The sequence below is a fragment of the Zoogloea sp. 1C4 genome, assembly GCF_009469605.1.
Classification (GTDB): Bacteria; Pseudomonadota; Gammaproteobacteria; order Burkholderiales; family Rhodocyclaceae; genus Zoogloea; species Zoogloea oryzae.
Genome location: NZ_SSXU01000018.1, coordinates 1 through 81,565, shown reverse-complemented (window position 1 = coordinate 81,565; position 81,565 = coordinate 1). Strand labels below are relative to the sequence as shown.

78 protein-coding genes and 1 CRISPR repeat array are annotated in these 81,565 nt (G+C 68.6%); of the genes, 37 read left to right on the top strand and 41 right to left on the bottom strand.

Features of this window, described 5'->3' with window-relative positions:
- Positions 1 to 573 (top strand): transposase (locus tag GH681_RS18045; protein ID WP_153162931.1); only part of this gene is annotated, 573 nt, incomplete at its 5' end.
- On the opposite strand, the gene GH681_RS18040 is transcribed toward GH681_RS18045, so the two are convergent.
- On the bottom strand, positions 544 to 942 hold the full coding sequence (locus tag GH681_RS18040) for an AsmA family protein (RefSeq protein ID WP_153162930.1): 399 nt from the start codon (positions 940 to 942) through the stop codon (positions 544 to 546). The genes GH681_RS18045 and GH681_RS18040 overlap by 30 nt on opposite strands.
- A gap of 322 nt (positions 943 to 1,264) precedes the next feature.
- On the opposite strand from GH681_RS18040, the gene GH681_RS18035 reads away from it, so the two are divergent.
- From GH681_RS18035 to GH681_RS18010, 6 genes are all read left to right on the top strand, one after another.
- The gene (locus GH681_RS18035) at positions 1,265 to 1,603 is read left to right on the top strand and encodes a BON domain-containing protein (protein ID WP_153162929.1); all 339 of its coding nucleotides are present in this window, start codon (positions 1,265 to 1,267) and stop codon (positions 1,601 to 1,603) included.
- A 74-nt stretch (positions 1,604 to 1,677) separates the two neighbouring features.
- Positions 1,678 to 2,007, top strand: a complete 330-nt coding sequence (locus GH681_RS18030; RefSeq protein WP_194271273.1) for a DUF883 family protein — start codon at positions 1,678 to 1,680, stop codon at positions 2,005 to 2,007.
- A gap of 80 nt (positions 2,008 to 2,087) precedes the next feature.
- The gene (locus GH681_RS18025; RefSeq protein ID WP_153162927.1) at positions 2,088 to 2,735 is read left to right on the top strand and encodes an OmpA family protein; all 648 of its coding nucleotides are present in this window, start codon (positions 2,088 to 2,090) and stop codon (positions 2,733 to 2,735) included.
- Between the two features lie 25 nt (positions 2,736 to 2,760).
- On the top strand, positions 2,761 to 3,009 hold the full coding sequence (locus GH681_RS18020) for a hypothetical protein (RefSeq protein ID WP_153162926.1): 249 nt from the start codon (positions 2,761 to 2,763) through the stop codon (positions 3,007 to 3,009).
- Between the two features lie 266 nt (positions 3,010 to 3,275).
- On the top strand, positions 3,276 to 3,689 hold the full coding sequence (locus tag GH681_RS18015) for a response regulator (protein WP_153162925.1): 414 nt from the start codon (positions 3,276 to 3,278) through the stop codon (positions 3,687 to 3,689).
- A 163-nt stretch (positions 3,690 to 3,852) separates the two neighbouring features.
- Entirely contained in the window at positions 3,853 to 4,395 is a 543-nt protein-coding gene (locus GH681_RS18010; protein ID WP_153162924.1) for a bacterioferritin, read from the top strand.
- Between the two features lie 23 nt (positions 4,396 to 4,418).
- Here the strand turns inward: GH681_RS18010 and GH681_RS18005 are convergent, their stop codons facing one another.
- On the bottom strand, positions 4,419 to 5,123 hold the full coding sequence (locus GH681_RS18005; protein ID WP_153162923.1) for a DUF1345 domain-containing protein: 705 nt from the start codon (positions 5,121 to 5,123) through the stop codon (positions 4,419 to 4,421).
- A gap of 315 nt (positions 5,124 to 5,438) precedes the next feature.
- Between GH681_RS18005 and GH681_RS18000 the strand changes: the two genes are divergently transcribed.
- The gene (locus GH681_RS18000; RefSeq protein ID WP_194271272.1) at positions 5,439 to 8,249 is read left to right on the top strand and encodes a tetratricopeptide repeat protein; all 2,811 of its coding nucleotides are present in this window, start codon (positions 5,439 to 5,441) and stop codon (positions 8,247 to 8,249) included.
- Between the two features lie 723 nt (positions 8,250 to 8,972).
- Here the strand turns inward: GH681_RS18000 and GH681_RS17995 are convergent.
- A complete protein-coding gene (locus GH681_RS17995; RefSeq protein ID WP_153162921.1) occupies positions 8,973 to 9,440 on the bottom strand; it encodes a hypothetical protein in 468 nt (155 codons plus the stop codon).
- 344 nt (positions 9,441 to 9,784) lie between these two features.
- Between GH681_RS17995 and GH681_RS17990 the strand changes: the two genes are divergently transcribed.
- From GH681_RS17990 to GH681_RS17980, 3 genes are all read left to right on the top strand, one after another.
- Positions 9,785 to 12,100, top strand: coding sequence for a penicillin-binding protein 1A (locus GH681_RS17990; RefSeq protein WP_153162920.1), 2,316 nt, complete (start codon positions 9,785 to 9,787; stop codon positions 12,098 to 12,100).
- A 74-nt stretch (positions 12,101 to 12,174) separates the two neighbouring features.
- Positions 12,175 to 12,840, top strand: a complete 666-nt coding sequence (locus tag GH681_RS17985; protein WP_153162919.1) for a TIGR02281 family clan AA aspartic protease — start codon at positions 12,175 to 12,177, stop codon at positions 12,838 to 12,840.
- A complete protein-coding gene (locus GH681_RS17980; RefSeq protein WP_153162918.1) occupies positions 12,837 to 13,703 on the top strand; it encodes a ketopantoate reductase family protein in 867 nt (288 codons plus the stop codon). The genes GH681_RS17985 and GH681_RS17980 overlap by 4 nt, the downstream gene beginning before the upstream one ends.
- Here GH681_RS17980 and GH681_RS17975 read toward each other — a convergent pair.
- The 11 genes from GH681_RS17975 to GH681_RS17930 form a co-directional block, all read right to left on the bottom strand.
- Positions 13,700 to 15,286 carry a response regulator gene (locus GH681_RS17975; RefSeq protein ID WP_228111969.1) on the bottom strand — a complete coding sequence of 529 codons (1,587 nt, stop codon included), beginning with the start codon at positions 15,284 to 15,286 and terminating at the stop codon, positions 13,700 to 13,702. The genes GH681_RS17980 and GH681_RS17975 overlap by 4 nt on opposite strands.
- Position 15,287: 1 nt before the next feature.
- Positions 15,288 to 15,698, bottom strand: a complete 411-nt coding sequence (locus tag GH681_RS23765) for a hypothetical protein (protein ID WP_228111967.1) — start codon at positions 15,696 to 15,698, stop codon at positions 15,288 to 15,290.
- A gap of 30 nt (positions 15,699 to 15,728) precedes the next feature.
- Positions 15,729 to 15,962: a hypothetical protein gene (locus GH681_RS17970; protein ID WP_153162916.1), complete on the bottom strand. Its 234-nt coding sequence runs from the start codon at positions 15,960 to 15,962 to the stop codon at positions 15,729 to 15,731.
- 9 nt (positions 15,963 to 15,971) lie between these two features.
- Positions 15,972 to 16,502: an ABC transporter substrate-binding protein gene (locus GH681_RS17965; RefSeq protein WP_194271271.1), complete on the bottom strand. Its 531-nt coding sequence runs from the start codon at positions 16,500 to 16,502 to the stop codon at positions 15,972 to 15,974.
- Positions 16,503 to 16,836: 334 nt separating this feature from the next.
- Positions 16,837 to 17,625 carry a hypothetical protein gene (locus tag GH681_RS17960; RefSeq protein ID WP_153162914.1) on the bottom strand — a complete coding sequence of 263 codons (789 nt, stop codon included), beginning with the start codon at positions 17,623 to 17,625 and terminating at the stop codon, positions 16,837 to 16,839.
- A gap of 47 nt (positions 17,626 to 17,672) precedes the next feature.
- A complete protein-coding gene (locus GH681_RS17955) occupies positions 17,673 to 18,389 on the bottom strand; it encodes a hypothetical protein (RefSeq protein ID WP_153162913.1) in 717 nt (238 codons plus the stop codon).
- 140 nt (positions 18,390 to 18,529) lie between these two features.
- The gene (locus tag GH681_RS17950) at positions 18,530 to 19,024 is read right to left on the bottom strand and encodes an AsnC family transcriptional regulator (RefSeq protein ID WP_153162912.1); all 495 of its coding nucleotides are present in this window, start codon (positions 19,022 to 19,024) and stop codon (positions 18,530 to 18,532) included.
- A complete protein-coding gene (locus tag GH681_RS17945; protein ID WP_153162911.1) occupies positions 19,021 to 19,497 on the bottom strand; it encodes an AsnC family transcriptional regulator in 477 nt (158 codons plus the stop codon). The genes GH681_RS17950 and GH681_RS17945 overlap by 4 nt, the downstream gene beginning before the upstream one ends.
- Positions 19,494 to 20,519: an Lrp/AsnC family transcriptional regulator gene (locus tag GH681_RS17940; RefSeq protein WP_194271270.1), complete on the bottom strand. Its 1,026-nt coding sequence runs from the start codon at positions 20,517 to 20,519 to the stop codon at positions 19,494 to 19,496. Before GH681_RS17940 ends, GH681_RS17945 begins: the two co-directional genes overlap by 4 nt.
- 1 nt (position 20,520) lies before the next feature.
- On the bottom strand, positions 20,521 to 21,705 hold the full coding sequence (locus GH681_RS17935) for a cytochrome D1 domain-containing protein (RefSeq protein ID WP_153162910.1): 1,185 nt from the start codon (positions 21,703 to 21,705) through the stop codon (positions 20,521 to 20,523).
- A 2-nt stretch (positions 21,706 to 21,707) separates the two neighbouring features.
- Entirely contained in the window at positions 21,708 to 22,058 is a 351-nt protein-coding gene (locus GH681_RS17930; RefSeq protein WP_153162909.1) for a cytochrome c, read from the bottom strand.
- 138 nt (positions 22,059 to 22,196) lie between these two features.
- On the opposite strand from GH681_RS17930, the gene GH681_RS17925 reads away from it, so the two are divergent.
- Complete coding sequence (locus GH681_RS17925; RefSeq protein WP_153162935.1) at positions 22,197 to 22,790, top strand: YigZ family protein; 594 nt, start codon at positions 22,197 to 22,199, stop codon at positions 22,788 to 22,790.
- A gap of 51 nt (positions 22,791 to 22,841) precedes the next feature.
- Here GH681_RS17925 and GH681_RS17920 read toward each other — a convergent pair whose 3' ends face one another.
- Both GH681_RS17920 and GH681_RS17915 read right to left on the bottom strand, forming a co-directional pair.
- Complete coding sequence (locus tag GH681_RS17920) at positions 22,842 to 23,156, bottom strand: c-type cytochrome (RefSeq protein ID WP_153162908.1); 315 nt, start codon at positions 23,154 to 23,156, stop codon at positions 22,842 to 22,844.
- Positions 23,157 to 23,220: 64 nt separating this feature from the next.
- The gene (locus tag GH681_RS17915; protein WP_153162907.1) at positions 23,221 to 24,942 is read right to left on the bottom strand and encodes a cytochrome D1 domain-containing protein; all 1,722 of its coding nucleotides are present in this window, start codon (positions 24,940 to 24,942) and stop codon (positions 23,221 to 23,223) included.
- A 275-nt stretch (positions 24,943 to 25,217) separates the two neighbouring features.
- Here GH681_RS17915 and cobA point away from each other — a divergent pair, with 275 nt between their 5' ends.
- Positions 25,218 to 25,985: a uroporphyrinogen-III C-methyltransferase gene (gene cobA, locus GH681_RS17910; RefSeq protein ID WP_228111968.1), complete on the top strand. Its 768-nt coding sequence runs from the start codon at positions 25,218 to 25,220 to the stop codon at positions 25,983 to 25,985.
- A 162-nt stretch (positions 25,986 to 26,147) separates the two neighbouring features.
- Here cobA and GH681_RS17905 read toward each other — a convergent pair whose 3' ends face one another.
- Positions 26,148 to 26,438: a putative quinol monooxygenase gene (locus tag GH681_RS17905; RefSeq protein ID WP_153162905.1), complete on the bottom strand. Its 291-nt coding sequence runs from the start codon at positions 26,436 to 26,438 to the stop codon at positions 26,148 to 26,150.
- Positions 26,439 to 26,563: 125 nt separating this feature from the next.
- On the opposite strand from GH681_RS17905, the gene GH681_RS17900 reads away from it, so the two are divergent.
- Complete coding sequence (locus GH681_RS17900) at positions 26,564 to 27,385, top strand: alpha/beta hydrolase (RefSeq protein WP_153162904.1); 822 nt, start codon at positions 26,564 to 26,566, stop codon at positions 27,383 to 27,385.
- On the opposite strand, the gene GH681_RS17895 is transcribed toward GH681_RS17900, so the two are convergent.
- The 7 genes from GH681_RS17895 to polA all read right to left on the bottom strand — a co-directional run bounded on the left by GH681_RS17895 (position 27,361) and on the right by polA (position 35,052).
- Positions 27,361 to 27,723, bottom strand: coding sequence for a cupin domain-containing protein (locus tag GH681_RS17895; RefSeq protein ID WP_153162903.1), 363 nt, complete (start codon positions 27,721 to 27,723; stop codon positions 27,361 to 27,363). The two genes, GH681_RS17900 and GH681_RS17895, sit on opposite strands and share 25 nt — an antisense overlap.
- A 278-nt stretch (positions 27,724 to 28,001) precedes the next feature.
- Positions 28,002 to 28,565 carry a hypothetical protein gene (locus tag GH681_RS17890; protein WP_153162902.1) on the bottom strand — a complete coding sequence of 188 codons (564 nt, stop codon included), beginning with the start codon at positions 28,563 to 28,565 and terminating at the stop codon, positions 28,002 to 28,004.
- 99 nt (positions 28,566 to 28,664) lie between these two features.
- Positions 28,665 to 29,699, bottom strand: a complete 1,035-nt coding sequence (murB, locus tag GH681_RS17885; protein WP_153162901.1) for a UDP-N-acetylmuramate dehydrogenase — start codon at positions 29,697 to 29,699, stop codon at positions 28,665 to 28,667.
- Positions 29,696 to 30,541 (bottom strand): NADPH-dependent 7-cyano-7-deazaguanine reductase QueF, encoded by an 846-nt coding sequence (gene queF, locus GH681_RS17880; protein WP_153162900.1) that lies wholly within the window; start codon positions 30,539 to 30,541, stop codon positions 29,696 to 29,698. Before queF ends, murB begins: the two co-directional genes overlap by 4 nt.
- Positions 30,542 to 30,549: 8 nt before the next feature.
- On the bottom strand, positions 30,550 to 31,743 hold the full coding sequence (locus tag GH681_RS17875) for a lytic murein transglycosylase (RefSeq protein ID WP_153162899.1): 1,194 nt from the start codon (positions 31,741 to 31,743) through the stop codon (positions 30,550 to 30,552).
- Entirely contained in the window at positions 31,743 to 32,255 is a 513-nt protein-coding gene (locus GH681_RS17870; protein ID WP_153162898.1) for a DUF2242 domain-containing protein, read from the bottom strand. The genes GH681_RS17875 and GH681_RS17870 overlap by 1 nt, the downstream gene beginning before the upstream one ends.
- A gap of 67 nt (positions 32,256 to 32,322) precedes the next feature.
- Positions 32,323 to 35,052 carry a DNA polymerase I gene (gene polA, locus GH681_RS17865; RefSeq protein WP_153162897.1) on the bottom strand — a complete coding sequence of 910 codons (2,730 nt, stop codon included), beginning with the start codon at positions 35,050 to 35,052 and terminating at the stop codon, positions 32,323 to 32,325.
- Between the two features lie 55 nt (positions 35,053 to 35,107).
- Between polA and GH681_RS17860 the strand changes: the two genes are divergently transcribed.
- Positions 35,108 to 35,833, top strand: a complete 726-nt coding sequence (locus GH681_RS17860) for a TIGR00730 family Rossman fold protein (protein WP_153162896.1) — start codon at positions 35,108 to 35,110, stop codon at positions 35,831 to 35,833.
- Between the two features lie 63 nt (positions 35,834 to 35,896).
- Positions 35,897 to 36,238 (top strand): DUF2782 domain-containing protein, encoded by a 342-nt coding sequence (locus GH681_RS17855; protein ID WP_153162895.1) that lies wholly within the window; start codon positions 35,897 to 35,899, stop codon positions 36,236 to 36,238.
- Between the two features lie 62 nt (positions 36,239 to 36,300).
- Here the strand turns inward: GH681_RS17855 and GH681_RS17850 are convergent, their stop codons facing one another.
- The 3 genes from GH681_RS17850 to sppA all read right to left on the bottom strand — a co-directional run bounded on the left by GH681_RS17850 (position 36,301) and on the right by sppA (position 41,038).
- A complete protein-coding gene (locus GH681_RS17850; protein ID WP_153162894.1) occupies positions 36,301 to 37,062 on the bottom strand; it encodes a tetratricopeptide repeat protein in 762 nt (253 codons plus the stop codon).
- Entirely contained in the window at positions 37,040 to 39,067 is a 2,028-nt protein-coding gene (locus GH681_RS17845; protein ID WP_153162893.1) for a bifunctional 2',3'-cyclic-nucleotide 2'-phosphodiesterase/3'-nucleotidase, read from the bottom strand. The genes GH681_RS17850 and GH681_RS17845 overlap by 23 nt, the downstream gene beginning before the upstream one ends.
- 135 nt (positions 39,068 to 39,202) lie before the next feature.
- Entirely contained in the window at positions 39,203 to 41,038 is a 1,836-nt protein-coding gene (gene sppA, locus GH681_RS17840) for a signal peptide peptidase SppA (RefSeq protein WP_153162892.1), read from the bottom strand.
- Positions 41,039 to 41,121: 83 nt separating this feature from the next.
- On the opposite strand from sppA, the gene GH681_RS17835 reads away from it, so the two are divergent.
- The 5 genes from GH681_RS17835 (at position 41,122) to GH681_RS17815 (ending at position 45,093) form a co-directional block, all read left to right on the top strand.
- Positions 41,122 to 41,535 (top strand): CoA-binding protein, encoded by a 414-nt coding sequence (locus GH681_RS17835; protein ID WP_153162891.1) that lies wholly within the window; start codon positions 41,122 to 41,124, stop codon positions 41,533 to 41,535.
- Positions 41,532 to 42,371: a diaminopimelate epimerase gene (dapF, locus tag GH681_RS17830; RefSeq protein ID WP_153162890.1), complete on the top strand. Its 840-nt coding sequence runs from the start codon at positions 41,532 to 41,534 to the stop codon at positions 42,369 to 42,371. Before GH681_RS17835 ends, dapF begins: the two co-directional genes overlap by 4 nt.
- Positions 42,372 to 42,396: 25 nt before the next feature.
- Positions 42,397 to 43,047, top strand: coding sequence for a DUF484 family protein (locus GH681_RS17825; protein WP_153162889.1), 651 nt, complete (start codon positions 42,397 to 42,399; stop codon positions 43,045 to 43,047).
- A 201-nt stretch (positions 43,048 to 43,248) separates the two neighbouring features.
- Positions 43,249 to 44,433 (top strand): class I SAM-dependent rRNA methyltransferase, encoded by a 1,185-nt coding sequence (locus GH681_RS17820; protein WP_153162888.1) that lies wholly within the window; start codon positions 43,249 to 43,251, stop codon positions 44,431 to 44,433.
- A gap of 222 nt (positions 44,434 to 44,655) precedes the next feature.
- Entirely contained in the window at positions 44,656 to 45,093 is a 438-nt protein-coding gene (locus tag GH681_RS17815) for a hypothetical protein (RefSeq protein ID WP_153162887.1), read from the top strand.
- A gap of 36 nt (positions 45,094 to 45,129) precedes the next feature.
- Here the strand turns inward: GH681_RS17815 and ruvB are convergent, their stop codons facing one another.
- Complete coding sequence (gene ruvB / locus GH681_RS17810) at positions 45,130 to 46,197, bottom strand: Holliday junction branch migration DNA helicase RuvB (RefSeq protein ID WP_153162886.1); 1,068 nt, start codon at positions 46,195 to 46,197, stop codon at positions 45,130 to 45,132.
- Positions 46,194 to 47,258: an AI-2E family transporter gene (locus GH681_RS17805; protein WP_153162885.1), complete on the bottom strand. Its 1,065-nt coding sequence runs from the start codon at positions 47,256 to 47,258 to the stop codon at positions 46,194 to 46,196. Before GH681_RS17805 ends, ruvB begins: the two co-directional genes overlap by 4 nt.
- A 212-nt stretch (positions 47,259 to 47,470) precedes the next feature.
- Here GH681_RS17805 and GH681_RS17800 point away from each other — a divergent pair, with 212 nt between their 5' ends.
- Together GH681_RS17800 and GH681_RS17795 are read left to right on the top strand one after the other, a co-directional pair.
- On the top strand, positions 47,471 to 48,250 hold the full coding sequence (locus GH681_RS17800) for a PD-(D/E)XK nuclease family protein (RefSeq protein WP_153162884.1): 780 nt from the start codon (positions 47,471 to 47,473) through the stop codon (positions 48,248 to 48,250).
- Complete coding sequence (locus GH681_RS17795; RefSeq protein ID WP_153162883.1) at positions 48,247 to 48,903, top strand: hypothetical protein; 657 nt, start codon at positions 48,247 to 48,249, stop codon at positions 48,901 to 48,903. The genes GH681_RS17800 and GH681_RS17795 overlap by 4 nt, the downstream gene beginning before the upstream one ends.
- A gap of 8 nt (positions 48,904 to 48,911) precedes the next feature.
- Here the strand turns inward: GH681_RS17795 and GH681_RS17790 are convergent, their stop codons facing one another.
- The 6 genes from GH681_RS17790 to GH681_RS17765 are packed head-to-tail and all read right to left on the bottom strand — an operon-like array spanning position 48,912 to position 52,585.
- Entirely contained in the window at positions 48,912 to 49,403 is a 492-nt protein-coding gene (locus tag GH681_RS17790; protein WP_228111966.1) for a DUF4442 domain-containing protein, read from the bottom strand.
- Complete coding sequence (gene ruvA / locus GH681_RS17785) at positions 49,400 to 49,987, bottom strand: Holliday junction branch migration protein RuvA (RefSeq protein WP_153162882.1); 588 nt, start codon at positions 49,985 to 49,987, stop codon at positions 49,400 to 49,402. The genes GH681_RS17790 and ruvA overlap by 4 nt, the downstream gene beginning before the upstream one ends.
- Before the next feature lie 12 nt (positions 49,988 to 49,999).
- A complete protein-coding gene (locus GH681_RS17780) occupies positions 50,000 to 50,611 on the bottom strand; it encodes a glutathione S-transferase family protein (protein ID WP_153162881.1) in 612 nt (203 codons plus the stop codon).
- Positions 50,608 to 50,946 carry a hypothetical protein gene (locus tag GH681_RS17775; RefSeq protein ID WP_153162880.1) on the bottom strand — a complete coding sequence of 113 codons (339 nt, stop codon included), beginning with the start codon at positions 50,944 to 50,946 and terminating at the stop codon, positions 50,608 to 50,610. Before GH681_RS17775 ends, GH681_RS17780 begins: the two co-directional genes overlap by 4 nt.
- Positions 50,943 to 51,620 (bottom strand): HAD family phosphatase, encoded by a 678-nt coding sequence (locus GH681_RS17770; RefSeq protein ID WP_153162879.1) that lies wholly within the window; start codon positions 51,618 to 51,620, stop codon positions 50,943 to 50,945. Before GH681_RS17770 ends, GH681_RS17775 begins: the two co-directional genes overlap by 4 nt.
- The gene (locus GH681_RS17765) at positions 51,617 to 52,585 is read right to left on the bottom strand and encodes a prenyltransferase (RefSeq protein WP_153162878.1); all 969 of its coding nucleotides are present in this window, start codon (positions 52,583 to 52,585) and stop codon (positions 51,617 to 51,619) included. Before GH681_RS17765 ends, GH681_RS17770 begins: the two co-directional genes overlap by 4 nt.
- A 138-nt stretch (positions 52,586 to 52,723) precedes the next feature.
- On the opposite strand from GH681_RS17765, the gene GH681_RS17760 reads away from it, so the two are divergent.
- The gene (locus GH681_RS17760; protein ID WP_153162877.1) at positions 52,724 to 55,144 is read left to right on the top strand and encodes a hypothetical protein; all 2,421 of its coding nucleotides are present in this window, start codon (positions 52,724 to 52,726) and stop codon (positions 55,142 to 55,144) included.
- 27 nt (positions 55,145 to 55,171) lie between these two features.
- On the top strand, positions 55,172 to 56,347 hold the full coding sequence (locus GH681_RS17755) for a right-handed parallel beta-helix repeat-containing protein (RefSeq protein ID WP_153162876.1): 1,176 nt from the start codon (positions 55,172 to 55,174) through the stop codon (positions 56,345 to 56,347).
- A gap of 6 nt (positions 56,348 to 56,353) precedes the next feature.
- Here the strand turns inward: GH681_RS17755 and GH681_RS17750 are convergent, their stop codons facing one another.
- A complete protein-coding gene (locus GH681_RS17750; protein ID WP_153162875.1) occupies positions 56,354 to 56,959 on the bottom strand; it encodes a TetR family transcriptional regulator in 606 nt (201 codons plus the stop codon).
- A 108-nt stretch (positions 56,960 to 57,067) separates the two neighbouring features.
- Between GH681_RS17750 and GH681_RS17745 the strand changes: the two genes are divergently transcribed.
- The 5 genes from GH681_RS17745 to GH681_RS17725 all read left to right on the top strand — a co-directional run bounded on the left by GH681_RS17745 (position 57,068) and on the right by GH681_RS17725 (position 64,529).
- Positions 57,068 to 58,282: an efflux RND transporter periplasmic adaptor subunit gene (locus GH681_RS17745; protein ID WP_228111965.1), complete on the top strand. Its 1,215-nt coding sequence runs from the start codon at positions 57,068 to 57,070 to the stop codon at positions 58,280 to 58,282.
- A gap of 13 nt (positions 58,283 to 58,295) precedes the next feature.
- Positions 58,296 to 61,415, top strand: a complete 3,120-nt coding sequence (locus GH681_RS17740) for an efflux RND transporter permease subunit (protein WP_153162874.1) — start codon at positions 58,296 to 58,298, stop codon at positions 61,413 to 61,415.
- Positions 61,415 to 62,821 (top strand): efflux transporter outer membrane subunit, encoded by a 1,407-nt coding sequence (locus GH681_RS17735; RefSeq protein WP_153162873.1) that lies wholly within the window; start codon positions 61,415 to 61,417, stop codon positions 62,819 to 62,821. Before GH681_RS17740 ends, GH681_RS17735 begins: the two co-directional genes overlap by 1 nt.
- Before the next feature lie 223 nt (positions 62,822 to 63,044).
- On the top strand, positions 63,045 to 63,524 hold the full coding sequence (locus GH681_RS17730) for a DUF4124 domain-containing protein (protein ID WP_153162872.1): 480 nt from the start codon (positions 63,045 to 63,047) through the stop codon (positions 63,522 to 63,524).
- 12 nt (positions 63,525 to 63,536) lie between these two features.
- The gene (locus tag GH681_RS17725) at positions 63,537 to 64,529 is read left to right on the top strand and encodes a PHB depolymerase family esterase (protein ID WP_153162871.1); all 993 of its coding nucleotides are present in this window, start codon (positions 63,537 to 63,539) and stop codon (positions 64,527 to 64,529) included.
- Positions 64,530 to 64,544: 15 nt separating this feature from the next.
- Here GH681_RS17725 and GH681_RS17720 read toward each other — a convergent pair whose 3' ends face one another.
- Positions 64,545 to 65,438, bottom strand: a complete 894-nt coding sequence (locus GH681_RS17720; RefSeq protein WP_153162870.1) for a LysR family transcriptional regulator — start codon at positions 65,436 to 65,438, stop codon at positions 64,545 to 64,547.
- A gap of 168 nt (positions 65,439 to 65,606) precedes the next feature.
- Here GH681_RS17720 and GH681_RS17715 point away from each other — a divergent pair, with 168 nt between their 5' ends.
- The 6 genes from GH681_RS17715 (at position 65,607) to GH681_RS17690 (ending at position 70,318) form a co-directional block, all read left to right on the top strand.
- Complete coding sequence (locus tag GH681_RS17715) at positions 65,607 to 67,007, top strand: MFS transporter (protein WP_228111964.1); 1,401 nt, start codon at positions 65,607 to 65,609, stop codon at positions 67,005 to 67,007.
- Between the two features lie 100 nt (positions 67,008 to 67,107).
- The gene (locus GH681_RS17710) at positions 67,108 to 67,374 is read left to right on the top strand and encodes a PepSY domain-containing protein (RefSeq protein WP_153162869.1); all 267 of its coding nucleotides are present in this window, start codon (positions 67,108 to 67,110) and stop codon (positions 67,372 to 67,374) included.
- 22 nt (positions 67,375 to 67,396) lie between these two features.
- The gene (locus GH681_RS17705) at positions 67,397 to 67,936 is read left to right on the top strand and encodes a cytochrome b/b6 domain-containing protein (RefSeq protein ID WP_153162868.1); all 540 of its coding nucleotides are present in this window, start codon (positions 67,397 to 67,399) and stop codon (positions 67,934 to 67,936) included.
- A gap of 41 nt (positions 67,937 to 67,977) precedes the next feature.
- Entirely contained in the window at positions 67,978 to 68,289 is a 312-nt protein-coding gene (locus tag GH681_RS17700) for a PepSY domain-containing protein (protein ID WP_153162867.1), read from the top strand.
- Positions 68,290 to 68,292: 3 nt separating this feature from the next.
- Entirely contained in the window at positions 68,293 to 68,958 is a 666-nt protein-coding gene (locus GH681_RS17695) for a response regulator transcription factor (protein WP_153162866.1), read from the top strand.
- A gap of 10 nt (positions 68,959 to 68,968) precedes the next feature.
- A complete protein-coding gene (locus tag GH681_RS17690; RefSeq protein WP_153162865.1) occupies positions 68,969 to 70,318 on the top strand; it encodes a sensor histidine kinase in 1,350 nt (449 codons plus the stop codon).
- A gap of 1 nt (position 70,319) precedes the next feature.
- Here GH681_RS17690 and GH681_RS17685 read toward each other — a convergent pair whose 3' ends face one another.
- The 4 genes from GH681_RS17685 to GH681_RS17670 all read right to left on the bottom strand — a co-directional run bounded on the left by GH681_RS17685 (position 70,320) and on the right by GH681_RS17670 (position 79,671).
- Entirely contained in the window at positions 70,320 to 71,267 is a 948-nt protein-coding gene (locus GH681_RS17685; RefSeq protein ID WP_153162864.1) for a transglutaminase family protein, read from the bottom strand.
- A gap of 10 nt (positions 71,268 to 71,277) precedes the next feature.
- Positions 71,278 to 73,806, bottom strand: a complete 2,529-nt coding sequence (locus GH681_RS17680; RefSeq protein WP_153162863.1) for a circularly permuted type 2 ATP-grasp protein — start codon at positions 73,804 to 73,806, stop codon at positions 71,278 to 71,280.
- A gap of 186 nt (positions 73,807 to 73,992) precedes the next feature.
- Complete coding sequence (locus GH681_RS17675) at positions 73,993 to 77,373, bottom strand: DUF2126 domain-containing protein (protein ID WP_153162862.1); 3,381 nt, start codon at positions 77,371 to 77,373, stop codon at positions 73,993 to 73,995.
- A 645-nt stretch (positions 77,374 to 78,018) separates the two neighbouring features.
- Complete coding sequence (locus GH681_RS17670) at positions 78,019 to 79,671, bottom strand: fatty acid--CoA ligase (RefSeq protein WP_153162861.1); 1,653 nt, start codon at positions 79,669 to 79,671, stop codon at positions 78,019 to 78,021.
- 168 nt (positions 79,672 to 79,839) lie between these two features.
- Between GH681_RS17670 and GH681_RS17665 the strand changes: the two genes are divergently transcribed.
- Complete coding sequence (locus tag GH681_RS17665; protein ID WP_153162860.1) at positions 79,840 to 80,217, top strand: hypothetical protein; 378 nt, start codon at positions 79,840 to 79,842, stop codon at positions 80,215 to 80,217.
- Between the two features lie 104 nt (positions 80,218 to 80,321).
- A CRISPR array of direct repeats spans positions 80,322 to 81,443; the repeat unit is 37 nt; unit sequence GTTTCAACCCACGTCCGTCATTGCTGACGGACGAAGC.
- Between the last annotated feature and the right edge of the window lie 122 nt (positions 81,444 to 81,565).

Sequence of the window (81,565 nt, the reverse complement as noted above, 5' to 3'; positions counted from 1 at the left end):
GTCGAGTGCATCGGCAAGGGCAAGGCGCGCCAGCCCTATGAATTCGGGGTCAAGGTGGGCATTGCCACCACCGAGAAAGGCAACCTGATCGTCGGCGCCCGGGCCTTTCCGGGCAATCCCTACGACGGTCACACCCTTGCCGAGCAGATCGAGCAGGCGACGATCCTGATGCAGGACGTCAAAGGCGCCCCGAAGCCCCACACCGCCATCGTTGATCTCGGCTATCGGGGTGTGGAAGTGCCCGGGGTCGAGATCATCCACCGGGGCCGAATCAAGAACCTGAGTGCCAAGGCGCGTCGTCTGCTTAAACGGCGTCAAGCAGTCGAACCCGTAATCGGACACCTGAAGGACGACTGCGGGCTACGGCGGAACTGGCTGAAAGGATCTGAAGGAGATGTGCTGCACCCGGTGCTCTGTGCCGCGGGCTACAACTTGCGCTGGCTACTGCGGGCGGTGGCTCGTTTGGGGCTGACGGCCCTTTTTGCGCTCGGCGTGCTGGTCGGGATGCTTGGGCGGGTGCTCAGTGACAACGCAGCCTGGCCGTCAGGCTGGCGGCTGCAAGCGGCGAATTGAATATTTCAGGGCCGACTCGATACCGTCCAGCACCCACTCGCCCCGCAGCAGGGCGCGCAGGTCGACGGAGAAACTCAGCCGCCCGACGGCGGCCAGATGGGGCGCCTTGCCCCCGGTGACATTCGCCACCGACAGCCCGTCGGCGCTGAAGCTCGGGTGCAGGCTCCACGGCCGGACCGACAGCGGCCCGGTGATCCGGAAGGTCCGCTCCAGGCGGTCGCTCGCGATGTGCTCGATCGGCCTGCGCAGCAGGTTCCAGTCGAACAGGGCGACGCCGAGCCCAATGACGGCGAGGGCCGCCGCGGCGGTGCGCAGGCGTCGTTGGCGGCGCGTGGAAGAGGAGGCAGATGGGGAGGCGGATGAGGGCATGGCGGTGGTACCAGACGTATACAGCTCACATCTTATGCACGTCCGTCCGGCGCCTGTGTCGGTGCCGGACGAGCCCGTTGTCGGAATCCTCCTTCAGTATGACACGGCACAACCCGCCATCCGGCGGGCCTGGCGCGGCTGACGTGCCGCGCCGCCCCCGCGCCCCTCCCACGCCGCCGACGGTCGATTCCTACATTGCATTCGGCGCTTGTCGGACATATCGGCTCCCGGCCCACGCATAAAGTGAAGCCATGGAAACGCGGACGTCAGCCTTCAAACGACAGACGAGTTTCCTCAAACCCCAGAACTTCAGGAGAACGCCATGAAACAGCCCGTTACCCGAATCCTCGTTGCCAGCCTGCTGGCCCTCGCCACTGCCTCCTCGGTGTATGCCGCCGACAAGATGCACGCCGAGAAGACCGACAAGTCTGCCGCCGCGCAGTACGTCGATGACGCCTCGATCACCGCGAACATCAAGGCCAAGCATGCCGAAGACAAGTCGGTCCGGGTGACGGCAATCGGCGTCGAAACCAAGAACGGTGTCGTCCAGCTCTCCGGCTTCACCCCGTCCAACACCGAGAAGGCGCGTGCCGAAGAGATCGCCAAGACGGTGCCCGGCGTGAAGTCGGTGAAGAACGACATCATCGTCCGCGCCAACTGATCGTGACCTGAGCCCGCCCGGCAATGTCGCCAGCGGCGGGCCTGCAGCCCCCACAACCCCGACAGGAGATTGTCATGAACACCATCGAATCCACCCCCGCCAGCACCTCCACCCCGGGCAGCCTGCGCCAGGTTGCGAGCGAACTTCAGGACAACGCGCGCGACGCGATCCCGGGTGTCCGCCGTCAGGTGGACGCTGCCGCCGACGCCACCCGCGATGCCGCCTCCAGCCTGATCGACAACCTGCGTTCGGCGGCCAAGGATGCGGCCGGCGTGCTCCGCCGCGACGCCCACCACTCGAAGGACGTGGCCGAGCGCTACATCGGCAGCAACCCGTGGCGCGCAGCCGCGATGATCGGCGCCGCCGGCCTGCTGCTCGGCGCCGTGCTCACCCGCCGCCGCTGAACCGGGTCGTGAATGACTCGCAGGCACCGGCCCCGGCAGCTGTCGGGCCGGTGCACCAAGACAACAACAGGAGCCCCGCGATGAAGCACCGAACCCTTCCCCTGGCGCTGGCCCTGGTCCTCGGACTTGGCGCCTGCACGACGATGACCGATACCCAGCGCAACGCCGGCCTGGGCGCCGTGGGTGGCGCAGTGGGCGGCGCCCTCATCGGCAAGGCCACCGGCAGTGACAAGGTGGGCCGCGATGCGGCCATCGGGGCAGGCCTGGGCGCCCTCGGCGGCTACGTATGGTCGCAACGCATGGAGGCCCAGCGCCAGGCCATGAGCCAGGCCACGGCCGGTACCGGCGTCGAGATCAGCCGCACCGCCGACGACCAGCTCAAGCTGGAGATTCCCAGTGACATCTCCTTCGACGTGGGCCGCAGCGACATCAAGCCCGACATGCGTCCGATCCTCGCCCGTTTTGCCCAGACCTTGAAGGACAACCCGGCGACCGCCATCCGCATCGTCGGCCACACCGACAGCACCGGTGGCGAGGCCGTGAATCGCCCCCTGTCGCTGGACCGCGCCATGAGCGCCCGGGATTTCCTCGTGGACCGTGGCGTTGCCGCGTCGCGCGTGGGCGTCACGGGGCGCGGCGAGCAGGAACCGATCGCCAGCAATGCCACCGAAGCCGGCCGGGCGAAGAATCGCCGGATCGAGATCTTCGTGGGCGAGCCGGGCAAGTAAGCCCGCGGACAGGAGGGATCGAACCATGCGTGGAGTCAGCCTTCATCCAGGGGAGCCCGCCTGGGCGCCGCCCGGACAATGGGACTGGACGGTTGCCCTGTCTTTCGTCGGCACCGTCCTCCTCAGCGTCGGCATGCTCTTCTCGAACGTGGTCTTCGGTCATTCCGGCGACCAGCGCTGCGCCGCCGAAACGGCGCGCCTGCACCGGATGATCGGTCCGGTGGCGTGGCATGTCGCCAGCCCCTGTCCAACCCCGCCCCGAGGCAGTCGTTGATCGACCCGGCAGGGGGCGACGTTTGCCCTCATCCGATCATCGACCAGCCCTCTCCCTGTGCGCCATTTCCCGGGCCGGCAGCTCCTTCGTGGGCTGCCTTTTTTTCTTGGCGCGTAAGACCTCACCTACGCCAACTTCGGCCATCCCCTGACGAATCAGAAAATCAGCATTCACTAAACTACAAATGAGGAAACAGGGCGCGGCGCATCCCCAGGCGGATGCGCAACGCGCCGCTTCAGACGGATAGAACTCAGGAAGACGCTGCCATGGATGCCCAAGCCCCCACACCCCTCCGGGTGGTCTTGATCGAAGATTCGGCCGTATTGCGTGACTTGCTCACAGCCATGCTCGGTGGGATCGAACATGTCGAAATCGTCGGCACGGCCGACAGTGAAGTCGATGGACTGCTCGTGCTCAAGCGCGAACGCCCCCACCTCGTCATCGTGGATCTCGAACTTCGCAACGGCACCGGCATGGGCCTGCTCGCCGCCCTGCACGCCACCCCCGAGCGCTTCGGCACCCCGCGTACGGTGGTGTTCTCGAACCACTCCCACGCCGTGGTCCAGGCCAAGTGCCGGATGCTCGGCGCTGCGGCCTTCTTCGACAAGTCCTTCCAGATGGACGAGCTGCTCAGCTTCATCGAGGGCGAGGCCGGCGCGCACGCCCTGGCCCTCGCCTGAACAGGCCCCCACCGCCACGCCGATAGGATTCGTCCGACATCGCGCTGCTGTCCTCTCCGACATCGAAGCACCTGCCGCCGGCCCATCATGGATGCATGACGGTGGTGGATGCCGCAAGGCCCCGCCGGACCGTCTCCGATCCCCAACCCATCAGGAGAAAGTCATGGCCAAGGAAACCCCGAGCGATTCCGCCTTCCTCACCGACGTGAAGACCCTGCGCGCCCGCGCCCGCAAGCAGATCGAAGACGGCGCCCTCACGCCCGACTACGAACTCGACCCGGACCAGGCCATCCACCTGCTCAACAACGCCCTCGCCACCGAGCTGGTGTGCGTGCTGCGCTACCGCCAGCACGCCATCGCCGCCACCGGCATCCACTCCGAGCCGATCGCCGCCGAGTTTCTGGTGCATTCCAACGAAGAGCTGGCCCACGCCGATCTGCTCGCCAAGCGCATCGTCCAGCTGGGCGGCACCCCGATGATGGACCCGGCCGGCCTCACCGAGCGCAGCCACGCCGAATACGTCGCCTGTGACGACCTCAAGCAGATGATCCGCGAGAACCTCGTCGCCGAACGCATCGCCATCGAAAGCTATCGCGAGCTGATCCGCTTCTTCGGCAACAAGGATTCCACCACCCGATCGATGCTCGAAGGCATCCTCGCCACCGAGGAAGAACACGCCGACGAGCTGGCCGACCTGCTCGAATGACCGCCGCCGCTGCCCGCCCGGCCCTACAGCAAGCCCGACGCGATGTTGATCGTCAGGGCCAGCAGCGTGGTGTTGAAGGCATACGCCAGGGTGCAGTGGAGCAGGCCCAGCCGGCGCATCTGGCGTGAGGTGAACGACACGTCGGCCGTCTGGGCCGACGTGCCGATCACCGCCGCGAAATACACGAAATCCCAGTAATCCGGCGCCTCCTCGCCGGGAAACTGCAGCCCGCCACTGCGATGCGCCGATTGATCCCGGTAGTAATCGTGGGCGTAATGCAGCGCAAACATCAGATGGATGAAGGCCCAGGCAGTTGCGATGGTGAGCGCCGACAGCGCCAGCCGGCCATTGCGCAGCGCCTCATCGGCGCCCTTCACATTACTCAGCTCCAGCACGATCGCCGCCAGGCAGGCCACCGTGGCCACGATCACCCCACCCAGCACCGCAAACTTCCCCTCATCCTCCTGGATCGCCCGGTGCCGCATGCTCGAATGGGTGGCCCGCGCCATCATCACCCCCGCCAGCACCAGATACAGCAGCGTGCCCACGTTCCACGCCAGCAGCAGGCGCGACGTCTCCCGCCCATCCAGCACATCCGGGCTGAAGAGATAGGTCAGCACCCCGCACAACACCGCCCCATAGAGCCGCGGCCGTGCCAGGAAAAGCCGTAAGAGCCGGTTGCGACGGTGCCGGGGCGGCGGTGGAGGCGGGGTGGTGGTGGGGTTCATCGGCCGATCATAGCGCCTTGGCGCCGCGCGGCAACCGCCTGGCCCTGCACCTCGGGACACCGGCCGTCGTGGGCGATGTCGCGGCAACCGGATGCCATTTCGGGTGGCGCCGTCGTGAGGCACAATTCCGGCATATCAATCAAGCATCCGCCGGCCATCCGGGCGAGCGGCATGCGCAGCCGGGAGCCCGTCATGGCACGCAAGAAGAGTTTCAGCCTCCCCTTCGTCCCCACTGCGGCGGAGATCTTCACCGACCGGGAGGCGCCGAGAAAGGTGCTGGGCGACTTCTTCGACGGGCTTCATGGCAGCCCGGTTGTGCCATCCAGGCCGGTCAAGGTGTTTTACGGCGTGGGCGGGGCCGGCAAGTCGGCGCTGCGCGCCAAGGCGGTGGACGAGTGCCGCGCCCGCATGTCCGATCAGGGGGGTTATCCCCTTGCTTTCGCCCACGTCGATCTGGACAGCGACCGCATCACCCCGGCCTACCCCATCTTCGACCTGTTCGCGGGCCGGCTGCGCGCTGCCCTCAAGGCCGCGGGCTGCCCGCTGCCGCTGTTCGACGTGTACTGCCTGGCCTGGCATGCCCGCGGTATGAGCAGTGGTACGTTCAGTGCCGAGCAGGTGCAGGATTTCCTCGGCACCCACCAAAAGGCGTCGGAAGTGGCCGGCTCGTGGTGGGCGCCGCTCACCGACTTCGCCACCTCCCTCAAGGGCGTTGACCTGGTGCTCAAGGCCGGCATCGCCTTTCGCACCGCATGGCACACGCGGCGCTATGCAGTGCATTTCCCCAACCTCGAACTCGCCGAACTCAGCGAAGCCGACTTCATGCAGTACGCCCACCACGTGCTCGCCCATGATCTGCTGGCGTTTCTCGATGCACAGCGCGAACGCAACGGCCATCCCAAGGCCTTGTGCATCACCATTGATGGTTTCGAGCGCATCCAGTCCCAGGTCTGCGCCCACGACGCCCAATGGGCGCTGCAGGAACTGTGCAGCCGAATCGCCACTGCCGATCCCCAGCCCCGCTGCGGCTTTGTGCTGTTCGGCCGCAACCGCCTGCAGTGGCGCGAACTCTACGACCGGCGCGAAGACCTGCCGGAAGACACCTGGGACGCCCTGCTGGAGCAGCATCTCGTCGGCGGCCTGGGCGAAACCGACGCCGAGTATTTTCTCGATCAGGCCGAAGCCTGGTACACCGCCCGCGCTGTCGACCCCCGCAGTGCCGAGATACTCGAAATCCTGTCCGAGAACCGCAAGGCCATCCTCGATGCCGCCGAAGACTTGGCCGACGATCAGCCCGCGCGCAGCTTTCACCCCTACACCCTTGATCTTGCGCTGCGTCAGATCGACAGCCATCGCGACGGCTTCAACGCCAGCACGCATTTGGGGCGCGGTCACAAGGAACTGCAAGCGCGCTTCCTGCGCTACATGGACGAGGGCCAGCGCAGCGCCATGCAGGCGCTGGCCCTTGCCCTTACCTTCGACCACGCCGTGTTCCGTCTGCTGATTAAAGAGGATCTGATCAAGGGCATCCCGGTCCAGGGTTTCCACAACCTGGTCGACCCTGCCAACAGCCACATCCTGCCCGCCGGCCCGCAGGTCTACCGCTTCCACAGCAAGATGCAGGAAGCTTTGCTTGCCCACCTCCACGACCAGCCCAGCGGCCCCAAGCAGGCGGCCGACGTCATCGCGAGCCTCGTTGCCCACTATTCCGCCCAACTGGCGGAAGCCGTCCGCCGCCACGATGTCGCTGCGATGCAGGCCGCCTACGTCCGCGCCGCCGACATCCTGCTCGCCCACGCCGACACGGGGCTGCTCGACGTGGCCGTGTTCGGCCCGGCCTTCGCGGCGCTGGACAAGGCGATTCCCTGGGGGCTGCTGGCACGCCCGCGCCTGGCCACGTGGACCCGCGCCGAGGGCGTCTTCCGCGCGCGGCTGTCGGCTGACGCTGAGAAGACCCTTGGTGCCCGCGGCGAGATCGCCTATTGGACCGGCGAGAGTGGCGATGCGCGCACGGCGCTGGCGCTGATCGAGGCACTGCTGCCTGACCAGCGGCGTGTGCTCGGCCCCGACCATCCGGACATCCTCAAGACGCGCGCCAACCTCGCCACCTGGACCGGCCAGGCCGGCGATGCGCATGCGGCGCTGGCGCTGTTCGAGGCGCTGCTGCTCGACCAGCAGCGTGTGCTCGGCCCCGACCATCCGGACACCCTCACGACGCGCAACAACATTGCCACCTGGATCGGCGAGTGTGGTGATGCAGGCAGGGCGCTGGCGCTGTTCGAGGCGCTGCTGCCCGACCAGCAGCGTGTGCTCGGCCCCGACCATCCGGAGACCCTCAGGACGCGCAACAACATCGCTTTCCTCATCGGAAAAACCGGCGATTTAGGTACGGCCTTATCCCTGTTCGAGAAGTTGCTGCCCGACCAGCAGCGGGTGCTTGGCCCCGACCATCCGGACACGCTCACGACGTGCAATAACATCGCCTCCTTCATCGGTTGGACCGGCGATGTGGGCACGGCCTTATCGCAGTTCGAGAACTTGCTGCGCGACCAGCAGCGGGTGCTTGGCCCTGACCATCCGGACACGCTCCGCACGCGCAACAACATCGCTGGCTGGACCGGCATGGGAGGCGACACTAGCACCGCGCTGACGCTCTTAGAGGCGTTGCTGCCCGACCTGCTACGGGTGCTTGGCCCTGACCATCCGCTTACGCTTGGGACGCGCCATAACATCGCCGGTTGGACGGGCATGGGAGGCGACGCTAGCACGGCGCTGACGCTCTTTGAGGCGTTGTTGCCCGACCTGCTGCGGGTGCTTGGCCCTGACCATCCACATACGCTCAATGCGCGCCATAACATCGCCTACTGGGCCGGAAAGTGTGGCGACGTGGCCAAAGTGCTAGCGCTCTCCGAGGCGCTGCTGCCCGACCAGCAGTGTGTGCTCGGCCCCAACCACCCGGACACCTGCGCGACCGCCGACCGGATCGCCGACCTCCAGCAACGCCTGCATCCCGACCCGCAAACCACCGACGACCCGCCCGGCCAGCCGCCTTCGCCCGCCCGCAACGCCCCCTGCCCCTGTGGTTCCGGCAAGCGCTTCAAGCATTGCCACGGGCAGCGTGGGTGAATGATCGGCGGGCTGGCGGTACCGTTTGCCCCGCCGTTCTGCTGTGGCCTGCCCGCGGGCTGTACTGCGGGGGCAGCTTTGGTGACCTGTCCGTGCGCTCCGTCTGTAGGTCGGACTTCAGTCCGACATCGGGGCTTGGGTGGGTGTTGGTGTCGGACTGAAGTCCGACCTACAGGGTGGGTGGTGGGGGAGAGTGAGGGGCGGGTGGAGGCGTTGCCCGCGTGCGATGCGCTTGATGTCTCGCGCCCGTCTCCAGGCCTCGGGCGCCTATCCTGGAGCCCCACGCGACTATCTCCGGGATACTCGCGACCCTCTCCCGGATAGGCGCGTCATGCCTGGAGTCCCTCGCTTGGGGCAAAAAGTCCCAGGTTTTGGGCTTCGGGATACAGGGGGTCTGTCGTCCGGATAGGCGACCTCGGTCTTTTTGTCTCTCGCGTGGGGCAAAAAGACCCAGCCCTGGGGCTTTTCGAGTGACGTGCCCTATCCGGGCGACACGAGGTCGGTGTCCCAAAGTCTCTCGCCTGGGGCTTTGGGAGTGAGGCATCCATTCCCGGAGTGCCAGGTTTGGGGCTTTGAGCGGGTCGGCCGGGGCTTGGGGAAGGTCGGGCCGGGCCAGGGGATGGGAGAGCCGGTCGTGGAGCAGGGCCGGTGAGATGTTGAGCGCCGGCCCTGGGGCGCCGCAGCCGCCCCGCCGGTTGGCGAGGCGCAGGCGCGGGGCGGCGATCAGGCCGCGGGTTTGCCTGGGTCGCGGGGCTTGCGGGAGAGGCGGCTCTGCATGGCTTCCTTGAGGGAATCGAGCGCGGTGCCTTTGCCGGCGATCTTGGCGAAGCGGTAGCCGTCGAGGGCGGCGCTCATGATGTCGCTGCCCAGGGCCAGCTCGGTGTCGTCGGCGCGGTCGGTGAGGGTGCGCAGGCGCTGCAGGCGGGGGCGCAGGGCGTCGAGGGCGGCCAGATCGAGGCGGTATTCTTCCAGCGAGAAATCGCCGGGCACCATGCCGGGGTTCTGGCGCAGCACCATCTCGGTCTGGCGGCAGAACACCTCGGATTTGTCGCCCATCTTGAGGGCCTGGTGGCGCTGCTCGGGGCTGAGCACGATGAGCCGGTCGAGCTTGGCTTCAAGCACCGCCAGGGCGCCGTCGATGGCGTCGAGCTCGGCCGGGCTGAATTCGATGGATACGAGGTTTTGATTCATCAGAGGGCTCCTGGGTGTGGATGAAAAACGCTGGCGATGACCACGGGTTTAGCGTTATGTCATTTGCGGGGGGGTGATGATATCCCAATTCAATGCCTTCTGGATGGCTTTGGGGGCGTGCCGTCAGCGCCGCTCCACAGCACATCCGGTGCGTCCTGGCGGCGGCATCAGGGTGGTTGGGGGGCGGGCCCGAAGCGCTGGCCGATCACGCCGTTGTGCCCTTCGGGGTGGCGCGGATTGCCGCGCCGTCTGGTGCTGGCAGGATTGCCGCAGGGCTGTGGGGGCAGAAGAGGGCGTGCGGATGTGTTAAAAACCCGCCTTCCCCCCGTCTAAGCCTTCGCCCGATGTCGCTCCCGCCCGCCTTGCTGCGCACCTTCGACCGCTTTCGCCCGCTGCTGGCCCGTCTGCGTCGGCCCACGGGGCGGGAGGTTCGCCGGGGGGCGCTGGGCGTGGTGCTGGCTTTCGTGGCCTATGTGCTGGTGCTGATCCCCTTCACGCCGGGGATCGGCGACATCCGCAAGGCCAAGGTGGAGCAGCCGGCGCGGGTGTTGTCGACGGATGGCAAGGAGCTGGCGGTGTTCAAGTGGGCCAACCGGGAGTGGGTGGGGCTGGCGGACATCTCGCCGCAGGTGACGGCCGCGCTGATCGCCACCGAGGACCACCGCTTTTTTGATCACCACGGCATCGACTTCTACCGCCTGGGCGGGGCGATGCTGCGCACCTTCTCGGGCGACAAGCAGGGCGGCTCGACGCTCACCCAGCAGCTCGCCCGCAACCTCTTCCCGGACGAAGTAGGCCGCGCCCGCTCCATCAACCGCAAGCTGAAGGAGGCGATCACCGCGCTGAAGATCGAGGCGGTGTATTCGAAGGACGAAATCCTCGAGACCTACCTCAACACCGTGCCCTTCCTCTACAACGCCTGGGGCATCGAGATGGCGGCGCGCACCTATTTCGACAAGCCGGCGCGCAGGCTCGACGTGCTGGAGGCCGCCACCCTGGTGGGCATGCTCAAGGGCAACAGCTACTACAACCCGGTGATCAACCCCGAGCGCGCGGTGGCCCGTCGCAACACCGTGCTGGCCCAGATGGTGAAGCGCGGCAAGCTGGATGAAGGCCGGCTGGACGCCCTGCAGAAGAAGCCCCTGCGCATCGACTTCGAGCGTCAGCTCGAAGCCCCCGGCCCGGCGCCCCACTTTGCCCAGCAGGTGCGCAAGTGGCTGATCGGCTGGGCCGACAGCAACGACTACAACATCTACGCCGACGGGCTGGTGGTGCGCACCACGATCGACGCGCGCCTGCAGGCCCAGGCCACCCAGGCGGTGATCCGCCGCGGCAATCAGCTGCAGGGCCTGGCCGATCAGGCCTGGGCCGGGCGCAAGGGCTGGGCCGGCAGCCCTGAGCTTGTCTCGGCCTTCATCCGCGAATCGAAGGAATTCCGCGCCGCCGTGGCCGCCGGCCAGACGCCGGAGGAGGCCGAGGCCCGCCTCGCCGCCGACAAGGCCTTCATCGACGCCCTGCGCCGCGACAAGACCCGCGTGCAGGTGGGCTTTGTGGCCATCGACCCGCGGGGCGGCCAGATCCGCGCCTGGGTGGGCAGCCGGGATTTCGTGCAGGACCCCTTCGATCACGTGCAGCAGGCCCGCCGCCAGCCCGGCTCCACCTTCAAGCCCTTCGTGTATGGCGCCGCCTTCGACAAGGGCCTGCGCCCGGACGACACGCTGATCGACCAGCCGGTGGACATCCCGCTCCCCAACGGCGAGCGCTGGCAGCCCACCGACGAGGCGCCCCCCAGCGGCAAACCGATGACGCTGCGCGACGGGCTGGTGTATTCCCGCAACCGCATCACCGCCCAGCTGGTGGAGCAGGTGGGGGCGGACCGGGTGGCGAAGCTCGCCAAGGCCATGGGCGTGCGCCAGAGCCCCCTGGAGGCGGTGCCGTCCCTGGCCCTGGGCACCAGCCCGGTGACGCTGCGCGAGATGGTTGCCGCCTACACCACCATCGCCAGCGGCGGCGAATACCGCGAGCCGATGTTCGTGGCCCGCATCGAGGACAAGGATGGCAAGGTGCTGGCCGAGTTCGCGCCGGCCGAGCCGGAGAAAGCCCTCGATCCCGCCGCGGCGTGGACGCTGCTGGATGTGATGCGCGGCGTGGTGGACCGGGGCACCGGCGTGGCGATCCGCAACCAGTTCGGGCTCTCCGCCGACCTCGCCGGCAAGACCGGCACCACCCAGGACAACACCGACGGCTGGTTCATCCTGATGCACCCGCAGCTGGTGGGCGGCGCGTGGGTGGGCTTCAACGACAACCGGATCACCCTGCGCAGCGACTACTGGGGCCAGGGCGCCAGGAGCGCGCTGCCGATCGTGGGCGACGCCTTCCACTTCGCCCTGCGCAACCGGCTGGTGGATGGCAAGGCGCGCTTCGTGTCGAAGGAGACGCCGGGCTTGTTCCGGCGCGGCTGGAACTGGGTGACCGGGCTGTTCGCCAGCGCCGAGCCAGAGGCGCCGCCCCCCGAACCCCGCCGCAGCCGCCGTGCAGCCCGGCCGGAAGCGCCGCCGGCTGAGCCCGAGGCACCGCCCGTGCCGGTGGCCCCGGCCCCCGACTGGACGCCGCCCACTCCGCCGCCGGACGAACCCGTTCCGCCGCGGCCGGCGGGCTGATTGCCCAACCCCGTTCCGCCGCGGCCGGCGGGCTGATTGCCCAACCCCGTTCCGACGAATCTTCGGAGACCCCCATGACCGACGATGACCGCGATGCCCAGGCGGCACGCTTCCGCCGCAGCAACGCCGAGAAGGACGCCCGCGTGGCAGCCGTACGGGCGCGCCTGAATACCGGCGAGGCGCCGCGCCAGCCTTCCGGCGGCGGCCCGTCCGGCTGGCTGGGCCCGGCGCTGTTCTGGACGGCGCTGCTGGCCCTCGCCGCCTTCGGCGCCAGCCTGTGGCTCGACCACCAGCGCGGCGACACGGGCGTGCGCGTGCTCCCCGGCGATCGCCTGGAGCTGCGCCGGGGCAGCGGCGGCGGCTACCGGGTGCCCGGCGAGGTGGCGTCGCGGCCGGTGAGCTTCATCGTCGATACGGGCGCCAGCCTCACCTCGATCCCCGCCCGGCTGGGGGCCGAGCTGGGCATCCGCGAATGTCCGGCGGTGGGTTTCGACACCAGCCGCGCCGACGAGCCCGGCTGCTGCCGCCGCGAGACCTTCCACACCGCCAGCGGCACCACCGAGGGCTGCGTGGCCCGGGTGCCGTCGATCCGCTTCGGCGGCTTCGAGGTGCGCAACGCCCAGGTGGCGGTGATGCCCGCGCTGGGCGACCACGCGCTCTTGGGGATGAACGTGCTGCGCCACTTCAGCCTGGTGCAGCAGGGCGGCACCCTCAGCATCAGCCCGGGGGCGGCGCGGTGACGGCCGGGCGCTATCCGCTGGCGATCGTCGGCGCCGGGGCGCTGGGGCTGCACTTTGCGGCCCGGCTGGCGAAGGTCGGCCGGGTGGCGGTGATCGCCCGCAGCGGCGAACGGGCGGCGGATCTGCGGAAAGGCGTGACGGTGGGCGGCGAGAGGTTCGTCCCCGAAGCCTTCGGCCCCGACGATGCGCCCGGCGCCGACTGGCTGATCGTGCTGGTGAAGACCGGCGACACCCGCGACGCGGCGCTCGCCGCCCGGGCGATGGCGCCCCGGGGCGTGGTGTCCCTGCAGAACGGGCTGGTGGACGAGGTGCTGCGCGAAGCCTGCGCCGGCGTGCTGGCGGGGCAGGGCATCACAACCGAAGGGGCGTTTCGGGATGGCAGCGCGGTGCAGCCTTCCGGCGCCGGCGACACCCTGCTGCCGCCGGGCTTCGAGCCGGTGGCCGAGCTGCTTGTCGCGGCCGGGCTGCGCGCCCGGGTCGAGCCCGACATCGCCGCCGCGCGCCTCGCCAAGCTGCTGGTCAACGTGGCGATCAACCCGCTGGCGGCGATCTTCCGGGTGCGCAACGGCGAGCTGCTGGCGCCGCCCCACCGGGCGCTGCTGGACGCGCTGGTGGCCGAGGCCTGGCCGGTGCTGAGGGCCGAAGGGCTGCTGCTCGACGAGGCCGCCGCCCGGGCGCGGGTCGAGGCCGTCGCCACCGCCACCGGCGCCAACCGGGCGAGCATGCTTCAGGACGTGCTGGCCGGCCGGAAGACCGAGATCGACGCGATCACCGGCGTGCTGCTGGCGCTGGCGGTGCGCCACGGCCTGCCGGCGCCCACCCATCAGGCGGTATTCACGCTGGTGAAGCGGCTGGAAGGCTAGCCTGGCGCCGGGCCGCTCCGGGACAGCCACTTGAGCAGGGTTTCGAAGAGGTGGTCGGGGTCGACGGGCTTGGCGATGAAGTCGTTCATTCCGGCCTCGAAGCAGCGGGCCTTGTCTTCGGCGAAGGCGTTGGCGGTCATGGCCACGATGGGCACCTGGGCGCCGCCGGGGAGTGCGCGGATCGCCCGGGTGGCGCCGGGGCCGTCCATCACCGGCATCTGCATGTCCATCAGGATCAGGTCGTAGGCGTTGCGGCGGGCCAGCTCGACGGCCTGCTGGCCGTCCTCGGCGATATCGACCTTGAGCTGCAGGTCTTCGAGCAGGCACAGGGTAACTTCCCGGTTCACCTCCTCGTCCTCGACGATGAGAATGCGCCGGCCCCGGTAGTCGCGGATCAGGGCTTCCTCGGCCGAGCAGTCGGCGGTCCGGTCGGGGGTGCTGGTGGCCGCGCTGCCCTTCTGCAGGCGGGCGGTGAACCAGAACCGGCTGCCCGATTCGGGGGCGCTGACCACGCCGGCGTCGCCACCCATCAGCTGGGCGAAGCGGCGGGTGATCGCCAGCCCCAGCCCGGTGCCGCCGTAGCGGCGGGTGGTGGAGTTGTCGGCCTGCTCGAAGTTGGAGAACAGGCGCTCGGCCACCTCCGGCGCGAGGCCGATGCCGGTGTCTTCCACCTCGAAGCGCATCAGCACGCTGTCGGGCGTGTCCTCCACCGGGAGGGCGCGCAGGGTGATGCTGCCGGCGTCGGTGAACTTGACCGCGTTGGTGGCGTAGTTGAGCAGCGCCTGCTGCAGGCGGATCGGGTCGCCCACCAGCGCGTCGGGCACGCCCTGGGCGTCGACCAGCAGGCGCAGCTTCTTGGCCTGGGTCTGGCTGTAGAGCATCGACGAGACGTTGGCGATGATGGCGCCAATGTTCACCTCGGTCTCGTCGAGGGTGAACTTGCCGGCTTCGATCTTGGAGAGGTCGAGGATGGCGTCGATGACCTCCAGCAGGTGCTGGCCGGCCACGTTGATCTTGTCGAGGCGCTCGGCCTGGCGGGCGGTCACGCCGTCGCGGCGCAGCAGGTGAGCCATGCCGATGATGGCGTTCATCGGGGTGCGGATCTCGTGGCTCATGTTGGCCAGGAAGGCGCTATTGGCGATGCTGGCAGCTTCGGCGATCTCGGCCTTGCGCCGCTCCGCGAGGTTGCGCAGGATCAGCACGAAATGGATGTCGTCCGGCTCGGTCATGCGCGACACGGAGAGTTCTGCCGCGAAGTGATGGCCGTCCTTGCGGCGGGCCTGCACTTCCGATACCCGGCCGACGAGTTCGCCCAGATCGGGCAGGTGGGCGTCCCGCTCGGTGCTGTCGATGCCGATCCGGCTGGCGGTCGGCACGCCGATGAGCTCGCCGCGCTCGTAGCCCAGCATGTCCTCGGCGGCGGCGTTGGCCGAGAGGATGCGCCCGGCCCGGTCGGTGGTGAGCATGCCTTCGGTCATGCTCTCGATCACCGCGCGAAAGCGTGCCTCGTTGCGGGCGGCGGCCAGCAGGGCCTGGCTGCCAGTGAGCTGCAGCGCGTCGATGGAGGCCGCCAGCTCGTCCACCTCATCCCGGTTGACGCCGGGCGGCAGCAGGGCGGCGAGGGGCTTGCCGCGGGCGGCGTCGCGCAGGTCGTCGGCGGTCACCTCGCGCACCCGGCGGGCGATGATCACCAGCCGGCGGGTGACGACGGTCTGGTAGATCAGCGCCAGCACCGCGGTGACCAGCAGGATCACCAGCGTTGCCGAGGACGGTGGCCACCCAGATCCGGGCCATCGCCGCCCGGTCGTCGCTCAGATCCTTGATGAGGGTGAGGGTGCCCAGGTTGTGGGTCTTGCCGTCCTCGAAGTAGATCACCGGGCGGGCGTGCTCGTGGAGGTCGTCGGAGAGCTCGGTGGCGCCAAAGCGCATGGGCGGCTGGCCCTTGAGGTCGAGGCGCACCGCGGAGACATCCGCCAGCTCGGTGATGCCGGCCATCTGCAGCTCGATCTGTTCCCGGTCGAAGGCTCAGGCGCTCTTGGCAAGGGACGGGGTGATGAACTCGCCGAGGGATTCGAGCTGGACTTCGATGTGGTCGATCCGCTGCCGGTAGGCGTAGAAGGATTCGCCGATCGAGACCGCCAGCATCCCGATGCAGCCCACCAGCAGCGCCCACAGCATGAGGCGCCGGGCCACCCGGCTGGTGAGGCCGAGGCGGTCGTGGGCGGGGGCTTCGGGCAGGGCTGGGTGACGTTGGGTCATGCCCCGGTCCTAGTAGATGCCCGACAGGATGCGGTTGTAGGTGCCGTCGGCCTTGAGGTCGCGCAGTGCCTGGCCGAGGCGCGGCACCAGGGCCTGGTGCTTCTTGTGGAGGTAGAGGTACATGTCCACGTCCCTGAGGGGCGGCGACAGGGGCGCGATGCTGGTGAGGCCCAGGCTGCGGGCCAGCTGCGTGCCGTCGGCGCGGGTGTACAGCACCAGATCGACGCGGCCGTCGTCGAGCATCCGGAACATCTGGTCGGGCTTGTCCACCTTGTGCACCACCCGGGCGCCGCTGGCGTTGGCCTCGAACATCTTCCAGCCGTTGATGAAGGCCACCCGGTAGGGCTTGAGGCTGTCCCAACCGTTGTCGAGGGGGATCGTGGCGTCCTTGGCGAAGGCGACGAAGCTGATCCGCACGAAGCGTTCGGGCACCTGCACCAGGTTGGGATACTGGGCGCTCAGGCCGGCGACGCGAAGCCCTTCGCCGTCCACCTCACCCAGGTTGGCGGCGACGAGGGAGCGTTCGGAGGGCAGGCTCACCACCTTGATATCGACGCCGATGCGGTGGAAGCCCTCGCGGGCGATGTGCTCCAGCGCCTGGCGGTCGAGGGGGGGGGTTGTTGGTGCTGATGGTGAGGGCGCTGCCTTCTGCCGCAGCGAGGCCCGCCAGCAGGCTCAGACAAGTGGCGACAAAGGCGCCGAGGACGAAACGGATGGGCATGGTGCGCAGTCAGGTGAAAGCGGGGGTGCGTTGAACTGAAGGCACGCAAGAGGCGGACGTCTTTCTTGCCCCTGCGCACCAGTCAGGAATTACGGCAAGACGGGCTGTCCCTGAAGTCTGATGTCTGCTCAAGTCATCCGGGTGTCGCTGTCGTCAGGGCGGGCAGTTGGCCGTGGCGCTTTTGGTGGGCACCGACATGAGGTGCCCGCGCAGGTTGCGGATGATCAGCCGGCCGCAGTGCTGGCGAACGATCACCGCGCGCTCCATCCGCTCAGTGCCGCCTTCGTCGTAGCGCACGGTGCGCTGAGCGGGTGGGGCCGGCGCCACCACCCCGGCGGGCCTGGCGTCGAGCAGCGCCATCTCGATGGATTCGGCCACCAGCCGGGCGCATTCGTCCTTCAGCCGCTCGCCGCCACCGGCAAGCCAGTCGCTGCGGGGCTCGGTGCCCTTTGCCGGGTCGGAGACCACCCGCACGATGCCCTGATAGACGCCCTGCGGCCCGGCGGGGGTGCCCCGGAAGGTGATGAGGTTGTCGAGCACGATGGCCTTCTCGTCCTGGGTGAGGGCGAACATCGGCGCGCTCTCGACAACCAGTTCACCCTCGTCGGCGGCCATCGGACTTGCTCGACGGTGCACCCGCTGGCGCAGCTCCGGGTGGCCGAAGCCGTCGAGCACGCCGCGGTATGGCGCCACCACCGCGTTGGCGGCGGCGAGCAGCTTCTCCCGCTGGGCCCTGCGGGCCGAATCGACGAGCAGGCTGTGGGTGAGGATGGCGACCACGAGCCCGCCAGCGTTCGGGGCGGGATACATCATCGGCGTGCCTGCCATGCCGTCTTCGTCGAGGCTGGCGACACCGATGAACTGCACGGGCGCGTCGGCCGGCAGTTGCAGCGACCAGCGGGGCAGCGGCTCGTCGGCGAGGCTGCTGCCGGCGAGCGTCATCAGCGTCAATGCGGCCAGCCAGCGTCTTCGCCAGGATGGGCGCCGGGTCATTTTGAGGTGCTCGCGGTGGCCCCGTTGCTGGCAAAGGGTTTCAGAAACTGGTCGCGCCCGATTTCGATGGCCTGGTAAAAGGCGTTGGTGAGGCCGGGGTAGGCCGGCGGTTCGTCCCACACCTTGTCGGCGCTCTTGATGACGGCCACGGGCAGATACCACTCGTAGGCGTTGGTCTTCATGTCGATCATGTAGCCCGCGCCGTTGAAGGTGGCTTTCGGATCGCTGGTCGGGACGTAGCTGGCGTAGTTGCGGGTGAAGCCGACCGTGGTGACGCGGATCATCACGAGGTGATCGATCTGGTGCTGCTGGCCGAGGCCGCGGTAGTCCTTCGGGGCGACGTTCGGCGCCTGGCTGGCGAAGTCCGGCAGGGCGTCGATCTTCACTTCACCGTCGATCACCTTCACGTCGGCGCCGCGCTTTTTCAGGAGGGCGGCGATCTCCTCGCGCAGGGGCAGGGCGTCGCTGGCCGAGAGGGTCTTGGTCTGGGTGGTGAGGGCCGAGTTGGTGGCGGCGGCGGTGGCGTAGCACAGCAGGCAGTCGGCGCCGGGGAAATAGGTATCCGGCGCGGGCAGCGGTGCGATGGCGACACCGATGCGACCACCCTGAGCGCTGGCGGCGGTTTCGGAAAGGGCGATGGGATTCTGCGGAGCAGTCGCACAACCGGTGAGGATGGCGACCGCAATCGCCGCATGGCATAAGCGGACGTTCATCTTGCGCTCCCTGACTTGTTCTCGTAGTTGGCTGGTCTGCACCGGAAACCACCGGTCCGGCCGGTGTCCGGGCCAGCCAATTTGAATGTATCAGCCGCCAGGGAGCGCGCCAGGGCTGAATGCGGGTTGTTTGGTCCAGGTCAACTTTCGCCGATGCGCAGGCCGGCCTTCTTGAGGATGGCGCTGGAGAACAGCACGTCATGGCTGCGGCAGGCCGGGCCGAGGAGGGCGGCGATCTCGTCGATGTGGGCGAGCACGGTGGCGCGGTCGTGGCCGTGCACCATCGCGAAAAGGTTGTAGGGCCAGTCGGGCAGGGCGCGGGGGCGTTCGTAGCAGTGGGTGACGAAATCCAGCCGGCCGATGGTTTCGCCGAGCTCGGCGATGCGCGCGTCGTCCACATCCCACACCGACATGCCGTTGGCGGTGTAGCCGATGGCGTAGTGGTTGGGCACCGCGCCGATGCGTCGGATGCGGCCAGCGTCGAGCATTGCGGCGAGGCGACGTTTCACCTCGTCGGGGCTCACGCCGAGCTGTTCGGCGAGCAGGTCGTAGGGCCGCGGCACCAGCGGCAGGCCGGCCTGGGTGGCGATGACGAGGCGACGGTCCAGGTCGTCGGGCGGAAGGGGGGAAGTCATGCCTTGAGCCTCATGTCCACGAAGAATTCGCGCAGCTTGGGAAAGGCGAAGACCGGCAGCCCGGTGGCGGCCTCGATGCGCCGGGTGGCGTCGGCGATGCCGTCGGGGGTTTCTGTGGCGAGCACGAACCACATGTTGAGGCGGTGCTCGCGGCGGTAGTTGTGGGCGACCTCGGGCAGGGCGTTGACCAACTCGGTGACCTCGGCGAAGCGGTCCTCGGGCACGGCCTGGGCGGCGAGCACGAAGCGGCCGCCCAGGCGTTCGATCTGGAACATCGGGCCGAAGCGGGTCAGCACCTTGTCGGCGAGCAGGCGTTCGAGCCGGGCGAGGAGCTCGGCCTCGGTGGTACCGAGGGATTCGGCCACCTCCCGGTAGGGCTCGTCGGAGATCGGAAAGCCGCCCTGCAGGGCGTTGATGATGCGCCGGTCGAGCTCGTCGAGAGCCGCGGGGGCGGGGCGGGCAGGCGTGCTCATGCGGCGAGGCCCGGAAGGGGCTGGCTGAGGTGGCGCGGGCTGGCGGCGTCGGGGCGGTGGTAGCGGGCGCCGCACTGCTTGTAGCAGTCGGTGGAGAAGAGCACCGCGGCGGGCAGGCCGGCGAGGCCGACGCTCTCGGCGATCTCGTCGCGGCGGGCTTCCACTGCGTCGCGGCTGTGTCCGTGGATCATGCAGAACAGGGTGTAGGGCCATTCGGGCCCGGGGCTCTTGCGACGGTAGCACAGGCTCACGCCGTCCTGCCCGGCAAGCAGGTGGCCCAGGCGGCTCACGTCGGTTTCCGGCGCGGCCCACACACACATGGCGTTGGCCCGGTAGCCGAGCTCACGGTGCCGCACCACCACGCCGAAGCGCCGCAGCAGGCCTTCGCCGAGCCAGCCGGAGAGGGTGTCGAGCACGCGGGCTTCGCTCATCCCGGCAGCGTCGGCCACCGCGCGGAAGGGGCGCGGCTGCCACTGCAGGCCGTCGTGGAGGGCGTGGATCAGGCGCCATTCGGTAGCGCCGAGTTCGCGTCGCCCGGCGGACAGGCCCACGGCGTGGCGGGTACGCCGGCCGCTGACGAGGTCGAAGCCCAGGTCGATGTGGTATTCCTCGACCAGCGGCAGGCTGATGGGTGGGCAGCCGGTGGCGGCGCCCATGGTGCCCAGGAGGTCGGCGAGCTCGGCTTCGCTGCCGGCGTTGGCGACGAACCACAGGTTGTAGCGGTGCTCGCGCCGGTAGTTGTGATTGACGCCGGCGAAGGCGCTGACGATGGCCGCCACCCGGGGCAGGTCGGTCGTCGGCACGGCCATCGCGGCGAGGGTGCTGGCGCCGATGCGGTTGGGGGCGAAGACCGGGCCGACGCGGCTGATCTTGCCGTCGTTGCGCAGGGCGGCGAGCTGGGCGAGCACGTCGGATGCCGCACAGCCAAGCTGGGCGCCAATGGCGGACCAGGGCTCGGCCACCAGCGGAAAGCCGCGCTGGAAATCGTTGAGGAGGCGGAATTCGAGGTCGGTGGCGTTCATCTCAGAATCCGATCCGCTGGGCGCGGGAGGTGAAGAAGATGCCGGAGGGCGCGTCGGCAGCAAGCTCGCGGCGGACCGCGAAACTGGCGGTATCCATCACCGTCACCCGGTTGCTGTCCCGGGCGGACAGCCACACCTCGCCGCCGCGGGGGGTGAATTCCATGTGCAGCACGGCCTTGCCGGGGCTGAAGGTGTGGATCACGCGCTTCTCGACGGTGTCGATCACCTGCACCCACTCGTTGTCGGGGAAGGCGAAGTTGACCCACACCTGGCGCCCGTCGGGCCGGGCCATCACGAACACCGGCTGGCCTTTCACGGCCACGCGGCCGGTCTCCTTCCAGCTGGCGGCGTCGGCGACGAGCACCTCGTGGCGGCCGATGGCGGGCAGCCAGGCCTGCCCGGCGGCCAGGGACCAGCCGCGCAGGTGGGGCATCTTGAAGACCGGCAGTTTTTCTTCGCCGCGGCCGTAGCCGGCGAGGATCTTCTTCGCGCCGGCCTCGGGCTTCCACAGGTCGAGGAGCGAGATGCCGTCCTCGCCGAACAGCCCGGCCAGGAAGTAGCGCCCGTCGGGCGTCACCAGGCCGTCGTAGGGCTGGCGGCCGGCGGGGTAGCGGGTGGTGACCGGATGCTTCGGGTCGGAGAAATCGGTGACGCGGATCTCGTCGGCGTCGAACAGCGCATACACGAAGCGCTGGCCGGAGATGTCGGCCAGGCCCACCACGCGGGAGAACTTGCCCGGGGCGTATTCGGCGGGCACGTCGGCGACGAGCTCGAGGGTGTCGGCGTCGAAGGCCTTGATGCCGCCGGGCTCGTAGTTCTGGGCGACCACCAGCCGGCCATCCTGGGACACCGAGCCGCCGATGGAATTGCCGGCCTGGATCACCCGCCGGTCGATGCGCCGGGCGAGCAGATCGACCTTGGTGAGCCCGCCGTCGCGGCCGAACACGTAGGCGTAGCGGGCGTCGCGCGAGAAGGCCACGTGGGCGTGGGAGAGGTCGCCGAGGCCGTCGACGGTGCCGAGGATGCTGTCGTGGCTGTGCTCGACCACCTTCACGCGGCCGGCGGCGCGTTCGATGACGACGCCCAGGTCGCCGGTGCCGCGCACGGCGTCGGCGGGCAGGTTGCTGCAGCCGGCAAGGGCCAGGCTGGCGAGGAGGGCGGCGGTGAGTTGCTTGAGGGCGCGCATGATCAGTCCAGGGGCGGGAAGCCTTGCTTGAGGCGGGCGACAATCCAGCCGGCTTCGGCTTCGGTCACGAAGCGCTGCCAGCCGGGCATGGCGGTTCCGGGGCGGCCGTGGAGGATGGTGGCGACGAGGGAATCGTCCGGCCAGTCGGCCAGCCGCGCCGGAGTGAGGGCCGGGCCGAGGCCGCCAGCGAGGCGCATGCCGTGGCAAGAGCCGCAGTCCTGGCGCACCAGGTGCACCAGCGCCTGCTGGCGGGCCGGGTCGGGCTGGGGCGGTTCGGCGGACTGGGCGGTGCTCACCGCCAGGGCGGTGAGGCCCAGCAGCACGGCCACATGGATCAGCAGCGGACGGTCCATCGGACACTCCTTCAGGTAACGCCGCCACAGTAGGTCGACCGGCCAGCAGGGTCATTGATGGGCATCAAGTGGGCCGGCGCGGGTGGCTGGGGCGAATTTCGTTATCCTTGGGTGCCCGTCTCACCGCCCTTCCGGCCCATGTCCCAGACCCTTGCCGCGCCTGCCCACAGCGAAATCCTGATCAAGAAAAGCCGCTTCATCGGCTGCGTCGAACCGATGGCCGACCGGGCCGCGGCCCAGCGGCGGGTGGCCGAGCTGCGCGCTGCGCATCCGGGTGCGGCCCACGTGTGCTGGGCGCTGCTGGCGGGTGGTCAGTCGGCGGCGGTGGATGACGGCGAGCCGGGCGGCACGGCGGGGCGGCCGATGCTCGACGTGCTGCGTCACCAGGATCTGGATGGCGTGCTGGCGACGGTGGTGCGTTACTACGGCGGGGTGAAGCTGGGCGCCGGCGGGCTGGTGCGGGCCTACACCGACGCGGTGGCCCAGGCCCTGCTGACGGCGACCAAGGTGGCGATCGTGCGCCAGCGGACGCTTGCCTGCGCCGTGCCCTACGCGCTGGAGGGGCTGTTACGGCGCGAGCTGGAACTGGCCGGTGCCGAGATCGCGGATGTGACCCATGCTGACGAGGTGGTCTTCCGCTTCAAGCTGCCGGAAAGCGCCGCCGATGCGCTGGTGGCGCGGTTGGGCGAGGCTGCCCACGGGCGCTTGAGGTGGATCGCGGACGAGGGCTGAAAACGACAAAGGCGGAGCCTCGGCTCCGCCTTTCGTCCTGCAGGGCGCAGGTCAGCCCTTCAGAATCCAGCCCACGACGTCCTTCAGGTCGCCGTCGCTGATCTTTTCCGCGGGGTTGGGCGGCATGGGGATCGGGCCCCACACGCCGGCGCCGCCCTTGCGGACCTTGTCGGACAGCTTGGCCACGGCGTCGCCCTGGCCCTTGTACTTGGCGGCGATGTCCTTGAAGGCCGGGCCGACGAGCTTCTTGTCCATGGCATGGCAGGCCATGCAGCCGGCTTTCTGGGCGGCGGCGGCCGGATCGGCCAGCGCGCTGCCGCTGGCGAGGGTGCCGAGCAGGGCGGCGAGAATCAGCGAGTATTTCATTGCATCCTCCTTCTGAGCGAAAAACCGCCGGCAGGGCAACCCGGCCGGCGGCGGTCGGCGACGATCAGTAGATGTCGTGCTGGGTGTTATACACGTTGAAGTGGCCGGTCGGGGTGATCAGACGCGGGTCCTTGATGACGGCCTTGAGCTGCAGGGTCTTGTCATCCACGACCACGATGGCCGATTCCTTGTTCTTGGCGCTCCACACCGAGAACCACACTTCGTCGCCCGCCTTGTTGTACTCGGGCTGCACCACGCGCTTGGCGCCGTCGTCCTTCAGGCCGGCCCATTCGCCGATGGGCAGGGTCTTGTAGCCGGCGGCCAGGTTGTTGATGTCAAACACGGCAACCGACTGGGACAGCTTCGGATCCGGGTTGAGCGGGGTGTCGGAGTACAGGTGGGTGGATTTCGGGTGGCTCTTGATGAACAGCGCACCGCCGCCGGGGCCCTTGATGGATTCGACCATCTTCCAGGCATACTGCTTGTGCTTGACCGGATCGGTACCGATCAGGGCGATGGATTCGTCGCCCAGGTGGCCGGTGGCCCAGACGGGGCCGTACTTCGGATGGATGAAGTTGGCGCCGCGGCCCGGGTGCGGGATCTTGCCCACGTCGATCAGGCCGGCCAGCTTGCCGTCCTTCACATCGATGGCGCCAATCTTGTTGGACTGGTTGGCCGCGACCATGAAGTAGCGCTTGGAGCTGTCGAAACCGCCGTCATGCAGGAACTTGGCGACCGGGATTTCCTTGGTGGCGATCACGTTGAGGTCGGTGTAGTCGACCATCAGCGTCTTGCCGGTTTCCTTCACGTTCACCACGAACTCGGGCTTGAAGTGCGAGGCCACGATGGACGCCACGCGCGGCTCGGGGTGGTATTCCTGCTCGCCGACGGTCATGCCGCGGGTGGCCATGATCTTCAGCGGTTCGAGGGTGTCCCCCTTCATGATCACGTACTGGGGCGGCCAGTAGGAGCCGGCGATGGCCAGCTTGTCTTCGTAGCCCTTGTACTTGGAGGTGTCGACGGAACGGGCCTCGAGACCGACGCGGATCTCGGCGACGTTATCGGGTTTCTCCATCCACAGGTCGATCATGTTGATCTTGGCGTCGCGGCCGATCACGAACAGGTAGCGGCCGGAGGCGGACAGGCGGGAGATGTGCACCGCGTAACCCGTCTTGACCACGTTGATGATCTTCTTGGTGTCGCCGTCGATCAGCGCCACTTCACCCGTGTCGCGCAGGGTGGTGGAGAAGATGTTGGCGATGTTGTAGTTGTTCATCTTCTTCGTCGGGCGCTGCTCCGGCGGAACGATGACCTTCCAGGTGGACTTCATGTCCTTCATGCCGAACTCGGGCGGTTGCGGCGGCGTCTGCTGGATGTAGCGGGCCATCAGATCCACTTCATCGTCGGTCAGCTCACCGGAGGTGCCCCAGTTGGGCATGCCGGCGGGCGAGCCGTACTTGATGAAGACCTTCAGGTAATCGGTGCCGGCGGCGAGGGTTTTCTCGGGAGTCAGCGGCTTGCCGGTGGCGCCCTTGCGCAGCACGCCGTGACAGCCGGCACAGCGTTCGAAGTAGATCTGCCGGGCCTTGTCGAACTCCGCCTTGCTCATCGGCGGGGCCTTCGGATTGATATCCTGGTACATCTCGACATTGGCCAGCGGCGAGCCGGCCGACTGATACTTGGCCTCGGGGGCGTTGGTGGTGGTCTTGGCCTCTTCGGCGAAAGCCTGCGACATGGCCAGCGGCAGCAGGGCCGCCGCGATTGCTCCGGTTTTCCACATTCTCATCGTGCATCTCCCTTGAAATGAGCTCAACGAGCGGACAGTCCCGCTTCCCATTCAGGTTGCGCCAGGGGGCTATACCCCTTCCTTGATAGCGGTCAAGTTCGAGAACGTGACTCGGCTGATAGATTCCGGTCGTCATGATTCCCGGGAGTTTCGCCATGCCGCCGCCCGTCACCGCCAGTCTGGAAATGCCAGCCGCCGGCGCATTGCGCGCCTTCCTCCACCAGGTGCTGGGTGGGCCCGCTGGTTTTGCGCCGGATGCCGCGCGGCCGCTCACCATGCCGGCCGGCGGATCGGGCCGGGTGGCCCTCGTCGGGGCCGGACCGGGCGATCCGGAGCTGCTGACCCTGCGCGCCGCGCGCCTGATCGCCAGCGCCGATACGCTGGTGGTCGATCATCTGGTGGGCGACGGCATCCTCGATCTGGCCCGGCCCGACGCCGAGTGCATCTACGTGGGCAAGGAGGCCGGCCACCACACTCTGCCCCAGGAAGACATCAACCGCCTGCTGGTGCGCCTCGCCCGGGAGGGCCGGCAGGTGGTGCGGCTCAAGGGTGGCGACCCGTTCATCTTCGGGCGCGGCGGCGAGGAACTGGAGGAACTGCTGGAAGCCGGCGTGCCCTTCGAGGTGGTGCCGGGCATCACCGCGGCCTGCGGGGCCGGCGCGTATGCGGGGATTCCCCTGACCCACCGGGATCACGCCCAGTCGGTGGTGTTCGCCACCGGCCACCGCCGGGCCGGCGAATCGGCGCTCGACTGGGTGGCCCTCGCCCGGCCCAACCAAACCGCGGTGATCTACATGGGCGTAGGCATGCTGCAGGCCCACTGCGCGGCCTTGATCGAGCACGGCCGCGGCGCCGACACGCCCGCGGCGCTGGTGGAAAACGGCACCCGCGCCAACCAGCGGGTGGTCACCGGCACCCTGACGACCCTGCCCGACGTGGCCGCCGCCGCCGGCATCCGCCCGCCGGCGCTGCTGATCGTGGGCGAAGTGGTGGCCCTGGCCGACAAGCTGGCGTGGTTCAACCGGGCCCAGGCGACGGTCTGAGCGGCTTTCCTCGAGCCCCTGTAGTTCGGACTTCAGTCCGACATCGCGGGTTGATCAGGCGGGGTTTGTCGGACTGAAGTCCGACCTACACTAGGCGGGCGCCGGTGCAGACTTGGCAGTCCGACCCCCAGGCGTGGCAGTCGGACGTGCAGGGCTGAAGCGTCAGGCAGCGGCGGTGAGGAAGCGCACATCCACCGGGCAGGCCACCAGCGGGGCGGAATCCACCAGCACGGCTTTCAGATGCGGCGTCTGCATGTGGGCGTCGATGGCGGCCTGGCTGGCCCATTCCTCGACGAAGGTGAAGTCGGTGGCGTCGGCGGTGTTGTTGAGCAGCTCGTAGCGGATGCAGCCTTCTTCCTTGCGGGTCGGTGCCAGCATGCCCAGCAGCAGGGTGCGCAGGGCGTCGATGGTGTCGGGCTTGGCGGTGAAGCGGGCGATGATGTGGATGCTCATGGTGTTCTCCTGAAGGGTTATGGTTTTGGGCCGGCTATTCTAGCCCGGGCGTCCGCGTTGTCATCCGGCGCGGCGGCATGACGTGACAGAATGCGGCTGTTATCCGCATCGCTCGAAAGCGCCCCATGTCCGTTCATTCCCTCGCTGTCCATCACCATCCGTCCGCGCGCCCCAATGGCCGGCCGCCGCTGCTGTTCGTCCACGGCGCCTACACCAACGCCCAATGCTGGCAGCTGCACTTCGTGCCCTTCTTCAATCAACGGGGTTTCGACTGCTACGCGCTGGATCTGTCCGGCCACGGCGAGAGCAGCGGGCACGATCGCATCGATGACTTCGGCCTCGACGACTACGCCGACGACGTGGCCCGGGCGGTGGCTGGGCTGCCCGCGCTGCCGGTGCTGATCGGCCATTCGATGGGCACCCAGGTGGTGGAGCGCTACCTCACCAGCGGCGGCCAGGCGGCGGGCGTCGTGCTGATGGCGCCGGTGCCGCCTTCGGGCACCGGTGGTTCGGCCAGCCGGCTGGCGCTGACCCGGCCGGATTTCTTCGAGGAGCTGCCCAACGCGGTGTCGGGCCGGCCGACGGAGGCGACCTTCCAGGTGATGACCGATATCTACTTCTCGCCGGAGATGCCCCACCAGGAGCTGGTGGAGTTTTTGCCGATGATGGAGCGCGAATCGGACCGGGCGGTGGCCGAGATGGTGGCGCTGCCCTTCCTGCGCACCGGGCGTCGGCCGGCGATACCGGCGCTGGTGATGGGCGGCGGGGTGGATGCGGTGTTCCCGCCGTCGATGCTGTTCTTCACCACCCTGGCGTGGCGGGCGCAGTCGGTCACGGTGCAAGGCTGCGGCCACATGCTGATGCTGGACCGCCCCTGGCCGCAGGCGGCGGAGGCCCTGGCGGGCTGGCTGGAAACGACGTTTCAGGCCCGGTCGAGCATCACGTAACGCTTCTCGACGCGCTCGATCACCTCGAAGGTGCCGATGAAACCGGCGGGGATGATGCCCGCCTCGCCGGGCCCGAACTCCCGGGCGTTGCCGGCGGTATCCACGATGCGCAGCCGCCCGCTCGTCACCTGGAAGAACTCGTGGCGCCCCGGATGGAAGGCGATCCGCCACGCGCCGGGCTCGCAGGTCCAGTCGCCGATCGACAGGGCGCCATCCTCGGCAGCGTAGCGTTCGGCGGTGAGGCGCAGCGGCGGCGAACCGATCGCCCGGCCAAGGGCGGGGCGGTCTTCGACAGGTTCGGGGGCAGGGTCGGAAAAATGAATGACGGACGGCGGCATGACGAAGCGGAATCCGGTGGGCAGAATCGGAAAGCCGCGGAGTTTACGCCTTTGCCGCCGACATGGCGCAGCGGGTGGATTCGCTTACAAAAAAGAGGGGCGATCGGGCGATCCGGCCCCAAGCCGACATCCTGTAGGTCGGACTTCAGTCCGACAAACGCCGCACGATTGACGAGTGGTGTCGGACTGAAGTCCGACCTACAGGCTTGCGCCAAGCAAGACGGTGGCCGAGAAGCCGTCGCGAGATCGGGCCGCGCAGCAGGCTTATCGGCTGCTGTCTAGAAGAGTTCGACGTCGTCGCCTTTGTCCTTCATCTCGGCCTTGTAGTGCTCCAGGGCTTCCTTCACCGGCATGCCCTGCATCACCGCGTTGAACATCTCGAGCTCTTCGCGGGTGGAATACTTGGCGCGGATCTTCTCCTGCAGCGCAACCCATTCGAAGGGGTTGTAGAGCTTGCGCTGGTCGGTGACGAGGCTGCCGAGGGCTTCCAGGCTGTGGGACACGTGGGCCAGGCGCTGACTCAGCTTGTCGTAGAACTGGAAGGCGATGATCGAGCGCTGGACGCGGCCGGCGACTTCGCTGGCGTGGCCGATCAGGGTGGACTTGAGATCGGCGGTGGCGGGGTTGTCGGGCAGGGATTCGAGGGCCTGGCCCATCATCCGCATGTAGCCGGCCATCGAGGTGAAGGAGTCGGTGAGCACTTCGACCGAGCTGTTGCCTTCCTTCAGCGCCGAATCGATCTGGCCGACGGCCAGTTCGAGCATCAGCACGGTTTCGCGGACCTGACTCCAGTCGAGGTCGGGGGTGAGGGCGCTGCTGCCGCGCCGTTCTTCAGCTGCCATGAGGGGGCTCCGTACATCGTGGACGATGTGCGGTTTTCGGCACGGTCGCGAAAAGCTTTAGGGCAGCCATGCCGTCGTCGTGGCGCTGACGTGATGCCCTCAGCCGCCGACGAAAACCGGCTCCGGCTCCAGCTCGACCCCGAAGCGGGCGCGCACGTCGGCGCGGACGGCCTCGCTCGTAGCACGCACGTCGCTGCCCCGGGCGCCGCCGTGGTTGACCAGCACCAGCGCCTGCCTGGCGTAGCAGCCCACCGGGCCCAGTTGCCTGCCCTTCCAGCCGGCCTGCTCGATCAGCCAGCCGGCGGCGAGCTTCTGGCTGCCGTCGGGTTGCGGATAGTGCGGCAGCGTGGGGAAGTCGGCGGCGAGGCGGGTGTACGCGTCGGCCGAAACCACCGGGTTCTTGAAGAAGCTGCCGGCGTTGCCGATCTCGGCCGGGTCGGGCAGCTTGCGGCGGCGGATGGCGATGACGGCGTCGGACACCTGCAGCGGCGTGGGCTGGGCGATGCCCTGGGCCTCGAGCTCGCGCGCCACGTCGGCGTAGTTGGTGCGCGGCTGCCACTGCTTGGGCAGGCGGAAGGTGACCGCGGCGATGAGATAGCGCCCGGCACCGGCCTGCTTGAAGAAGCTGTCCCGGTAGCCAAAGTGGCAGTCGGCCTTGTCGAAGCCGACCGTCTTGCCGGTTTCGAGGTCGTAAGCGCGCAGGCTGTAGAAGTGCTCGGCCATCTCGATGCCGTAGGCGCCGATGTTCTGCACCGGCGCGGCGCCGACGGTGCCGGGGATCAGCGAGAGGTTCTCGAGCCCGGGCCAGCCCATCTCCAGGGTCCAGCGCACGAAGTCGTGCCAGTTCTCGCCGCCGCCGGCGCGGATGTAGAAGGCGTCGGCGTCTTCCTGGACGCGGCTCTTGCCGTGGAAGGCGACCTTCAGCACGAGGCCCGGGAAATCCCCGGCGAGCACCAGGTTGGAACCACCGCCCAGCACGAAGCGCGGCAGGCCGGCGACGCGCGGGTCGTCGAGCACCGCGCGAAGCTGGTCGGCCGAATCGACGGCGGCAAACCACGCGGCGCGGGCCGGCAGGCGCAGGGTGTTGAGGGCGTCGAGGGCGACGTCCTGCTGGAGCAGGTCGGGGGCGGTCATTGGCGGATTTCGGCGAAGTCGGGCGGCGGCGGCAGATCGGGCGTGCGCCGGGCCGGGTTGATGTCGAGCCCGCCGCGGCGGGTGTAGCGCGCCCACACCGACAGGCTGGCGGGCCGGCACTGGCGCATCACGTCCATGAAGATGCGCTCGACGCATTGCTCGTGGAACTCGTTGTGCTGGCGGAAGGACACGATGTAGCGCAGCAGGCCCTCGCGGTCGATGGGCGCGCCGCGGTAGCGCAGCACCACCATCGCCCAGTCCGGCTGACCGGTGACGAGGCAGTTGGACTTGAGGAGGTGCGAATACAGCGTTTCGGTGACTTCCGGCAGGCTGGCGTCGGCGCGGAGCAGCCCGGGCGCGGGGGAATACTGGTCGATGGCGATGTCGAGCTCGTCCAGCAGCACGCCCTTGGGGTAGCCCATCGGGCGCTGGGGGCGGGTGGACAGCGGCTCGACCTTCACCGAAACCGGCGCGCCGGCGGCGGCCGAGAGATCGGCGGTGAGCCGCGCGACGAGTTCATCGACGCCTGCGAGCTTCGTCTGGTTGAAGGAGTTGAGATACAGCTTGAACGACTTGGATTCGACCAGGTTGGGCGAATCGGCCGGCACGCGGAACTGCGCCAGCGCCACCACCGGCTTGCCCTTGGGGCCCAGCCACGAGATTTCGTAGGCGTTCCACAGGTCTTCGCCGACGAAGGGAAGCGTGCCGGCGGCCACGCCGATCTCGTCGCGCTTGCCCTGGCGGGCGATGGGGAAGAGCAGCTCGGGCGCGTAGTGCTCGGCGTAGGCGACGGGCTTGCCCAGCGGCGAGGCGTCGGGGTGGGCGGGAATGTGGTCGGTCATGGTGCGGATCAGGGCTTGCGCAGGGCGGCGAGGAGCTTCTGGCCGGCGCGGCCATCCACGTTGTGGCCGAGGCGCTGCTGCTCGACGCGGATGGCGGCGCGGCTGGCGTCGCCGAGCATGCCATCGACAGTGCCTATGGCATGGCCCCGAGCTATAAGCAGGGTTTGTAGCTCCCGGCGCTCGGCGCGGGACAGGCCAGCGTCGTCGGTGGGCCACGGGGTGGCGAAGGCGCCGCCGCCCTTCAGGCGGTCGGCCAGGTGGGCGATGGCCAGCGCGTAGCTCTCGGCGGCGTTGTAGCCGAAGATCACGTCGAAGTTGCGGAACACGATGAAGGCCGGGCCCTTGGGGCCGGCGGGGAGCAGCAGGCCGGCGGAATCCGGACCGCTGAGGGGGCTGCCGTCGATGCGGGTGACGCCGCGCGCCGCCCAGCTGGCGAGCGCCTGCTTGTTCTTGCGGCCGGCGCTGCTGGCGTCGAAGCCCGCGGGCAGGCGCACCTCGTAGCCCCAGGGTTCGCCTTCGCGCCAGCCGGCCTTACGCAGGAAGTTGGCGGTGGAGGCGAGGGCGTCGGGGATGCTGCCGACCAGATCGCGGCGGCCGTCGCCGTCGTAATCGACCGCCAGACGCAGGAAGGTGGAGGGCATGAACTGGGTGTGGCCGAAGGCGCCGGCCCAGGAGCCGACGAGCTGCTCGGCCTTCACGTCGCCAGCGTCGACGATCTTCAGGGCGTCGAAGAACTCGCCGCGGAAATAGGCCTGCCGGCGGCCGTAGCACGACAGCGTGGACAGCGAAGTGAGCAGCGGCCGGGCGCCGAAGTTGCGGCCGAAGTTGCTCTCGACACCCCACACCGCGACCACCGTGGCCGGGTCGACCTTGTAGCGCGCCGACACGTTGGCGAGCACTTCGGCCCATTGTTTCTGCATCGCGCGGCCGTCGGCGACGCGCTCGTCGTCCACCAGACCGGCGAGGTAATCCCAGATCGGGGTGCGGAACTCGGGCTGGTAGTCGAGGAAGTCGAGCACCTTCATGTCGGGCGCGAGGCTGGCGGTGAGGCGGTCGTAGCTCGGGCCTGCGATGCCGCGGGCGGCGGCGTCGGCCTTGAGCCCGGCGAGGCAGGGAGCGAAGCGGGCGGGATCGGGCGCGTCGGCGGCGTGGGCGGTGGTGGCGCCAAGGACAGCGGCGAGGGCGGCGAAGGTGGATTTCATCAGCGTATGAAGGATTGCATCAGGGCGAAGAAGCGCCCGTAGAACTCGGCGTCGGTGACGGTTTCCTCGCCCACCTTGACCAGGGATTCGTTGTTGCCACCAAAGGGCAGCGACAGGGAGCCGATGCCGGTGACGCTGAGGCCGGTGCTGGCCGAGCCGGCCTTGAGCTCTTCGCGCAGCTGGCGGACGTTGGCGAACACCACCGAGCCGTCGCCCTCGGCCAGGCACGACAGGCTGAAGGTGAGCTGGATCTGGGTCTCGCGGTTGGGCTGGAAGAACTTGCGGGCGCGCACCTGATCGGGCTTGGTCTCGTCGATCAGGTAGCCCTGGCTGAGCAAGGCCCGCCGGCCGGCTTCGCAGGCGGCGGAGACACCGATCTCGAAGGACTGCTCGAAGGGCGAATCGGGCGTGAAGTGCTCGAGCTTGTAGCTGTCGTCCTTCTTTTTCGACGAGAAGGTGCTGCACGCCGACAGGGCGAAGATCAGCAGCAGCAGGGTGATGCGGTGGTACATCCAGAGGCTTTCAAGAATTGCGGGGCGGCGCGGCCTGCGCCGGTGGGGCCGGCGCCCGGGCGGCCGCTCAGTGCGCTTCGTCCCAGTTGATGCCGACGCCCACTTCGGCAACCAGTGGCACGGAAAGTTGCGCCACGCCGGCCATCAGCCTGGGCAACTGGTCGCGGATCAGCGTCACTTCGTCGTCGGGCACTTCGAGCACCAGCTCGTCGTGGACCTGCAGGATGAGCTTGCTCTTCACGCCGGCCTCGCGCAGCCACGCCGAGGTGGCGATCATGGCCTTCTTGATGAGGTCGGCGGCGGTGCCCTGCATGGGCGCGTTGATCGCGGCGCGCTCGGCGGCCTGGCGGCGGCCGACCTGCTGGGCGCGGATCTCCGGCAGGTGCAGGCGGCGGCCGAAGACCGTCTCCACGTAGCCGTTGGCCTTGGCTTCGGCCCGGGTGCGGTCCATGTAGGCGGCGACGCCGGGGTAGCGGGCGAAGTAGCGGTCGATGTAGCTGGCGGCGGCGGCGCGCTCGATGCCGAGGTTCTTGGCGAGGCCGTGGGCGCTCATGCCGTAGATCAGCCCGAAGTTGATCACCTTGGCGTAGCGGCGTTGCTCGCTGGTGACTTCCAGCGGGGTGACGCCGAAGATCTCGCCGGCGGTGGCGCGGTGCACGTCCTCGCCGTGGGCAAACGCGTCGAGCAGGCCCTTGTCGCCAGAGAGGTGCGCCATGATGCGCAGCTCGATCTGGGAGTAGTCCGCCGAGACGATCTTGTGGCCTGCTGGAGCGATGAAGGCGGCGCGGATGCGGCGGCCTTCGGGCGTGCGGATCGGGATGTTCTGCAGGTTGGGCTCGGTGCTGGCGAGGCGCCCGGTGACGGCCACGGCCTGGCTGAAGCTGGTGTGCACGCGGCCGGTGCGGCGGTTCACCATCAGCGGCAGCTTGTCGGTGTAGGTGTTCTTGAGCTTGGCGAGGCTGCGGTGTTCGAGCAGCAGCTTGGGCAGCGGGTAGTCCTCGGCGAGCTGGGAGAGCACGTCTTCGTCCGTCGACGGCTGGCCGGTGGCGGTCTTCTTGACCACCGGCAGGCCCAGCTTGGTGAACAGGATCTCGCCGAGCTGCTTGGGCGAGCCCAGGTTGAAGGGCTGGCCGGCGAGTTCGTGGGCCTGCAGCTCGAGCTCGTGCAGACGGCGGCCGAGCTCCTCGGAGTGCTGGGCGAGCAGGAAGTCGTCGATCAGCACGCCGTTGCGCTCCATCTCGAACAGCACCCGGGCGGTGGGCAGCTCCACGTCGCGGTAGAGCGCGGCGAGGCGCGGCTCGGCGGCCAGCTGGGCAGCCAGCGCGTGGTGCAGGCGCAGGGTGATGTCGGCGTCCTCGGCGGCGTACTCGGTGGCGCGGGCGAGTTCCACTTCGCCAAAGCCGATCTGCTTGGCGCCCTTGCCGCACACTTCGGCGTAAGTCAGCGTCTTGATGCCCAGGTGGCGGCTGGCCAGCGAATCCATGTCGTGGGACTTGTCACTCTCGAGGATGTAGGACTCGAGCAGGGTGTCTTCCGCGATGCCGGCAAGGGCGATGCCGTGGTTGGCGAGGATGTGGGCGTCGTACTTGAGGTTCTGGCCGAGCTTGTGGTGGGCGTCGGATTCGAGCCAGGGCTTGAGCTTGGCGAGCACCTCGGCGAGCGGCAGCTGGGCCGGGGCGTCGGCGTAGGTGTGGGACAGCGGCAGGTAGGCGGCTTCGCCCTCGACGGTGGCGAAGGACATGCCGACCAGCGTCGCGACCATTGGGTCGAGGCCGGTGGTTTCGGTGTCGAAGGCGGTGAGCTCGGCGGCGGAAATCCTGGCCAGCCAGGCGTCGAAGGCTTCCCAGTCGAGGAGCGTCTCGTAGCCGGTGCGGTGGGCACCGGGTTCGGTCTGGGGCGTGGGCGGGGCGGTGTCGCCGGCGCTGGCGGCTGCGGCGCGGGGGGCGCTGGCGCCTTCCTCCAGCTCCTTCAGCCAGCCCTTGAACTCCATGCGCCGGTAGATGGCGGCAAGCGCCTCCTTGTCGTCGGCCCGGGCGGGCAGGTCGGCCGGGCCGACGGGCAGCGGCAGATCGGTGACGACGGTGACGAGCTTGCGACCCAGGGGCAGGAAATCCAGGTGCTTGCGCAGGTTTTCGCCGACCTTGCCGCCCACCTTGTCGGCGTTGGCGATCAGGTTGTCGAGGGTGCCGTATTCGGTGAGCCATTTCACGGCGGTCTTGGGGCCGCACTTCTCGACGCCGGGTACGTTATCGACGGTGTCGCCGACCAGCGCCAGGTAGTCGATGATGCGCTCGGGCGGCACGCCGAACTTCGCGGTCACGCCGTCGGAGTCGAGCACTTCCTCGCTCATCGTGTTCACCCAGCGCACGCCGGGCTGGACGAGCTGGGTGAGATCCTTGTCGCCGGTGGAGATGACGACCTCCCAGCCGGCCTCGACGGCGCGGCGGGTGAGGGTGCCGATCACGTCGTCGGCTTCCACGCCTTCCTCGACGAGCAGCGGCCAGCCCTCGGCCTTCACGGCTTCGTGGAGCGGCTCGATCTGCGCCCGCAGGTCGTCGGGCATCGGCGGGCGGTGGGATTTGTAGTCGGGAAACCAGTCGTCGCGGAAGGTCTTGCCTTTGGCGTCGAAGATGCAGGCCCGATACTCTGCCTTGTAGTCGGATTCGAGCCGACGTAGCATGGACAGCACGCCGCGCACGGCACCGGTCGGTTCGCCTGCCGAATTGCGCAGGTCGGGCAGGGCATGGAAAGCGCGGTACAGATAGCTGGAACCGTCTACGAGCAACAGGGTAGGCATGGGCACGTGGGCTGACGAGGCATCGCGCCCCTCACCCTTCACTCCTAACAAGACAATGACTGCAAAAGAAAAACTCCCGAAGGAAATCCCCACCACTGCGGCGCAGAACTTCACCGCCCGGGAGTCGTGGCGGATTTTCGGGATTATGGCAGAGTTCGTCGAGGCCACTGAGCGCCTCAAGCCGATCCGCCCGGCGGTGTCGATCTTCGGCAGCGCCCGCACCAAACCCGATCACCCCTACTACGAGAAGACCGAACGCATCGCCCGGCTGTTGTCGGACGCCGGCTTCTCGGTGATCTCCGGCGGCGGCCCCGGCATCATGGAAGCCGCCAACAAGGGCGCCTACTTCGGCAAGTCGCCCAGCGTCGGCCTCAACATCCAGCTGCCCATGGAGCAGCAGGCCAACCCCTACCAGGACATCTCCCAGACCTTCCAGCACTTCTTTGCGCGCAAGTTCATGTTCGTGAAGTTTGCGGTGGCCTACGTGGTGATGCCCGGCGGCTTCGGCACGCTGGACGAGCTGCTGGAGGCGATGACCCTGATCCAGACCGGCAAGAGCCGCAAGATCCCGGTGATCCTGGTCGAATCGGCCTTCTGGGGCGGCCTGCTCGACTGGTTCAAGGACCGGCTGGTGGACGAGAAGATGATCAACCCCGACGATCTGAACCTCGTGCAGGTGATCGACGAGCCCGAGAAGGTCGTCGATGCGATCTTCAACCACTACCAGAGCCGCGGCTTCCTGCCGCTGCCCGAAGAGCACGAGCTGATGCTCAACCTGTAAGCCCATCGCCTGCCGGCTGCCGAGGCCGGCGGGTTACAATCGCGGCATAGTCAGGAGACCGCCATGCCTCGCGTAAAAGAATTCGCCGCCCTGCTGTTCGCCGTCACGGCGTCGGCCTGGGCCCAGCAGCAACCCCCGAAACTCGAACCCCTGCCCGAACCGCCGCCCCCGCCTCCGGGCATGGAGCTCGACGCCGAGCAGGAACCCCAGGTCACCATCGTCAAGAAGGGTGAGGACACGGTCGAGGAGTTCCGCGTCAATGGCCAGCTCTACATGGTCAAGGTCACCCCGCCCCACGGCGTGCCGTATTACCTCTACGACGACGTGGGCAACGGCGACTTCACCCGCCGCGACGCCCAGGATGCCGGCGTGCGCGTGCCCAAGTGGGTGATCAAGCGCTGGTAAGCGCCGCCCGTTGCTGACGAATGCGCAGGGTGATTGCCCTGCGCATTTTTTTTGTGCAGCGATCAGGGGCGCAGCGCCGGATGCTTGAGGGCGTGGGCCGTCTCCAGCATGAAATGACGGGCCTGCATCTCGTCCTGCGCCAGGCCCAGTTCGCCGTCCCGGTAGGCCATCGCCAGGGTCTGGACGGCTTCCGGATGATCCTGTTCGGCCGCTTCGGTGTAGAGGCGCAGGGCTTCGCGTTCGTCGCGGGGCACGCCGTCGCCGTTGCGGTAGGCATTGGCGAGCATGAACTGGGCGGCGGGGATGCCCTGCTCCGCCGCCACCCGGAACCACCGCGCCGCCTTGATCGCATCCCGCCCCACGCCGTAGCCGTTGCGGTGGGCGATCCCCAGATGAAAGGCTGCGCCCGCGTGGCCGGCCTCGGCGGCAGAGGCCAGCCAGATCGCCCCGCGGGCGGGGTCGCGGGGGATGCCGGGGGCGCCGTCCATCAAGGTCTTGCCGAGCAGGAATGCGGCGTGGGCGTCGCCGGCCTGGGCGGCGAGGCCGAGCCAGACCTGGGCTTCTGCGGCGGATTCCCGGTTGCCCAGCAGGGCTTCGCCCAGGGCGCGGCGGGCGAGGGGCGTGTTGCCTTCGGCCAGCGTCCGCAGCCGATCGAGCGCTGCGGGTTGCCTGCCCGGGCCGGCCAGTACCTGCAGCTGACGCGGGTCGTCCGGCAGGCTGTCGCGCGGGGCGGCGGCGCTCCAGGCCAGGGCGGCGGCCAGGGTCAGGCCGGCGGCGAGGACGCCGCCGATCCGGCCCCGCCTACTTCGAAAGATCGATCGCATAGAGCGCCAGGTTCTTGCCGCTGCCGTCGTCGGCCTGGGCGAGGGTGACGTTGGTCAGCCCCGCCGCCGTGGCCAGGGCGAGCTTGCCCTGGGCGGAATGGAAGACCACCGGGCCGGCCGTGGCGACCTTGACGAAGCGCCAGCTGCGGTCCGAACCGTTGGCGGCGCGGGTGACGGTCTTGATGGTCTTGATGTAGGCGATCAGCACGTCCCGGTTGGCGTCCGGCGACGCGTAGATGGTCTTGCTGCCGTCCAGGCCGGGGAAACCGCCGCCGCCGCTCGCCCGGTAGTTGTTGGTGGCGACGATGAACTCCTTCGCCGGGTCGATGGCTGCGCCCTTGTACTTCAGGTTGACGATGCGGCTGCCGACGGCCTGGGTGACGTCGATCTCGTAGCTGATGTCGGGGCTGGTGAACATGTCGAAGTTGTAGCCCGGGAAGCTGCTGACCAGCTCCTGCGGGGCGGTCTTCGTCGGGTCGATCCGGTTGAAGCGCTTGGCCGCGGTTTCGAGCCAGTTCCGGAGGTCGGCGCCGGTCACCTTCACCGCGTAGATGGTGTTCGGGTAGAGGTAGAGGTCGGCGGCGTTGTTGATGGCCACGTTGCCCTGGGCCACGTCGGTGTAGTCCGAGCCGCCGGCGAAGCCGCTCTTGAAGGGGGCGCTCACCGACAGGACGGGCAGGCTGGCGTACTGGGGCAGGTTGGCCGCCACGTAGCGGGCCACGTAGTCGGCCTGGGCCTGGTTCACCAGCTCGATCGCGCCCGGATCGCCCACGTCGGCGAAGTAGGACGACATCTCGAAGTCGGTGCTGCCGATCGGCGTCTTCACGTAGTCGATGGTGGCCTGGTGTTCGGCGGCGATGGCGGCGGCGACGGAGGGCGTGACGGCCACGTAGCTCTTGTCGGCGTTCTGGGCCGAGCGCGCCTGGACGACCGTCTTGGTCTTGTCGACGGTCCATTTGCTGCCGTCGTAGGCGAGGCCGAGCTTGATCACGCCCAGGTGCTTGCCCCAGTAGTTGGCCATCACGGTGGGCACGCCATTCACGGTGCCGGCGACCTTGTCCACCCCGGGCAGGTTGAACTGCGCCACGGTGCTGGTGGCGTTGGGGAAGATCTGGTGGGAATGGCCGATCAGCATGGCATCCACGCCCGCCACGCGGGACAGGTGGTAGCTGCCGTTTTCCATGGTCGGCGAATAGGCGCTGTTGTCGAGGCCGCCGTGGGAGATCACCACCACCAGATCGGCGCCTTTGGCGCGCATCTCGGGGATGTACTTCTCGGCGGCTTCCTTGACGCCGGTGGTGTAGACCTTGCCGTCCAGCCAGCGCTTGTCCCAGCTCATGATGGCCGGCGGCGTGAAGCCGATGATGCCGACCTTGACGACGCCGGTCACGGCGCTGCCGTCGGGCCCGGTGGCGGTGACGGTCTTGTCGATGATCGCGTAGGGCTGGAACAGGGGCTGGCCGGTCTTGACGCTGTGGACGTTGGCCAGCACCAGCGGGAAGTTCGGGCCCTTGCAGACGGGCTGGTCGGCCGGCTCGGCCATGCCGGTGATGCTGAAGCGGTTGCCGGTCACCTGGCTCAGGAAGGGCAGGCCGTAGTTGAACTCGTGGTTGCCGATGCCGCCGCCGTCGTAGCCGGTGGCGTTCATCACCTTGTACATGGCCAGCGTCTCGCTGCAGGCGAGGGGTTTGACGGTGGCCTGGTAGTCCGACAGGGCGGTGCCCTGGATGGTGTCGCCGTTGTCGATCAGCAGTGTGTTGGGAAACTCCTGGCGGGCGGCGGCGATGAGGGTCGCGGTGCGCTCGAAGCCCAGCGACGCGTCCTCGGTGAGCTTGAAGTAGTCATAGCTCATCACGTTGGTGTGGAGGTCGGTGGTCTCCAGCAGGGCCAGCGTGGCGGTCGAGCCGGTCGGCACGGTGGGGGCGTTGCTGCCGCTGCTGCCACAGCCGGCAAGAAGGAGGACGGCTGCGGCGCAGGCGCCGAGCTGGAACGAAGGAGCGGACATGACTTTCCCGGCACGTGATGTGGTGCCGGGAAGTATCGTCAGGGCGGATTGCCGGGGCGTGACGCGGATGTTGCCGGTCAGGGACAATCCGGCAACATTCCGCTTACAGGCAGTGAAGGCGCCCGGAGGCCCGGCTTACGGCGCCTCGCACAGGCAGTGCAGATAGGCGTGGCCCGGGTCGTTCCACAGGGCCAGGCCCTGGAGTTCGGCGCGCAGCCGCGCGACAGTCTGATCCACCAGCGAGCGGCTGCCGGGCTCCCCGCCGTCGGATCCCTCACCGTTGTCGAGGAGCTTGGCGAGGAGCTGGTCGCGGGGCGACAGGGGCTTCTCGACATAGCTCACGTCGTAGTCGGTGAGCCCGGCGCGGGCGGCGGCGGCCTTGAGGGCGGCGTCGAGCCCGCCGAGCTTGTCCACCAGGCCCTTCTCCTGCGCCTGGATGCCCATCCACACGCGGCCCTGGGCCACTTGGTCGACGGCTTCCGGGCTCATCTTGCGGGCCTCGCCCACCACGGTGAGGAAACGCTTGTAGCCGTGCTCGATGCTCGACTGGAGGAGCTTGCCGATCTGCGGGTCGAGGGGCCGGCGCGGGTCGAGGCCGGCGGCCAGCGGCGTGGTGCCGATGCCGTCGACGGTGAGCCCCAGCTTGGCCATCGGGCCGGACAGATCCGGCAGCATCGCGAAGATGCCGATCGAGCCGGTGATGGTGGTGGGGCTGGCCCACACCTCGTCGGCGGCCATGGCGATCCAGTAGCCGCCGGAGGCCGCCACCGATCCCATCGACACCACCACGGGCTTGCCGGCCTTGCGGGTCAGCGCCAGCTCGCGGCGGATCACCTCGGAGGCGGTGGCGCTGCCGCCAGGGCTGTCGATGCGCAGCACCAGGGCCTTGATGGCGTCGTCCTCGCGGGCCTGGCGGATCAGGCCGGCGACCGAGTCGCCGCCCACCACGCCGGGGGGCTGCTCGCCGTCGACGATCGACCCCTGGGCCACCACCACGCCAACCCGTGCGGCCGGATGGGGCGCCTCCTCGCGGACGCGGCCGATGTAGGTGGCCAGATCCACATGCTTGAAACCCTTGCCGTCGGCGGCCGGGCCCACCAGCCCGCGCACGAAGTCACGCCATTCGTCGGCGCTCTTGAGCCCATCCACGAAGCCGGCGTCGAGGGCCATCTTTGCCGCATCGCCATCGGCGGCGGCCAGCAGCTCGGGCGCCTCGCCCACGTAACGGGCGATCCGGGCGCCGGCCTTGGGGCGGGCCGCGGTGATGTCGGCCTGATAGGCCTGCCACGCGGCGTCGAGGTATTCGCGGGTCGCGTCGCGGTCTTCCGGCGACATGTCGCTGCGGGTGTAGGGCTCGACGAAGGACTTGTAGGTGCCCACCCGGAAGACCTGCATCTTCACGCCGATCTGGTCGAACAGGCCCTTGAAGTAGGTCGGGTAGCGCCCGAAACCGGTGAGCAGCACGTAGCCATCGGGATTGACGTAGACCTCGTCGGCCTGGGCCGCCAGATGGTATTGGGTCTGGTTGTAGTTCTTGCCCCAGGCGTACACCTTCTTGCCGGCCTTGCGGAAATCGGCCACCGCCGCGCCGATCTCCTCCAGCTTGGACAGCCCGGCACCGGAAAGGCCGTCCGGCTCGAGGATCAGCACCTTGATGCGCGGGTCGGTGGCGGCGTTGCGGATGGCGTCCACCACGTCGCGCAGCAACACCTGACGGATGCCGTCGCCGCCCTGCAGCACGCTGATCGGGCTGCGCACGCTGCGCTGCTCGACCAGGGTGCCATTGGGCGCGATGACCAGCGCGGCGTCGGTGGGCAGCGGCTCGATCTGGCTCGACCACCAGCTGGCGACGATTACCGCGATGACGCCAAGGAACAGCAGGTTGATGCTCGCCCGGCGCAGCCGGTCCACCCCACGCCAGATACCCGACCAAACTCTTCTCACGACACCCGGCCGCGTACTGCGATCCATCCTGCTCTCCAATGTTTGCCTGTCATGCTGCCTGCGGTTGCCCGCAAGGTTTCGGCGCCCCGCCAATCCGGTAGAATCCGCCCATGTTTGCCAATCCCCCGCCCGACCAGATCCGTCGCCTCCTGCAGGAGGTCAAGACCATTGCCGTCGTCGGCCTGTCGCCGCGCGTCGAGCGCCCGAGTTACCGGGTGTCCCGCGCGATGCAGGGCTTCGGCTATCGCATCGTACCGGTTCGTCCGGCAGTTTCGGAGGTGCTCGGCGAAAAAGCCTATGCGCGCCTGTCCGACATGCCCTTCGTGCCCGATCTCGTGGATGTCTTTCGCGCATCCGACGAAGTCGGCCCGATCGTGGACGAATGCATCGCCCTCGGCGTCAGGCGCCTGTGGCTGCAGGACGGGGTGATCAACGAAGAAGCCGCCACGCGGGCGCAAGCTGCCGGCATGACGGTGGTGATGGACCGCTGCGTCTGGCGGGATTACCTGGATTTTATCCCATGAGCAGAAAGCTCGCCTTTACCAAGATGCAGGGCCTCGGCAACGATTTCGTGATGATCGATGCCGTGCGCCAGCCCATCCAGCTCACCGAAGACCAGGTGCGCCACCTGGCCGACCGTCATTTCGGCGTAGGCTGCGACCAGCTGCTGGTGGTCGAACCGGCCCAGACGCCCGGCGTCGACTTCCGCTACCGCATCTTCAACGCCGACGGTGGCGAGGTCGAGCAGTGCGGCAACGGCGCCCGTTGTTTTGCCCGCTTCGTGTTCGACCAGGGCCTCACCGACAAGCGCGAGATCCGCGTCGAGACCAAGAAGGGCATCATCGCGCCGCGCCTCGAGGCCGACGGCAACGTGACCGTCGATATGGGCGTGCCGGTGCTGAACCCCGCGGATGTCCCCTTCGTCAGCGATTCCGACGCCTACGTGCAGCCCCTCGACGTGGCCGGCACCAGCGTGGCGATCACCGCCGTCAGCATGGGCAACCCCCACGCCGTGCAGGTGGTGGCCGACGTGGATACCGCGCCCGTGGCCGAGCAGGGCCCGCTCATCGAGCACCACCCGCGCTTTCCAGCGCGGGTCAATGCCGGCTTCCTGCAGGTGGTGGACGAGCACCGGGTGCGCCTGCGCGTCTTCGAGCGCGGCGCCGGCGAGACCCTCGCCTGCGGCACTGGCGCCTGCGCGGCGGTGGTGGCGGGCATCCTGCGCGGCCTCGTGGCCTCGCCGGTGGCCGTCGAAACCCGCGGCGGCGAACTCACCATCGCCTGGAACGGCGTCGGCACCCCGGTCCTGATGACCGGCCCGGCCGTCACCGTCTTCTCCGGCGAGCTCACGCTCCCCTGATCTTCACCCCACCCGGCACCCCGCCATGAATGCTTCCGACGTCATCCAGTTCCTGCAGGCCAATCCCGATTTCTTCGACGACAACTCGAGCCTGCTGACCGACCTGACGGTGACCCACCCCCACAACGGCCAGGCCATCTCGCTGGTCGAGCGCCAGGTGCTGGCCCTGCGCGAACGCATCGCCCAGCTCGAGAACAAGTTCGCCGAACTCCTCGAATTCGGCGAAGAGAACGACGCCATCGGCGAAAAGGTGCATCGCCTCACCGTGTCGCTCCTCGAGGCCGAGGATTTCGAGTCGATCCGCCAGGCGATCTACACCCACCTGCAGGAAGACTTCACCGTGCCCCACGTGGCCTTCCGGGTGTGGAACAGCGTGCTGTCTCGCAGCGGCCCCGAGTTCCTGCCGGTGGGCGAGGACGTGCGCTTCTTCACCGGCGATCTCACCGGCCCCTACTGCGGCACCCCGACGATCCGCGAAGTCACCAACTGGTTCGGCGCCGCCGGCCGGCAGGTGAAATCCGTGGCCCTGGTGCCCCTGCGTCGCGATGAGAAGACCTTTGGCCTGCTGGCTCTGGGCAGCGAAGACCCGGAGCGCTTCTATCCGGCGATGGGCACGCTCTACGTCACCCGCATCGGCGAGATGGTTTCCGCCTCCCTAGTCCGCCAACTCGGCTGAGGGACGAATAGCGCTACTGCGCGGCCCGATCTCGCAACTGCGATGCTCGCCGTACCAATGTACGGCTGTGCTTCTCATCGCGACCTCGGGCCGCTCGCTACGCGCCCTTCGCCCCTCAGGTTTCGGGAGAGGCGCACGGTGTAGCAGTTGCCCAATTTCCCACTCCCCCATTTCCCAATTCCCACAATCCCACATCCCCCCATGGCCGATCTCATTCTCAAACCCGGTAAGGAACGCTCCGTGATGCGTCGTCACCCCTGGATCTTTGCCGGTTCGGTGGATCGGCTGGAGGGGCGGGCGCGGGCGGGCGACACGGTGCTCGTCAAGGATGCGGGCGGCAAGCCGCTGGCGCGGGCGGCGTGGTCGCCCGAATCGCAGATCCGTGCCCGGGTGTGGACCTTCGACTGCGAGCAGTCCATCGACCACGCCTTCATCAAGCGTGCGGTGGCCGCGTCGGTGGCGCGGCGGGCGTCCCATCCGTGGCTGGCGAAGCAGGATGGCGTGCGCCTGATCCACGGCGAATCCGACGGCCTGCCCGGCGTGATCGCCGACCGCTACGGCCCGGTGGTGGTGGTGCAGCTCACCAGCGCGGGGGCCGACAAGTGGCGTGAGGCCATTGTCGCCGGGCTCGTCCAGGCCACCGGCTGCAGCGCGGTGTACGAGCGTTCGGATTCGGACGTGCGCAAGCTCGAAGGCCTCGGCCCGGTGAGCGGGCTGGTGTTCGGCGAGATGCCCGAGCAGCTCACCATCGTCGAAAACGGCGTGCGGATGGAAGTGGACGTGGCCGGCGGCCATAAAACCGGCTTCTACCTCGACCAGCGCGACAACCGCCTGCTCACCGGCCAGCTGGCCGCCGGGCGCGACGTGCTCAACTGTTTCTGCTATACCGGCGGCTTCTCGCTGCAGGCGCTGGCGGGGGGCGCGAAGAGCGTGATCTCCATCGACTCGTCGGGCCCGGCGCTGGCCACCGCGGCGCGCAACGTGGCGCTCAACCCGCAGCTCGACGCCGCCCGCGCCGAATGGCGGGAGGACGACGTCTTCCAGGCCCTGCGCACCCTCAAGACCGAAGGCCGCAAGTTCGACCTGATCGTCCTCGATCCGCCCAAGTTCGCGCCCTCCGCCGCCCACGCCGACCGGGCCGCCCGCGCCTACAAGGACATCAACCTGCTGGGCTTCCGCCTGCTCAACCCGGGCGGCATTCTGATGACGTATTCGTGCTCAGGTGGCATCGGGCTCGAGCTGTTCCAGAAGATCATCGCGGGCGCCGCTGCAGACGTGGGCGTAGAGGCACGCATTTTGCATCGCCTGTCCGCATCCCCCGATCATCCCATCGGGCTGGCCGTTCCGGAGGGCGAATACCTCAAGGGGCTGGCCTGTCAGGTGTGAATTAGTCCATAGCGAACGCAGTTTTTCGGGGTTTCGCAAGACAAGGGTATGTATTCTCCGGGCATTGAATGGTTAAATGATGTTACACACCATTCAGCCAGAAGCATCATGGAGAACTACATGAACACCCTGCTGCCCCCTGACTCAAAAGGGTCAGTTCCACCCGGCGACGCGACCGGGACGACGGGGCCCGAAGTTCCTCGCGAACGGCGCCTGGCCGCCTTGCATCTTGCCCGTTACAACCTTCGGTATCTGGTACGGCTTTACGGCGCCTTCGATGGCGACCTGCTGCTGCCCATCGTCCTCGGTGAAGTCGGCCTCTACAACATGGGCAGCCTGGCGCTCGGCGACGGTTCCAGCATGCCGAGCTGCTGCACCGACGAAGAAACCTTCAGTCGACTGTCGCTGCGCCCGTGCAATGCCTTCTCGATCAGCTCGTCCACCGGCATCCCGCGGGAAACCGTCCGCCGCAAGGTGAGCTACCTGATCCAGAACGGCTTCATCGACCGCGACCCGAAGGGTGGCCTGACGATCACCGCCAAGGCCGTGTCGCTGTGCCTCAAGCCCTTCGACGAGGAAAATCAGAGCGATTTCCTCACCACCGCGAGCCGCATCGAGGCCGTGATGGCGAGCGCCAAGGCGGCCCGTCAGTCGGCCTGATCGGCGCATGGCCCGCAGCGCCGTCGGTGTTGCGGGTCAGCTTTCTTCCCACAGGCCCGGGCTGCCGCCCGGCGGCCGCAGCCCGAAGTGTTGCCAGATCGACGCGGTGGCCATGCGCCCCCGCGGCGTGCGCTGCAGGTAGCCCTGCTGGATGAGGTAGGGCTCCAGCACGTCCTCGATGGTGTCGGATGATTCGCCGATCGCCGCCGCCAGGTTGTCGAGCCCCACCGGGCCGCCACCAAACTTTTCGAGCATCGCACCGAGCAGCTTGCGGTCCATCAGATCCAGGCCCAGGTGATCCACGTCGAGCATCGTCAGCGCCGCATCCGCCACTTCGGCGGTGATGCGGCCGTCGGCGCGCACCTCGGCGTAGTCGCGCACCCGCCGCAGCAGGCGGTTGGCGATGCGCGGCGTGCCCCGGGCGCGACGGGCGATCTCGAAGGCGCCGGTGTCGTCGATCTCCACGTCCAGCAGGCGTGACGAGCGGCTGACGATGTAGGCGAGCTCCTGCGCGGTGTAGAACTCCAGGCGCGACACGATCCCGAAGCGGTCGCGCAGCGGGTTGGTGAGCATCCCGGCGCGGGTGGTGGCGCCCACCAGCGTGAAAGGCGGCAGGTCGAGCTTCACAGAGCGCGCCGCCGGACCTTCGCCGATCATGATGTCGATCTGGAAATCCTCCAGCGCCGGGTAGAGGATTTCCTCCACCACCGGGCTGAGGCGGTGGATCTCGTCGATGAACAGCACGTCGTGGGGTTCGAGGTTGGTGAGCAGCGCCGCCAGATCGCCGGCGCGCTCCAGCACCGGGCCGGAGGTCTGGCGCAGGTTCACACCCATCTCGGCCGCCACGATGTGGGCGAGGGTCGTCTTGCCCAGGCCCGGCGGGCCGAACAGCAGCACATGGTCGAGGGCCTCGCCGCGCTTCCTGGCGGCCTGGATGAAGATCTCCAGCTGGTTGCGGATCTTCTGCTGGCCCACGTAATCGGCCAGCCGCTTGGGCCGCAGGGCGCGCTCCAGCGCCTCTTCCTGGTTGCTGGCCTTGGCCGCGCCGATCAGCCGGGCGGTGGCGTCGGGCTGGCCGGCCTTGATGGCATCGGTTTCGATCATTGGGATTCGTCCGTCGTGACGGGGGAAAGGGCGGCGTCGTGGGCGGTCCATTCCCGGAACAGGGCCTGGCCCAGGGCCAGGAAGGTCGGGCCGAGGAACAGCCCGATGAAGCCGAAGGCCAGCACGCCGCCAAAGGCGCCCAGGGCGATCAGCAGGATCGGCAGGCTGGCCGTGCGGCTGATCAGGAAGGGCTTGAGGAAGTTATCCACCGAGCTCACCGCCAGCGCACCCCATAGCACCATGAAGATCGCCCAGCCGCTCTCGCCCTGCTGATACAGCCAGAACGCCGCGCCGCCCCAGATCAGCGGCGGCCCCACCGGCACCAGCGACAGGAAAAAAGTGCCCGCCGCCAGCAGCAGCGCGCCCGGCACGCCAGCGATCACGAAGCCGACCAGCGCCACCAGGGCCTGGGCCGCGGCGGTGCCGACAATGCCGATCATTACCGCCTTGACGGTGTTGGCGGCCAGATCGAGCAGCCGGTTGCCCAACTCGCCCCCCAGGCGCTGGGCGCCGGTTTCGAGCTGGTCGTAGATGGTCGCGCCATCCCGGTAGAAGAAGAAGCCGATGAACAGCACCAGGGTGATCTGCAGCAGCCCCTGGCCCAGCACGCCGCCCAGCCCGAGGGCGAACTTGCGGGCCGGCTCGACCGCCTGCAGCGCCAGCTTGCGCATCTCCTGCTGGCTGTGGGTGAGCTTGCGCACGTAGGCGTCGAGGTCGCGGCCCACCACCGGGATGTCCTTCACCCACTCCGGCGGACGGCCGTCGGATTGTTCGATGGCCGTCCGCGCCCAATCCACGGCTTCCATCGCCGCGTCGGTGAGGGACGCCGCCAGCCCGATCATCGGCACCAGCAGCACCGCGGTGAGCAGGAAGGTCATTGAAATGGCTGCCAGCCCGTCACGCCGGCCCATCCGCCGGTACAGCGAGCGATACAGCGGCCAGGTGGTGATGCACACCGTCCCGGCAAACAGGATCGCCGCGAAGAAGGGGCTGAGCACGAAGGCGCAGCCGAGCAGCAGAAAGGCGGTGATGGCCACCTGGGCAGTACGTCGCGGAGCCATGGGGGAGTCTCGGGTTGGGGATGGGGGGATTATCGCTGATATGTGTGTCGCTCTGCGGGTGGCGAGAAACCGCGCAGTCCATGATTCAGTCCTCAGTGCGCTCGGCCTTGCCCAAGTCGGGCATCGATCACGTTCGGAATAAGTACGAGTTATGAAAAAGAAGTTTTCCGGTGTTACGATCTGATGCGATCCGCCTATTTCATCGTGCAGCCATGACACCTTCTAGCCTCTTCCGTGACTTCTTCGATGCATGGCATGGGCTGCATTCTAAAGTCCCCGATCCTGCTTCGGAGATGGCTGCATTTTTCGAGGCTTGGCAACGTATTCCGCCCAGGCAAGTGCCCCTGCCGTCGGCCATCGACATCCTTCAGTTTCAGGATTATGTCCAGACTTTTCCGGCCGCCTATCGCCAGTATCTGCGGAGCGGCATCACGGCTAATCCATGGCGTCACGCCGGGATCGGGCGCGACGAGATGCGAAACAGCTTCGTGTTGAGGTGGCTTCTGGACTGTTTCGGCGATCACGGTCAGGGTTCGAGTATCCTGGCCGCGCTACTTGATGGCCTCAAACAGGATGAACTAGTGAGCTTGGTCCTCCACAAGCCGTACCACACGCGCGTAGAGCAGCGACTCACCGATGACGGCAGCAGCCGTGCTGACATCGCCATCAACGGCCACGACTTCACAATTCTCATCGAGGTCAAGATCGATGCCCCGGAGAGCGGCGACCAGATCAAACGCTACTTGGACCACCTCGCGGCGTTGCCAGGGGGCAAGCGCGCCCTGATTTTCCTGACGCCGCAGGGGCGCCCGGTCAAGGACGAGAAACTCAAAGGTAGCGTTTCGTACTTGTCATGGTCCGAGGTGGCGGACGTCCTCGATACCCACATCAATCGCGAACCCGGACTGGCCCGTCAACCCGCCGGGTTGCTGTTGAGTCACTTCGCCGAACACATCCGCGGCCATGCCCGCCAACGAAGGAAGAAGCAGTGAACGAAAATCATGAGGTTCATAAACTTGTCATCCGAAACATGGCCGTACTGGAGCAGGCGCCGCCGATCGTGGATGAGGCGGAGAAACGCATCTTTGGTGCGATCGATAAGAAGATCGAAGCGTGGGTGAAGGCGCAACAGGGCTGGGATGGCGTGTTCGATTTTCTGAGCGACGAAACGAGCTTCAGGCGCGTCAACTGGCCTGTCGCCGAGGATGGCACCTATCATGTTTACCTTGAGTTGGCGTTCATGCCGGTCGAAGGCTATATCCACTACCTTTCCCCGCTCATCGGCGCCGTTTCGCAACAGTTTGGCTTCCGCTTCAACGTGAATGCCCCGTGGATCACCAAGCTCGAAAACCAGAAACGGGCGCAGCCGGGAAAGAAATGGGCGAACTTCCTCGGCGTCCACATCGATGACTTTCCCGGGCTTCGGGCCAATGGTTTCCGGGTCGAGGGCGAGTTCCTCTTCCATCCCGTCCGTCTTGAGGCCGCCACGCTCGCCGACGCTTATCCGGACACTCTCGGCGACGCCCTCGAGCCGGTGGGTGAGGCGCTTACTCACATTCTCGCCGCCCTCGCCGATTTCGATCGATTGCTCGCCGCTGCGGATGCCAGTTTCCCACGCCTGACCGAAAACGCGGGTCAGGCTTGACGTAGGTCCTAAGCCTTCGGTTTCCGCCTCACATAAACCGTCTTCTCCACCGTCGCCACCACTTCGCCCTTGCGATTGACCACGTCCACCGTGAACACCGGCTCGAACTTGTCGCCGCCGGCGGTGGCGTGGCGGATGGCTTCGACTTGCTCTGGCGTGACGCGGAAGCGGGCGCGGACGGTGCCGCGGCCGGGGAGCTTGTAGTCGATGCTGGAGGCCTTGTCCCACACCACGTAGTCGCGGCCGAGCTGGTGCATGACCAGCAGCGCGAAGAACGGGTCGGTCATGGCGTACAGCGAGCCGCCGAAGTGGGTGCCCATGTAGTTGCGGTTGAGCAGGCCGAGGCGCATCCGCACCACGGCTTCGGTGTAGTCGGGCGACAGGCGCTCCACATGGATGCCGGCGCCGATGAAGGGCGGCCACAGGTTCATCAGCAGGCGCAGGGTGCCGGCGCCGAGCTTCACGTTGCGCATGAAACCCTGCTTGAGTTTGGCGCTCATGCCTTCGACAGGCCTTTGAGGGCCTGGCGGATGCCGTCGGAGACGCCCACGCCGTCGGGCAGCTGCTTGACCGCGCCGAGGGCTTCCTTCTCGTTGTAGCCGAGGGCCAGCAGGGCGTTGATGATGTCGCCCCGGTCGTCGCCGGGCTGTGCGGCGGCCTGGGCGGCGAGGCCGGGGAGGGCCTTGGGCAGCTTGTCGCGCAGCTCGAGCAGCAGGCGCTCGGCGGTCTTCTTGCCGATGCCGGGGATCTTGATGAGCCGGCCGGATTCCTGCAGGGCGATGGCCTGGGCCAGATCGGTGACCGACAGCCCGGAGAGCACCGCCAGCGCGGTGCGGGCGCCGATGCCGGCGACCTTGAGGAGCTGGCGGAAGGTGGCGCGCTCGTCCTCACTGGCGAAGCCGTACAGGAAGTGGCCGTCCTCGCGCACCGCCATGTGGGTGGCGAGGCTGACCGTCTGGCCGGTGGCGGGCAGGCTGTAGAAGGTGCTCATGGGCACTTCGAGCTCGTAGCCGACGCCGTTTACGTCGATGAGGATCTGCGGCGGGTTCTTCTCGGCCAGGAGGCCGGTGATGCGTCCGATCATGGGGGCTTTCGTTCAGGTGAAATCAGCGGCGCGGAAGGCCGGCAGGCCTTCGGCCTGGGCGGCGAGGCCGGCGAGGTGGGGGTAGTCGCTGTCGTCCACCAGGCCCGGCGCGGTGTGGTGGGTGAAGCGCCACGCCACGGCCACGGTGATGTCGGCCTGGGTGGGGCGATCGCCGCACAGCCAGTCGTCCTGGCCCACGTGGCGGTCGATGAGGGCGTAGGTGTCGCGGATCTGGCCGGTGACGCGATCGATCCAGTCGGGCGAGCGGCTGGATTCGGGGCGGACCTTGGTCTCGTAGTAGCGCTGGACGCTTTTCTCGGCGGCCGCGAGGCCCCAGCCGGTGAGCTGCAGGCAGCGCTGCAGGTGGGCCGGGTCGGCGGGAAGCAGGCTCTTGCCTGGCGCGGCGGTGCGCTCGAACCAGTCGATGATGAGGCTGCTGTCCACCATCACGCCGCCGTCGTCCAGCACCAGCGTGGGCGCCTTGACCAGCGGGTTGATGGCGTGGAATTCGGCGAAGTTGCGAAACACCGACAGGGACTGGTGTTCGAAGGGCACGCCGAGCATCCGGGCGCTGATGAAGGTGCGGCGGACGAAGGGCGAATCAAGCATTCCGACGAGTTTCATGGAGTGGCTCCGGTGGTGGATTGGGCGCAGCGGGTGGCGGTGGCGCGAAGGCGGGCGAGGACGGCGTCGGCTTCGTCGCGGCTCCTTACCGGGATGCGGGCCTCGTGGCCGCTGCCCAGGTTGCCGCCGCCGAAGTGGATCCGGACTTCGTCGGCCCGCAGGTCGACATATTGAACGATACCCAGATTGATGAGCCGCTGGGTGGCGTTGTCGGGGGGGAGGGCGAACAGGCAGAAGGCGGTGGACCCCGCCGCGGCCGGCTGCGGATCGGCGGCGCCGGCGGGCAGGGCCAGGGCGGCGAGGAGGGCTGCGAGGTAGCGCATCGCGGTGGTCATCGGGCAAAGAAGCGGGCGAGGTCGTGGAGGCTGGCGGCCAGCGGTACGCCGGCGGCGCGCACGTCGTCGGCGGGCTGGAGTAGATCGGGCACCATCACCACCCGGGCGCCGGCGGCCAGCGCGCCGCGCACGCCGGCGTTGGAGTCTTCCAGCACCAGGCAGTGCTCGACCGGCACGCCCAGGCGTGCGGCGGCGGCCAGGAAGATGTCCGGCGCCGGCTTGCCACGCTCGACCTCGTCGCCGCACACCATGCCGTGCACCCGCGGCAGCAGGCCGACGGCGGCGAGCTTGGGTTCGGCCCGGGAGCGGCGGGTGGAGGTGGCGACCACGCGGCCCAGGGCGAGGCGGTCGAGCTGGTCGAAGAGCTCGGCTGCGCCGCCCTTCACCGGGATGCGGCCTTCAAGGATGGCGGTCTCGTAGATCCGCCCGAAGGCCTCGTACAGCGCGGCGGTGGGGTAGTCGTCGCCCAGGTGGCGGCGGATCACCAGCGGGCCGTCGTGGGCGTTGAGGCCGACCATCGCGAGGCCCACCTCGTAGCGCCATTCCAGGCCCAGCTCGGCGGCGGCCGTGGCGACGGTGGCGAGGGCAACCCGCTCGCTGTCGAGGAGCAGGCCGTCCATGTCGAAGATGACGCCGCGGATGTCGGTTGAGGCGAAGGGCAGGGTAAAGCTCATGAAGTGGCTCCCGGCCAGCGTCCGAAGGCCAGCGTCGCGGCGAGGACGAGGCCGTGCAGGTTGGCGGCGGCGATGGTCAGCTTGATGGCGGGGGCGAGTTCGGCGGGCTCGTCGGCGTGGGCGAGCAGGTGGCGGGCGGCGCGGAAGGACAGGATCAGCGTCAGCGCTGCAGCGGCCGCACCCTGGGGCAGCTGGTCGCGGCCGACCATCAGCACCAGCCAGCCGTAGGCGACGATCAGCGTGCCCAGGAATGCCCACTTGGCGCTGTGGGGGCCGAGGCGCACGACGAGCGTGCGTTTGCCGGCGGCAGCGTCGCCGCGCAGGTCGGGGAACTCGTTGATGAACAGGATCGCCGCCACCAGCAGCGCGTAGGAGAGCCCGGCCTTGACCGGCGCCAGCGCAAACCCGCCGCGCTGGACGAAATCGGTGCCGATCACCACGATCAGCCAGCCGGCCGCCACGGCGAGCTCGCCCAGCCCGCGGGACACCAGCGCCAGCGGCGGCGCGGTGTAGGCCCAGCCGAGCGCGAGCCCGGCAAGACCGATGAGGATCAGCCCCGGCCCGGTATGCCACGCCAGCCACAGTCCGGCGGGCACCACGGCCGCCATCAGCGCCCAGCCCAGGCGGCCGGTTTCGGCTTCGGAGAGCACGCCGTTCTGGATGAAGCGGCTTCCGCCGGTGAAGGGGAATACCCGCTCGGTGTTGGCTGCGTCTGCGCCGCTCCTCGCGTCGTAGAAATCGTTGAGCACGTTGATGCCGGCGTGGGCGACCAGCGCGAAGCACACCGTGAGCAGCGCCTTGCCGGTGTCGATGGTGACGCCGCTGCCGTGGGCCGCCGCCAGCCCGATGAGGCAGGCGAACAGTGTCACCCCCAGAAAGGCCGGACGCGTCGCCAGCAGGCAGGCCACGAGGGGCCGGGCGCGCAGGGCGGGCGTGGGTTCGGCGGGGGCGGGGGAGGCGGACATCGGCGGGCAGGTGTGACGGAATGCGCAATCCTGCGATGCGCCGTGACACCGGTCAAGGGTGGACGCAATCCGGAGCATCCGCCCGGCATTTGAATCGGGTAGCATCCTTGGCTCACTTCGTCCCCCGCGTTGCCGATCTTGACCGCCACCGCCCCTTCTCCTGCTGTTGCGCCCCGCTCCGGCCCCGGTGCCCGCCTGTATGGCGGCCTGATGCTCGTGCTCGCCGTCGTCGCCCTGTCGGCGTGGTTCGCGCCCTATCCCCTCGACCGGGCGGTGGCCGGTGCGCTGCTGGGCGCCTACGGGCTGGCGCTGGTGATCCGTCCGGCCCTGTGGCTGGTGCTGCTGCCGGCCCTGTGGCCGGTGGTGGATCTGGCGCCGTGGGGCGGGCACATCCACTTCACCGAGAGCGACGCGCTGGCCCTCGTCACCCTGGCGGCCCTCGGGCTGCGGGAAGCCTTCGCCCCGCCCGTGCCGACCCTCGCCGGGCGGGCGCCCATCAAGCTGCGGGCCGGCGCCCTGGGCGCGTTCGGCCTGCTGGCGGCGAGCGTGGCCATTGCCGGCCTGCGCGGCGGCTTGCCGCTGCCGGCGCTGGATGCGGGATCGCTGATCGGCTACAACACCACGGTCAATGCGCTGCGGGTGGGCAAGGGCTTCCTGCTGGCGTTTGCGCTGATTCCCTTCCTGCAGCTGGCGGTGCGGCGCGATGGCGACGCGGCGCTGGATCGCCTGACCCTGGGCCTGACCCTCGGCTTTGCCACCTGCGCCTTCGCGGCCCTGTGGGAGCGGGTGGCCTTTCCGGGCCTCACCAATTTCGCGTCGGACTATCGCACCTCGGCCCTGTTCTGGGAGATGCACGTGGGCGGCGCGGCGCTGGATGCCTGGCTGATGCTGAGTTTCCCGTTTGCGGTGCTGAGCTTCCGGCGTGCCCACGGCGTGGTGGGCCGGGCGCTGGCGCTGCTGGTGGTCGGGGTGGGCATCTACGCGATGTTCACCACCTTCTCGCGGATTGTTTATGGCGCGCTGTTCGTGTCGATGGCGGTGCTCGGCGTGGCCAGCCTGCGCCGGCCGGCGGCGCATCAGCCGGCGGACCGGACGCGGCGCCATCCGGCGGTGCTGGCCGCGCTGGCGGCGGTGGTGCTGGCGGGCGGGATGCTGACCTTCCCCGAAGGTGGCTACCGGGCGCTGCTGGCCTTCACCGGCCTCGCCCTGCTGGCCTGGCCGGCGGGGGTAGCGCTCTCGGGGATGCGGATCGGCGGTTTCGTGCTCGGGCTGGTGGGCGGCCTGGTGCTGGCGGCGGGCTGTGCGGCGGCAGCGTTGGCGCTGCCGAAGGGTGTCTATCTGGCCTACGCCGGCCTGTGGGCACTGGCGGCGCTGCTCGTCGTGCTGCGCGGCCGCGGGCTGCGGGCGGGCGGCGCGGTGATGCTGGCGCTGCTGGTCGGGCTGGCGCTGGCGACGGTGCTGATCAGCGCCTTCTGGAGCGAGCCGACGCGCTTCATGGGCAGCCTGGGTGGCGCGCTGCTGGTGATCGCCGTGCTGGCCCGCCAGGCCCTCGGCCGGACGCCCCTGTGGCAGCCGCGCCTGCAGGATCTGCAGGGCCTGCTGGTGGTGCTGGTGGCCGGCGGCATGGTGGTCACCACCCTCGGCGGCTATTACATGGGCGCCCGGCTTTCCAACACCGGCTTCGACGCCGGCACCCGCTTCCAGCACACCACCCGCAGCCTGGGGCTGGTGGAGGGGCCGCTCGATGCGCTGGTCGGGCTGGGTCTGGGGCGCTATCCCGAGGCGTATTTCTGGAAGGTGGCCGATCCTGCCACGCCGGGCTCGCTGGCGCTCATCAACGACGCCAACGGCCGCGCGATGCGGCTGGCCGGGCCGCGCCAGGGGCGCAGCATCGACGAGGTGGTGCTGCTCACCCAGCGTCTGCCGGTGGATACCGTCACGCCGCTGCACCTGCGCTTCAAGGCCCGCAGCGAGGTGGATACCCAGATGATCGTGCAGGTGTGCCGCAAGCACCTGCTCTACGCCAACCCATGCGCCACCGCGCTGGTGCGCCTGTCGGGCGGCAAGGGCTGGATCACCGTCGACAGCCAGCTCAACGACCCCGGCCTCGCATCGGTGGGCGGCCTGCCGCGGACGACCGTGCTGACCATGGGCACCACTTCGCCCACGCCCATCGACCTGGACGACATCGAACTCACCGACGCCCAGCTGCGGCCGCTGGTGGCCAACGGCGGCTTCGAGCAGGGCGGCGCCCATTGGTTCTTCAGCTCGGACCGGGATCACTTGCCCTGGCACGGCAAGAACCTCTTCGTGCACACCTTCGTGGAGCAGGGCGTGCTCGGCACCGTGGCGATGCTGCTGATCCTGGCCGGCGGGCTACTGCATCTGGCCCGCGCGCCCACCCGCCTGCAGGCCCACGCGCCCACGCTGCTGGCGGCGCTGGTGGGGCTGGCGACGGTGGGGATGGTCGACAGCCTGCTCGACATGCCGCGGATCACCGTCTTCCTGCTGCTGCTCGCCTGGCTGGCCCTCAACCTGCGCCAGCCGCCGGCGCGCTGATCGTCTTTCCCGACCGTTGCCATCGCCATGAACGTCCGAACCGCGCTCCTCGCCATCCTGCTTTCGGCGCCAGCCGTGCCCGCAGCCGCGGCGACCATCCTCGTCGGGCCCGGCGAATCCGTCACCCGCATCGCCGACGCCGCCCGCCTCGCCAAGGATGGCGACACCGTGCTGATCCGCCCCGGCACCTACAAGGGCGACGTGGCGGTGTGGGCCCAGAAATCCCTGACCATCCGCGGTTTCGGCGGTCGTCCGGTGCTCGACGCCGACGGCCGCGACGCCGACGGCAAGGGCATCTGGGTGTTCGTCAATGGTAACTACAAGGTCGAGAACATCGAGTTCCGCGGCGCCCGGGTGGCCGATGGCAACGGCGCCGGCATCCGCTTCGAGCAGGGCAGCCTGGAGGTGCGCGACTGCGTCTTCGAGGACAACCAGAACGGCCTCATCACCGCCAACTTCGACTCCGCCGAGCTGCGCATCTACAACAGCAGCTTCAGCCGCGCGCCGCGCGAGCCGGGGCGGCTGCACCACCTGCTCTACGTGGGGCACATCAAGTCCTTCGTGCTGGAAGGCAGCCGCTTCCACCAGGGCTACCAGGGGCATCTGGTCAAGAGCCGGGCCGGGCGCAACGAGATCCGCTACAACCTGCTGGTGGATGGGCCCGGCGGCATGGCGTCGTACGAGCTGGAGTTTCCGGAAGGCGGGGTGGCGGTGGTGGTGGGCAACGTGATCGCCCAGAGCGCCGACAGCCCCAACCCGATCGTCGTGGCCTACGGCGCCGAAAGCAGCCGCTGGGCCGAGAACCGCCTGCTGATGGCCCACAACACGCTGATCAACGCGGGCTGGCGGCCGGCTTGGTTTACCCGGGCGTGGTCCGACAAGCTGCCGCCGGATACCCAGATCGTCACCCGCAACAACCTCACCGTGGGGCTGGGGGGCTTCAGCCTGTCGCTGCCGGGGGATCACCGGGGCAACTTCCCGCTGCCCGGCGGGGCGATCGAGCCGGAATCGCTGGATTTCACGCCGCCGGCCATCCTGCGCGGGCGGGTCGACAAACCCGATGGTCAGCTGGGCGAACTGCTCACGCCCCGGGCCGAGTTTGCGCTGCCCATCGGCACCCAGCCGCTCGCGCCGCCTGCGGCCTGGGCGCCGGGGGCCTTCCAGAGCCGCGGGATGGTGACCCGCCAGCCGGCGGGCCGCTGACCGGCCTCAGGCCCGGCGCAGGGCCACGTGCTGGGTGATGAAGCGCTCGGCGTCGGTTCGGAAGCGCTCGTCGGGCGTGCTGGATATCCAGTGCTTGATCAGCCCGCCGACGAACAGGAAGGTGTCGTAGGCCAGCATCTCCGGGTCGGCCGGCAGGCGCAGCTGGCCTTTGGCGGCGGCCCGGCGGTAGGCGTCGGTGAGCATCCCCAGAAAATCCATCTGCCCGGCGGTGCAGCCCTTCATCGAGCTGAACTCGCCCACGTATTCGCACTTGAACGCGAGGATCTCGAAGGTCTCGCGGGTCTGGGCCTGATCCACCAGGATGCGGATGATCTCCTGCAGGGCGTGCTCGACGCCGCCAAGCGGGTCGTTGGCCTCCGCGTCGAACACCACCCGGTCGAGAAAGGGCAGCACTGCATCCTCGCGCATCGCGAAGAAAAGATCGGTCTTGTTCTTGAAGTGCCAATACACCGCGCCGCGGGTCACGCCGGCGGCGGCGGCGATCTTTTCGAGGCTGGTGCTGCCCACCCCGCATTCCAGAAAGACCCGGCGGGCGGCCTCGATGATCTGGAGTCGCGTCGCTTCGGCTTCTTCCTTGGTCTTACGAACCATATTGCATTAGTCCCGTCGTAGAATGATGTTGAGAGCTATTTACATACATTCGTGTTTGTATAAAACTATGCCCCAATACAAACCAGAAATCCAGCCCTGGAGTTGATCTTGAGCGCTAACCCCCGCCCCCAGCAGCCCCTTTCGTCCCGCCTCGCCTTGCCGGCCCTGGCGGTTTCCCTTGTACTGCTCAGCGCCTGTTCCGGCAAGGAACAAGGCGCCGGTGGCCCGCCTGCCGGCGGCATGCCGCCGATGCCGGTGACCGCGGTCGAGATGCAGCCCACCCGCGCCGAGACCAGCGTCGAGGCCGTCGCCCAGACCGAAGGCGCGAGGGAAGTGGAAGTGCGCGCCCGGGTCGGTGGCATCCTCATGAAGCGCGTGTATGAAGAAGGCGCCAGCGTGAAGGCCGGCCAGACCCTCTTCCAGATCGACCGCGAACCCCTCGACGTGGCTGTCGCCCAGGCCAAGGCCCAGCTGGCCGAGGCCAGGGCGAAGGTCGAGCAGACCCAGCGCGAGGCCGCCCGCCTCAAGGCGCTGCTGGCCCAGCAGGCCATCAGCCAGCGCGAATACGACACCGCCACCTCCGACAACAGCGTCGCCCAGGCGGCGGTGCAGGCCGCCCAGGCCGCCCTGCGCCAGGCCGAGCTGAACCTGTCGTACGCCAACGTCACCGCCCCGGTGTCCGGCGTGACCGGCCGCGCCCAGGTGTCGGAAGGCACGCTGGTCGCCAGCGGCGCCGGCACCCTGCTGACCACCATCGTCCAGGTGAACCCGATCTGGGTGCGCTTCTCGGTGTCCGACACCGAGCTCGCCAACGCGTCGCCGGATGGCCGCTTCAACCCCAAGGCGATCCGCGGCGTCGAGCTCGTCCTGCCTGACGGCAGCACCTACGCCCAGCGCGGCCGGCTCAACTTTGCCGCCAGCCAGATCGACCCGAAGCTCGGCACCCTGCAGTTCCGCGGTGAGTTTCCCAACCCGGACGGCAAGCTGCTGCCCGGCCAGTTCGTCAAGGCGCGCCTGATCACCGGCGAGCGCGAAGGGGTGTTCAAGGTGCCCCAGGCGGCGGTGATGCAGACCGACGGCGGCCCGGTGGTGATGACCGTCGGCCCCGAGAACAAGGTTGCCCCGCGTCCGGTCAAGACCGGCCAGTGGAGCGGCAAGGAGTGGGTGATCCTGGGTGGCCTGAAGGCCGGCGACAAGGTGATCGTGGACAACCTCATCAAGCTGCGTCCGGGCGCCACCGTGGCCCCGCACGGGCCGGGCGAAGGCCCGGGTGCCGGCGGCAAGCCGGGCGCTGCCCCGGCCGCTGCGCCGGCCAAGGGTTGAGGGAGCGCCATCCATGTCACGCTTCTTCATCAGTCGCCCGATCTTCGCATCGGTCATCTCGATCGTCATCGTGATCGCGGGCCTCATGGCCTCGCTCACGCTGCCGGTCGCCCAGTACCCCGAAATCACCCCGCCGACGGTGATCATCACCGCCAGCTTCCCCGGCGCCAACGCCGAAACCCTGTCCAAGACCGTCGCCGCGCCCATCGAGGAGCAGCTGTCGGGCGTGGAAGGCCTGATCTATTACAACTCCACCAGCAACTCGGCGGGGGTGGTCACCATCACCGCCACCTTCGAGGTGGGCACCAACCCCGACAACGCGCTGATCGCCGTCAATAACCGGGTCAAGGTGGCCGAGCCGCGCCTGCCCGACGACGTGCGGCGCACCGGCGTGCTGGTGCAGAAGCGCTCCAACAACATCCTGATGTTCGCGGCCCTGCGCTCGCCCGAAGGCACCCACGACGCGCTGTTCCTCTCCAACTACGTCAACACCAACGTGGTAGAGGAGATCCGCCGGATCCCCGGCGTGGGCGACGCCCAGCAGTTCGACCCGATCTACGCCATGCGCCTGTGGCTCAAGCCCGACGTGATGGCCAAGCTCGGCGTCACCACCTCCGAGGTGGCCGCCGCGATCCGCGTGCAGAACACCCAGAACGCGGCCGGCAAGATCGGCGCCGAGCCGATGGTCAATGGCCAGCAGCTCACCTACACCGTCACCGCCAAGGGCCGCCTGCTCACCCCGGACGACTTCGGCAACATCATCCTGCGCGCCGACGGCCCCGCCGGCGTGGTGCGCGTGCGCGACGTGGCCCGCATCGAGCTCGGTGCCGACGGCTACGACCGCAGCGCCACCGTGAACGGCGCGCCGGTGTCCGGCATGGGCATCTACCTGCAGTCCGGCGCCAACGCGCTGAACACCGCCACCGCCGTGCGCGCCCGCCTCGACGAGATGCAGAAACGCTTCCCGAAGGGCGTCGAGTACGTGGTGCCCTACGACACCACCCGCTTCATCCAGGAATCTGCCAAGGAAGTGCTGAAGACCCTCGGCGAGGCGGTGATCCTGGTGATCGCGGTGGTCTACCTGTTCCTGCAGAGCTGGCGCGCCACGCTGATCCCGATCGTCGCGGTGCCGGTGTCGCTGATCGGCACCTTCGCCGGCATGTGGCTGTTCGGCTTCTCGATCAACACCCTGACGCTGTTCGCGATGGTGCTGGCGATCGGTATCGTCGTGGACGACGCGATCGTCGTGCTCGAGAACGTCGAGCGCCTGATGAACGAAGAGAAGATGTCGCCCAAGAACGCCGCCATCGAGGCGATGCGCGAGGTGTCCGGCGCAGTCGTCGCGATCGTGCTGGTGCTGTGCGCGGTGTTCGTCCCGGTCGCCTTCCTCGGCGGCATCGCCGGCGTGCTGTACAAGCAGTTCGCCGTCACCGTCGCGGTGGCGGTGGTCATCTCCGGCATCGTCGCGCTGACCCTCACCCCGGCCCTGTGCGCCCTGCTGCTCAAGCCCGAGCACGAGGAGAAGCCGCTGTTCCGGCCCTTCAACCGGCTGTTCGAACGCTTCACCAACAGCTACACCGACACCGTCGGCCTGACCCTGCGCCACGGCATCATCGGCACCCTGGTGTTCGTGCTGACCATCGGCGCCGCGGCCTTCCTGCTGCGCACGGTGCCGGGCAGCTTCGTGCCGGCCGAGGACCAGGGCTACCTGTTCGGCTTCGTCACCCTCAACGACGGCGCCTCGGCCCAGCGTACCAACGACGCCACCGACCAGATGTACGGTCGCATCAAGTCCGACGACATCGAGAACATCTTCTTCATCAAGGGTGTGGACTTCATCACCGGCAACAACCGGCCCAGCGTCGCCACCACCTTCATCATCTTCAAGCCGTGGGAGGAGCGCACCGTCACCACCGAGCAGATGGCCGGCAAGTTCATGGGCCTCGGCATGAGCCTGCCCGACGGCATGGGGCTGGTGTTCAACCCGCCGCCCATCCAGGGCCTCGGCACCGCCGGCGGCTTCGAGGTGTACCTGCAGAACCGTGCCGACGGCGATGCCCGCAATCTGGCGGCGGTCACCGGCCAGTTCGTCGAAGCCCTCAAGAAGCGTCCGGAACTTGCAGGCATCAACAGCTTCTTCCGGGTCAGCGCGCCGCAGCTCTTCGTCGAGGTGGACGAGCCCAAGGCCATGTCGATGGGCATCTCGCTGGATTCGATCTACGCCACCCTGCAGGCCACCACCGGCACGCTGTACGTGAATGACTTCAACCGCGGCGGCAAGACCTACAAGGTCCAGCTGCAGGCTGAGTCGGCCTACCGCTCGAAGCCGGAAGACATCCTCAAGTCCTACGTCAAGGCGGCTGGCGGGTCGATGGTGCCGCTCTCGGCGGTGGCCACCGTCAAGACCATCACCGGCCCCGAGATGATCGAGCGCTTCAACGGCTTCGTCGCCGCCAAGGTGATGGGCGGTGCCGCGCCGGGCTACAGCTCGGGCGACGCCATCAAGGCCGTCGAGGAAGTCTCCGCCGAAGTGCTGCCGGAAGGCTATCGCACCGAATGGGTCGGCCAGGCCTTCCAGGAAAAGCGCACCGGCAACGCCTCGGTGATCGCCTTCACTTTCGGCATCGTGATGGTCTTCCTGATCCTCGCCGCCCAGTACGAGAAGTGGTCGCTGCCGCTGGCGGTGATCATGGCGGTGCCCTTCGCGATGTTCGGCGCCCTGCTGGCCGTGCTCCTGCGCGGCATGCCCAACGACATCTACTTCCAGATCGGTCTGGTGGTGCTGGTGGGGCTTGCAGCCAAGAACGCGATCCTGATCGTCGAGTTCGCGGCCCAGAAGCAGGCCGAAGGCATGGGCATCGTCGAGGCCGCGGTCGAAGCCGCCCGGCTGCGCTTCCGTCCCATCGTGATGACCTCGCTGGCCTTCGTGCTGGGCGTGCTGCCGCTGGCCATCTCCACCGGCGCCGGCGCTGCCGCCCGCCGCTCGATGGGCACCGGCGTGGTCGGCGGGATGCTCGCCGCCACCTTCATCGCCACCATCTTCGTCCCCCTGTTCTTCAAGTGGTTGAGCCGCGGCAAGGTCCGCCACCCGGCCGGCGATCTGCCCCACGCCCACACCGAGGAGGTGAAGTAATGTTCCGCACCCTTCCCGCCCTCCTGGCGCTGTCCGTGGCCGGCGCGCTCGCCGGCTGCGCCATCGGCCCCGACTACGCCCGCCCCGACGCCCGGCTCCAGCTGCCGGATCAATACGCCGCGGCGCCGCTCTCCGCCGCGCCGGCGGTGGCCAGCAACTGGTGGACGCTGTTCGGCGATGCCACTCTCGACGAGCTCGTCCGCCAGGCCCTCGCCAGCAGCCCCGACGCCCTGATCGCCGCGGCCCGCATCGAGGAAGCCGACGCCGTGCTGCGTCAGGTGGATGCGGCCCTGCTGCCCCAGGTGGATGGCAGCGTTGCCGGCACCCGCAACCGGATCAGCCAGACCACCGCCACGCCCATCCCGTCCACCGCGCCGATTACCCGCAGCAACGTGCGCATGGCGCTGTCCACCTCCTTCGAGCTGGACGTGTGGGGCCGGCTCCGGCGTGCCTCCGAGGCCGCCCGCGCCCAGGCCCTCGGCACCCGCTACGCCAGCGACACGGTGTCCCTGAGCCTCGCCGCGTCGGTGGCCCAGGCCTACCTCAGCCTGCGCGCGCTGGACGCCCAGATCCTGGTCAATACCGATTCGGTCACCGCCCAGGCCAGGAGCGCCCAGCTCACCCGCACCCGCTTCGAGGGCGGCATCGTCTCCCAGCTGGACGTGCAGCAGGCCGAAGGCGAGCTCGCCACCTACACGGCGGCCCAGATCCAGCTCGAGAAGAACCGCGCCCTGGCCGAAAACCTCATCGGCCTGCTGGTCGGCCAGCCCGGGCTCAAGCTGGCACCGGCCGACCTGCGCAGCCTGCCGGTGCCGCCGGTGCCGCCCGCCGGGCTGCCCTCGGCGCTGCTCGAAGGCCGTCCCGACGTGCGCAAGGCCGAGACCGACCTGATCGCCGCCAACGCGAAGATCGGCGTCGCCAAGGCCGCGTTGTTCCCGAGCATCACCCTCACCGGCAACTTCGGCCGCGAGAGCAAGGATCTGTCCCAGCTGTTCAGCGCCCCGTCGGCCATCTGGTCGCTGGGCGCCGGGATCACCCAGCCGATCTTCGAAGGCGGCCGCCTGCGCGCCCAGGTGGATCAGGTGAGCGCCCAGCAGACCCAGACCCTCGAAACCTATCGCAAGACGGTGCAGACCGCCTTCCGCGAGGTGAACGACGCGCTCGTCACCGTGCGCCAGAATGCCGAGGCCGAGGACGCATACGGCAAGGCCATGACTGCTGCCCAGCGCGCCCTCAAGCTCGCCCAGGCCCGCTACGACGGCGGCTATTCGCCCTACCTCGAAGTGCTCACCGCCCAGCGCACCGCCAACGACGCCACCCTCGCCTGGGTGCAGAACCGTCAGGCCCGCCTCAACGCCTCGGTGGATCTCTTCAAGGCCCTGGGCGGCGGCTGGAAGGGCAGCTGAGCGCCCGCCGGCGGCCTCCAAGGCAGCACACAAGGCCGACCTCGCAAGGGTCGGCCTTGTCACGTCTGGCGGCGATGCCGGTGTTGTGGTGTGGATGGCGGATTTGCTCCGGAAAAATTGGCATGACGTATGACGTGTGCGAGAATTCGGCGCCGCGCCCTCTCCGCCGACGAGCATCAGCCGTCATCGCCAACGCCCCCCAACCTTGCCCTGCCTGTCGCCCATGCCATTCCGTCCCCTCCAGACGCTCATCCTGCTTGCTGGCCCGTTGCTTTGCACCAGCCTCGCCGTCGCCCAGTCCCTGCCTTCGCCAGCCCGTCATGTCTTCAAGTGCGACGAGGGCGGCCGGGTTGTGTATTCCGATGTGCCCTGCATGGGGGCGAAGAAGGTCGACGTGGAGCCGACCCGTGGGGTCAGCAAGCTGTCGGGCAAGGAGCGGGTTGGCGAGGACGTTCGTCGCGAGGTCTTCAAGGAGCAGATCGCCGAGGCAGTACGGCCCCTCAGCGGGATGAATCCCCGGCAGTACGATGCCTTTGGCCGGCGGATGAAGCTTTCGCCGGAGGCCCAGCGGGAATGTCGCCAGCTCGACAGCCAGCTGCCGGCGCTGGAGCAGAGCGAGCGGCAGGCTGCGGGGGCCGATCTGGCGGAGGTGCAGCGGCGCCTGTTCGGGCTGCGTAGCCGGTATCGCGATCTGGGGTGCTGATTGGGGGGTGAAATGAGACGTCGCTGGCGGTGGCTTCTACTGATTGTCGTGTTTGGCTGGGTGTCGGGCGCGTCGGCCCAGGACGCCGAGCGGCCAGGCCTGCGTGAACGCATCCGCGAACGCCTCGAGCAGCGCCGGGCCGAGCCCGCCGAACCCCTCGCCCATACGCTGGCCCACGATGGGCTGCAGCGCCAATACCTGATGTACATCCCGCCCGGCCTCGACCCGCGCGGGCCGGTGCCGCTGGTGCTGGCCTTCCATGGCGGCGGCGGAAACGCCGGGCTGATGGCCGACGACGCCCGTTACGGGTGGGTAGGCAAGGCCCGGCGGGAGGGCTTCGTGGTGGTGTTTCCGAATGGCTTCAGCCGGCTGCCCGGCGGCAACTTCGCCACCTGGAACGCCGGCGCCTGCTGCGGCGACGCGCGGGACCGCAAGGTCGACGACGTGGGCTTTGCCCGCGCGGTGGTGGCCGACGTGCGCCGGCGGGTGGCCATCGACCCGGCGCGCATCTTCGCCACCGGCATGTCCAACGGCGGCATGCTGAGCCATCGGCTGGCCTGCGACGCGGCCGACCTGTTCCGGGCCGTGGCCTCGGTGGCCGGCACCGACGCCACCCTGCAATGCAGCCCGTCGCGCCCGATATCGGTGCTGCACATCCACGCCCGCGACGACGATCACGTGCTCTTTGGTGGTGGCGCCGGTCAGGGCGCCTTCCGCGACGCCAGCAAGGTGACCGATTTCGTCTCGGTGCCCGAGACCATCGCCCGCTGGGTGAAGCGCGACCAGTGCGCGCCGGCCGTGCAGCGCACCTTCGATGCCCCCGGCGCCCACTGCGAGGCCCACCCGGGCTGTCGCGACGGGGTGAGCGTGCAGCTGTGCGTCACCGAAACCGGTGGCCATAGCTGGCCCGGGGCCGACACCGTGCGCCGGGGCAAGGCGCCGGCATCCCAGGCACTGGACGCGACGGACGTGATCTGGCGCTTCTTCCGGGATTCCGCCCGCTGATCTGCGGCGGGCGCTTCAGCCTGCCCCGCACACCCCTCGCACCACCCCGCGCAGCCAGCGGTGCGCCGGGTCGCCGTCGAGCCGGGGGTGCCACAGCATCGACACGGTGATCTCCGGCACGGGCACCGGCAGCGCAAAGCTGAACAGGCCCGCACGGAGCAGGCCGGTGTGGCGCTCGGGCACGCTGGCGATCAGGTCGGTGCTGCGCACGAGCGCCAGCGCGGTGGAAAAGCCGCCCACGGTGGTGGCCACCTGACGTTCCAGCCCGACGGCCTTCAGCGCCTCGTCCACCGGCCCCCGCTCCACCCCCTGGCGCGCCACCAGCACGTGGCGGCCGGCGGCGTAACGGGCCGGGGTGACCTCGCCCGTGCACAGCGGGTGCCCCTCGCGCACCACGCCGATGAAGCGGTCGCGGAACAGCGCCTGCACCCGCAGCTCCGGCGCGGTGGCCCTGCCGATCACGCCGGTCTCCAGATCGACCAGGCCTTCGCGCAGCGGCGCGCTGTCCTTGTCGGGCTTGGGCAGGAAGCGCAGGCGCACGCCCGGCGCCTCGGCCCCGACGCGGGCGATGAGCGCGGCCCCGAAGTTCTCCACGAAACCCTCGCTGGTACGCAGCACGAAGCTGCGCGCGAGCCGCGCCGGATCGAGGGCCTCGACCGGGCGCAGCACGGCCCGGGCGTCCTGCACCAGCCGGCTCACCTGATCGCGCAGCTCGATGGCCCGCGGGGTGGGCACGAGGCCGCGGCCGGCGCGCACCAGCAGCGGGTCGCCGGTGGTTTCGCGCAGGCGCGCCAGGGCCCGGCTCATGGCCGACGGGCTCAGGCGCAGCCGCCGGGCGGCGCCGGCCACGCTGCCCTCGGCGAGCAGCACATCGAGGGTGATGAGGAGGTTCAGGTCGGGGGTGCTCATGGTTTCACCTTAGCACCGTCGCGCCCATCAAACATGGCGTTTCATGCACGGATGAAGTGCAGATGTGGCGTCTTCCGCCACGCCTTGCTGCCCACTACGCTTGGAGCAAGCAGTCGGGCAGGTCGCCCGGAAGGAGCGGACATGAAGACGGATCGGTTGGAGATGAGGATGGACGGCACCGGAGCGGTCGCGGCGGCGTCCGGGCGGGGCGCGCTGGCGGGGCTGGCCCTGTCGATGCTGCTGGCCTCGCTGGGCACCAGCGCCGCCAACGTGGCCCTGCCGGATCTGGCGGTGGCCTTCGGGGCGACTTTTCAGGCGGTGCAGTGGGTGGTGCTGGCCTACCTGCTCGCCATCACCACGCTGATCGTCAGCGTCGGGCGGCTGGGGGATCTCACCGGCCGGCGGCGCCTGCTGCTGGCCGGGCTGGCGCTGTTCTCCGTTGCTTCGGCGCTGGGCGGCGCGGCGCCCACGCTGGCGCTGCTGCTGGCGGCCCGGGCACTGCAGGGGCTGGGGGCGGCGGTGATGATGGCGCTCACCCTGGCCTTCGTCGCCGATGTGGTGCCCCGGGAGCGCACCGGCCGCGCGATGGGCCTGCTGGGCACGATGTCGGCGGTGGGCACGGCCCTCGGGCCGTCGCTGGGCGGCCTGCTCATCGCCGGGCTGGGCTGGCGGGCGATCTTCTTCGTCAACCTGCCCTTCGGGCTGGCGGCGCTGTACCTGGCCCGCCGCCACCTGCCGCAGGACGTGCGGCGTGCAGACGTGCCCCGGCCCGCCTTCGACATCCCCGGCACGCTGCTGCTGGCAGGCAGCCTCGGCGCCTACGCGCTGGCGATGACCCTCGGCCGCGGCCACTTCGGCGGGCTCAACCTGGCCTTGCTGGTGGCTGCGGCGGCCGGGGTGGCGCTGTTCGTGGCGGTGGAGCGGCGCGCGGCCTCGCCCCTCGTGGCGCTGGCGATGTTCCGCGACCGGTTGCTCGCGGCCAGCCTCGGCACCAGCCTGCTGGTGTCGGCGGTGGTGATGGCGACGCTGGTGGTCGGGCCGTTCTACCTGGCCGGTGCGCTGGGGTTGGACGCGGCGCAGGTGGGCCTGGTGGTGTCGGTGGGGCCGGTGGTCGCGGCGCTGGGCGGGATGCCGGCCGGGCGCCTCGCCGACCGCTTTGGCGCGCGGCCCGCCAGCATCGCCGGGCTGACGGGGATGACCGTGGGCGCCGTGCTGCTGGCGGCACTGCCGGCTGCCTCGGGCGTGGCCGGCTACGTGGTGCCCATCGCGATCCTCACCGCCAGCTACGCGCTCTTCCAGACCGCCAACAACACCGCAGCGATGACGGCCGTGGGGGCGGAGCGGCGGGGCGCGATGTCGGGGATGCTCAACCTGTCGCGCAATCTGGGGCTGGTGACGGGGGCGTCGGTGATGGGCGCGGTGTTCGCGGCGGCGGTGGGCGTTGCCGACATCGCTGGCGCCACGCCGGAGGCGGTCGCCGCCGGAATGCAGCGCACCTTCGGCGTCGCCACCGGGCTGGTACTGGTGGCCGTGGCGGTCGCGGCCCGGGCGCGAGGCGGGCGGGCCTGATCCGCGCGGGCTGGCTTTCAGCTTGGCTTCAGGAAGCGGCGGCGAGAATGCGCCACGCGTTGCGATTCGCCGCGCCCCTCAGACCCTGGAGAACCCCGACATGAAACTGCTGCCCGCCGCCCTGGCTACCCTCCTGACCGCCTTCGCCGCCACCACTGCCATCGCCGGCCCCACCTGCACCGCCCCCCAGGAAAAGTGGATGAAGGTGCCGGATTTCAAAGCCCGGCTCGAAGCCGAGGGCTACCAGATCAAGACCTTCAAGATCACCCCGGGCAACTGCTACGAGATCTACGGCTTCGACAAGGCCGGCAAGAAGGTCGAGATCTACTTCGACCCCCAGACCGCCGCCGTGCTGCTGGCCAAGTAAGCCAAACCGCGAGCGCGACACCATGAATGCACCGACCCCCAGCCAGCCCGTCCGCGTGTGGGACCCGTTTGTCCGCGTCTTTCACTGGAGCCTCGTGGCCTGCGTGCTCCTCAACTTCGTCGTCGAGGAGGGCGAAGCCCTGCATCAGGCGCTGGGTTACGCCGCCAGCGCGCTGGTGGGCGCGCGCATCATATGGGGCTTCGTGGGCACCCGGCATGCGCGCTTCGCGGATTTCTTCCCGACCCCGACCCGCCTGCGCCGGCACTTTGCCAGCCTGCTCGCCGGCCGGCGGGAGCACCACGTGGGCCACAACCCGGCCGGCGCGCTGATGATGCTGGCGCTGATGGCCTTCGTGCTGCTGCTGGGCCTCACCGGCTATCTGCAGACGACCGACATGTTCTGGGGCGACGAATGGCTGGAGGAAGTGCACGAGGCGCTCGCCTCCACGCTCCTCGGCCTTGCCGGCCTGCACGCCGCCGCCGCCATCATCATGGGCCGGCTGGAGCGCACCAACCTGATTGGTGCCATGATTACCGGCGTCAAGCTGCGCAGGGATCGCTGACGCGCCCGCCGCCCAACTCGCCCCCTGCAAGGAGCCCCGCCATGAAATTCCTGTCCCTCATCCTCGCGGCCGTCGTGACGGCCGGTGCATCCCTCGCCCTCACCGCCCAGGCCGGCGACCGCGCGCGGGCCGACGATGTCCGCCAGCTGCGCGAGAGCGGCAAGATCCTGTCCGCCGAGGACATCATCGCCCGTGCCCGCAAGATCCAGCCCGGCCAGCTCGTCGGGCTCGAACTGGAGCGCGAGGCCGGCCGGATGGTCTATGAGATCAAGCTCATCGACACCGCCAACAAGCTCCACAAGCTCGAACTCGACGCCGCCTCCGGCGAGTTGCTGAGCCACCGGGAGAAGTGATCGATGCGGCTGCTGATCGTTGAGGACGAGGCCAGCCTCGGCCACAGCCTCGTCACCCGCTTCATCGGCCTGGGCTACGCGGTGGATCTGGCCACCAACGGCATCGATGGGGCCCACTTGGGCGCCACCGAGCCCTACGACGCGGTGATCCTCGACCTGGGCCTGCCCGACAAGCCCGGGCTCGCGGTGCTGCGGGAATGGCGTGCCGCCGGTAACCGGGTGCCGGTGCTCATTCTCACCGCCCGTGACGGCTGGGCCGAGCGGGTCGAGGGGCTGCAGGCCGGCGCCGACGACTACCTGGGCAAGCCCTTCCACGTTGAAGAGCTGGCCGCCCGCATCCAGGCCCTGCTGCGTCGCGCCGCCCCGGTGCAGGACACCCGGCTCCAGGTGGGCACGTGGCAACTCGACGAGGGGCGCCAGTGCCTGGTGGACGGCGACGGGCGGCCGACGACGCTCACCGCCACCGAGTTCCGGCTGCTGCGCTACTTCATGCGTCACCCGGACGTGGTGCTCTCCAAGACCCACCTCGCCGAGCACGTGTACGACTACGACGGCGAACGCGACAGCAACGTGATCGAGGTTTACGTGTGCCGCCTGCGCTCGCTGCTGGGTAACGCCCGCATCGAGACCCGGCGCGGCCAGGGTTACCTCTTCCGCAGCCAGCCGTGAGGGCCGACCGATGAGCTCCCTGCGCCGCCGGCTGTCCCTCACCCTCGCCCTGGTGCTGATCGCCGCCGGGGCGCTGCTGGCCGTCGGGTTGCAGGATTTTCCGCGGCGGCTGGTGGAAGACTACGTGGCCGGCCGCCTCGGTCACGACGCCGATCTGCTCTACGTGCGGCTGGCGGATGCCGTGGCGGTGGCTGATCCGGGCGCCGGCGATATCGACCCGGCCCGCCTGGGCAGCGCGGGGCCGGTGTATGAGCTGCCCCTGTCCGGGCATTACTTCCTGATCGAGCGGGGCGGGCAGCGCATCCGCTCGCGCTCCATGTGGGACACCGACATCCCCCTGGCAGCCGCTGCCACGGGGGGCAGGCTGGACGGCCCCGCCGGGCAGTCGCTGCTGGTGGTGGCCAAGCGCTTCCAGGGCGTGGGCAACACGGCGCCGGTGGTCGTCACCGTGGCCGAGGATCTGGCCGGGCTGGACGCCGCCATCGCCGATTTCCGCCTCAAGACGCTCGCCGTGCTGGCGCTGGCGCTGAGCCTGCTGCTGATCCTCCAGCGCCGGCTGCTGCTGAAGGGGTTGGCGCCCCTCGACTCGGCCGTCGAGGCCTGCCGGCGGCTGGAGCGCGGAGAGCCGGCCGATCTGGACGCCACCGCTCCGTCCGAGGTGCAGCCCATGCTCGACGCGGTGGGCCGGCTGGCCCGCCATCACGCCCAGCGCCTCGGGCGCATCCGTCACGCGGTGGGCAACCTCTCCCATGCCCTCAAGACGCCCCTCGCGGTGCTCGCCCAGCAGGCAGACGGGATCGAGGCCCAGGGCGACACCGCGCTGGCAGCAACGATGCGCGGGCAGGTCGACGCCATGGGCCGCACCATCGAGCGGGAGCTGCGCCGGGCGCGGCTGGCGGGCGGCGGCTCGGTGGGGGCAACCTTCGACGCCCGCGCCCAGCTGCAGCTGTTGGCCGATGTGCTCCAGCGCCTGCACGGCGAGGGGCGCATCGGGGTAGAGATCGACGCGCCGGAGCAGGGCTTTCCGGCGGATCGGGAGGACATGCTGGAACTCTTCGGCAATCTGCTCGACAACGCCTTCAAGTGGGCCCGTTCGCGGGTGCGGGTAGTGGTGGCGCCGGATGCGTCGGGCCGCGTGCTGGCCTTCAGCGTCGAGGACGACGGCCCCGGCGTGCCGGGCGAGGTGCTGGAGCGGCTGGGCGCTGCCGGCCTGCGCACCGACGAAGCGCGGCCCGGTCACGGGCTCGGGCTGGCGATCGTCAGCGACATCGTCGCCCAGTACGGGGGGGCGATCGGGTTCGGCAACGGAGCAGCGCTGGGCGGGCTGCGGGTGGATGTCCGCCTGCCGCTGACGGACTGAGCTACTTCTTCTCGGCGGCCGCGCTGGCGGCGGTCTGGCGGGCCTGCCATTCGGCTTCGGGCATCACCGTGACGCGCACTTCCGGGGCCTGGGCGAGGCCGCCGAGGATCACCCCGCGGAGCGGCGAGACATCCTGGAAATCGCGCCCCCAGCCGAGGGTGACGTGGCGCAGATCGGGCTGGATGCCGTTGGTGGGGTCGTACTCGACCCAGTCGTTCTCGGGGCACCACACCGACACCCACGCGTGGGAGGCGTCGGCGCCGATCAGGCGAGGCTTGCCCGGCGGCGGGTCGGTGAGCAGGTAGCCCGACATGTAGCGCGCCGGCAGGCCGATGGAGCGCAGCGCGGCGATCATCAGGTGGGCGAAATCCTGGCACACGCCGCGCTTGCGGGTGAGCACCTCGTGCACCGGGGTGCCCACCTCGGTGGCCTCGGCGTCGAAGGTGAAGGTGTCGTAGATCAGGTCCATCAGCGCCTGGGCACCCACCAGCAGCGGCACCTCGGGCTTGAAGGCCTGGCGGGCGAAGGCGGCGAGGGTGGCGTCGCAGGGCGCCCGGGGCGAGGCATAGAGGTAGCGCTGGGCGTCGAGGACGTTGGCGTCGCAGGGCTCGGGCCGGTAGCGGAAACGCTCGCGCACCGCTTCCCAGGGGGGAGAGTCGGCGGGCTTGGGCAGACTGCGGCCGATCACCGCGACGTGGCTCTCGGCGCGCACCAGCAGGCCGTCGTGGGGGGTGTCGAGGGACAGCCAGGCCACCGGGTTGCCGAACACGTCTTCGCCTTCGATGAGACGCGACAGATCCGGGTCGATGGTGATCTTGCCCGACGCGCGGGTCTGCCAGGGCAGGTCGCGGGGGATCAGGTGCAGCAGGTGCTGGGCGAGGGAAACCGGTACGCCGCAGGGCGGGTATTCGGTCTCGTGGATGACGATGTAGTCGATGCTTCGGGTCATGGCTTCGTCATCATGCCGCGAAAGTCGCCTGCGTGGAGCGCCCGGTGTGGGTGAAAAAGCGCATCGCGAGCTGGTCGGAGAGGCTGCGGCTGACCACCGCGAGCTGGTCGAGCTCGGTGGCGAGGGCCAGGCAGGCGGCCTTGCGCGCGTCGTCGTCGCGGTCGTCCTCCAGCTCGTCCCACGGGAAGGCGCGCAGGCGGTCGAAGGCTTCCTTCAGCGCTGCGAGGCCGAACGGGGCTTCGAGGTTGTCGACCCGGTTGAGGTAATTGGACAACATCCGGATCTGGAAGGCCAGCGCGTGCGGGTTCGCGTGGTCCATGCACAGCAGGTGCAGGGTTGGCAGCAGGGCCGGCTGGGCGCGGTAGCGGGTGCGGTAGGTGATGATGGAGTCGCACAGCTCCAGCAGCGCCTCGATGGCCAGCTCCCGGTGCAGGGCGGCGGCGGTTTCGGTGTGGGCGCGCAGGAAGGTGGCCAGTCGCGAGGCGAGGTTGTCGAGGCGTTCGATGCGTCGCCCGACGATGTGCAGGCGCCAGCCCATGTCGCGGGTCATGTTGTCCATCGCAAAGCCCGACAGGGATACGAAGGTGGTCAGGGCTTCGTCGAGGAAATCGAGCAGGGCGGGCACGTCCGAGACGCGCTTGCGACAGGTTTCGATCTCGGCCGAGAGGCGCTTGAGGGCGTGCCAGTGGTCGAGGGACAGGTGCTCGCGGGCCTGCCCGGCGCACCAGGTGAGGCGCTGCAGGTTGGCGGCGAGGCCGTGTTCGGCGTGGCGGTCGAGCACCGCGCGGAAGAGGTCGAGTTCGGCCTTGGCGACGGGGGCGTCGATGACCTCGGGTTCGATCAGCTGGGCGCCGGCGGCGAGCTCCAGCAGCGCGGTGAGGGCGCCGGCGCGCTGGGCCTGGCGGCCTTCCGAGAGCCGCGCCAGGGCCAGCCGGGCGAGGCGGGCGATGGCGTCGCAGCGCTCGGAGTAGCGGCCGAACCAGAACAGGTTTTCGGCCAGCCGTGATGACAGCGTGCCGGTTTCCTTGATGAGGTCATCCACCCGGATGGTGCTGCTGTGGAGCAGGCTGAAGCCCGACACCGGGCCGTCGGCGCGCACCCAGGTGTCCTTGCTGCTGCCGCCCTTCTGGAGGGTGAGGATGCGGGTGTTCTCGACGCCGGCCACCCGGGCCAGACCGCCGGGCAGCACCGTGTAGCCCTCGGGGGTGAGCGCGGCGTACACCCGCAGGCCCATTGCCCGGGAGCGCAGCTTGCGCCGCTGGCCGTCGATCCACACCGGCGCGCGGGAAAGCTTGACGAGTTCCTGGGCGACGAAGGCGGAAGGGTCGGCTTCGATGCGGGCAGCCACGGCGGCGAGCTGTTCCTCGCCCAGGCGGTCGCCGAAGATGACTTCGTTGGACGCGCCCGGAAAGGTGGGCTTGAGCACCAGCTTGCGCAGGTTTTCGATCACATCCTTGCGGGCCGGGGCCTCGCCGCACCACCAGGTGGCGACGGAGGGCATGGCCAGTTCCTCGCCCAGCAGGTGGCGGCAGATCGCGGGCAGGAAGCCGGGCAGGGCGGCGGATTCGAGCAGGCCGGAGCCCAACGCGTTGGCCACCAGCACGCGGCCGGCGCGCACCGCGCCGAGAAGACCGGGCACGCCCAGGGCCGAGTCGGCGCGCAGCTCGACGGGGTCGCAGAAGTCGTCGTCCAGGCGGCGCAGGATGGCGTGCACCCGCTCCAGGCCGGAGACGGTTTTCAGGTAAACGGTGTCGTTGCGCACCGTGAGATCCTGGCCCTCGACGAGGGGGAAGCCCAGATAGCGGGCCAGGTAGACGTGTTCGAAATAGGTCTCGTTGAACGGCCCCGGGGTGAGCAGCACCGTGAGGGGCGGCTCGCCGTCGGTGGGGGCCTGGCTGGCGAGGGTGCTCTGCAGGCTGCGGAAGAAGCGCGCGAGGGTCTGCACCTGCATGTCGCGGAACAGGTCGGGGAACGCGCGGGACACCAGCAGGCGGTTTTCCAGTGCGTAGCCGGTGCCGGACGGCGCCTGGGTGCGATCGGCGATCACCCACCAGCGTCCGTCGGGGGAGCGGGCCAGATCGGCGGCGTAAAGGTGCAGGAAGTTGCCGCCGGCCGGCTTGATGCCCTGGCACGGCCACAGAAAACGCTTCTGGCCAAACACCAGCTCGGGGGGCAGCAGGCCCTCGGCGAGGGTGGTCTGGGGGCCGTAGAGATCACCCAGCAGTGTGTTGAGCAGGCGTGCGCGCTGCTCGATGGCGGCGGCGATCCCGCGCCATTCGTCGGCTTCGAGGATCAGCGGCAGGAGGTCGAGGGACCACGGGCGGCTCATGCCGCGTGGGTCTGCGTATACGTTATAGGTGACGCCGTTCTGCTGGATGCCGCGCTCCAGCTGGGCCGCGCGGGACTTCAGCACATCGCTGCCGGATTCGTCCAGGTGATCGATGAACTGTTGCCAGCGGGGGCGAACACCATCCTCGCCGCACAACTCGTCGTAGACGTCGGGGCGATACGGGTAATGGGCGAGGAGTGGACTTGTCATGCGGTCGCGGCAGGTGTCTGGTAGGGCGGAGTGGAGCCGGGCCGAGCCTCCACGCGGGAGGTCGGCCCCTCTCCGCGAACCCCATAGGCTACTGACGTTGCGTGGGGGGCGTAAAGGATGAAGTGCACGGTGAGGATATCACCGGGCACTTCACGGGGGGCTTTACGGCCGGATTGCCCTGCCGGGCTAGCGGCGCAGATCGAGGGTGAAGGGGAACTCCTTCTCCACCGGCGAAACCTTCACCTTCGGCTCGCCCGCGGTGTGACCCATCCGGAAGAAGCGCGCCAGGCGACGGCTCTCGGCCTCGAAGGCGTTGATGGGGAAGGTTTCGAAGCTGCGGCCGCCCGGATGCGCCACGTGGTACTGGCAGCCACCCAGGGAACGTTCGCTCCAGGTATCCACCAGATCGAAGGTGAGCGGCGCGTGGGGCGGGATGGTCGGGTGCAGGCACGACGGCGGCTGCCAGGCCCGGTAGCGCACGCCGGCCACGTACTCGCCGACGGTGCCGGTGGGCTGCAGGGGCACCGTGCGGCCATTGACGGCCAACTGGAAGCGGTCGTCGGACATGCCGGTCACCTTCACCTGCAGGCGCTCGACGGACGAATCCACGAAGCGCACTGTGCCACCGATGGCGCCTTCCTCACCCATCACGTGCCAGGGTTCGAGGGCGTTGCGCAGCTCCACCTCGATGCCGCGCACCGCAAAGTCGCCGATCTTCGGGAAGCGGAACTCCAGGTGCGGGGCGAACCATTCCTTCTTGAAGCCGAGGCCGTGGGCCTGCATGTCCTCGATCACGTCGGTGAAGTCCTGCTCGACGAAGTGCGGCAGCAGGAAGCGGTCGTGCAGCTCGGTGCCCCAGCGCACCAGGCGTTCCGGCGCGTAGGGGGTTTCCCAGAAGCGGGCCAGCAGGCCACGCAGCAGGAGCTGCTGGGCCAGCGACATGCGCGCGTGGGGCGGCATCTCGAAAGCGCGCATCTCGACGAGGCCCAGTCGCCCGGTGGGGCCGTCGGGCGAGTACAGCTTGTCGATGCAGAACTCCGAGCGGTGGGTGTTGCCGGTGACGTCGATCAGCAGGTTGCGCAGCAGCCGGTCGATGAGCCAGGGCGGCACGTTCTCGCCCTGCTTGGGGAACTGGCGGAAGGCCGTCTCGATTTCATACACCGAGTCGTTGCGGGCCTCGTCGATCCGCGGCGCCTGGCTGGTCGGGCCGATGAACAGGCCCGAGAACAGGTAGGACAGGCTCGGGTGGTTGTGCCAGTAGGAGATCAGGCTGCGCAGCACGTCCGGCCGGCGCAGGAAGGGCGAATCCGACGGCGTGGCGCCGCCCAGCACGAAGTGGTTGCCACCGCCGGTGCCGGTGTGGCGGCCATCCACCATGAACTTCTCGGTGGTGAGGCGCGAGTAGTGGGCCGCTTCGTAGAGGTGGGTGGTGCGGTCCACCAGCTCTTCCCAGTTGCTGGCCGGGTGGATGTTCACCTCGATCACGCCGGGGTCCGGGGTGATGCGGAAGTGGGTGAGGCGCGGGTCCTGCGGCGGCTCGTAGCCTTCCAGCACCACCGGCATGCCCAGGTCGGCCGCGGTGGCTTCGATGGCGGTCACCAGCTCCAGGTACTTCTCGAGGCTGGACAGCGGCGGCATGAAGATGTGCATCGTGCCGTTGCGCGGTTCGGCGCACATGGCGGTGCGCACGATCCAGTCGGCCGACTGGAAGGGCTTGGGCTGGCGGTCGGTGGGGCTCAGCTTCTCGGCGGCGCGGGCAGCCTTGAGGGCTTCGGCGGCGCGGGCCGCGGCGGACGTGCCAAAGCCGGTCTCGTCGTCGGTCAGGGCGTTGAGTACGGCGGTCTGGCCGCCGGGCAGCTGGCGACGGATCGCCGAGTGCGAGGGCAGCGGCGGGAAGGTCTGGTGGCTGTCCACCGGGTTCACGTAGGGGTAGTCGCCCTTCGCGGCCCACGGCTGGGAATCCAGCGGCAGGCGGTAGCCCACCGGCGAATCGCCGGGGATCAGGTAGCAGCGCTCGTCGCGCAGGAACCACGGCCCGGTCTGCCACGCGCCGGTGTAGGCGTTGAGGGAGATCGGCAGCACGTAGCCCACCGGGTTGGGCAGGCCGTGCTCATACACGCGGCGGATGCGGTCGCGCTCCAGCGGGTCGTCCAGACGCGCGTCGAACGGATCGACGTTGCCCGGCAGGCGGCGCTCGCGCCACAGGTAGTAGAAGGCGTCCTCATAGGCAGGGAAGACCCGGCGCTGGTCCACGGCGAGGCGCTGCGCCACGCCGGCGAGGAAGGTGTGGGCCTTGTCGACCTTGACGTTGCCGGGTGTGGCCGAATCGCCGATGAGGTCGGAGCGCGTCCAGATGGGCTCGCCGTCCTTGCGCCAGAAGCAGGTGAGCGACCAGCGGGGCAGCTGCTCGCCCGGATACCACTTGCCCTGGCCGAAGTGGGCCAGGCCCTGGGGCGCGTACTTGTCGCGCAGGCGGTGGTAGAGATCCTCGGCGCGGATGCGCTTGTTGGGGCCCATCGCCTCGGTGTTCCACTCGGCGCCGTCCGGGTCGTCGATGGACACGAAGGTCGGCTCGCCGCCCATGGTGAGGCGCATGTCGTTGGCTTCCAGGTCCACGTCGATGAGGTGGCCCAGGGCTTCGATCTCGGCCCACTGTTCTTCGGTGTAGGGCTTGGTGACCCGCGGCGCTTCCTTCACGCGGGTGACGGCCATGCGGTGCTCGAACTCGCACTCGCACTCGTCGATCAGGCCGGAGATCGGCGCAGCGGACGACGGGTCGGGCGAGGCGGCCAGCGGAATGTGGCCTTCACCGGCGAAGAGGCCGGAGGTCGGGTCGAGGCCCACCCAGCCGGCGCCGGGCAGGTAGACCTCGGTCCAGGCGTGCAGGTCGGTGAAGTCCACTTCGGTGCCCGAGGGGCCGTCCAGGGCCTTCACGTCGGCCTTCAGCTGGATCAGGTAGCCGGACACGAAGCGCGCGGCGAGGCCCATGTGGCGCAGCAACTGCACCAGCAGCCAGGCGGAATCGCGGCACGAGCCGGTGCGCTTGGTGAGGGTCTCTTCGGGCGTCTGCACGCCCGGCTCCATGCGGATCACGTAGCCGATGTGCTGCTGCAGATCGGCATTCACCTTCACCAGAAAATCCACGCTGCGCATCGTCTCGCGCGGGATGGTGGCGAGGTAGTCGGCAAAGGCGGGGGTGGCCGCTTCCTTCAACAGGAAGGGCGCCAGCTCGTGGGCGAGGGTCTTGTCGTAGGCGAAGGGAAAGTTCTCTGCCTCGGGCTCCAGGAAGAAGTCGAAGGGGTTGATGACCGACATCTCGGCCACCAGATCCACCTCGACGCTGAACTCGGTGACTTTCTCCGGAAACACCAGCCGCGCGAGGTAGTTGGACTGCGGATCCTGCTGCCAGTTGATGAAGTGCGGCTTGGGCAGCACGCGCAGCGAGTAGGACAGGATGCGGGTGCGGCTGTGGGGCGCCGGGCGAAGGCGCACGACCTGCGGGCCGACGTTGATCGGGCGGTCGTACTTGTAGGAAGTCAGGTGATTGAGGGCAACGTGAATGGTCACGGGAGACTCCGTTCTTGGGCTGCGGGTTTCAGGCTTGCGGGGAGATTTAGCAATGTTCATGCCACGGCGTTTATGCGCCCGGCACGACGTTTCGAAGCCAATTCAGGGCCTTGGCGTGCCTTTATCCCCATTTTTCCGTTCCCGGCCACCCAGGTTGCGGTGTTGATGCACCAAATTGGAGAGTATGGATCGCACCATTCCAGTGCGCCGGCGGTGTCAGGCCCCGGATGGGGGCGCGCACCTGCCGATGCAGCACCATCGGGCGTCGCCTGAAATTCCGGCCCGACTCCGCGCCGAATGGCAGCACGGCAAACCGTCGATCACGGTAGATCACAAGCGTTACAGCCAGATGGGACAGCGCTTCGTTTAGCCAGCTCCATGCCCCCACCCCCGACCAACCGCCGCCCTGTAGGTCGGACTTCAGTCCGACAACACGGGTTGATCAGGCAGGGTCTGTCGGACTGAAGTCCGACCTACAACGAGGCAAGCCAGTGCCCGACGCACGACGCCGCTGCCCCACGCCCAACCGCAATCCACCCCACCCCCGACCAACCCCCGCCCTGTAGGTCGGACTTCAGTCCGACATCACGGGTTGATCCGGCACGGTCTGTCGGATTGAAGTCCGACCTACAGTCCGACCTGCGCTTACTCCCGCCCTTGCGCTTCGCGCATTGCCCGTTTGTTGAGCTTGCCCACGCTGGTGCGGGCCAGGGCTTCGACAAACTCCACCTGCAGCAGCACGCCGTAGCGGCTCACGCCGGTCGATTCGATCAGTTTGGCGGCGAAGTTGCGGATCTCGTGGGGCGTGACCTTGCCCACGTGCTCGGGCTTGAGCGTCACCTTGGCCAGCGGGCGTTCGCCCCACTTGGCGTCGGGCACGCCGATCACCGCCACGTCGGCCACCGCCGGGTGCTGGGCCACCACGTCCTCGATCTGCAGGGACGAGGTCCACTCGCCGCCGGTCTTTATGACGTCCTTGATCCGGTCCGTCACCTTGAGCCAGCCGTCGGGAGAGATGTGGCCGATGTCGCCGGTGTGCAGCACGCCGCCCTGCCACAGGGTGGCGGAGGCCTCGGCGTCGTGCAGATAACCCTGGGTGAGCCACGGGCTTCGCACCACCACCTCGCCCACGCTGTGCCCGTCGCGGGGCAGGTCGGCGCCGTCCGGCCCCTGCACGCGGATGTCCACCAGCGGCAGGGGCAGACCGGTGTGGGTGCGCAGCAGCGCCTGGTCGGCCGGGGAGCCGTCCAGCGCCGCTTCCGGCAGAAAGGCCACGGTGAGGATCGGGCAGGTCTCCGACATCCCGTAGCCGGTAAAGGCGTCGATGCCGCGCGCCTGTGCCGCCTCGGCCTGGGCTCGGGACATGGCCGAGCCGCCGATGATGAGCTTCCAGCGGGAGAGGTCGATCACCTTGGACAGCGGATGCACCAGCAGCATGTGCAGGATGGTGGGCACACAGTGGGAGAAGGTCACCCCCTCGTCGCGCACCAGCTTGAGCAGCGTCTCGGGCACGTAGCGGCCCGGATACACCTGCTTGAGCCCCAGCATCGTCGCCACATAGGGCAGGCCCCAGGCGTGCACGTGGAACATCGGCGTGATGGGCATGTACACGTCGTCCCGGTGCAGCCGGCCCTGGCGCGGCGCCCCGCCCAGCCCCGCCGCCACCGACAGGGTGTGCAGCACCAGCTGGCGGTGGCTGAAATACACCCCCTTGGGCAGCCCGGTGGTGCCGGTGGTGTAAAAGGTGGTCGCCTTGGCGTTCTCGTCGAAATCCGGAAAGTCGTAATCGGGCGACGCGGCGGCCAGCAGCGCCTCGTATTCCCCCGCAAAATCCACCGGCGGCGGCCCATCCGCCGGCGCATCCTCGATCAGCACGAAGCGCCGCACCGTGGTGAGCCGCGGCGCAATGGCGGCCAGGATGCCCAGAAACTCCGCATTCACCAGCACCACATCCGCCTGCGCATGGTTGAGGGTGTAGAGGATCTGCTCCGGCGTGAGGCGCACATTTACCGTCTGAAGGATTGCCCCCATCATCGGCACCGCAAAGAAGCACTCCAGATAGCGGTGGCTGTCCCAGTCCATCATCGCCACCGTATCGCCGGCATCCACCCCCAGCCCGGCCAGCGCACTGGCCAGCCGCCCGATGCGCTCCCGCAGCGTGCGGTAGCTGTGCCGCCGCCCGCCCATGTAGGTGATCTCCTGATCCGGCGCAGTGGCCAGCGGCGTGTGCAGAAGCTGCTTGATCAGCAGCGGATAGCCGTACGCGTCCGGCGTACGGTCGACCAGTTTGACCGGCATGGCGATTCTCCCAACGCTGTTATGGTTTTGTGACGGGGAGATTAACAGGGGCGGGGCTGGGTGGGGTGGGGGAGAAGCGGCTGGCCGGTGCCGCCCCCGCTAACCCTGCGCGGGCAACTTCCGTCGCCCACCGACCCCCGGCAGCCGCTCCGCGTCACCCGCCATGCCTTGAGCGACGGATTGCGGTGGCTCACCGACGTCGACCGACCTCTGCCCGATGTCCTGCAATCGCTGCACGACGTCGTGCACCTGCTGCAGGACATCCTGCGATGGTTGCCCGACATCCGGCAGTCATCGACCGACGTCGGGCAAGGATTCTCCGATGTCGGGCAATGGCTACCCGACATCGGGCAAAGGTCGCTCGACGTCGGGGAACGGTGGCTCGACGTCGGGCAAGCGTTGCTCGACATCCGGCAGCCTCAGACCGACGTCGAGCAAGGATTACCCGAGATCGGGCAACGATCGCCTGATGCCCGGCAATGGTTGCCCGATGTCGTGCAGCGGCTGCTCGGCGTCGAGCAATGGGCGCATGACGTCGTGGAATGATTGCCGGAGCGGAGGAGGGGGCCGCGGAGAAACGTGGAAATGACCTGAAAGCCGCGCTGGGTAAGGGTTTCGGGCGGGCTCGCTCCAATCGATCTGTACCACTAGTTTCAACCCACGTCCGTCATTGCTGACGGACGAAGCCTGCGCGCAGGGCGTCGAGCTGCATGGCTTCGACGGGTTTCAACCCACGTCCGTCATTGCTGACGGACGAAGCCACCGACCCGGGCTGCACGGGTTGCGCGGAGCGTGGTGTTTCAACCCACGTCCGTCATTGCTGACGGACGAAGCTGCGGTGGCCCTGGCTGGGTGGCTGGAGTGGCTGGTTTCAACCCACGTCCGTCATTGCTGACGGACGAAGCTTCCCCGATCAGTTCAACGAGATTGCTGACGTTCAGGTTTCAACCCACGTCCGTCATTGCTGACGGACGAAGCCACCGGCGGGCGGGGTGGTAGAGGGGAGGGCTCAGGTTTCAACCCACGTCCGTCATTGCTGACGGACGAAGCATCACAAAATCCAGCGCCTTGCCGCCGGGCACCGGTTTCAACCCACGTCCGTCATTGCTGACGGACGAAGCTTCCGACGTTTCACGAAGCCATGAATTCGCCTCGTTTCAACCCACGTCCGTCATTGCTGACGGACGAAGCCCATCTTAGGTAACCGGGAGTAACCATGTCAGGTGTTTCAACCCACGTCCGTCATTGCTGACGGACGAAGCAAGGAAATCAAGGTCAGCTTCCCGGCTGAGCTCGGTTTCAACCCACGTCCGTCATTGCTGACGGACGAAGCCTTATTTTTTTCGGACAATAGCTTTCTAGTTAATTCTGTTTCAACCCACGTCCGTCATTGCTGACGGACGAAGCCTTCGTCAGATCGACATAAGCACCCAAGCCCGAGCGGTTTCAACCCACGTCCGTCATTGCTGACGGACGAAGCTCAGTCGCCGGAGCGTAAATATCCACCATCCACGGGTTTCAACCCACGTCCGTCATTGCTGACGGACGAAGCAAGTACACGACTTACGCCGGGGCGTACGCCGACGTGTTTCAACCCACGTCCGTCATTGCTGACGGACGAAGCGCGGCGCAGATCGCGGCCCGCAACGGTAAGCAGCTTGTTTCAACCCACGTCCGTCATTGCTGACGGACGAAGCAGTCGAATTCGGGAGCGCAACCGGGAGCGCGATTACGCGTTTCAACCCACGTCCGTCATTGCTGACGGACGCAATGCTCCCAACTTAACGCCAACCCCCTTGTGAACCCGCGCCACTCTCGGTAAAATTCATACCGTTAAGTCATTGATAAATAGACAGTATGAACTCAAACACTCGATCCCCAATCGCTGCTGGAT

Excerpts from the sequence above, each read along its gene's own strand:
- GH681_RS18030 (WP_194271273.1), top strand. The coding sequence starts at position 1,678 with ATGAACACCATCGAATCCACCCCCGCCAGCACCTCCACCCCGGGCAGC.
- GH681_RS18010 (WP_153162924.1), top strand. The coding sequence starts at position 3,853 with ATGGCCAAGGAAACCCCGAGCGATTCCGCCTTCCTCACCGACGTGAAG.
- GH681_RS17940 (WP_194271270.1), bottom strand. The coding sequence starts at position 20,519 with ATGAACGCCACCGACCTCGAATTCCGCCTCCTCAACGATTTCCAGCGC.
- GH681_RS17925 (WP_153162935.1), top strand. The coding sequence starts at position 22,197 with ATGTCCCAGACCCTTGCCGCGCCTGCCCACAGCGAAATCCTGATCAAG.
- cobA (WP_228111968.1), top strand. The coding sequence starts at position 25,218 with ATGCCGGCCGGCGGATCGGGCCGGGTGGCCCTCGTCGGGGCCGGACCG.
- GH681_RS17715 (WP_228111964.1), top strand. The coding sequence starts at position 65,607 with ATGGACGGCACCGGAGCGGTCGCGGCGGCGTCCGGGCGGGGCGCGCTG.
- GH681_RS17725 (WP_153162871.1), top strand. The coding sequence starts at position 63,537 with ATGAGACGTCGCTGGCGGTGGCTTCTACTGATTGTCGTGTTTGGCTGG.
- GH681_RS18020 (WP_153162926.1), top strand. The coding sequence starts at position 2,761 with ATGCGTGGAGTCAGCCTTCATCCAGGGGAGCCCGCCTGGGCGCCGCCC.
- GH681_RS17690 (WP_153162865.1), top strand. The coding sequence starts at position 68,969 with ATGAGCTCCCTGCGCCGCCGGCTGTCCCTCACCCTCGCCCTGGTGCTG.
- GH681_RS17895 (WP_153162903.1), bottom strand. The coding sequence starts at position 27,723 with ATGCCGCCGTCCGTCATTCATTTTTCCGACCCTGCCCCCGAACCTGTC.
- GH681_RS17750 (WP_153162875.1), bottom strand. The coding sequence starts at position 56,959 with ATGGTTCGTAAGACCAAGGAAGAAGCCGAAGCGACGCGACTCCAGATC.
- queF (WP_153162900.1), bottom strand. The coding sequence starts at position 30,541 with ATGACCGACCACATTCCCGCCCACCCCGACGCCTCGCCGCTGGGCAAG.
- GH681_RS17755 (WP_153162876.1), top strand. The coding sequence starts at position 55,172 with ATGAACGTCCGAACCGCGCTCCTCGCCATCCTGCTTTCGGCGCCAGCC.
- GH681_RS17740 (WP_153162874.1), top strand. The coding sequence starts at position 58,296 with ATGTCACGCTTCTTCATCAGTCGCCCGATCTTCGCATCGGTCATCTCG.
- polA (WP_153162897.1), bottom strand. The coding sequence starts at position 35,052 with ATGCCTACCCTGTTGCTCGTAGACGGTTCCAGCTATCTGTACCGCGCT.
- GH681_RS17870 (WP_153162898.1), bottom strand. The coding sequence starts at position 32,255 with ATGTACCACCGCATCACCCTGCTGCTGCTGATCTTCGCCCTGTCGGCG.
- GH681_RS17730 (WP_153162872.1), top strand. The coding sequence starts at position 63,045 with ATGCCATTCCGTCCCCTCCAGACGCTCATCCTGCTTGCTGGCCCGTTG.
- GH681_RS17985 (WP_153162919.1), top strand. The coding sequence starts at position 12,175 with ATGACCGACGATGACCGCGATGCCCAGGCGGCACGCTTCCGCCGCAGC.
- sppA (WP_153162892.1), bottom strand. The coding sequence starts at position 41,038 with ATGGATCGCAGTACGCGGCCGGGTGTCGTGAGAAGAGTTTGGTCGGGT.
- GH681_RS17970 (WP_153162916.1), bottom strand. The coding sequence starts at position 15,962 with ATGACCCAACGTCACCCAGCCCTGCCCGAAGCCCCCGCCCACGACCGC.
- GH681_RS17685 (WP_153162864.1), bottom strand. The coding sequence starts at position 71,267 with ATGACCCGAAGCATCGACTACATCGTCATCCACGAGACCGAATACCCG.
- GH681_RS23765 (WP_228111967.1), bottom strand. The coding sequence starts at position 15,698 with ATGGCCGGCATCACCGAGCTGGCGGATGTCTCCGCGGTGCGCCTCGAC.
- GH681_RS17780 (WP_153162881.1), bottom strand. The coding sequence starts at position 50,611 with ATGAAACTCGTCGGAATGCTTGATTCGCCCTTCGTCCGCCGCACCTTC.
- GH681_RS17770 (WP_153162879.1), bottom strand. The coding sequence starts at position 51,620 with ATGAGCTTTACCCTGCCCTTCGCCTCAACCGACATCCGCGGCGTCATC.
- GH681_RS17710 (WP_153162869.1), top strand. The coding sequence starts at position 67,108 with ATGAAACTGCTGCCCGCCGCCCTGGCTACCCTCCTGACCGCCTTCGCC.
- GH681_RS17700 (WP_153162867.1), top strand. The coding sequence starts at position 67,978 with ATGAAATTCCTGTCCCTCATCCTCGCGGCCGTCGTGACGGCCGGTGCA.
- GH681_RS17890 (WP_153162902.1), bottom strand. The coding sequence starts at position 28,565 with ATGGCAGCTGAAGAACGGCGCGGCAGCAGCGCCCTCACCCCCGACCTC.
- GH681_RS17820 (WP_153162888.1), top strand. The coding sequence starts at position 43,249 with ATGGCCGATCTCATTCTCAAACCCGGTAAGGAACGCTCCGTGATGCGT.
- GH681_RS17855 (WP_153162895.1), top strand. The coding sequence starts at position 35,897 with ATGCCTCGCGTAAAAGAATTCGCCGCCCTGCTGTTCGCCGTCACGGCG.
- GH681_RS17850 (WP_153162894.1), bottom strand. The coding sequence starts at position 37,062 with ATGCGATCGATCTTTCGAAGTAGGCGGGGCCGGATCGGCGGCGTCCTC.
- GH681_RS17705 (WP_153162868.1), top strand. The coding sequence starts at position 67,397 with ATGAATGCACCGACCCCCAGCCAGCCCGTCCGCGTGTGGGACCCGTTT.
- GH681_RS17680 (WP_153162863.1), bottom strand. The coding sequence starts at position 73,806 with ATGACAAGTCCACTCCTCGCCCATTACCCGTATCGCCCCGACGTCTAC.
- GH681_RS17765 (WP_153162878.1), bottom strand. The coding sequence starts at position 52,585 with ATGTCCGCCTCCCCCGCCCCCGCCGAACCCACGCCCGCCCTGCGCGCC.
- GH681_RS17775 (WP_153162880.1), bottom strand. The coding sequence starts at position 50,946 with ATGACCACCGCGATGCGCTACCTCGCAGCCCTCCTCGCCGCCCTGGCC.
- GH681_RS17930 (WP_153162909.1), bottom strand. The coding sequence starts at position 22,058 with ATGGACCGTCCGCTGCTGATCCATGTGGCCGTGCTGCTGGGCCTCACC.
- ruvA (WP_153162882.1), bottom strand. The coding sequence starts at position 49,987 with ATGATCGGACGCATCACCGGCCTCCTGGCCGAGAAGAACCCGCCGCAG.
- GH681_RS17950 (WP_153162912.1), bottom strand. The coding sequence starts at position 19,024 with ATGACTTCCCCCCTTCCGCCCGACGACCTGGACCGTCGCCTCGTCATC.
- GH681_RS17990 (WP_153162920.1), top strand. The coding sequence starts at position 9,785 with ATGTCGCTCCCGCCCGCCTTGCTGCGCACCTTCGACCGCTTTCGCCCG.
- GH681_RS17900 (WP_153162904.1), top strand. The coding sequence starts at position 26,564 with ATGTCCGTTCATTCCCTCGCTGTCCATCACCATCCGTCCGCGCGCCCC.
- GH681_RS17955 (WP_153162913.1), bottom strand. The coding sequence starts at position 18,389 with ATGAACGTCCGCTTATGCCATGCGGCGATTGCGGTCGCCATCCTCACC.
- GH681_RS17695 (WP_153162866.1), top strand. The coding sequence starts at position 68,293 with ATGCGGCTGCTGATCGTTGAGGACGAGGCCAGCCTCGGCCACAGCCTC.
- GH681_RS17825 (WP_153162889.1), top strand. The coding sequence starts at position 42,397 with ATGAATGCTTCCGACGTCATCCAGTTCCTGCAGGCCAATCCCGATTTC.
- GH681_RS18035 (WP_153162929.1), top strand. The coding sequence starts at position 1,265 with ATGAAACAGCCCGTTACCCGAATCCTCGTTGCCAGCCTGCTGGCCCTC.
- GH681_RS17735 (WP_153162873.1), top strand. The coding sequence starts at position 61,415 with ATGTTCCGCACCCTTCCCGCCCTCCTGGCGCTGTCCGTGGCCGGCGCG.
- GH681_RS17835 (WP_153162891.1), top strand. The coding sequence starts at position 41,122 with ATGTTTGCCAATCCCCCGCCCGACCAGATCCGTCGCCTCCTGCAGGAG.
- GH681_RS17915 (WP_153162907.1), bottom strand. The coding sequence starts at position 24,942 with ATGAGAATGTGGAAAACCGGAGCAATCGCGGCGGCCCTGCTGCCGCTG.
- GH681_RS17860 (WP_153162896.1), top strand. The coding sequence starts at position 35,108 with ATGACTGCAAAAGAAAAACTCCCGAAGGAAATCCCCACCACTGCGGCG.
- GH681_RS18005 (WP_153162923.1), bottom strand. The coding sequence starts at position 5,123 with ATGAACCCCACCACCACCCCGCCTCCACCGCCGCCCCGGCACCGTCGC.
- GH681_RS17905 (WP_153162905.1), bottom strand. The coding sequence starts at position 26,438 with ATGAGCATCCACATCATCGCCCGCTTCACCGCCAAGCCCGACACCATC.
- dapF (WP_153162890.1), top strand. The coding sequence starts at position 41,532 with ATGAGCAGAAAGCTCGCCTTTACCAAGATGCAGGGCCTCGGCAACGAT.
- GH681_RS17920 (WP_153162908.1), bottom strand. The coding sequence starts at position 23,156 with ATGAAATACTCGCTGATTCTCGCCGCCCTGCTCGGCACCCTCGCCAGC.
- GH681_RS18025 (WP_153162927.1), top strand. The coding sequence starts at position 2,088 with ATGAAGCACCGAACCCTTCCCCTGGCGCTGGCCCTGGTCCTCGGACTT.
- GH681_RS17845 (WP_153162893.1), bottom strand. The coding sequence starts at position 39,067 with ATGTCCGCTCCTTCGTTCCAGCTCGGCGCCTGCGCCGCAGCCGTCCTC.
- GH681_RS18040 (WP_153162930.1), bottom strand. The coding sequence starts at position 942 with ATGCCCTCATCCGCCTCCCCATCTGCCTCCTCTTCCACGCGCCGCCAA.
- GH681_RS17945 (WP_153162911.1), bottom strand. The coding sequence starts at position 19,497 with ATGAGCACGCCTGCCCGCCCCGCCCCCGCGGCTCTCGACGAGCTCGAC.
- GH681_RS17935 (WP_153162910.1), bottom strand. The coding sequence starts at position 21,705 with ATGCGCGCCCTCAAGCAACTCACCGCCGCCCTCCTCGCCAGCCTGGCC.
- GH681_RS17875 (WP_153162899.1), bottom strand. The coding sequence starts at position 31,743 with ATGAAATCCACCTTCGCCGCCCTCGCCGCTGTCCTTGGCGCCACCACC.
- GH681_RS17800 (WP_153162884.1), top strand. The coding sequence starts at position 47,471 with ATGACACCTTCTAGCCTCTTCCGTGACTTCTTCGATGCATGGCATGGG.
- murB (WP_153162901.1), bottom strand. The coding sequence starts at position 29,699 with ATGACCGCCCCCGACCTGCTCCAGCAGGACGTCGCCCTCGACGCCCTC.
- GH681_RS17995 (WP_153162921.1), bottom strand. The coding sequence starts at position 9,440 with ATGAATCAAAACCTCGTATCCATCGAATTCAGCCCGGCCGAGCTCGAC.
- GH681_RS17790 (WP_228111966.1), bottom strand. The coding sequence starts at position 49,403 with ATGAGCGCCAAACTCAAGCAGGGTTTCATGCGCAACGTGAAGCTCGGC.
- GH681_RS17805 (WP_153162885.1), bottom strand. The coding sequence starts at position 47,258 with ATGGCTCCGCGACGTACTGCCCAGGTGGCCATCACCGCCTTTCTGCTG.
- GH681_RS17670 (WP_153162861.1), bottom strand. The coding sequence starts at position 79,671 with ATGCCGGTCAAACTGGTCGACCGTACGCCGGACGCGTACGGCTATCCG.
- GH681_RS17720 (WP_153162870.1), bottom strand. The coding sequence starts at position 65,438 with ATGAGCACCCCCGACCTGAACCTCCTCATCACCCTCGATGTGCTGCTC.
- GH681_RS18015 (WP_153162925.1), top strand. The coding sequence starts at position 3,276 with ATGGATGCCCAAGCCCCCACACCCCTCCGGGTGGTCTTGATCGAAGAT.
- ruvB (WP_153162886.1), bottom strand. The coding sequence starts at position 46,197 with ATGATCGAAACCGATGCCATCAAGGCCGGCCAGCCCGACGCCACCGCC.
- GH681_RS17960 (WP_153162914.1), bottom strand. The coding sequence starts at position 17,625 with ATGACGCTCGCCGGCAGCAGCCTCGCCGACGAGCCGCTGCCCCGCTGG.